General features: G+C 44.1%; 79 protein-coding genes and 1 pseudogene (1 of these 80 running past the window's edge). 10 read left to right on the top strand and 70 right to left on the bottom strand.

Features of this window, described 5'->3' with window-relative positions:
• From HQN88_RS32600 to HQN88_RS32550, 11 genes are all read right to left on the bottom strand, one after another.
• On the bottom strand, positions 1-2,690 hold the 5' portion of the coding sequence (locus HQN88_RS32600; RefSeq protein WP_173120146.1) for an alpha-mannosidase. Its footprint begins 40 nt before the window's first position; only the first 2,690 of its 2,730 coding nucleotides appear in the window; the start codon lies at positions 2,688-2,690; the stop codon falls past the left edge of the window.
• Between the two features lie 3 nt (positions 2,691-2,693).
• Positions 2,694-5,807 carry a beta-galactosidase gene (locus HQN88_RS32595; RefSeq protein ID WP_173120144.1) on the bottom strand — a complete coding sequence of 1,038 codons (3,114 nt, stop codon included), beginning with the start codon at positions 5,805-5,807 and terminating at the stop codon, positions 2,694-2,696.
• Positions 5,804-7,123, bottom strand: coding sequence for a glycoside hydrolase family 125 protein (locus HQN88_RS32590; protein ID WP_173120142.1), 1,320 nt, complete (start codon positions 7,121-7,123; stop codon positions 5,804-5,806). Before HQN88_RS32590 ends, HQN88_RS32595 begins: the two co-directional genes overlap by 4 nt.
• A 44-nt stretch (positions 7,124-7,167) precedes the next feature.
• Positions 7,168-8,088: a carbohydrate ABC transporter permease gene (locus tag HQN88_RS32585; RefSeq protein WP_173120140.1), complete on the bottom strand. Its 921-nt coding sequence runs from the start codon at positions 8,086-8,088 to the stop codon at positions 7,168-7,170.
• 29 nt (positions 8,089-8,117) lie between these two features.
• A complete protein-coding gene (locus HQN88_RS32580; protein WP_068665052.1) occupies positions 8,118-9,056 on the bottom strand; it encodes an ABC transporter permease in 939 nt (312 codons plus the stop codon).
• Between the two features lie 75 nt (positions 9,057-9,131).
• Positions 9,132-10,610, bottom strand: coding sequence for an ABC transporter substrate-binding protein (locus HQN88_RS32575; RefSeq protein ID WP_173120139.1), 1,479 nt, complete (start codon positions 10,608-10,610; stop codon positions 9,132-9,134).
• A gap of 180 nt (positions 10,611-10,790) precedes the next feature.
• On the bottom strand, positions 10,791-12,311 hold the full coding sequence (locus HQN88_RS32570) for a response regulator transcription factor (RefSeq protein ID WP_173120137.1): 1,521 nt from the start codon (positions 12,309-12,311) through the stop codon (positions 10,791-10,793).
• Positions 12,304-14,127: a sensor histidine kinase gene (locus tag HQN88_RS32565; protein ID WP_173120135.1), complete on the bottom strand. Its 1,824-nt coding sequence runs from the start codon at positions 14,125-14,127 to the stop codon at positions 12,304-12,306. Before HQN88_RS32565 ends, HQN88_RS32570 begins: the two co-directional genes overlap by 8 nt.
• A 169-nt stretch (positions 14,128-14,296) precedes the next feature.
• Positions 14,297-15,082, bottom strand: coding sequence for a DeoR/GlpR family DNA-binding transcription regulator (locus HQN88_RS32560; RefSeq protein WP_173120133.1), 786 nt, complete (start codon positions 15,080-15,082; stop codon positions 14,297-14,299).
• Positions 15,083-15,136: 54 nt separating this feature from the next.
• Positions 15,137-16,276, bottom strand: coding sequence for a 2-aminoethylphosphonate--pyruvate transaminase (gene phnW / locus HQN88_RS32555; protein WP_173120131.1), 1,140 nt, complete (start codon positions 16,274-16,276; stop codon positions 15,137-15,139).
• A gap of 313 nt (positions 16,277-16,589) precedes the next feature.
• Positions 16,590-17,129, bottom strand: a complete 540-nt coding sequence (locus HQN88_RS32550) for a GNAT family N-acetyltransferase (RefSeq protein ID WP_173120129.1) — start codon at positions 17,127-17,129, stop codon at positions 16,590-16,592.
• 235 nt (positions 17,130-17,364) lie between these two features.
• On the opposite strand from HQN88_RS32550, the gene HQN88_RS32545 reads away from it, so the two are divergent.
• Complete coding sequence (locus HQN88_RS32545) at positions 17,365-18,105, top strand: helix-turn-helix transcriptional regulator (RefSeq protein ID WP_173120127.1); 741 nt, start codon at positions 17,365-17,367, stop codon at positions 18,103-18,105.
• 17 nt (positions 18,106-18,122) lie between these two features.
• Here the strand turns inward: HQN88_RS32545 and HQN88_RS32540 are convergent, their stop codons facing one another.
• The 11 genes from HQN88_RS32540 to HQN88_RS32490 all read right to left on the bottom strand — a co-directional run bounded on the left by HQN88_RS32540 (position 18,123) and on the right by HQN88_RS32490 (position 35,459).
• Positions 18,123-19,175, bottom strand: a complete 1,053-nt coding sequence (locus HQN88_RS32540) for a Gfo/Idh/MocA family protein (protein WP_173120125.1) — start codon at positions 19,173-19,175, stop codon at positions 18,123-18,125.
• 13 nt (positions 19,176-19,188) lie between these two features.
• A complete protein-coding gene (locus HQN88_RS32535; protein ID WP_173120123.1) occupies positions 19,189-19,569 on the bottom strand; it encodes a cupin domain-containing protein in 381 nt (126 codons plus the stop codon).
• A gap of 259 nt (positions 19,570-19,828) precedes the next feature.
• Entirely contained in the window at positions 19,829-20,896 is a 1,068-nt protein-coding gene (locus tag HQN88_RS32530) for an alpha/beta hydrolase (protein WP_173120121.1), read from the bottom strand.
• 126 nt (positions 20,897-21,022) lie between these two features.
• Positions 21,023-25,231 carry an endo-1,4-beta-xylanase gene (locus tag HQN88_RS32525; RefSeq protein WP_173120119.1) on the bottom strand — a complete coding sequence of 1,403 codons (4,209 nt, stop codon included), beginning with the start codon at positions 25,229-25,231 and terminating at the stop codon, positions 21,023-21,025.
• A gap of 120 nt (positions 25,232-25,351) precedes the next feature.
• Entirely contained in the window at positions 25,352-26,344 is a 993-nt protein-coding gene (locus HQN88_RS32520; protein ID WP_173120117.1) for an endo-1,4-beta-xylanase, read from the bottom strand.
• Positions 26,345-26,822: 478 nt separating this feature from the next.
• Positions 26,823-28,328 (bottom strand): response regulator transcription factor, encoded by a 1,506-nt coding sequence (locus tag HQN88_RS32515; RefSeq protein WP_173120115.1) that lies wholly within the window; start codon positions 28,326-28,328, stop codon positions 26,823-26,825.
• Positions 28,321-30,144 carry a sensor histidine kinase gene (locus tag HQN88_RS32510; protein WP_173120113.1) on the bottom strand — a complete coding sequence of 608 codons (1,824 nt, stop codon included), beginning with the start codon at positions 30,142-30,144 and terminating at the stop codon, positions 28,321-28,323. The genes HQN88_RS32515 and HQN88_RS32510 overlap by 8 nt, the downstream gene beginning before the upstream one ends.
• Positions 30,145-30,169: 25 nt before the next feature.
• The gene (locus tag HQN88_RS32505) at positions 30,170-31,684 is read right to left on the bottom strand and encodes a response regulator transcription factor (RefSeq protein ID WP_173120111.1); all 1,515 of its coding nucleotides are present in this window, start codon (positions 31,682-31,684) and stop codon (positions 30,170-30,172) included.
• A 127-nt stretch (positions 31,685-31,811) separates the two neighbouring features.
• Positions 31,812-32,723: a carbohydrate ABC transporter permease gene (locus tag HQN88_RS32500; protein WP_173120109.1), complete on the bottom strand. Its 912-nt coding sequence runs from the start codon at positions 32,721-32,723 to the stop codon at positions 31,812-31,814.
• A 13-nt stretch (positions 32,724-32,736) separates the two neighbouring features.
• Complete coding sequence (locus HQN88_RS32495; RefSeq protein WP_173120107.1) at positions 32,737-33,711, bottom strand: ABC transporter permease; 975 nt, start codon at positions 33,709-33,711, stop codon at positions 32,737-32,739.
• Positions 33,712-33,782: 71 nt separating this feature from the next.
• Positions 33,783-35,459: a type 2 periplasmic-binding domain-containing protein gene (locus tag HQN88_RS32490; protein WP_173120106.1), complete on the bottom strand. Its 1,677-nt coding sequence runs from the start codon at positions 35,457-35,459 to the stop codon at positions 33,783-33,785.
• 572 nt (positions 35,460-36,031) lie between these two features.
• Between HQN88_RS32490 and cdaS the strand changes: the two genes are divergently transcribed.
• Positions 36,032-36,655, top strand: coding sequence for a sporulation-specific diadenylate cyclase CdaS (gene cdaS, locus HQN88_RS32485; protein ID WP_173120104.1), 624 nt, complete (start codon positions 36,032-36,034; stop codon positions 36,653-36,655).
• A gap of 137 nt (positions 36,656-36,792) precedes the next feature.
• Here the strand turns inward: cdaS and HQN88_RS32480 are convergent, their stop codons facing one another.
• The 11 genes from HQN88_RS32480 to HQN88_RS32425 all read right to left on the bottom strand — a co-directional run bounded on the left by HQN88_RS32480 (position 36,793) and on the right by HQN88_RS32425 (position 57,115).
• A complete protein-coding gene (locus HQN88_RS32480; protein WP_173120102.1) occupies positions 36,793-37,605 on the bottom strand; it encodes a carbohydrate ABC transporter permease in 813 nt (270 codons plus the stop codon).
• 13 nt (positions 37,606-37,618) lie between these two features.
• The gene (locus HQN88_RS32475) at positions 37,619-38,503 is read right to left on the bottom strand and encodes a carbohydrate ABC transporter permease (protein ID WP_173120100.1); all 885 of its coding nucleotides are present in this window, start codon (positions 38,501-38,503) and stop codon (positions 37,619-37,621) included.
• A gap of 88 nt (positions 38,504-38,591) precedes the next feature.
• Positions 38,592-39,947, bottom strand: a complete 1,356-nt coding sequence (locus tag HQN88_RS32470; RefSeq protein ID WP_173120098.1) for an ABC transporter substrate-binding protein — start codon at positions 39,945-39,947, stop codon at positions 38,592-38,594.
• Positions 39,948-40,160: 213 nt separating this feature from the next.
• A complete protein-coding gene (locus tag HQN88_RS32465; RefSeq protein ID WP_173120096.1) occupies positions 40,161-41,768 on the bottom strand; it encodes a response regulator transcription factor in 1,608 nt (535 codons plus the stop codon).
• 1 nt (position 41,769) lies between these two features.
• Positions 41,770-43,581 carry a sensor histidine kinase gene (locus tag HQN88_RS32460; RefSeq protein WP_173120094.1) on the bottom strand — a complete coding sequence of 604 codons (1,812 nt, stop codon included), beginning with the start codon at positions 43,579-43,581 and terminating at the stop codon, positions 41,770-41,772.
• Between the two features lie 177 nt (positions 43,582-43,758).
• A complete protein-coding gene (locus HQN88_RS32455) occupies positions 43,759-45,327 on the bottom strand; it encodes an S-layer homology domain-containing protein (protein ID WP_173120092.1) in 1,569 nt (522 codons plus the stop codon).
• Positions 45,328-45,422: 95 nt separating this feature from the next.
• On the bottom strand, positions 45,423-51,233 hold the full coding sequence (locus HQN88_RS32445; RefSeq protein ID WP_216855903.1) for a sugar-binding protein: 5,811 nt from the start codon (positions 51,231-51,233) through the stop codon (positions 45,423-45,425).
• A gap of 260 nt (positions 51,234-51,493) precedes the next feature.
• Entirely contained in the window at positions 51,494-53,944 is a 2,451-nt protein-coding gene (locus HQN88_RS32440; RefSeq protein ID WP_246320589.1) for a glycoside hydrolase family 31 protein, read from the bottom strand.
• 30 nt (positions 53,945-53,974) lie between these two features.
• Entirely contained in the window at positions 53,975-54,796 is an 822-nt protein-coding gene (locus tag HQN88_RS32435) for a carbohydrate ABC transporter permease (protein WP_173120090.1), read from the bottom strand.
• Positions 54,793-55,668, bottom strand: coding sequence for a carbohydrate ABC transporter permease (locus tag HQN88_RS32430; protein ID WP_173120088.1), 876 nt, complete (start codon positions 55,666-55,668; stop codon positions 54,793-54,795). Before HQN88_RS32430 ends, HQN88_RS32435 begins: the two co-directional genes overlap by 4 nt.
• Before the next feature lie 94 nt (positions 55,669-55,762).
• Positions 55,763-57,115 carry an ABC transporter substrate-binding protein gene (locus HQN88_RS32425; RefSeq protein ID WP_173120086.1) on the bottom strand — a complete coding sequence of 451 codons (1,353 nt, stop codon included), beginning with the start codon at positions 57,113-57,115 and terminating at the stop codon, positions 55,763-55,765.
• 198 nt (positions 57,116-57,313) lie between these two features.
• On the opposite strand from HQN88_RS32425, the gene HQN88_RS32420 reads away from it, so the two are divergent.
• The 3 genes from HQN88_RS32420 to HQN88_RS38520 are packed head-to-tail and all read left to right on the top strand — an operon-like array spanning position 57,314 to position 59,880.
• On the top strand, positions 57,314-58,042 hold the full coding sequence (locus tag HQN88_RS32420) for a cache domain-containing protein (RefSeq protein ID WP_173120084.1): 729 nt from the start codon (positions 57,314-57,316) through the stop codon (positions 58,040-58,042).
• Between the two features lie 33 nt (positions 58,043-58,075).
• Entirely contained in the window at positions 58,076-59,101 is a 1,026-nt protein-coding gene (locus HQN88_RS32415; RefSeq protein WP_173120082.1) for a sensor histidine kinase, read from the top strand.
• Between the two features lie 14 nt (positions 59,102-59,115).
• Positions 59,116-59,880: a response regulator transcription factor gene (locus tag HQN88_RS38520; RefSeq protein ID WP_173120080.1), complete on the top strand. Its 765-nt coding sequence runs from the start codon at positions 59,116-59,118 to the stop codon at positions 59,878-59,880.
• Positions 59,881-60,227: 347 nt separating this feature from the next.
• Here HQN88_RS38520 and HQN88_RS32405 read toward each other — a convergent pair whose 3' ends face one another.
• From HQN88_RS32405 to HQN88_RS32365, 9 genes are all read right to left on the bottom strand, one after another.
• Positions 60,228-61,859 carry an S-layer homology domain-containing protein gene (locus tag HQN88_RS32405; RefSeq protein WP_173120078.1) on the bottom strand — a complete coding sequence of 544 codons (1,632 nt, stop codon included), beginning with the start codon at positions 61,857-61,859 and terminating at the stop codon, positions 60,228-60,230.
• Between the two features lie 75 nt (positions 61,860-61,934).
• Complete coding sequence (locus HQN88_RS32400; RefSeq protein WP_173120076.1) at positions 61,935-67,076, bottom strand: cohesin domain-containing protein; 5,142 nt, start codon at positions 67,074-67,076, stop codon at positions 61,935-61,937.
• A gap of 443 nt (positions 67,077-67,519) precedes the next feature.
• A complete protein-coding gene (locus tag HQN88_RS32395) occupies positions 67,520-68,596 on the bottom strand; it encodes a Gfo/Idh/MocA family protein (protein ID WP_173120075.1) in 1,077 nt (358 codons plus the stop codon).
• A gap of 72 nt (positions 68,597-68,668) precedes the next feature.
• Positions 68,669-69,826: a Gfo/Idh/MocA family protein gene (locus HQN88_RS32390; RefSeq protein ID WP_173120073.1), complete on the bottom strand. Its 1,158-nt coding sequence runs from the start codon at positions 69,824-69,826 to the stop codon at positions 68,669-68,671.
• A 64-nt stretch (positions 69,827-69,890) separates the two neighbouring features.
• Complete coding sequence (locus HQN88_RS32385) at positions 69,891-71,510, bottom strand: response regulator transcription factor (RefSeq protein ID WP_173120164.1); 1,620 nt, start codon at positions 71,508-71,510, stop codon at positions 69,891-69,893.
• Positions 71,511-71,700: 190 nt separating this feature from the next.
• Positions 71,701-73,434: a sensor histidine kinase gene (locus HQN88_RS32380; protein WP_173120071.1), complete on the bottom strand. Its 1,734-nt coding sequence runs from the start codon at positions 73,432-73,434 to the stop codon at positions 71,701-71,703.
• 98 nt (positions 73,435-73,532) lie between these two features.
• Positions 73,533-74,375 (bottom strand): carbohydrate ABC transporter permease, encoded by an 843-nt coding sequence (locus tag HQN88_RS32375; protein ID WP_173120069.1) that lies wholly within the window; start codon positions 74,373-74,375, stop codon positions 73,533-73,535.
• Positions 74,372-75,331: a carbohydrate ABC transporter permease gene (locus tag HQN88_RS32370; protein ID WP_173120067.1), complete on the bottom strand. Its 960-nt coding sequence runs from the start codon at positions 75,329-75,331 to the stop codon at positions 74,372-74,374. The genes HQN88_RS32375 and HQN88_RS32370 overlap by 4 nt, the downstream gene beginning before the upstream one ends.
• A 430-nt stretch (positions 75,332-75,761) precedes the next feature.
• On the bottom strand, positions 75,762-77,075 hold the full coding sequence (locus HQN88_RS32365) for an ABC transporter substrate-binding protein (protein WP_173120065.1): 1,314 nt from the start codon (positions 77,073-77,075) through the stop codon (positions 75,762-75,764).
• A gap of 293 nt (positions 77,076-77,368) precedes the next feature.
• On the opposite strand from HQN88_RS32365, the gene HQN88_RS32360 reads away from it, so the two are divergent.
• From HQN88_RS32360 to HQN88_RS32350, 3 genes are all read left to right on the top strand, one after another.
• Positions 77,369-78,628 carry a molybdopterin-dependent oxidoreductase gene (locus HQN88_RS32360; protein ID WP_274319537.1) on the top strand — a complete coding sequence of 420 codons (1,260 nt, stop codon included), beginning with the start codon at positions 77,369-77,371 and terminating at the stop codon, positions 78,626-78,628.
• Between the two features lie 173 nt (positions 78,629-78,801).
• Positions 78,802-79,554, top strand: coding sequence for a helix-turn-helix domain-containing protein (locus HQN88_RS32355; RefSeq protein WP_274319539.1), 753 nt, complete (start codon positions 78,802-78,804; stop codon positions 79,552-79,554).
• A 125-nt stretch (positions 79,555-79,679) separates the two neighbouring features.
• Positions 79,680-80,678 (top strand): zinc-dependent alcohol dehydrogenase, encoded by a 999-nt coding sequence (locus HQN88_RS32350; protein ID WP_173120059.1) that lies wholly within the window; start codon positions 79,680-79,682, stop codon positions 80,676-80,678.
• Positions 80,679-80,956: 278 nt separating this feature from the next.
• Here the strand turns inward: HQN88_RS32350 and HQN88_RS32345 are convergent, their stop codons facing one another.
• The 13 genes from HQN88_RS32345 to HQN88_RS32285 form a co-directional block, all read right to left on the bottom strand.
• Complete coding sequence (locus tag HQN88_RS32345; RefSeq protein WP_173120057.1) at positions 80,957-82,534, bottom strand: glycoside hydrolase family 43 protein; 1,578 nt, start codon at positions 82,532-82,534, stop codon at positions 80,957-80,959.
• 14 nt (positions 82,535-82,548) lie between these two features.
• Positions 82,549-83,703, bottom strand: a complete 1,155-nt coding sequence (locus tag HQN88_RS32340; protein WP_173120162.1) for a glycoside hydrolase family protein — start codon at positions 83,701-83,703, stop codon at positions 82,549-82,551.
• A gap of 248 nt (positions 83,704-83,951) precedes the next feature.
• The gene (locus tag HQN88_RS32335; RefSeq protein ID WP_173120055.1) at positions 83,952-84,782 is read right to left on the bottom strand and encodes a carbohydrate ABC transporter permease; all 831 of its coding nucleotides are present in this window, start codon (positions 84,780-84,782) and stop codon (positions 83,952-83,954) included.
• 1 nt (position 84,783) lies between these two features.
• On the bottom strand, positions 84,784-85,686 hold the full coding sequence (locus HQN88_RS32330) for a carbohydrate ABC transporter permease (protein WP_173120053.1): 903 nt from the start codon (positions 85,684-85,686) through the stop codon (positions 84,784-84,786).
• Positions 85,687-85,777: 91 nt separating this feature from the next.
• Positions 85,778-87,121, bottom strand: a complete 1,344-nt coding sequence (locus HQN88_RS32325) for an ABC transporter substrate-binding protein (protein WP_173120051.1) — start codon at positions 87,119-87,121, stop codon at positions 85,778-85,780.
• A 269-nt stretch (positions 87,122-87,390) separates the two neighbouring features.
• Complete coding sequence (locus HQN88_RS32320; RefSeq protein WP_173120049.1) at positions 87,391-88,989, bottom strand: response regulator; 1,599 nt, start codon at positions 88,987-88,989, stop codon at positions 87,391-87,393.
• Positions 88,967-90,760 carry a cache domain-containing sensor histidine kinase gene (locus tag HQN88_RS32315; RefSeq protein WP_173120047.1) on the bottom strand — a complete coding sequence of 598 codons (1,794 nt, stop codon included), beginning with the start codon at positions 90,758-90,760 and terminating at the stop codon, positions 88,967-88,969. The genes HQN88_RS32320 and HQN88_RS32315 overlap by 23 nt, the downstream gene beginning before the upstream one ends.
• Before the next feature lie 147 nt (positions 90,761-90,907).
• Positions 90,908-91,828, bottom strand: coding sequence for a nucleoside hydrolase (locus HQN88_RS32310; RefSeq protein WP_246320588.1), 921 nt, complete (start codon positions 91,826-91,828; stop codon positions 90,908-90,910).
• 212 nt (positions 91,829-92,040) lie between these two features.
• A complete protein-coding gene (locus HQN88_RS32305; protein WP_173120045.1) occupies positions 92,041-93,576 on the bottom strand; it encodes an extracellular solute-binding protein in 1,536 nt (511 codons plus the stop codon).
• A gap of 29 nt (positions 93,577-93,605) precedes the next feature.
• A complete protein-coding gene (locus tag HQN88_RS32300; RefSeq protein WP_173120043.1) occupies positions 93,606-94,472 on the bottom strand; it encodes a carbohydrate ABC transporter permease in 867 nt (288 codons plus the stop codon).
• A gap of 22 nt (positions 94,473-94,494) precedes the next feature.
• The gene (locus HQN88_RS32295) at positions 94,495-95,445 is read right to left on the bottom strand and encodes an ABC transporter permease (RefSeq protein ID WP_173120041.1); all 951 of its coding nucleotides are present in this window, start codon (positions 95,443-95,445) and stop codon (positions 94,495-94,497) included.
• A 149-nt stretch (positions 95,446-95,594) separates the two neighbouring features.
• On the bottom strand, positions 95,595-97,922 hold the full coding sequence (locus HQN88_RS32290) for a helix-turn-helix domain-containing protein (protein WP_173120039.1): 2,328 nt from the start codon (positions 97,920-97,922) through the stop codon (positions 95,595-95,597).
• Between the two features lie 129 nt (positions 97,923-98,051).
• Positions 98,052-99,518, bottom strand: coding sequence for a sulfatase family protein (locus HQN88_RS32285; protein WP_274319538.1), 1,467 nt, complete (start codon positions 99,516-99,518; stop codon positions 98,052-98,054).
• Positions 99,519-99,655: 137 nt separating this feature from the next.
• Between HQN88_RS32285 and HQN88_RS32280 the strand changes: the two genes are divergently transcribed.
• The gene (locus HQN88_RS32280) at positions 99,656-100,552 is read left to right on the top strand and encodes an AraC family transcriptional regulator (protein ID WP_173120037.1); all 897 of its coding nucleotides are present in this window, start codon (positions 99,656-99,658) and stop codon (positions 100,550-100,552) included.
• A gap of 133 nt (positions 100,553-100,685) precedes the next feature.
• Here HQN88_RS32280 and HQN88_RS32275 read toward each other — a convergent pair whose 3' ends face one another.
• From HQN88_RS32275 to HQN88_RS32220, 12 genes and pseudogenes are all read right to left on the bottom strand, one after another.
• Entirely contained in the window at positions 100,686-101,363 is a 678-nt protein-coding gene (locus HQN88_RS32275; protein WP_173120035.1) for an N-acetylmannosamine-6-phosphate 2-epimerase, read from the bottom strand.
• On the bottom strand, positions 101,360-102,277 hold the full coding sequence (locus HQN88_RS32270; RefSeq protein ID WP_173120033.1) for a dihydrodipicolinate synthase family protein: 918 nt from the start codon (positions 102,275-102,277) through the stop codon (positions 101,360-101,362). Before HQN88_RS32270 ends, HQN88_RS32275 begins: the two co-directional genes overlap by 4 nt.
• A 33-nt stretch (positions 102,278-102,310) precedes the next feature.
• The gene (locus tag HQN88_RS32265) at positions 102,311-103,186 is read right to left on the bottom strand and encodes an ROK family protein (protein ID WP_173120031.1); all 876 of its coding nucleotides are present in this window, start codon (positions 103,184-103,186) and stop codon (positions 102,311-102,313) included.
• 12 nt (positions 103,187-103,198) lie between these two features.
• Positions 103,199-103,639 (bottom strand): NanQ anomerase/TabA/YiaL family protein, encoded by a 441-nt coding sequence (locus HQN88_RS32260; protein ID WP_173120029.1) that lies wholly within the window; start codon positions 103,637-103,639, stop codon positions 103,199-103,201.
• A complete protein-coding gene (locus HQN88_RS32255) occupies positions 103,636-104,769 on the bottom strand; it encodes a Gfo/Idh/MocA family protein (RefSeq protein WP_476445352.1) in 1,134 nt (377 codons plus the stop codon). The genes HQN88_RS32260 and HQN88_RS32255 overlap by 4 nt, the downstream gene beginning before the upstream one ends.
• A gap of 34 nt (positions 104,770-104,803) precedes the next feature.
• The gene (locus tag HQN88_RS32250; RefSeq protein WP_246320587.1) at positions 104,804-105,640 is read right to left on the bottom strand and encodes a carbohydrate ABC transporter permease; all 837 of its coding nucleotides are present in this window, start codon (positions 105,638-105,640) and stop codon (positions 104,804-104,806) included.
• Positions 105,640-106,533 (bottom strand): carbohydrate ABC transporter permease, encoded by an 894-nt coding sequence (locus HQN88_RS32245; RefSeq protein WP_173120025.1) that lies wholly within the window; start codon positions 106,531-106,533, stop codon positions 105,640-105,642. Before HQN88_RS32245 ends, HQN88_RS32250 begins: the two co-directional genes overlap by 1 nt.
• 63 nt (positions 106,534-106,596) lie before the next feature.
• Entirely contained in the window at positions 106,597-107,961 is a 1,365-nt protein-coding gene (locus HQN88_RS32240; RefSeq protein ID WP_173120023.1) for an ABC transporter substrate-binding protein, read from the bottom strand.
• A 277-nt stretch (positions 107,962-108,238) separates the two neighbouring features.
• Complete coding sequence (locus tag HQN88_RS32235) at positions 108,239-109,075, bottom strand: AraC family transcriptional regulator (protein ID WP_173120021.1); 837 nt, start codon at positions 109,073-109,075, stop codon at positions 108,239-108,241.
• Between the two features lie 294 nt (positions 109,076-109,369).
• Entirely contained in the window at positions 109,370-109,558 is a 189-nt protein-coding gene (locus HQN88_RS32230; RefSeq protein ID WP_173120019.1) for a hypothetical protein, read from the bottom strand.
• A gap of 192 nt (positions 109,559-109,750) precedes the next feature.
• The gene (locus HQN88_RS32225) at positions 109,751-111,970 is read right to left on the bottom strand and encodes an S-layer homology domain-containing protein (protein WP_173120017.1); all 2,220 of its coding nucleotides are present in this window, start codon (positions 111,968-111,970) and stop codon (positions 109,751-109,753) included.
• Positions 111,971-112,084: 114 nt separating this feature from the next.
• A pseudogene (locus tag HQN88_RS32220) lies at positions 112,085-112,234 on the bottom strand (transposase); the annotation flags it as partial.
• A 191-nt stretch (positions 112,235-112,425) separates the two neighbouring features.
• Here HQN88_RS32220 and HQN88_RS32215 point away from each other — a divergent pair.
• Positions 112,426-112,842, top strand: a complete 417-nt coding sequence (locus tag HQN88_RS32215) for a VOC family protein (protein ID WP_173120015.1) — start codon at positions 112,426-112,428, stop codon at positions 112,840-112,842.
• 221 nt (positions 112,843-113,063) lie between these two features.
• Here HQN88_RS32215 and HQN88_RS32210 read toward each other — a convergent pair whose 3' ends face one another.
• The 3 genes from HQN88_RS32210 to HQN88_RS32200 all read right to left on the bottom strand — a co-directional run bounded on the left by HQN88_RS32210 (position 113,064) and on the right by HQN88_RS32200 (position 115,165).
• Positions 113,064-113,681 carry an ATP-binding protein gene (locus HQN88_RS32210; protein ID WP_246320585.1) on the bottom strand — a complete coding sequence of 206 codons (618 nt, stop codon included), beginning with the start codon at positions 113,679-113,681 and terminating at the stop codon, positions 113,064-113,066.
• 208 nt (positions 113,682-113,889) lie between these two features.
• Entirely contained in the window at positions 113,890-114,396 is a 507-nt protein-coding gene (locus HQN88_RS32205) for a GrpB family protein (protein WP_173120013.1), read from the bottom strand.
• 220 nt (positions 114,397-114,616) lie between these two features.
• Positions 114,617-115,165: a GNAT family N-acetyltransferase gene (locus HQN88_RS32200; RefSeq protein WP_173120012.1), complete on the bottom strand. Its 549-nt coding sequence runs from the start codon at positions 115,163-115,165 to the stop codon at positions 114,617-114,619.
• Positions 115,166-115,343: the final 178 nt, after the last annotated feature.

Below are 115,343 nucleotides of genomic sequence, written 5' to 3'. Positions count from 1 at the left end.
ACTGGCAACGTCAAGCCGCCGTCTGCTTTAACGGTCAAACGCTCGCCTTGTATCTCCAAAATCGTGCTCTTATAGAAATTCCGCTGGGGAAGTTGCGTGCTGACCTTAACCTCGCCATGCTGTGAACGCATGTTGTACCAACGAAGCAGCACATCACCTGATGCTTCATTCATTTTCATCGAGGATAAAGCCAGACCTTCACCTTCCCATTGGAAAGGAGCAAATGTCGAAGTGATTCGGCCATAATGGATGCCGGTTTGTGCCATTGTCCAAGGAATTTGGAACTGGTATGCAGCCGTATAAGCCTCGTATTGTGCGCCTTCACCAGTATGCGGGAAGATTGCCAATCGAACCGTATGTTCACCCAGACACTGAGCCTCCGGAGTCGGGAACAAGCCCCAATCGCCGAGTTCGCCAACTGCGCGCAGAAGCGTAACGGCGATCGTATTTCGCCCATCGCGCAGAACTTCGTACTCGTTCAATCCGAGATTGGCAACGACCAAGCCCGCCCCCGCTTCGCTGACATCCACGAATGCCTGTTGATGCTGCGTATTGCTTGGGTTTTCCCACTCTGCCGCTGGCGTATTATCGCGTTGCACGACTTCAAACATCGAATCAACATGATGCGTTTGCGCAGTCAGATCAGTTGGGAATAACATCCGAAGACGATGATCCTTCGCCTGATTGTTGAAGGATGACTCGATCTCTACCCCTTGTCCGCTTCGGCTCAAGCTAACCACTGTGCGAATCCGCATCGGAATCATGCGCGTTGAACGCTGTGCTCGGCGATGCGGATAGTAAACCAAGTCACGCTGTTCAACTTCCAGCATGTCGTCGCCTGACGCGGGAATTTCCCACTCATGGACGATTTCGAAGGAAGCCTGGTAGGCTGTATCTTGGAGCACACGGATTTGAGCTTGCAATCCGCTCGTTGTTAGCGGCTTTTCGCCATCCGGTTGGCGGAACATATACTCGTTGCCGATATCTCCGGTATTCTCGTACACACCCAAATCCCGGTACGTGCGGCCGTTCTTCTTATCCGTCAGCGTGAATGAACCGTTATCCGCGATTTCAATCTTGATCGCTGCATTTTCCATGACCCGCTCATTTGCGAACAAAGAGGAATCAGCCAATTCTGCTTCCTTCTTCACCCATGCATAAGTCTTCAAACCTAAAGCCGGAACGTTGTCGGCTTCGAACGTCAATCTCACTTTCCGGCACATATACGGCTGACGGAACTTGTCTTCCGGCAAATCGTATCCGAATTGCAAGCCAAGATCCTCGACTGTGCATGGGATAGACTGGGAAGAAGCATCCACGAGTGCTCGTCCTGTAATATCCGCCGCTTTGACAAAAGCGCTTGCTTCTTCCAGTGTATAGCCATCTCGGAAATAGAGGCGTAAAGCATCCATTTCGATCGTTACAACCCCCGAGCGTTCCCAACCCGACGTATTAAACACGACTACGGGCAGAGCGCTTTCGCCCGCCAGCGTAAAGTCAGACGTATCGATCGCGTCCGCAATAGCTTGCTTGCTGTCATCGATAATGGCTTCAGCAACATGGCGGCTTTTATCGAAGCGCGTGACCATTTCACGGTGCACTTCGTCCACCGAGCAGCCGCAGATACTGTCATGCGGATGGTTTTGCATTAAGGTTTTCCAGGCGTAAGTGAACAGATGATGCGGGTACTTCTCCCCGACTTTGAGGACATGGGCGAATGCCGCAAGAGGCTCTGCCACTTTCTCCAGCATCGCTTGTCCGAGCTGATTCATCTGTTTCAAATACACACGTGCCGAAGCCGTATTGACGAGTGTAGACCATCCGTCCGTCCGCTGGCTGCGAAGTTCACCTTTAACCGTCGAAAGTTCCTGCTTGCCTGAACGCTGAACGGCCGCTAGGTAATCGTTAAAATTCGAATGAACAAAGGTTGTATCCGGGAAAAGCTCACTCGCAGCGCCAATCGCTTCCGGCAGATCCAACTGAACAGGCTGATGATCGCAACCATTCATGAAAAGCAATTCGCCAGTTGAAGCGTATTTCTCTGCGTCAGCCAGTTTGCGTTCCCAATAGGCTTTTGCTTCTTCCTTATCAACGGGAATCTCATTGCCATTGGAATACCAGTTGGCAAAAAGAATGCCCAGCACCTGGGAGCCATCTGGCCCCTCCCAAACCAACTCCGAGAAGGAGGATTCAAAATCACCGTCGGAGACTGTATTGTTGAAACCTGTCGGCTTCACCCCTCGGCCGAATAAAGCATTCGTGATGCCCGACTGCTGCATCAATTGCGGCGTCTGCCCGACTAAGCCGAATGTGTCGGGAAAATAACCGATTTTCGAAACATCCCCATACGCTTTCGCATCTTGATGTCCAATTTGCATATTACGGACATTGGCTTCGCCGCTCGTTAAGAAGGCATCCTGCAAAATATACCAAGGTCCGATGAGGATACGGCCATCCCGAATTAATTTGCTTAGGCGATCCTTTTGTTCAGGTCTGACCTGCAAGTAATCCTCCAGAATAATCGTCTGACCATCGAGAAAGAAACTGCGATAATTCGCATCTTGATCCATTTTATCTAATAACGTATCTACGAGTTTAACGAGTCGCACGTGGTGCTTCTCATAAGGTAAATACCACTCCCGATCCCAATGGGTATGGGAGATGATATGAGCCGTTCGCTTGGTACTCATGGGTTAGCTCCTTTCAATATGGACTTCATCTGGGCGGTAAATGGAAATCACTTGCCCTAGCTTATCTGCGGCAAAGAGCACGGAACGCTCTTTCTCTAGAGTGAAAGTATATGTCGTATCACTAACGGTATCCCGAACTTTTATTGTCACATCCCAGGCAAACTCGGAAACAAATACATATAAGAAACCGTCCTTGAACCGCATCTTTCTTCCGTATATCCCCGCAATATCGCCTTGAAGCCACTGCAATCCGCTGCTGCATCCCGCAGCATTCACGGCATATCGGTAAAGTGCCGCTACGGTGTCCATCCGGTCATTTACTTCCACTGGCAGCGGACTCCAAATCAATCGGCCATTGCCTAAAGGAAGATCAACAACGCGATCTCCACCAGCATTTGACTTCGCTGCACCACCGCCAACACGCACTTCTTTCAACGTTTCAGCAATTCGGCGTCGCCCATAGGAAACAGGGTGCAATGTGCCTTCCAGCTCAAGCATTTCTTCACGGCGTACATTATGAAGTTCTGCATGACCAAGCTCACCCTCGAGACGCGCCTTTTGCTTCCAGTACGCGTCAAGACTGATTGGACCTGTAGCAAGCAATGTCGCACCTGTGCGCTTCACAATATCGATCAGCGTATTCCATGCTTGTTCATCCAAATTATGGGCGCTTGGGAGCAAAATCAGCTTCGCCGGCTGCTGCTCTAACGCCTCCAAATGATATTCCGATGCCGCGCGGAACGGCAGCTTCATCTCGTATGACAGCACGCGAGTCATAGACGTCGTTGCATCGAACGCCAATTTCCGATTGGAGAAATCGTTGGAATAAGGGAATACAGCCACGATATCTTCCAGCTCCCGCTCTTGGAACAGGTCTCTGATCTCGGCCATAAAGCGGCCGAATTCATAAGAAACATCCGCTTCCGGTTTCTCTGTCCCATCAGCCCGAAGCGCTCCGATGTGCGATTCGTTCGCGTTATCCATATAGAAATTGGTGTTCCAAATCCAATGAATAGCTCCTGCGCCTCCCGTTGCAAAAGCGTAAGCATATTTGCGCTCCAACATACTGCGCAGTTCGATCTCCGAACGTTTCGCTCTTCCATCCGGGGTTTCTACATACATAATGCCAGTCTCTTGAATGACATTCGGTTTATGGGCAGTTTTGGCAAAGATGCCATCCCACACGAGGTTATCGTTCAACCACCAGGAATGGACCGTTGTGTAATCTACCGCTTCTTCATAGAAAAGCGGTGAAGGACGCTGCGCGCCAAGCGCTTCATCCTGGCCAACGACAACGAGATGCCCAGGCACGATTTCTTTGATTGTGTCGTATAGCTGTTTGGCCCATTGGTTGTGCATCTCCATCGAGAATAAGCAATAATCGAGCCAGCGTGTCCCCTTTTTCGCCCGGTGCATATCCTGCACGTCGAAATTGATGTCAGCCGCTTCCGGAATGACTGCCGCTTCAAAACTCGGCAGTTGCAGTGGTGTCATATTCCAGCGTTCTTGCAGCAGTTCGATGTGCTCATGACGCTGCTTAAGCCACGTAATGAAAGCTTCTTTCTCATACTTGTCCCGACTGGAACGAGGTCCATCCGAGAAAATCTGAGCGGGATCGAACATCGATGGCTCGTTAATCAGGTCCCAATCCACATGGGTTGTCTCCCCATGTCGGGAAACGATGGAGCGGATAAATCGCTTCTGAGCTTCCACACTTTGCGGATCGAGATAGGGATTAACCCCTTCCCAAGTTTCAGGTGTGAAAGAGAAGAAGGTGAACGTGACCTGCAGTTGATGCTTCTTGGCCGTCAGGAGGAACGCATCGATGGCTCTCAATACTTCTTCCGAAGCATGGCCATCCACCTGCATGATATTGCGGTACGCAGTCCAAATACCCGTACGAATCCAATTAATGCCTGCTTTGGCCATTTGGGCCATATCCCGATCCCAGACATCACTATTCGGCAGGAATAAAAATTTGCGAGCCACATCAGACGTCATGTACGTCATGCCAACTACGGGCAATGGACGTCCATCCTTGATGAAATAATCACGTCCGCTAGTGATGGGCTGACCTTCTCCGAGCAGTTCTGCATCGTGCCCCCAGAATCCTTGACGAAGTAAGCGAAGCTCGCCATCCTCTGAAACTGCTTTGCACGTTACGCGATACAAACCACGTTGTATATCAAGCGGTACGGGAATACGCACCACATTGAACTCTTTGTTGACTCCAACCGTTAAACGATGCGTCCAGGCATCTTGTGTACCTGTTTCATGTTCGACACGAAGATCCAGTGTCCACGCCTTAGCAGCATCTTTACTCCCGATAAGTTGTGTCTGAATCGTCAGCATCGCGCGCTCGCCTGGTTCATAGCTGGCATAATTCGGCTTGATCCACAGCTCGGTCACACCGCTTGCACAGAATTTCGCCCATTGAACCAAACTCTGTGCACCGCCTTCGCTCCAAAACGAGGGACTCAGCGGTACATTGACGAACATCCAACGCGAACCGATGAACGCACCTCGCGAATTTTCCCATAGGACGACAGGAGCCGCTACTTCACGGCCTGTCTTGCCGATACTTTTCAACAGCGGATAAATCTGCGTGCTCATCGTACCCGCCGCGCCCATCTGATGAGGCAAATCACTGTCTCGCGTCGTATGGGGCACCATATTCCAAGTATCGGCAAGCGCGAATAGGGATTCTTGTCCTTGCAACAGCGGTAGCGTTTCTGACGTGCTATAGGAACGAAATGGCGTACCTTCAACTTGTAGAATTTCATGAATATGCAGCTGCTGGTGGTAGCCCGTCTGCTCAGATTCCACTTGCCAATTCTCATCTTCCCAGCGGACAGGGTGCTTGAAAGCTGCGCCGCCAACACTAAGCAAGCCGCCACCTCGCTGCAAGAACGCTAAAATCTCAATCCAAGCAGCTTTCGGAAAATAGGGCGCATGCAAATTGACGAAACATCCCCCGACTGCAGACCGTAGTGCCTCTCCCAGTGTATGAGCACCTACCACAACCGCCCCTTGCGCCGTCAATTGCTCAACTTGTACATCGCTAAACGAACTGCTCGGGAATCCAGGCTCATGGAATATAAGGACCGGACGACTCATAGAAGACCATCCTTCATCGCTTGATAAACCAATTGTGAGAACAGGCTGTTCGACCACGCAAACCATTTGCGCGTGAAAATCGTTGGGTCATCGACATGAAAACCTTCATGCATGAATCCCGTATCCGCATCTGTCGCTTCCAGCATCGCGATCATCTCAAGCTTCTCTTCCGCCGTCGACGCCGTAATGCCTTGCATGGACAGAGCCATATGCCAAATGTAGTCGTCCGGCGTATGCGGACTGCCGATGCCTCGCGCCACCTTGCCTTCAAAATAAAATGGGTTCTCTTTGCTAAGCGCAAAACGTCTTGTATTTTGATAAATAGGATCGTCCGCGCTCACATAGCCCAAGTAAGGAATTGACATAAGACCGGGCGTCCCAGCATCATCCATCAGGCAGTAATTGCCGAAGCCGTCCGTTTCATACGCATAAATGGGACCAAATGTCGGATGGCGATAAATCCCATATAATTGAATACCGTGATCAATGTCCGCTTCGAGCGCTTTGAGTTGTGCAAGGAAATCCATGTCCCGGAATACCCATTCCGCGAATTCTTGCATATGACGTAGGGCTACTACCGCGAACATATTCGCTGGTATGTTGTAATGAAAGTCACACGCATCGTCACTGGAACGGAAGCCTGACCATACCATCCCTGTATAATTCACAGGCATGCCCAACCCGTTATTGCGTAGAGAATCGGTTGGTATCCCGTTATTGCGGGTAAAGCGGTAAGGTGACTTTTCAAAGTGATGCTGCTCGGTTAGGAACAACTCATAAATCTTAACCATCGCTGCTTTAAAGCCAGCATCAAAGATATCCGTCAATTCGGTTTCTTTCCAATACGCATAAGCCAGACGCATCGAGAAGCACAAGGAATCGAGCTCGAATTTACGTTCCCACACCCATGGGGACATCTCTGTTTGGTCTGCTTTGTTCCAGTGCCAGTCATTGGCCGACTCATTAAACGCATTCGCATAAGGATCAATATGAATGTATTGCATATGACGTTTAATTAATCCACTAATAATGCGCTGAAGATCCCTATCTTCTTTGGCAAAAGGCACATAATGCATGACCTGTTCGACAGAATCACGCAGCCAGGACGCCGGAATATCTCCCGTGATGACAAACGTGGTGCCATCTGGCATCAGTTTAGTTGTTGTTTCTAAAGTATTTGGAAAACAATTTTTAAATAATTGCAGTAGTTTAGGACGATGTGCCAGCTTTTCTTCGGCTTCCAACAAGACATCTTGAATGGCTTGGGGCAGTTCCAGCTTAGGCATCGGAATTTTGGGCAGTCTGAATTGTTCCACGGTAAATCCTCCACATTCTATAATCTACGAAGTTGCTTACAGTACTACTCTTTTACAGCACCGATCGTTAAGCCTTGAATGAAATAACGCTGGAAGAACGGGTATGCGAATATAATCGGTCCAGTCGCGAGCACAACCATCGCCATCCGCGAAGTATCCTGCGGCAGTGATTGCAGCAAGCCTATGCCAACAGATGGGTTACTCGTGTTCTGGAGCAGGAACTGCATACTGTTCTCAATCCGCATCAGCATCGATTGCAGCGGTACCAAGTTCGGCGAGTCGATGTACAGCAACGCATTGAACCAATCATTCCAGTACCCCAGGGTACTGAATAACCCGATCGTCGCAAGCCCTGGCAGGGATAGCGGCAGTACGAGCTTGACGAAGATACCGAATTCGCCGGCTCCGTCCATTTTACCCGATTCAATAATCGCATCCGGTACAGATGTACTAAAGAAAGTACGCATAATCATGATATAGAAGGCGTTGCCCGCTAATGGCAGAACCAAAGCCCACAGGGAATCCTTAAGTCCGAGCAATTGCGTCATAACAATATAAGTCGGCACAAGTCCACCGTTGAAGAGCATTGTGAAAAAGGCGAAAAAGCCGAAGAAATTTCGAAATTTAAAACTTTTCCGTGATATCGCGTAGGCGAATGTAGCGGTCAGAATCAAGCTGACAAGCGTACCTACAACCGTCACAAGGATGGTGACCCCATAAGACATCAGCAATTGATCGCCTGCTTTGAAGAGATAACGGTACGCTTCGAGGCTCCATTTCTCCGGGAAGATGCTATATCCGTTCGTATTCAAAGATTTCTCATCCGTGAACGAAATAATCGTCACAAACAGAAACGGAAACACACAGGCAAGTGTAAAAAGACCTGCGGCCCCATGAGCGAACATATTCAAAAGTGGCGGTAATTTATGAAAGTCTTGTTTTTTCATCGGTTTGACAGCATTCATAGCCAGTTCCTCCTTTCAGTAATGATCCTTTAAAAGAGTGCATTGTCCCTATCGAATTTTCTAACAACATAGTTCGAAGTCATCACGAGAATGAAGCCGATCACGGACTGATACAAGCCAGCCGCTGTACTCATGCCGATTTCTCCCGTAGATTTAAGGCCGCGGTATACGTACGTATCAATTACATTGGTTACGGAATATAACGTCCCGGAATCTCTAGGCACTTGCAGGAACAAACCGAAGTCTGCATAAAAAATCCGTCCAATCGCCAGCAGCGTCAGAATCGTCATTAATGGTTTTAACATCGGGAAAGTAATGTGGCGGATTTGCTGCCATTTGCTCGCACCATCAATCATGGCTGCTTCATAGAGCGATTTATCGATCCCCATGATCGCCGCCAAATACACAACAGAGCTGTAGCCGACTGATTTCCAGAGGTAAACGAGAATAATGATCAGCGGCCAATACGTCTTGTCGTTATACCAACGAATCGGATCCACGCCAAACCAGGGAAGTATATGATTAAGCATTCCTTTATCCACACTTAGGAAACTGAATACAAAATAGCCAACGATGACCCAAGATAAGAAATAGGGCATGAACATACCTGTTTGATAAAGCTTAGCAAGCTTTTTATTCGTAATTTCAGATAATACAATGGCAAGTCCAACGGACAGTACCAGACCGGCAATAATGAACACAATGTTGTATAACAGCGTGTTGCGCGTAATGATATAAGCGTCGTTCGTACTAAAAAGGAATTTGAAGTTCTGTAAGCCAACCCACTTGCTCTCCACAATACTTGCCCAAAAACCATCACGGCTGTAACGGTACTGCTTGAAAGCAATGACCATGCCTGCCATCGGTAAATACGAGAAGAACAGGAACCAAAGCGTAGCTGGTAATGCCATGAGCAGCAGCACTCTGCTTTGTTTAACATCTTTGAAAAAAGTTCCTATTCTGTTCATACAATCACCCCTTCGCTGATAACAAGACAAAGATCAGGTGAATGCAGAACATTCACCTCATCCTTAAACCTGTCTCTATTTTTTGTTAGCTGTTTTCCAAGCGTCAATTTGACTTTGTGCTTCCGTCATAATTTTATCCAATCCAGCAGCTTTGAATTTCTCGTTGGCAAGTGGAATGTATTTATCCGGATCAACGGTACCCGTCATCAATGTTGCCCAGAACTCTTCTTTCACGTTCTGTACAGCGGCGATTTCGTTGATAACTTTAGTTGGATCGAAGTTAAAGCCAAGCAGCGGAGCTGGTACGCCTGTATCGTTAAATTTCTTGAACTCTTCCCATTTGTTCTCAGGATCTTTCACATCTTTGTATGTCAAAAGGACATTACCAAGGGAGAACGTAGGCATATCATAGTTTTTGGATGCCGGTTGGTTTTCCATTTTGTCAGTGCCAACTTTTTTGTAGTGCTCGCCTTCAATACCGGAATCAACCATGTTGCGAAGCACTGGATCTGTGTTAAGCAGGTTCAGGAATTCCATTGCTTTTTCCGGATATTTGGAGTTAGCAGAGATCGCTTGCATGGAACCCATAACGGACCAGTTATAAATTAGGGCAGGGCTTGCTGGTTTGGATACAACAGGGTATCCATAGCTTGCTGACCACAGGTTGTCCGCGAAAGGTTGATTGGTCGCTTTATCTGCGAACCACTTGCCCGTCACTTGTACATCATTCAAGGATGTCAGCGTGGATGCTTCTGTTGGAATGTAGCCGGCTTTGTAATATTTATTCATTGTTTTCAAAGCTTGTTTCATTTCCGGTGTATCGAGAATGTTAACGACTTTCAAATCTTTATTGTCTACGCTAACAGCCATCGGCATTTTCTCAATGATGTAGTCATAAGGCACATACGGCATGTAGTTTTTATCAACAGCCAATCCGTAAGTGTTCGGCTCTTTGGCTTTAATCGCTGCAAGCAGCGGTTCCAAGCTTTCCAAGGATTTCACGTTATCCAGACTAAGGTTATATTTATCAGCAAGCGTTTTGTTGAAACGCCATACGTCTTGTGCTGGCAACTCTTTATTCGCTGGAACACCGTAGTTATGTCCATCTACTTTGGATCCGTTAAGGAAAGCAGGGTCTAATGCTTTAACAATGCCTTGTCCATTCTTTTGCAGCAGCTCGTCAATCGACTTGAATGCGCCTTTACGCGCATTTTGCACATAATCAAATGCCCATGAAGACGTGAACATAATATCCATAGGTGTGCCGGAAGCGGTCATTACTTGCATTTTTTGAGCATAGTCGCCCCAATCCGTCATATTCATTTTCACCGTAACACCGATTTTCTCGGCGGTGTACTTGCTAACTTCAGCCATAACGCGATCCACATCTTTCTGTGGCGTTCCGATTGTATACCAAATTAATTCAACGGGTTTATTCGCTGCCGCAGTCCCTTTCGCATCATTGGCATCTTTGCTGCCACATGCGCTAAGCGTCAAGGAAACAGCTAACGTTAACCCTAGTGTAGTGACCAAGTTTTTTTTCATTTTTCTCATTTTTTGAGTCCTCCCTAGTGAATACTCGTTCGTTTGTCTATGCCCGTAGGGGCTATATTTACAGTACTTCATGAAAGCAATTACAAATAGACGATAAACTAAATGAACCCTGTCTAAACTAAAGAAAAAAACGCTACCAAAGCATTTTCGTAAAAAAAAAAGGACTGCTTCTAAGTTTCCCTAGAGCAATCCACGATAATCCGTTGGCGAGATCCCGACATATTTTTTGAATTGTTTATAAAAGTAACCCAATTCGGAGTAACCTACCTCTTTGGCAATCTGATGAACCTTCGCATGCGTCGTCTTGAGCAGTTCTTTCGCCTTCTCAACTCGGAAACGGTTCATATATTCCGTGAATGTCTCATTAATTTCTTTCTGAAACAATTGTCCCAAGTAAACAGGATGGATGTGGTAGTGAGCCCCCAGCATTTTGAGCGAGAGCTCCTCCGCATAGGACTGTTGCACATATTTCAACACCTGCTGAACGATCGGACTGCGAACGTCCGAAATCAAAAAGCCAATTGTCGTCTCGGCAATCTCCAGGATAGCAGCTTCCAGTTCTTCTAGCGTGACCGCCTCGCGAATCTGATCAAAGGCAAGATGATACACCTCTAGTTCTTCGGTATGGCGGATTGCTTTGATTTCCAACTTGAAATGAATGACCATCTCAAAGGCGATATTCTGAAAATCCCGCGGCGTAATGCCCGGCAAGGCTTGAATTCGCTTGAAGTCGTTATGAATAGCGGCACGCAAGTTTTCTATATCTTTGGCAATAATAAGCTTCGCATAGGCCGGCCAATCAATGACCGAGAAATCCACCTTGGGATTGTCTTGATGCATGGCTAACTCCTGATAATCAATCACTGGCAGTTCAGGATAAATCCAGAAATACTCCTGTGCTTTTTTGGCGGCTTCATAGGTTTGCGCGACGCCATCCGGCAGGTGACCCACAGTCCCTATCGAGATGCGAACCGATTGGTCTTGAAGCGCGGTATGAAGCTGAAGAAGCAAGGATATCAGTTCTTTTTTACCCTCTTCCCTGTCATCCATGGATGCAAGTAGCAGGATATCTCCGTCCATATCGCGAAAAACAGTCACCCATTCATAGGCATCTAGCTGGCCAGCGATAAATTCCATGCCCTTATCTGCATCGACAGGCATTCGCAGGACGACTGCGACCATATATGCACACGCTAAGTTGATGCCTAGAAGTTCTGCACGCTCATAGAACTCCAGCGGCGCAATCTGTTGCGTCAACCAACGATGCAGCGTATTGTCTTTCAGAATTTGTTTGCTGTATGCCTGAACCAACTGTGTCTCGTTCATGGTATTCAACTTTTCTACCGTATTTTGCAGCGACGCCTTGAGTTCTTGGATGTTAATAGGCTTGAGCAAGTAATTTTCGATGCCTAGTTGCATGCCCTCTTTCAGATAGGAAAACTCATCAAATCCACTGAGCACGATCACTTTCAGTTCCGGGTGAACCGATCTTGCGTGCCGAATCAAATCCAACCCATTCATAATCGGCATGGAGATGTCTGTCACCAGAATATCCACCGATGTGTGCTGCAAGGCGTCCAAAGCTTTCTGTCCATTGCTAGCATGTCCCACAATCTCTAATCCAACTTCCGCCCAATCAATAATGTCATACAACCCTTCGATAATGAAAGGTTCATCGTCCGCAAGAAAGAGCCTAAACATCGTCGACCTCCTCTCCACCGTCTACTGGCATCCAGATATCAATAATCGTGCCTTGGCCTGGTTGGCTATGTAATTTCACACCATATTCACTGCCGTACAGCAGTTTAAGCCGTTGATTGATGCTTCGCAACCCGAAAGACTCTCCTTCCAATTCCTCATCTTGCAGAAATAAAGTCAATTCATTGAGCCGCTGGGGCGAAACTCCGTTGCCATTGTCTTCAATCTGCACATGGAGAAACGCCTCTACCTGCTTCACTCGAATGTGAAGCTCGTTATCCGAGCTTTCGCTTCGCAAACCGTGCACAATGTAATTCTCAATGATCGGTTGCAGTGACATTTTCATCACGCGTACAGACCCTAGCCGGCGATCCCAATCGATCGCGTACGTAAATTTATCTTTATATCGAATTTGAAATAGTTCCAGATACAGACGACAGGCTTCCAACTCATGTTTGAGCGTATAGATTTTCTTCTGTTGGACAAAACTTCGGAACAGCGCCGATAAGCTGTAGATCATCTCCCCAACGTCATGTGCGCCTTGCGAAATTGCCCGCATCCGAATCACTTCCAGGGTATTGTAGAGGAAATGCGGATTCACCCTAGCTTGCAGCGCTGTCAGTTCCGTCTGTTTTTGCTTAATGTTCGCCTTATACACCCGATCAATATAGAGATTCAATTCCTCAATCATCTCGTTAAAGCTCCGGGATATTTGTCCGATCTCATCCTCCCGCACATCGGGTATCCGCACACTAAGATCGCCTTGCTTCACCTTGCGCGTGAATCGGATGATTTGATTAGTCCGTTTGGCGACACTCATCACAACTAAGAACGGAATCAAGATGGCGAAAAAGATACAAATCGCACTGATGAGGAAAATCGTACTGCCGATTTTCTTCGAGGAAGCATCCAGCTCTTGCCGGGGGATGATGCTGACCGTGCTGAAATTCCCTTTACTTTGCGTAAGCTTAGTCACATAGTCGCCTTGGCTGGAACCACCATTTTCATACATCGCATTAATTTGATCCATATGTGGATAGATTTGCCCAACGTATTGGTTCGAAGAATCGAAGAGCACACCGCCGTCCGGGGCTAAGACAAGAATCATCCCTTTCAGCTCGTCCTTATCGTTCTGCAGAATCTTCCAAATCCCATCTGTACTAAAATAAACGACCTGCTGGCCGATCGTCTTCAGCGTTAACTTGTCCGTAATCGGCGTTCGAATGGCATAAAGGTCGGGATTCCATTGTCCAATCGCTTCACGCACCCAAATATTTGGCAGTTCTACACTCTTACTTTCGAGAGCCATCACATCCGGGATATAAGAGCGTGCGCGATTCGTGGGAACGAGTTTCATCTGCCCATTGGGCCCAAGCGCATATAAAGTCTGCTGATCCTCGCTATATAACAGCAAATTACTAATATCTTTGTTGTCTTCCACCTGATTTTTAAAATATTGCAGCCCATCATTCCACATGCTTTTGCCGCCTAAATTATACTGCTCTAAACTGTGTTGCACATATTCTTGAAACGGATGCTGCAGCATAAAAGATACACCCGAGGCTAGTGAACTATCCCGATAGAGGCCAAACAGAATAGACTGGGCTGAATCATAATTTCCACCCAAATAATTGTTAACGTTCGTCAGCGCTTTCTTCTGTATATCCAACTCTCGATTAATCGCTGCTTGCGACATCGAGTAGTACATAAAATAAGAAAACGAAATAATCGTTAGAACTGTAATCATAGAAAAGAGGAGCAGCAGCCTCATAAACAAATTATTTTGCAAATAATTCCGATAAATCTTTCGCAGCACCATCCAGTTATCATCTCCTGCTCTTAATCGGGTACATTATAGCACAAAAATATCGCGCAAATGAATTTCGTCCCGCTCAGGTAGAAACCTACAAGATCTGCCTAAATGCATAGAAGCCAGCATACCACCCAAGGGGTTGCTGGCTTCTTCTTTTTAACTTCGTGTACTTATATTACGTAGCCGTGACCCAAGTCACATCTTTTTTAAACAAATAGTCTTCCCATTCCTTAGGTGCAGGGACATCACTGACGATAATATCAACCTCTTTCAAATCAGCCATTTTATAAAATTGTACAAGACCGAATTTCGAGTGATCTGTCACAATGACACTGTGTTTAGCGTGTTCCATTAGCTTTTTCGCTAGTTGACCACGCTCTTCATCAAAGCTTGTAATACCTTTGTCAATCATAATGCCATCGATGGAGATGAATGCTTTATCCGCGTAAAAATTCTCTAACATTTTTTCGGCCAATGAGCCCGTAACACGGGATTGTACAGAGCTCACTTTGCCTCCGATAAAGAAAATGTCGCCCGAGAATAGCTCTTTATTTTTATAATCGATCAATAGATAAAGTGCAGGGACGGAATTCGTCAATACGGTAATGTTTTTTTTGTTCAATAAATAATCAATCATATGAAGTGTCGTCGTGCCATCGTCGATGAAAATAACATCATTGTCTTCGACTAACGTTGCAGCTGCTCTACCGATTCTCCTTTTCTCTTCGGCGTACAGCACTTCGCGCTTTAATTGAGAAGGTTCTTCACGGGAAAGATTAATCTTCACGGCGCCGCCGTAAACTCGCTTCAGCTTATTCTCTTCCTCCAACTCCTCCAAATATCTACGAATTGATTCCGAAGTCACACCTAAGCTATCTACTAATTCATTTGTTTTTACTTTGCCTTCTAGGTTCAGTTGGTTGAGGATATAATCCTTTCGCTCTTCACCAATCAGTGACATGATGTGCATCCCCCCATTTCATTACATTTGTTTTTAAGTTTATTAGAGTTGTTTTTATGTTGTTCTCCAAAACAACTGATTTTCAACACCTTGAAGTAGACGATGGATGTCTTCCAAATGAACGTCCCCGATATTACCAATTCGGAACGTAGGAGCAGTTGTTATTTTGCCAGGATAAATAACGAATCCCTCTTCTTTCATGCGCACATAAAATTCCTCAAAAGAAAAAACAGGAGAATCCGGGAATAAGAACGCCGTTATAATCGGCGATTGCAACTCTTCTGGCAGCAACGTTTGAAAGCCGAGCTTATGCATACCTTCAACTAGTGTTTGTTGATTACGTGTAAACCGTTCGAACCTGCGCGTGACTCCGCCTTCTTCCTCTAATTCCTGAAGCGCTTGATCAAAGGCCCGCACCGTATGCGTCGGAGATGTATAACGCCATTTGCCGTTGCTTAGCTCCATTGTTTCCCATTGATCGTACAGATCTAGTGATAGCGAACGCGCAAGTCCTTTGCAAGTGTAGAGCGTTTCTTTCTTGGCGATAATAATGCCGAACCCTGGCACGCCTTGGATGCATTTGTTAGCGCTGCTGATTAGAAAATCGATATCAAGCTCAGCTACGTCAATCGGCACGCCGCCGAAACTACTCATCGCATCGACGATGAGCGTTTTTCCATATTGCTTGGAAACTTTAGCAACGTCCGCAATCGGATTGATCATACCTGTCGTTGTTTCTACATGAACTACCGCTAGGTGCGTAACGGAAGTGTCTTCTTTTAGCATATCTTCCAGTTGCTTCACGTTGACAGGTTTTGTTTCCCCCGCGTCGACAACAATCGTATAAATACCAAGTACTTCAGCCATTTGCGCAATTCTTTTTCCATAGGCTCCATTGGTAAGGACGAGCAGTTTGCCACTTGGCGGGATCACAGATCCAATGACGGACTCTACGCAGAAGGTTCCGCTGCCCTGCATTAAGATCGAGGTATAAGCCTCTGGATGGCTTGTTGCCATTTGCACCAGTCTACCACGAATCGATTGGACGAGTTGATTATAGTCTTGATCCCAAGTGCACCAATCGCGGAGCATCGCAGCCTTCACTTTTTTACTCGTTGAAAGCGGGCCAGGTGTTAAGAGCAAATATGGATTATCTGGAAGTTGATTCACGTTGACATTAAGTTTCCTATTCATGGACATTCTCCTCTTTCTATGCGTTGATTAGTTTGATCAAGGACCGCCTAATTCCCTTGGTCTTCATGTAAGTCATGTGCTCTTAAATCGTAATCAATTCAGGTTGGATTTGGTTTGTTCTTGATTCTTATCATACAAGGCATTTGTAATCTCATGGTTAAATACATGTTAATCTTATGTTTTTATGTTGTTTTATTTTGTTTTAGTTGTTTTTGTTGTTTTCAATATAAAAAAGGCCCCTATTGGAAATCCAATAAGGGCCATTCTTTTATTCACCCACCACTATGTTCCGTTCACATTATTGTACAGGTTATTACGTAGCAAGCTCATGTTGAATGACTTTACTATATGCTAAAAAGTCTAACCGCTCCACTTGATACAAATCATAAATCTGATGCCCATGGTTTATCGATTTATATATTGAATGGTTTATAGCATTTGCTAATTTGGCATACGATAGTTTTTCTACCGCCTTCTTCGATCGAATATTTTGTTTTCGGACTTTCAAGAATACCGTTTCGATATTATGTTCAAGGAATAGTTCAGTAAAAAAGGATTCTTTCGCTCGTTGGTTATAACCTTTTCCAAAAAAGGGAGCTCCCATCCATGTGGCTAAGAAGCCTGTTTTATTAACAATATCATATAGCTCAATGGTACCAATGGGATGACCCAGCTCGTTAAGAATTGTTCTGGAAATACATGTCCCCTGTTGTTCTTCAACAATTAACTGTTTGGTTATGAATAAATATTGTTCATAAAATTGGCATTTATAACGAACGTAAGGAAAAACCGCAGGGTCCGTTATTAGGTTATACAGTGAATGACATTCGTGTAAATCACGTTTTTTTAACATTAAATCTACCACCTTGCCCTTATATATCGCTCTATCAAACAACTTAAGTATATAAAAGGAACTAAGGAATTTTATTAATTCTATATGGTCATTTTGTAAAAATAAAAGTAATCGATCGATCATAAATGTTGATTCTAGGTTGCGTGCAATCCTAACCAGCATTCGACTTGACTATCCGAGATATAAATGAAACAATATTTATGAAAAATCGATACTTTTTAACCGGAGTGATTACATGGACATCCTATCAATGCATAACGGGAAACACTGCGTTCCAGAATGGAAATGGCATGTTCCCGTCGGTTGTCATCCAGGCTTTACCTTGTGGAGTATTTGGGGCGGAGAAGGTCAAATCAGGCTAGGCAAGAACTGCTACAAATTAAGCATAGGCGATGTTTTTTTTATCAATTATCAGAACGAGGTCGACGCTTATCAAAGTGAGCATACCAGTCTCGATGTACGTTACATTGATTTCACATTGCAAAACCCGGATATCTTGTGTGACTTGCCTGAGCATCGTCATTTTGATCAATATCATTTTGTACTTGAGCTTTTCAATCGCTTTCGTTTAGCAGAAGAGAGAAACAACATAATGCAAATGGAAGTATGGCTGCAAGCACTTATTACGGAATATCAACATATAACGCCAACAGCAACCGGAGCATATACAATAAAAATGAATGAGCTATGCCGTATGTTTCAACAACACCCGGAGCAGCAATATGATATGAGCGAACTTGCCCAGAACTTTTCTCTTACGACAGATCATTTTATTCGCATTTTTAAACAGGAACGTGGTGTTACACCCTACGCGTATCTGCAGAACTGCAGATTGGATACAGCCAAGACTCTGTTACGCATGTCTACGCTAAGTATCACGGACATTGCAAGCAGTTGCGGCTTTTCGGATATCTATAATTTTTCTCGTTTTTTTCAATCAAAAACAGGAATGTCTCCAAGCAGATTTCGTAATTGAAATGCTTTTTCAGTCCATCATTCAAATTGGACGGGCGTGCCATTTTCAGCGCTCAAATAAACCATATCTAGCATTTGTGTAATTTGAAGTCCCTGTTGAGGCGTGCAAGGTACCTCTTCATCATTGACAATGGCATTCAAAAACGCTTGCCGAACATTTGGCATTTTTGAAATACCCTTATCATCTAAAGGAATGTCTTGAACCTCTCCGCCGATTTCCAAAAACAATTTATGGCTCGCAGCATTCCCATCTCCTACTACTCTATGCAAGACCGCACCACCCTTGGAGCCATAGATTCGTGTTGAAATTACCTCGTTCTCTCGGTTACTGGCCCAGGATGCTTCCAATTCAAGCATCACCCCACCCTTCATACGAAACATAGCTACCCCCATGTCTTCAAGCTCGAAATTCTGAATGCCTTTGCGTGCAGCCTCGTCCTTGGAGACCTTGCAAAACTTGTTTCCTAGTACCCAATCCGGCTCAGGATACCCGCAAAGCCACATCGCACGGTCAAGCATATGGACGCCAAGATCAATAAGCGCTCCACCGCCGCATACTTCTTTTCCAGATGAAAGCGGATACCACCATGGCACCCCTCGTCTTCGTTGCCACAGCGTCCGCACATAATAGATATCGCCGAGCTTGCCTTCGTCAATCACGGATTTTAACGTTTGGCATTCGTGTAGAAAACGCTGATTGAAGTTGATCATCAACTTTTTGTTGTGCTTTTGAGCGGCTTCAAGCATTTTTCTCGCCTCTGCTGCATTTCTCGCCATAGGCTTTTCACACAGTACATGCACGCCCGCTTCCATCGCCTGAATGGAAAGCCTCATATGCAAGAAATTAGGAACTGCAAGGCTAATCGCATCCAAATTTTCCTCTTTCAGCATCTTCTCGAAATCCGTATATTTTTTTGAAATGTTATATGTGTCGCCTATCTCTTTCAGTCTTGATTCATCAACGTCACACAACACAATTTCTTTCACGGTGTCGCTGCTAGCGTAGTCTTTAACATGACTTGCCCCCACAGTTAATCCGACTACACCTACTTTAAGTTTTCTGTTATTCACGTTTATCCCCCCTTTATTTTATTTCAGAAGCATAGATCACGATAATTCTTAAATCCTCTGGACCGTTATTAATAAGACCGTGACTGCCGCTTGCACGGCAGACGCTTATGTCGCCGGCCGACATCTCGTATTGGTTACCATCAAGCTCCATGATTCCGTGGCCAGAAATGCAATAATACCACTCTTCCATCGGAGCATCGCTGTTATGTTGGTGATAGCCGAAGGTAGAACCTGGCGGGATGATATCATCATGAATGAATTTGATGTACTGCCTATCGCTTGATGCAACCGTTTGAATAATATCCTTTAACTGAAAAGGACCTGTCCCACCATGGCAATTTTGACGAGTCTCATACGCTTGAGACTTGTTTTCGATAAAATCTGTTTTTTTCATACATTAAAACTCCTTTTCAAATATGAGTTGTGTTAAACATTTTGATACATTAATCATAGGCTTGACAAACTGGATAGTAAATGGAAAAAGGCGATATTTTTTATGAAAAATCGATATATCATAGAATACTCCTGATGATCCGATTGATAACGAGTTTGCCCAAAAATAAAATAAGCGTTCACCCCATGGAATGAACGCAGTTGTTAATTATGGATAACTATCCTGTATATCTTGGCGCTAGCAAGTATCGCCAAAAACATTAAATAGTTTTACTTATAATATGGGACCTTCCATCATCATCACAATTTCTAAATATCAATCGACTAAAATTGTACACACCGTTATTCCAAACATGAAAATCATGGAAACCATCCTTAATCAGAATTTGATAAAAATGATTAAGATGATTCTCCGATTGGTGTCTAAACCCATCTATAGATTTTATATAGCTGCCATTCGCTACTCCGTCTGCATCGCCACATGTGGTATATAGTAAATGAAGATTATGTACGCAAGAAGCAAGACTGTCTCCAAGCGTTGTACCATCACTCGACGTAGGAGCGTTTGAAAAAGTACCCACATAAGCGAACAAATCTATCATCCCTGGTGCGAGCACTGTCTTATCCAACTCGTTATTCCAGGCACTCTCTGTGCCAGTGATACGCGTTGAATCATGCCGATAACCACCGATGATCAGATTCAGCGCTTGCATTCCCCCCATCGAAAGCCCAGCAATCGCTCTGTGGGTGCGGTTATATATGATTCCCTCATGGGAGGTATCTGTTATATCTGCGAAGGTTTTGTAAGTGGATTCTATACATGGAATCAGATCATATCTCAGCTCATAATCAAAGTAATAGAATCCCAGCATATTGGTTCCTTCGGGATTGAAGGAGGTGTCTGTCCAGTCATACGCGCTTCTTCCGTTAGGAAATACGACGATCAACGGATCGATATCACCGTTGGCAATGAGATTGTCAAATAGATTGCAAATGATAAATCGTCCGTCAACTTTACCGTTGCTGCTTAACCACTCATATTGATCTCCGCCTACGCCATGAAGCAAATACATGACATTGTATTTGACAGAGTCATCTGGGTCATAAGCAGCAGGTAAGTAAACGTTGCATTTCTTCATTATGGTATCTCCCGCAACCGTTTCTCTTCCTGCTTCACTCCAATCAATGTTCCGATCTGTTACAAGCTGTCGATTCCTATCAATATAGTTACTTACCTTATAGGAAACCTCTTGAACCGTACCTTGAAGCTCTTCATTCGCTGACTTAAAATATTCGGCAGGCACTGCCGTCACGTTCCTGCTTTTCATGGATCATTATTCTCCCTTCGGATATATTTTTTCCAGTTAGCTCCATTCCGCTCCAAAAGCCCAAAAACAAAGCTGCCGCACATGTCATCCATGTGCGGACAGCCTTCTTTCTATTCTTTGCTGGTGTTATTGCACGTGTTGAGCATCCATAATCCTAATGATGATAACCACCGCTTCTGCGCGAGTACTGAAAGCTTTCGGCTTCAGCAAACCGTCTTCGTAACCGTTGAACACACCCTTAGCGGTCAAAGCCGCAAGCGGCCCTTGTGCCCAGGGGGAGACGTCTCCACTATCCTTATAATCCAAGCCGCTGTTGGCAGATGCCAACTGTGCGGCACGTGCAAGGATTACGGCCATTTGTTCCCGGGTGATGTTGGCATCTGGGCCGAAAGTTCCGTCCTCATAGCCATCCACGATTCCCAGCTCCGCAGTGGTTGCAATGGCTTCCTTCGCCCAGTGACTGGCAGTATCAGCGAAATCAGTTCCGCTTGCAGCGTTCAGATGAAAAGCTTTGACGATTATGGATACGAACTCGGCTCTTGTTATATTTGAATCGGGCTGGAATGTGCCGTCTTGGTAACCGTCAATCACGCCTGCTTTTACAAGTTCTTGGATACCTGCTTCCGCCCAGTGTCCTTTAATATCAGTCAAGGCCGGAGGTTTGACCGATGCTGACTTTGCTGCCGCCAATACGGCAAACTTGGTGAAGTGCGTCACGCTGCCGGAAACGGTGCCTTTTACCAAGTCAATCTTAATATCGTCCAATTTTATCCATTTGCCGGTTTCTTCATTGTACCAGTACAGGGCCACCTCATGCTCATCATCCAACAAGCTGGTGTTGAACGGTAGGGTAATACTGACTGGTTTCTGGAACGATCCAGCTACGTCCTTGATAATCTCGTACACATCTCCAGCCAGCTTCAAATCCGGATCCGGCTTCAGTTGTGAGGTGTCACTCAACTTTTTAATGCTTACATATATGTCACTTCCTATTGCTCCTGCCGGCAAGTTAACGGTCGCTCCATTATTCTCTATCTTGCCGTCTGTGTCTTTTTGTACCTTAACTGACCCTTCCAGTATTGGAGGCGAGATAGAGGAAGAGGAAGTCTGCGAGGTCGACGGGTCGGAAGGCTGCACTTGCTCAAGCTTCATAACGCCGAATCTCGAAGTATTCTGATAGGATTGCCCTGTTGGATCGCTCCAAGCAAATACGCTGTCACGGCTTCCTCCGTCTTGATCATTATTAACCTGAAAGTCAAATCCGATCACGGTTCCAGCTTGTGGAGTAATCGTATCCAGCGCTATAGCCGTTTCTACAACGTAACCTCCATTAATAATTTTGGTAGCCGATGTATAGTTATTCTGGGTTGCATGTCCGCCGACGGTCTTTATATTCTTGAAATTAATCCGGTATTGACCATCGTCACCTTGGTAACTGTCCGTTTTTCCGTTGTTCTGATCAACGAAAATCTCCATCGAATCCTGCTCCCATGCGTTGGCATTGGCATCGCTCAAATTGCTGTCTAGCACAACCGCATAGACATAGAGGTTATCCTTATCCCACATGGCACGCAATTGAGCTTTGGCGACTGCATTGTTATGCTGCTCTACCAGTACATCAGTTGTATAAACTGGCGCATTCGCCCACTTGCTGTCCATTTCGCCATCGATTGCAGGCGTTCCGTAAGAAGCACTTGCCACTTTTACGGCATCGATATAAGTCAAGATCCCGTAACCAAGCAAGTCGTTGTCCTGCGTGTTCCGTGGATCACTCCAAGATACGATAACGCCATTGCTCCCATGCTCCGTACCGTCATTAATCCCCTTATCGGTGGCTCTTACGTCAAACTTCACTCCCTTGCCTAATGTGCCTGCCATCGGGATTGATGCTTGCAACACATAACCGTCGGTTCCTTCTGTAATTCGAGCATCATTTCGTGCGAATGTATATTTCTTAATGCCGTTGTCATCCACGAAGAGTTCTATTAGATCCGTCGCGGTTTTGGTCATGTCTTTGACCGCTACGCGGGCATACACATGTTGTTCATCCCACAAGGTTTTCACTTCGGCCTGAAGGGTACCTAATTGTTGCGTTTTCAATGCCGGAACCGTGTTCCAAACCGGATCCGAAGCATTAGCCGGTGTACCTTTCGCTGTATTTGCTGTCTGCGCGGTTATTGGCAGATGGGAGGGTGTCAACGTCTTTACGGCTTCAATCATTCCCCAATAAGCATATTTGGCTTGATACTGCACATCGAATGGGAAAGGAGCATCTTTACGGGTTGTACCTTGGTTATCAAGCCAGGTATGGTCATCTGCAATCCCCCATATCGTAACATTGCTGATCCATCCGTCAGGATTATAGGCCTGCGTGTTCGAGGCAGCCTGTTTGCCCTCATTGTCCAACCGAACAAGCTCTTGGAACAATTGCTTATAACGGTAGCCTTGTTTCACAAGGCTGGTATCCTCATAGCTGGTGGAGCTGTTGTCGGTATAAACCGAAACGTCAAGCTCCGTTATTTGATTGTCGAGTCCGGCTTCTCCAAATTTCCGTATGGAATCAGAAATTTGCTCGATGGAGGGGCCACCTATGCTGATGTGCGTTTGATGACCCACACCGTCAATTGGAACTCCCTCGCCTTTTAGTTTAGTCACCAAATTAAACAAAAAGTCGCGTTTGGCCGGATCCTGCGTACTGTAATCGTTGATATATAGTTTAGCGTTTGGCAATTCTTGACGCGCAACCCTAAAGGCTGTACGGATGAAATCCAAGCCAGTCAGCGTATACCACTCGCTCTTCCGCATGCCATCCGGCTGTCCCGGATCAATAACTTCATTGACCACGTCGACGGCATTAATTGGCACTTCCATGGAACTATAGTGACGCGCCACGGTTTGAATATACGTCGTCAGACGGTCAAGCACCAACTGTTTATTCTCCGGTGTAGCTGCAAGCGGCTGACCTTGCGCATCCTTAAACATCCATTCCGCAGCCTGCGAATGCCAAGCAAGGGTATGCAGCCGGAAATTCATCATGTGATCTTTGGCATATTGTGCGATCTTGTCTGCTTCCGTCCAGTTCCATTGCCCTTCTGTCGGTTCCAGAGAACCCGGTTTTGTAGCATTCTCAGCTACGAGGGAGCTATAGTGATAATCTAGAAGCGTGTGAACATCGGAAGTAAGCTGATCTCCTGTTACGGCAGCACCGACTTTAAAGTTGTCCGCATAAATGTCCTTCAAAGGATCAATATCCGTTTGAATCGGCTTCGGCCCGGATACTTGACCCACATAGGACAAATCGAAATCGTCTATATAGAAGGATCTTGCATCTTCGTACTTGTTGGCTACTTCCACGTATGCATTCAATACGGTCGGAGTGGCAGCAACGGTAAACGCACCGGTCAATTGTACCCATTGATCAGAAGTTACAGTCACGTTTGACGAAACATTCGTATATGTACTATCGCCGCTCTGTACAGAAAGCCGCAATACAGTGGGGGATTGTCCTGGAGCCATTTTTACCCAAGTCGACAAATTGTACTTGTAGCCCTTGGACATCTTGCCAAGGACGTTCAGCAAAGGCCCATCATATTGCTCGGATACCGTGGTCAGCAAGCTCTTGGAGCCGCTTGCGGTGTGATTGTCTGCCGTCGAAATATCGATATTGCCGGAGCCGTTTCTGCGCACCCAATTTCCTTGTCCGTCCTCAAAGGAGGATTGGACCCCAGTTTGGTCAACTGTTCCCGAATCAACTGGTGCAGACGGCGTAACATCCGTTAACTGTACTTCATCGATATAGAGGTCCTCGGTCGTGGTGGAAGCTGAATCCGACTCGACCCAAATTTTGAACGACTTCGTATCCCCTGGAAGCTCGTATCCCTTTAGTTCAAAAGTGGTCCATTCGGTGGAACTAACCGACTTATTCACTACCAGCCATGGATATTTGTTGGTCAGTGAGGCAGCATCGACATTAGAAGCGATATGGAAATTATCGGTTCCTGCTCCGACTTTAAGCTTCAGTGACAAATCATACGTATGGCCAGCTTGTGTGTATGAAGTCAAATCCAGGAACGGGGAGCTATTACTTGCAGCACGGTTCGTCATCGCCAGGGATTTGGAGCCAGCGGAGGCCGTTGCCGACGTCACGGCAATTAAACCGTCTCCCATCCAGGATACCTTAACCCAACCGCCAGTTTGGTCGTCTTCAAAACTTTGGGACAATACGACCGTATTGCCGGCAGCCGATGCCATCACGGGTACTAGAAGTTGGGGGGCGATCATCCCAAACAGCAGCACGATTGCCATCCATACATGAAGTTGTTTTCTCACAAGCATTCTCATCCTCCTCTTTCTGCAATCGCTTACAATTTTATTCCAATTTCATTCTACAACTTAGGCAATTGGCTTCACATACTCAAAATAAAGAATAATCCCCCCTCAATTATGTCAATTTGCCTACCTGATTACACGCCAAAATGCTTGCTTAGGACGGAGATCTCCATCGAATAGAAACGGCCAATTCTTTCTGCCGCGAACAGGAAAGTTGTCCAACCATGTATAGTTATCAGCCGCTCCCCAGAACGTTACCGACGTAATGACTCCTCGATATTCTTTAAATAGCCTGAAGATATCCTCGTACCGCTGCTCCTGAAGCTCCACCATCTGCTCAGTGGGTACCAATAGATCGGTTCGCATGTCCTCAAATTGAAACATGGAGAGATCTAACTCGGTGATGTGAAGCTCCAGATCGAGGGAAGCGTAAATCTCGATCGCTTGCCGAATTTCATCCAAGGAAGGACCATGGATATTCCAATGTCCCTGCATACCGATACCGTGAATAGGAACTCCCTTGTCCTTCAATGAACGGACGAGATGATAAATCTTATCCCGTTTGACAGGCTCTGTCTCGTTGTAGTCATTATAGAATAAAAGTGCATTCGGATCGGCTTCATGTGCTGCCTCGAAAGCATGACGGATATAATCCTCACCCAGGATCTCCAACCACTTGGTATTACGCATGACCAGGTCCGCCTTATCTTCTATCGCTTCATTGACGACATCCCACGCATACACCTTGCCCTTGTAGCGACCGGCTACCGTACGAATATGCTCCTGCATCCGCAAGAGAACCATTTCTTTGCTGGCTGTACCGCCAGAAGGGCCTTCGAATATCCAATCGGAGGTTTGATTGTGCCAGACCATCGTATGCCCCCGAACGGCAATCCCGTTCTGCATGGCGAAATCCATGATTTCATCCGCTGCCTCAAATGTGTACCGCTCTTCCTCTGGATGGATCTCCCCAAACTTCATCTGGTTCTCCGCTGTAATGCTGTTATAATGCTGGGCGATGAAGTTTCCTTCGGATCGGATGATCTTCGTGCTAACAGCAGCCCCGATTCTGAATATGCCCTGATAAGCCTCGTGTAAATTCGGTACCTTGTTGTTCATAAATTGATAAACCTCCTCATCATCCCCTGTTTAAACAGGCCATCTATGTTATATGATATAGAATCTGACTACACTTACCATTCACAGATTAAAGAACTCTCCCCCATTTTCTTAAAATTTTTCAAGATTGTGGGCGATGTTTTCAGTCGCACTCCTAACTAAAAGAGGCTGTCCCACTGGCGCATCACATTTAGATGTAAAAACTACAGCTAATGTGCTCGAATTTGAGGTGTTTTCGTGATTAGATGGAAAAACTACAGGTAAATTCTATGAAATTCGAAAAATCGATAGAATTGAAGAAATTTAACTACAGAAAATACAGTTAATCATCCGAATTCGCTAAATCTGTTTTAAATAGATGGAGAAAATTCAGTTAAATTACCGGAACTCGTTTTATTATTTATGGGTCAATAACGAAAAAAGAGGCGTTTCAAAAAGTCTACATAGACTTTTGAGACAACCTCTTCATTGGCGTCCTTTATGCTTTGCTTAACTGTCTAAACACACCGGGCTTGTCAGAGACACGTTTCTCAAACTCTTTGAGGAAATGATGATAGTGCACGTATCCGATCTGCTCTGCAATTAGACGAATCGTCTCATCCGTTTCACATAGCATACGCTTCGCCGCGTTAATACGCAGGTCATGAATATATTCAATGATGCCTACACCGTTCCGCTTCATAAACGCTTGACCTAAGTATACGGGGTTCATGAAGAACCGTTCTCCGATATCTTTAATCGTCAGTGTTTCGCGGTAATGCTCCTGGATAAAACGCTCAATAACTCGAAGTGGATGACCGGAAAACTTCTCTTTATGCTGCTTCAGCTGGCTCATATACTGCTGCACATACGCTTGCAGAGATTCCTCCACTTCCTGTAAGGAACGATGCTCCCTTCTCAAAAAATCGCGAACACGAGGCAGCGCCTCTGAGTCAATCCCCATTTCCCGCATCACAGCAGCACTTTTTAATACTATGCGTATGACCAGCAAATGAACGACTTCCCGGGCCGTTTTATTAGCTGACAGTATCACAAACATTTGCGTAATTAAGTCCTCAACTCGCTTATTCTGAAGAGCCTCAAGGGCACTTTGAATGTCATCTACGATAGCAACCGCATGAAGATCATAGCTGATTTGCTTGTGATGAATCTTATCGTAATCGAGTGGGCCACCGGATATATGAAAGAAATGATGCACGGATGTCTCCAGAGCACCTGCATACGAATTTTCTATATGACGGAGGGATTCCACCCGTGGTCCTATCGAGAGACAGCATTCGATACCTTGCTCATGTAGATCTTCGTATACCTGCCCAGCCCATTCCTCTATTTCAGGAAATGACTCCATAACAAGCCCGTCCTGACTCCCAAACAAGTCGATTGCATGAGCTTTTCGCGAAAGGAAGTAGCGTGCATCGAGCTCTTGTTTCGTGCCGCTAAGCCATTCTACATGAATGTACCTCCAGCCCTGATCCCCTTGTGCCAAGGGATCTAGGATGTCCCCAACGTTTCCGTCTGTTGCTGAAATTTCCCCCCGAAGCATTTGAGCAAGCAGCGTAGGAACTAGACGGTCGGTAACGAGGTCATGACGCAGCCTTTGCTGTTCTCTCTGCTGCAACTCTTCAATAACGGATTGAATAACAGCCTCCCATTCCCTGTCCAAAGCCGGTTTTAGCAAATAATGCTTTACCCCATACCTTAAGGCGGATCGTGCATATTCGAAATCATTGTAGCCGCTTAAAATGATGAATACGGGGTCGATGCCTGCCTTTTGCACCCGATCGATTAATTCTAATCCGTCAATGACCGGCATCCGAATATCCGTCACAACGAGATCAGGCTTACAGGTTTCCATGCAGGCTAGAGCTTCTTCGCCGTTCTCGCACATGTCTACGATTTCAAAGCCAAGCTCTTCCCATTCGACCATGAGCTTTATACCTTCCAAAGCGAAAGGCTCATCATCCACGAAGATAACCTTATACATGTCCGATCGTCTCCTCCTGTTTCCTAATAAGACTCAAAGGAATCTGTATGGTAACGCTCGTTTTCTCGAAAGGGATACTTTCAATTTGGAATAAGGAGCGATCCGCATAAAACAGATTTAAACGTCGATACACATTGCGAAGTCCGATGTTCTTGCCGTTGTCTTCTCCTTTATACAGACTCTGAACAATTTCATCCAATTTTGTGCTGTTCATACCAATTCCGTTATCTTCGACCTTCATGAGCATGTTCATCCCTGCTCTTTCGACAGATATCCGAATTCTGCGATTCCCTTTCACCGATTGAAGCCCATGCTTGCAAGAGTTCTCCACGAGCGATTGAATACTCATCTTCGGGATTCGGTAAGATAGAACAGAGTCGTCAACGGACAATTCATAGTGGAACCGATCTTGGAATCTGAACTTCTCGATCTGGAGGTACATTTCAGTGAAGCTTAGCTCTTCTTCTACTGTCACCAAATCCTCCTTCCAGCTTAGCAGCCTTCTCAAAATCTGAGATAAGTTTTGTATAATTTCTATCACATGCTCATAACGATATTTCTTGCATACAACAAGAATCGCATTTAACGTATTGAACAGAAAATGAGGATCTACTTGGCTCTGCAAATAATTCAGCTCGGCCTGTACGCGTTCTAGCTCCAAATCCTTTTTTTGAATTTCGAGTTTGTACACGTCGTTAATTAAATTACGAATTTTCTTCGTCATCAAATTAAAGCTGCGAAGAAGATGACCAATCTCATCTTTTCCTTCATACATCGTAATGGGTTCGAACCTCTCATTTTTCACCAACTGCATATGTTTGGAGAGCTTTCTTACCCGGAAATTGAAAGAGTGCATAATGATGTAAATCAATATCGTCGGAATGATCGTACTAATGAGCGTCAGCCAAATAAAGAAGTGGATGACTCCCCTTCTCTCCTCCGCGATTCGACTTCCCTCAGGAATTCCGACCAGACGCCAGTTCAGCACATAACTAGCGTTACTAAGAGGATTGACAAAGCTCTTCTCAGGTAAACCTGTCAGTTGAGAAGCCTTAGATACAGGGAGTGTTGGGAGCAAAGGGGCACTTCCCTTGAACGCACCTGCTGATTCAAGAACAAGCCGATTTTCCTCATCCACGAGCTTGATCAACAAGTAATTACGCTCTTTATCAAACAGCTCCAGCAGCTTATCCATTCGAATATCGATACGCAAATATTTAGAGAATTTCATAAGGTCTGGGAAATTGTCCAGCTTCCGAATAATACTGACATATACCAATTTTTCCTCGGGATTCATGGGATTCGTATCCAAATAAGAGGTCACTGTCACTTTATCTTTATTTCCGTTCATCTTCTGATACCATTCACTCTTCAGATCATTAGGCTTAAGCATAAAGTAGCTTCCACCATTGGATAGCGTTGGGTTCGATGTGTAGACACCAATCCAAGAGATATAGGGATAAATATTCGGATACTGCCCCAATTTGTCTCGGAGGTAACTGTCGTATTCTTCGTAATAAGCAACATTATCCGAGTACGTAAATTCGAGCATCTCATTAAATACACGATCAGCGGAAACAGCGTTGCCAATCACAACACCTGAATTCACCATTTGCATGATTTCATTTCCGACCCTATCCAGAGAAATCCGCAAATTATCCATCTCTCGACGTTCTGTATTTTTGCTATCCTGTAAGAAAAATAAGCTGTTTATACACAATATGGGCAGCAACACACACATCAAGTAAATGATCAGAAACTTGAACTTCAGGGGAATATCATTAACAATACGCAACAGTTTCCATTTCCCGCTCATATTTGCTCTCCTTGTCAATCATAGGTTAACCCTTCTTGTAGGCAGAGGGTAACAGGCCAGTAAGTGCCTTGAACTTGGTTACGAACTGTTCGGAATCCGAGTAGCCGACACGATCAGCGACATCGGATATTTTCAGTTCTTCTCGGCGAAGTAATTTTTTGGCCTCGTCGATTCGTACGACATGTAAATATTCATTGAACGTGAGGCCAACTTGCTTCTTAAACCTCTGGCCAAAATACGCAGCATTCAGCCTAAAATGCTCGGCAACAACCTGCAGTTGCAGCTTTTCTCTATAGTGCGATTTGATATAGTCACCTGCTGCGGTTACGACTTCATCTTGCCCTACGCCTTTTTTCTGACCCATCCACTCTGCAGCTTGCAGAATTTCTTGTGTTACTTTGCGCTCCAAGAGCCCAATATCCATTGGAACAGTGGGAACCAACCAATTTGAAGCCCAATTAGGATCACCGCCCAATTGGGTAATTGACTTAAGAATTTCAAGCTTAATATTGTCTACATAAGCACTTACCCAAGATTCAGATACGGACTGCCTCGAAAAAGCGATAAATAACTGGTGTACGTGGTCTCGCACCGTTTCTGGACACCCACGTCCTACGGCTTCTAGGATAGATTCCGTCATACCAAATGCAGGAAGCGTCTCCGCTGACCACTCTCCTTGATAGATGTAAATCCCTTCCGTTCCAGAAGGGAATTTGCACATTTCGGCTATAAGCCCCTCACGAAATGCTTCTTTTAACGCATGCGGCCCCTTATGCTCGGTACTAATCGAAAAGGAGATCGCTGTGCCCCAGTCATGTCTGACATCGGTCATAATCTCTGTCATCATCGAAGTAGGAAGTTCGCGTTCCTCCGGTCCTGTGACCAGCAAGAATCCATGGCGTTCTTTCCCAACTCCAAATGGAAGCATCCTCACTTGCTTAAGCTTCATCTTATCTGCAATAAGCTGCTTCAGGTCTGACTGATTTTGAGCGTGAAGATTAGGTTCAAGTAAAACACAGCGGAAGCTAGAATGTTCATGAAGATTCAGCAAAGCGCTCGACTGCTCAATCCATTTCTGCCTGTTTTCTCCCTGCAACAATTTTGAAATCGTTTCCAATCGTAAGCAATCTAAAGCAGCACTTTCGAACTGACTAGCAGCTATACGCTCTCGAATCGTAACTGCGACCGCTTCCACTGCAGCTACAAGCTCCGCTTCCATCAAAGGTTTCATCAAATAATTGGCGACACCATGCCGCATCGCTGTTTTGGCATATTCGAAATCCGCATATCCACTCAAAATGATAAATTTCATTTCAGGATGGAGACAGGACGCTTGTTCAATCAATTCCAAGCCGTCTATCACAGGCATTCGAACATCCGTCAGTACCAAATGAGGCTGGACCGATGCTATCATAGCTAAGGCGTCTTCCCCATCTGAAGCCTCTCCGCACACGACAAAGCCTAGGCTATTCCAATCAATCATCGTCCGCAGTCCCTCTAGCATGTAAGGCTCGTCATCGGCAAACATAACCCTCAACATAAGAATCACCTCACTTCAGAAAGTCGATATGAACTATTATATAGGATAAGATGAGTTTCTATAAAGCAAAAACCGTCCCAGCACCGAGCTGAAACGGGAAATGATTATAATTATCGCTTGCTACGTCTTATTCTTTGACACTTCCAAGGTTCATACCGACAATAAAATACCTCTGCAGAAAAGGATACACGAATAGAATCGGAACCGCCGCCACAATTGTAATTGCCGCACGTATGGAAGCAGGCGTAACCATAGCCTTCGTTTGATTCGTGTTTGCACCGGCTAGAAGACCTGGATCATTGTTGCTGTTCATCGTAGATCCAAGCAGCTTCATCATTTCGTACTGAAGTGTACTCAGTTTCAAATCAGAAGAGGCATACAGGAAGGTATCGAACCAGGAATTCCAAGAGCCAACCGCAATGAACAAGGCGATGGTTGCTAGTACAGGCGTACACAGCGGGAGAATAATTCGTACAAAAATGGTGAAATCACCTGCTCCATCCATCTTCGCAGACTCAACCAAGCCTGATGGAAGCGTACGAATATACGTCCGAATGACGATCAGATTAAACGCACTTACCATCCCAGGGAAAACGTATACCCAGAAGTTGTTCAACAGTCCCAAACTTTTAATCAGAAAGTAATTAGGAATTAGCCCTGCATTGAAATACATCGTCAACACAAAAATTACACCTATTATTTTACGGAAAATATATTGGGGCTGCGCCAGCGTATAGGCAAGCATGGAGGTGAGAAACACACCCAGTACGGTTGTTGTAACTGTACGAGCCACTGAAATCCAAGCCGCATGATAGATCGTACCGGAAATGAAAATCGCCTTGTAATTTTGCAATGACCAGGATCTCGGCCATAAGTAAATGCCCCCACGAAGTGCATCATTTCCTTCATTAAATGAAATCGTTAAGGTGTGAAGGAAAGGATAAAGCGTAACTATAGCTAGAAGGAGCATGAAGATGCCATTCATCGTATGGAACAAAATGGGCTCAATTCGAGCTCTGCTAACAGTTGTTGTCCCCATCGTCATTTCTCCTTTATATCAACCGCTCTTCACCAAGACGCTTGGCGGTAGAATTTGCAATAAGAATAAGGATTATGCTTACAACCGTTTTGAAAATGCCTGCCGCAGTTGCCAGCGAATAATTACCTAGCGCAATACCGTACTTAAGAACGAATATATCAATCGTTTGCGAATAGTCGACAACCAACCCATTGCCGAGCAGGTATTGAATTTCAAAGCCTGCATCCAGGATGTGTCCAATGTTCATAATTAAGAGAATAATAAAAGTCGACTTGATCCCGGGCAGTGTGACGTACAGGATCTTTTGGTAACGGTTTGCACCGTCGATCCCGGCAGACTCGTACAGCGATGGATCAATCGCAGTGATTGCCGCTAGGTAAATAATGGTATTCCAACCCACTTCTTTCCACACATTAGACAAGCCCACAATCCCCCAAAAATATTTACCTTCGCTAAGCCACATCACAGGCTCCTTAATAAGGTGCAACTTCATCAACAGTTGATTCACGATACCATCATCAATCGATAACGAAGTCGCTACGATACCCGCAGCAATAATCCACGACAGAAAGTGAGGCAGATAGGATATCGTTTGGATAGACCGCTTCCAGAAACGAACTTTGATCTCATTCAGCAACAGAGCTAAAAGTATGGCTGTTGCAAAACCTAAAACCAAATTGATAATACTCATAGCAAGTGTGTTGCGAAGCACCGTCAAGAACGTATCATCTTGAAATATAAATTTAAAATGCTTCAATCCCACCCACTGCTGTTTGGAAAATTTTAAAGCCGGGCGATAATTCTGGAAAGCCATCAACCAGCCCCAAATTGGAACATAATTAAAGATTAGAATATATATCACGATGGGAAAAGACATCATAATTAACTGCTTCTGGTTTTTTATCGTCTTCCAACTTAAACCGACGCCGATTTCCGGATCAATTTTTTGCTTTTTCTTTAATTTTTTGGGCAGTATGGTCTCGTCCATCGACATTTCCTCCTAGGAAGTAAAGCGGAGAAGACCTGAGTCTCCCCCACTCCACTGCATGATCTATCCCTTTATTTACTACTCCAGTTCTTAATACGCCAGCTGATTTGATCATTGATACGATCTTCGTAAACTTTATAGTTACTTTTGGAAATTTGATCCACATATTCCTTCCATACACCTTCAAAGTCATCCGGTTTGGCCAAAATAGCTTTCGGCAAATACTTTACAGCTAGGTCGTTCATCTTCGTATTGGCTACTTTCGCTGGGGAACCATCCACCAAATCAATGCTCCACGCTGGGTAGTATACGGGATTCTCCGCTGGTGTTTTGAAGAACTCAGCCCATGTCTTATGGTTATACGCTTTCAATACTTCTTGATCCTGCGGCTTTAAGCTGTCATAGAATTCTTGCGGCTGTGTTCCTGGATCTGTCGCATTCCCGTCACTATAGGTCCCTTGCATCTTAGGTAAATTAGCGAAGAACGCTTCCGCTTTATTGCCAAGCTTCCATGTATTATCGTCCGCTTTAGCACGTTGTTCAGGGGTACGAGCGAACTTGCCATCCTTCACCATATAGTCATCGCCTTGAATACCCCATTGGAGTGTCTTCTGCCAATCTTCGGTCATTAGTGAGTCAAGGAATTTGATAATTTGAACCGGATCCTTAGCTTTCGTCGAAATCCCGTATCCACGGTTGATGTTCAATACTGGACGGTCACGGTAGTACTCTTTGGCGCCTGGGTACAAGAGAGGGAACCCAACGTAGGTACTGCCAATTTTATTTTGTGAAATCAGTGAGCGTTCGCCATCACCAAAGTTCCAATGTTGATCAAACATCCCAATGACACGGCCGCTAGCAATTTTCGCTAAGTACTGATCGTAGTTCTGCACCAGAGCTTCCCTATCCATTAACCCTTGCGCATTAATCTCATTCAGTTTTTTGTAATAGGTCTTAGCAATGTCCTTGTCTGCAAATATCTGTGCTTTCCCATTCTCGACGATCACCCCGCCGTCATTAGGGTGTCCAGCTAAATGCTCTGGCGGATTAAGCAGTGGGAAGTTTCTCCAATCGAAGTTCAGCGTCTCGAAGCCGATCATATCTGGATGTTTCGCTTTGTATTTGGCAATGATATCGAAATATTCTTCCAATGTTTTAGGCGTAGGATAGCCCATTTCCTTTAGTACATCCTTTTGCAAATAAAAGCCTGGTCCCTCGTAAGCGGTTTCGTTAAATTGACCACTGAACACGTTGAAATTTGGTAGTACATATAAATGTCCGCTCGCAGGATCCTTCATCTGATTCCATACATTCGCATAGTGCTTCTTTAAATTCGGAGCGTACTTTTCAATCAAATCCTCTAGAGGCACAAAAGCGCCCGCCGCAATTAATTTATCGTTTCCTGTCATGATATCTGCATAATCGCCGCCGGCAATCATGACGCCAAGCTTTTGCTGCAAGTCACCGACCAGAAACTCCATTTTTAGGCTAACGCCTGTTTTTTCTTTAATCAGCTTATAAATCTTATTGTCAGGAGTCGGTTGTTGATAAGGGCTGTCAATGAACAAGGACAATGTGACTGGCTTCATTTCATTGCTCTGCGTTGCAGCAGGTGTTGTCTGGCTTCCATTAGGTGAAGTGGTGTTGCTTGCCGTATCCTTTGCGTCGGTGCAGCCTGTCAATGTTAATCCTAGGGCCAGAACAGGTACCAATGTTGCTAAAACAGGACGTTTTATTTTCATAACCATTTTTCTAATCCTCCCTTATTGTCTCCATAACGATGCATGATTGTTTAGGTCAATGATTTTTATTTGCTTACACTATTTATTATACCTTTCAAGAATGCGCTTACAATTCATAAAATAAAGATATTACCCCTAAAAATTACAGTCATGTAATCACAAATTATAGCAGTGAAAGAAACCGGTGTCATTATTGATTCGTTATTAATTATCCAATAAAGTAAAATTTATGTATAATTGTATTTCCGTTAAGTAAGATAAAGCTCAAACAGCCCTCACCAAGTAGTCTTGGTGAGGGCTGTTCAAAAGAACTAGAAAACTCTTCTTTACCTGAAAAAATGCAAGATTAAATAGGCAGATTGAGGAAAATTCAAGCTAAGCTGCCACGCACCTTGCTCATCCCAATAACTTTCATCAATTGGACCAACTAGTCCCGGACCGGAATGAGCTTCATGAAAATCGTAGGCCATAATAAACACAAAATTCACAGCACAAACGAAAATGTAGTTGCCAACTCATTATATTTACAAAAATGGGAATATTATTAAGAATATTCTGCTATTCAGAGGTGTAAGTAATTGAATCAGATCCAATGCAACGACTCTCCAATGAAAGAGCAGCTCAAACAGCACATCAATGAAATTTCCGATGTCCTTCAACAAAGTTTACATAAAATCGATGATGAGAGCCATTGTATATTGAGTGAATTAGAGGCCATTCAAGACAGGTTTAGAAAAGCTGAATCCATAGCCGCCTCCTTCTACTTGCAATGTTATTTATCCGCATTCTCCATTCAATATCTAGAATTATCAATCGCCGTCAATCATTTATCCCAACGCCGCCATGGGGCCTTGATTGTCATTCAGCGTAACGATGCTATCGAAGCCCATCTTCATAATGGCATCTCTGTAGGAGCAAAAGTATCCTATTCCTTGCTGGAATCCATCTTTTATCCTGGCAATCCCTTGCACGATGGAGCTGTGTTTATTAGTTATGACCACATTGTTTCCGCAGCGAATGTACTTCCCTTATCAGCAACGATTGCAAGCAATAAAAAATTAGGGACGCGGCATCGAGCGGCGATTGGCATTACTGAACGAACAGATGCATTAGCTCTAGTTGTATCCGAAGAAACGGGCCAATCCTCATTTGCCTATATGGGTAAACTGTATCCTATCAACATGGGAGATGTTACTGAATAGCGCATCACTTCTAGTCGATGGCAACTAAGGAGATTACTCGTTTGCCCATACATTGGACTTTTGAACAATTCAAGGCCGAATAAGAAAAAAAACAAAAACAGCAAACGTTTACGTTTGCTGTTCTGCGACTTCGCATCTCACTTCAAAATAGCTCCTGCTGTCAAGGCATTTTCAATTCGTTCATTACCTATCATATATACGATGATCATAGGTAAACTCGAGAGTACCATCGTTGCACCAATAAGTCCCCAGTCTGAAACACCGACGCTAACGAAAAAGCTTAGTAAGCCGACTGTTAACGGCCGGAATTGATCTTTTGACGCTATAATGAAAGCAAGCGGAAACTCATTCCAAATGCGCATGAACAATAAAACGCATTGTGTCATCAGCGCTGGCGTGACAATCGGAAAAATAATTTTGAAGAATGTCTGATAAACGTTCGTCCCATCTATACAAGCAGCTTCCTCCAATTCCTTAGGAAGTGAACGGAGAAAGGCAAATAACATCAGCACACATGAAGCGATTGCGAATCCGGAATACGGTAATATAAGACCCCAATAACTATCCTTAAGATGTAACCATTTTATTAATTGAAATAATGGAATTAATACAACTTCAATAGGCACAATCAACCCTAAAGACACATAGAGTAGTGCCGCCGAATTGAATCTCCATTGCATCCGGCTCAGACAATACGCTAGCATACTCCCCGTCGTCAGTGTGATCACAATGGTCCCTATGGTATAAATCAAACTATTCTCGAAGTAAACAAAGAAATGATATTTTGACAACGCTTCCCTATAGTTTATCCAATCCCATGAATAGGGAATGCCGAATGGATTATTATAAGCTTCACTTTTGGACTTAAGTGACATCGTAATCATCCAGTATAAGGGAAACAGAAATGTACCGCCTATCGCTAGCCAAAATACACGGCTTAAGTATTTCATGATGGTCTCCTCCTTAAAACTCCAGTTTTTCTCTGGCGACGAACCGTTGAATCAGAAAGGAGATGAATAGGCACTCTAGAATAAATACAACCGCAATCGCCGTTCCTTTACCAAATTCTGACGTTTCGAAAGCCACATAATACATTTGGTAAATAACCGTTCTGGACAAATCCCCAGGACCACCGGCTGTCATGACGCGCACTTGCGAATAGAAAGCCATGGAACCTAACGTAGACAAGATTAATACGTATTTCGTTACATCTTGAAGCAGTGGAATCGTAATTCGTAAGCAGACTTGGGTAAAGCTAGCACCATCAATTAGGGCAGCTTCGTAATAATTTTTGGGGATCGTCTTGATTCCCGTATAGAATAGCATGGCGTTCAGCCCAATATATTGCCATAGAAATGTCAAGCCGATGCTTGGCATTACCGTGTTCTTTTCAGTAAGCCAAGAATGAGTCCATGATTCAAGACCTATGGATCTCAGAATACTGTTAAATAACCCCCAAGTTGGTTCATAGAAGGATATCCACATTTCTGAAACGACCGTAACTGACAAAATTGCGGGAAGCATGGCAGATGTTTTAAAGAAACGACGTAACTTTGGAGTTTGAACATCCATAAAAAGAGCAAACATTAAGGAAAACGGCAAACCCAGAAAAACGGAAATTCCTACGATTAGATACGTATTCTTATGAGCTGTCCAGAAAGAAGCAGAAGCTAGGATATCCTTATAATTATCTAAACCAACAAACCCTAAAGTTCGAAAACCATCATGTTTATTCAAACTCATCCAAATTTCAGGCAAGAGTGGATACACACAGAAAACGGTAAACAGTATCAACGCAGGTGCGGAAAATACAAATATGGACAATTTGGTGCTGTAGTACTTATTCATGGCTCTCTCCACCGTCTGATTTGATTTAGAATCCCCCCGGAACTTAAGGTTCCAAGGGGATACAGTTTATGAAATGAACTTATATAGGTTACTTTTTAAACCACGTATTTTCACTCCAGATCTTGCCCATCTCCGTACTAAACTTATCAGCTGGATATTGTCCCGTCAGCAATTTCGCCCCTTGTGTCGCAAGCTCTGCCGATGTTTTTGCATCCAACGAGTTAAGTGCGAGTGAAGCAATTTTGGTAGGGATAGGATTGTACCAGGAAATGAATTTCTTCATTAACGGCTTAGGTTCCGCCACTGTATTACCTGTCTTCAAGGCAATTGGGGCACCCGTAGATTCAAAATATTGAGCGTCTGCCATCGCTAGAAATTCCGCCAACTTTACTGCCTCTTCAGGGAACTTGGTTTTTGCGCTAACGGCATATCCGTTCAATGGAGATCCCCAGAACTGAACGTGCTTCGTTGGGTCGTATTTGTCGCTAGCACTTGGGAACGGGAAGAAATCGACTGTATCATCTTTTGCCAAATTCGGAAGCTCCCAAGTAAACATCATGTACATAGCTGCCTTCTTAGCTGTAAACATTTCGTTGGCTGGACCGTAATCTAGATTAGCAATACCTTCCGGAAAGACGCCTTCCTTAACCATCTTCTCAATGCGAGACACTCCCGCCTTAACCGCCGGATTACTGAAATCTGTCTTATTGCTAACAAGATCTGCCATCGCTTGCGGATCGCCGATTTGGATCATCTGCTGAAGCAGGAAGAGCTTTGGTCCCCATCCATCTTTACCAGGGGTAACAGCAGGCACCATGCCTTTGCCCTTTAGTTTCTTTGATACGTCGATAAATTCGTCAAATGTTTTCGGTACTTGCACCCCTGCTTGCTCGAACATGTCCTTATGATAGAAAATGACCGGGGTAAAATAGGTATCCGCTCCGGAAGACAAACTGTAAATCTTTCCGTCAACATGTTTCAATGCATCAGGAACAGCGTATTTGTTCAAAAAACCGTCCTTGGTGATCGGTGAGGTTAAATCCATAATACTGCCGGTATTGTTCAACGGAGTAAAGTAGCCTGCGTCGTTCCAGAATACATCAGGCATATCACCTGCAGCGTTAAACGTTTTCAGTTTATTCGCCATATCTTCGCCGCCGCCACCTGGCTCAAATTCAATTTCTACGTTCGGAAACGCCTTGGCAACGTTCGGTTTAATATGCTTTTCCATGATATTATTGCGATTCTCATCTGTTGTGATTGTTACAACTCTTAGTTTTACCTTCTTATCACTCCCAGCCTTGGTTTCTGTCGTTGCCGCCGGGGTAGATGAATTTCCGGGGGTAGATGAAGGTTGGGCTTCATTCTTCGTACTACAACCTGCTGAAACGAGTAGCATACCTGCCATCAGAGAAGTGCCGAGTACCTTTACTGTTCTTACCATTTGTTGACCTCCTAAGTTTGATCAGTATATTGTATCTATTTGGTTGATCCCTCAATGGAAGCGGTATCATCCTTAATTTCATTCTACGGATTCCATACAAATAATTACAGAGACTATTCTCGGACAGAAAGGAAAATTGTTTGCAATTACAAAAAAAGACACAAGGAGACATTAACGATATATGCCTCATTGTGCCGTATTCTTAAAAGTACGCTATTGGATATTGTTCACGTACTTACTAGGGGTAATTCCAATATACTTCTTAAAGCATTTACCGAAATAATTAGCATCTGCGTACCCTACCTGACTTGCGACGTACTGTACGATCTTCTCTCCCTGATCGAAAAGTCCCTTTGCTTTCGTAATGCGTATTTCGGTCAAATAGTCGTTAATGGTAATGGAGGTTTCTTTTTTAAATACATAACAGAGATGATTGTAGTTCATATGGACACTCTTCGCGAGATCTACGATACGTAGTTCTTCATTGCCATAATGACTTTGAATATACGATTTTACTTCGTCCACGATTTTTGCCGCTCTATTTTGCTTTCTGCCATGTACATGGGCAATCACTTTAAGAATCAGGTTACGAATCCATCTCTCCAGTTCGCCAAAAGAGTTCATCTGCTGAATGAACTGAAAAATATCAGTTTGAGCCGTATCCTGAAAGACATGTTCGAAGCTTTGTGACATCTCATCCAAAAATTCCAAACATGTGGATACGATTTCAAGTGCGGCAACAAACAGCATTTCAGTGGAAGCGCTCTTAGTACGAGCATCTAGGAAAAAAGTCGTGAGCCACTCTTCTGTCTCAGAGAGATTACCAATTCGCATACTCATTAACAACGCGATTCTCCTTTCAACGGAGAATAAACTGACCTTCATACCCGATTCGGCTATCATGGAATGAAGTATAACCTGATTGCCTCCTAAAACAAACCGATGTTTCAAAGCAAATAACGCTTCTTGGTAGGACACGGATATCGATTCAAAGGCAGGGTATCCATTGCCAACGCCGATCGTTACCGTACATCCCAAAGTCGCCTGAACCGATTTCCGAATCGCTTCACCAATCGCTTCCATTCTTTCGTAAGGAGCACTAGGAACGCCAATTATCATAACATACCGATCGTTCGTATCGTGGCAACTAGCAAAGAAGTATGTGTTTTGAATGAATTCTTGGGCTATATCTTGAACAGCCAGCTTGCGAATGTGCATGTCTTCTTTGGTTACAAGCTCATCTTGTGAATCAATATCGGCTACGATCACCATATGAAATGGAGCATCCAGATTGATGCCCAAATACTGCAATCGTTCTGTAGAAGATAAGGGATCTATAACACTACTGCCCTGTAGCCATTCATTCAATAATCGTTCCTTCAACATCGGCATATGCTCTTTAGCCTGTTTCTTTAAGTGTTCATAATCCAGCTTTACAGAGTGCTCTTTGTCAATCAGATTCTTAATCTCAAGTAAGGAGTTTTTAAGTTCATCTTCGTCAATCGGCTTAAGCACGTAATTAAATACCCCAAGCTGCACAGCCATTTTGGCATATACAAACTCGCTTTGACCTGTTAACATGATAAATTTTGTTTCCTGCTCAGATTGTTTGGCTTTCTGAATAAATTCCATGCCGTCCATAATAGGCATATTAATATCGACCAAGACGATATCCGGACCAATTTCAGACATCAATGCTAGAGCTTCCTCTCCATTCTTCGCTTCGCCAGCGATCTGGAAACCCAACTCTTCCCAAGGCAGTGAAATTTTCAACGCTTGTCTAAAGTAATATTCATCATCGACTATGAGCACTTTTAACATCTCATACCTCCCGCAATGGTTTGAACGGCAAACGGATGGTAACTCTGGTATATAAGCCTATTTCGCTTTCTAACTCTAATCCGTATCTGTCCCCATATAGCATTCTAATCCGATTATGGACACTTCTGACTCCGAAGCCAGTTCTTTCACTGGAGTCCGAAACCTCCCTCAACAATCCCTTTATTTGCGATTCTTCTATTCCCACGCCGTTATCGTAAATTTCAATACGCACCTCGTCACCCATTCGGCGCCCAGTAATCCTCAATAAGCCTTTTTCCGTTTTCCTCTTAAGTCCATGATAGATAGCATTTTCCACAATCGGCTGCAACGTTAACTTCGAAATTGAACACGACATAATATCCTCATCAATATCCATTGTATATGCCATATACTCTACATAGCGCAATTGCTGAATTTCCAAATAACTCTCAGATAGTTGCATTTCTTCTCTAAGTGTAATGATATCGTTACCTTTGCTTAGCGAAATTTTATAGAAATTGGCCATATATTTCGTTGCTGTAATGGCTTCTGTTTTCATATTCAGTTTAATAAGCGATATGATCGTTTCAAGGGTATTATACAAAAAATGAGGTTGCACCTGCGTTTGCAGTAATTTGAATTCAATTTCAGCCTTCGTCTTCTGTTCCTCCACATTTTCAGCCACTAGTTCTTCGATACGGTCCATCAAATTATTAAAAACATCGTTTAAGTAACCGATTTCATCCGATGATTGGTACGAGCTTCTGACCGTCAAATGGCCGGTTCGAATATCTCTCATCGTTCTGGAAAGTTGGAAGATCGGCCTCGTAATCGATCGTGACAACAGATAGGAGACAATAAATGCGAGCAATAGACATAAGGAGCCGATCCAAATAATTAATTTGTTAATTTCTTTGCGCTCTACCGTAATTTCATCAATGGGAATAACACTTACAATCGACCATTCTAATGGTTCCAATCGGTGAGTAGATACCAACACCTTCTCGCTCCCGTTTCCTTGAAAAAAACCTGTTTCTACTTGAGTAGAATTAGGAATTGATATCGAGGTCGCCTCTTTGAAATCCCGGTACAAATTAGCTTTATTCTGGGAAGAGATGATGTTTCCATTTTGATCGAGTATATAGAAATTTCCTCCCTTGTAGTTCATTTTCCTTTCATAAATAGAGGCGATAACTGTTTCTTTCACGTATAAAACAACCAATCCGACCGTTTTTCCAGTATCTTTATGGATAACAGTTTTGGAAACGGCAAATACGTTGTCATCCCCTTCATAGCGGAATTTGAACTTCATTAACCCTGTCAAGACAGGCTGAAAGGAATGATCGATGGCTTCTGGGCCGGATCCGAATATTCGGGAAGCAAACTCATTATCCGCAAAGCCTACATCGACCCATTGATGATTTGAGGTGAGAACACTTACCGCTTTGATATTGGTATTGGGCTCAACAATGTTGCTAATGACTTCAGAGAGCGTCTTTTTCATTGATAAATTATCTAACCCCCCCACATAATGAGAGGTCGATAAGTTATTATTTTCTAAAAAATCGTTATAAAGTTCATTTTGCAACCTGTAATCCGTTGCCAATATTTTTGAATAATCTTCGACTGTCGTAATTAATGTCTGCAGGTTATTGTCAATGAGAACGAGTTCCCTTGACGAATTTTTGACTGCTTTCTCGATAATTGCTTTTTGAGAGACGATGTTGGCAAAAAGCGCAATAATTGAAATCGAAAGGATAATAATCAAAATATTTGTGGAGAAGATTTTGTTTTTAATCGAGAGCCCATTGAAATATTGCTTATACCCTTTCATGTTGATGCCACCTTTCAACTGAAGCAGACAAACTTATATGTAAGCGTTCACCATCATTATATAAGGAAGAAATTAACAACACAATATTCATTCTTGCGCAAATTTTTGCATGAAAAGCCCAATAAGCACATGTCATCTTTAAAGAGACATGCAGCTTATTGGGCATTAACGCGAGCGTTATTGTGCCTGTTGAGCATCCAAAATCCGAATCATACTAACAACCGCTTCAGCACGGGTGCTGAAAGCCTTCGGCTTCAGCGTACCGTCTTCGTAGCCGTTGAGCACACCCTTAGCAGTCAAAGCCGCAAGCGGCCCTTGTGCCCAGGCGGAAACGTCTCCACTATCCTTATAGTCCAAGACGCTGTTGGCAGATGCCAACTGTGCAGCACGTGCAAGGATTACGGCCATTTGTTCCCGGGTAATGTTGTCGTCCGGGCCGAATGCTCCGTCCTCATAACCGTCTACAATTCCCCTTGCGGATGCGATTGCAATTGCATCCTTTGCCCAGTGGCTGCCGGTATCGGAGAATGTAGTTCCACCTGTTGCCGTCAAGTGGAACATTCTAACGATCATGGATACGAACTCGGATCTTGTTACGGTTGAATCAGGCTGGAATGTGCCGTCTTGGTAGCCGTCGATCACGCCTGCTTTTACGAGTTTTTGGATACCTGCTTCAGCCCAGTGTCCTTTAATATCAGTCAAGGACAGAGGTTTGACCGATGCTGGCTTTGCTGACGCCAATACAGCAAACTTGGTGAAGTGCATCACACTGCCGGAAACGGTGCCTTTTACCAAATCAATCTTAATATCGTCCAATTTAATCCATTTGCCGGTTTCTTCATTGTACCAGTACAGGGCCACCTCATGCTCATCATCCAACAAGCTGGTGTTGAACGGAAGGGTGATCGTGACTGGTTTGTGGAACGGTCCTGCTACATCCTTGATAATCTCATACACATCTCCAGCCAGCTTCAAATTCGGATCGGGCTTCAGCTGTGAGGTGTCGCTTAACTTTTTAATGATCACATAAATATCACTTCCTATTGCTCCTGCCGGCAAGTTAACGGCCGCCCCCTTATTCTCTGCCTTGCCGCCTGTGTCTTTTGGTATCTTAACCGCACCTTCCGGTTCAGGCGTCGAGACAGAGGAAGTCGGCCCCGAATTGCCCTGGCCTGAATTGTTCGACGGCGCGACCACACTAAAGCTAGCCATCGCGTTCGTGTCGAAATCAACAACGTTCATTGTACTGTCCACGGTTTTTATCTTTTTCAGCTCGACCGTTCCGCTTCCCAATGCCGTCGCCTCAAAAACCATTTCCGCCAGTACGACATTCCCGGTCTCACCGGATATCGGTCCGACTTTCGTAAACGCCAATGCAATTTGATTGCCGTTTACGGCAGGCGTAACGGCGTAACCGAATCGGGCGCTGGATGCGCTTATGAATCGCAAATGATCGGTGTTGAACGTCGCTTGCAGCTCTGTCGCATACACATCGGTTAGCCCCTGACCGATCACCTGAACTCTGACTTCACGGCCGGTGATCGGCTGATTGTTCGAAACCGAAAGCGTGTACGTCGGAGCGGCGTAAGCGACCACAGTCGCCAAGGAAAACACGCTTAACAGAAACGAGCCGGCCAGCAAAAGACGTAAGCAGACGAGTCGAATCTTTCTCAGCACGGCGTAGTGAGCGTAAAACGATCGGTGAAAATTAGGCAACGGCGCTGTCACCCTCTTAGTTTGTCTCATTCGTCAACTTCCTCTCCAAATAGATGGGGGAGGAAGACACGAAATCGCCTCCTCCCGACCGTTTAACCTATCGTTACATGATGGACCCTGTTCGATTACTGCGAGATTCCTAGAATGCGGTAAGCGACCGCCGCCAGATCCTGTATCCCAATTGGACGCGGCGTAGTAATACCTAGCGCCTTGTACAACGTCCAATTGATGTCCGCGTTGCTTTGCCCGTAGTGTCTTCCAATGACCGCCAAATCCCCGATAGTCAATACGCTTGATCCAGACAACGTTTTTAACGATCCGTTGAATACGGACGTCGCTGCTTCCAATTGCGTTCTCGCTTCTTCAATTACTGCCTGGGAGCTGGCTGGATCGGCCAGCGCGACGTTGGCCGCAGCAAGCTTTGCTTGCAGCAGCGCTATGGAACCTGGCGCATATTGTCCAAGGAGCGAACCTTCTATCGCGCCGGTCAAGCGGCTGTTGGCCACGGCAATTGCCGCGATCAGAGTCGACTTACCGATAACCTCAATCTTCACGTTATGGCTGGCCGAGCTTACCTGCGTTTCGGTAACGCCGTCCGAGATGATGACATGATCGACTGTAATGGCGTTAAGCTCAACAGTCGCACCGACGTCTTTCGCCTTGAAGCTCAGTTCCAACAGATTATCCGTATTGGAAATCGCCTGGCCCACACTTGCGGCAAGGAATCGAATGTTGGCCTCACCGCCGCCCGAAGTGCCTTCATGATCAAGCACAATCGAGAAGCCGTTTACTAGAGAGATGCCTGACACGTATTCCACCTTCGCAGGGTCGTAATGAACGGTCAGATCGATCGCATAGACGTTGGACGTCACGTTGTTCAAACCAAAGTTCAATTTGAACGGTTGCCCGGATACGATGGAAGCCGCTCCGCTCAACAACGCGCCTTCTTGACCGCTGATTGAGATCAGCGCGCTGCCGCTCAAACTGGACCCGCTAGCTTTCGCCGTTACTTTCACAACGCCATTCTTTTTGGCCGACAGTAATCCCGTCTCGCTGATGATCGCCGCATTAGTCTCGGAACCATCTTCTGCGGTTACTGACCATACGGCCGGCACTCCTGCCAACATTTGCAACGTTCCGTCTTTCGTTGTGATGGAAGTCGCTCCACCCGCGCCGGAAACCACCGGCGGCTTATCAACAAGTGTAACCACACCCCATTGTGAACCGTTAGCATAGGACTGTCCGGTCATGTCGTTCCACATGATAACGTCCTGACGACCACCAGTTGCTTTCGCATCATTAATCTGCAAATCAAATCCAATTACACGATCAACGGTAGGAACAACGGTTTTAAAGGGAATCTTCGTTTCAATGTAATAACCGCCATCCACAACTTTGGCAAAAGATTCAAAACCCGCACTAATACTGGTTGGATTAAAGCTTTTCGCATTCAGATAGTTAATACGGTATTGTCCCATACCTGTGCCGTAGGAGGTTTTTTTACTATTGGTCTCATCCACAAAGATTTCGACCGAGTCATGCTCATGCGCGTTGCTGCTGCTGCTGTTAAGCTCGGGAGATTTTACACGCACTAGAACATATAGGTTACTATCGTCCCATAGCACTTTAGCGGTGCCATCCGTCTGACCGTTCGCCATGGTCAGATGCTTAAGTATCGGCAGCGTGGGGGCCTTATCCCAGAGTAGGTCAAGAACGGCACCACCGAGAACTGGTGTACCGTATACGGCAGTCGAAACTCCGATAGGTACCAATTGAAGTGCTTTGATCGCACTGCGCAACGCGTAGTATGAATTATCAACTGCTGCCTGCCCGATCCCACTATTTGAGACGGCAGTCTTGGCCTCATTTAATGCGCTTGCAAAAACGTTCCATGAATTGCTTGTATAAATGGTAGCTTCCTTGTTATTGGCCGCCGCAATCAAGGCGGTCAGCAGGGTTTTGTCGACCGCTGAGACAATAGGGTTCGCAGGTCCACCACGGCCAGCTTTAACATTGTTAAAATATGTTTCTACTTTCGTAATTTCGTCAGCTGTCAGCACCCTGTCGTAAATGAGAATCTGCGACACCCTGCCCAAGAAGCGGTAAGGGGTTGCAGCCGCCATCGTGTAACCCACGCCCAGATCCGAGCTGTTCCCTAAAAGCGCCTTAGCGTTGGTTCCAGTGCCGATGACATTGTTATTAACAAAAACGGCTCTATTGGCTCCGTTTAGCTGCGCCCGAACGCTGACCAGACCGTCAGTGGCTGTTGTTGTAATTTGTTGCCCGCCACCCGATACGCCACCATCTGTGTTACCAAAGCGGACGTTAACTCGGTTTGTTCCTACACCCAGATTAATACCGCTCCAACCGCTGTTGGCCGCCCAAGTTTGATAAGCCTCGTTCAATCCGAAATAAACAAGACCACTTTGATCACTAGAGTTGTTGGCTGTGGTTGTTGGTCTTACTAGTGTGTAAATCGTCATCTGTGTACTGCCGTTATAATTTTTAAAGCCTGCAGCTTTCAGCGGTCTTGACATCGCTGCAAAATCGACATAGTCGTATCCATCGTTCTTTAACGTTGGATTGCCGGTTGGTGTTCCAAGATTATCACCGCCGCTGCCGGGAACATTCGCTGGGACAAGCTTCGCCGTGACGCTTCCCATATTTGTCCATCCAGTCACGTTCCCAGAGCTATCTTTTTCCAAGCCCTCATCAGCCTTAAGCCATAAGTCAAGACCATTTCTAGGAATATCGACAGGCGTCATATCACGCACCACGATACGAGCGTGCGACTGGCTGAGAACATTGCCTTCTTTCGACCGTACATAAATAATGTATGGACCCGGCAAAATTGGCGCTGTTAATTCTATCATGCTGCCGGAGGCCATTGTTTCTTTGTCACTCTCAATAAGATTCCCGTCGCTTGATGAGGAAATCCATATTTGTTTGGTGGCGTCGTCCAAATCGTATGCCAACCTGACTTTCCCGCCAGGGGCTACTGACACGTCAGCTGTGAGCAATTTATTCGCTTCGGATACTGTGGTGGTAAAATTGATTGTCATTGCAGGCGTCGTAGTGCTGCCTACCAAAGTCCAGCTTCCTGAGGTGGGGATTTCGTACCCATTGGTCACGGACTTGCCGTTAAGTGTATAGGTGTAATCACTACTCAAAGTCAGTTTAAGCGGTCTTACCGCTGAAACATCGTAACTTTTCCCATTTTCCACGTTGGTTGCTGAACCGCTCGCGTCGACGTATACCGTATACTTAGAAGTGGCCGTATCTCTGCCGTCTCCATATTTGATATATAATTTGTATTCTCCTGCGACAGACGGAGCGTTGATTGAATTGACATCGCCGGCAGCTTTCGTCATCGTACTGCCTTCATTAAAAACAGTCGTGTTCGCAGGTGCGACCCAAACTGTATCTTGAGCTTTTAGCAGACCCCTGCGGTTCAGCTTTTCACCTTTACCCATGATGACGTTGGAAGCCAACTCAAACTCGGTATCGGCAATGATGCTCCTAGGAATCATCTTCGTGTATTCGTTGGTAAGGCCCGAATTCAGAACGATTTCGTTGCCCTTAAGAGGCCAGATGCGGCTTGTGCTTTTGTAATTGTCATAAGTAGTCCTAGGGGCGCCATTCTGGTTGTTATCCCCGTCTACGTAACCTTGGACCATAATCATATCGCTTTTGCGCTTCCAGTTGTTAAACTCAATAAGTCGGCTCTGCCCAGCAGCATAAGAAAGCTTTGCCTGCACGACGTTGCCTATCATCTTGATGAACGTGCTGCCTTCGTCGGGATGGAACCCGTTCATCCAGTTGTTGGAGTCCGTAGGTTTGTCAGTTGGATTTGGGTTTAGGAAGTTATAGTTCATCTCGGTGAAATTCGTCCAGTTGTCAGAATTCCAGTTACTATTCTTGTTAGTGACAGGGTCGTTGGTCAAAGGGTAGACGGTGCTGATAGTGTCCCATGTCCCTCCGCCCGGCAAATTACCCGGATCTCCCTGCCGGCCCAGTGAGTAAATGGCTCCGGAGTCGTTAACTACTGTGCAAATTTGCTCTATCCGGTTATAGTTTATTTTATTATTCCTGGAAGTCGTAGATATTGCTGTAGACCTTGCAATGCTTGTTTCACTTGTACCATTGTAAGGGCCGCCAGTCTTGGTGGTACCTTGGGCAGTAAAGCCGAACCCATCATACTCGTCCCAACCCCAGCCGATGCTCATGGCGCCGTAAGTGGTGTCATAAATGTAGTTGTGCAGTACCTGCATATTCGTTGTGTAGAAAGATGCCAGTGCGTTGGCGCCAGGGAATCCGTAGCAGGTCCTGTACAAAAAGTTATTTGTAATATAAATATTTTCCGGCACGGCTTCCGTACCCGCCTTAAATTTCTCCTTATCAACGCCAGCCCAGTTCTTTATTGGCGTGCCAGAGGCCGAAACACTTGATTCATGCGTAATCGCCACATCGTTTTCATAGATATGCTGCGGATGTCCGATTACAATGCCTGAAGCGAGCGTATCTACGATATAGTTACCCGAGATTTCGATATCCTTGGCATCATTTTCCACATGGATGCCATTAAATCCGGTAAGCCCGATCTCGCCGTTCAGCACCTTGATATTCCTCGCTGCGTTGATCATTACCGCTGCTGGCGGTATGTCATACCCACGGTAGAAAGTCTCATGCCAGTTTATACTGCTGGGGAAGTAAACTTTGTTCACGATAGAGCCCTGAACGGACGCATAGCCGCGGGAACTGGTTGTTACCGGACCGGATCCGTCGCTAAGTGTATAAGTGCCTGTCAGTTCAGTCAGTTTGTAGTCGGTATGGGCGAACTTCAGCCCGTTGAAAGTTATGTTTTTGACACGTCCATCATCCGAGCCCGCAATAGGGTTCAACCGATCTCCTACAGGGATCCCTCTTATGTCGAGGACCGTCTCAAGATTTGGAATAACCACCTCGGCAGTATTAATATCTTCGCCTGCAAGCGGGATGTAATACAGCGTGCTTTCTGCCTGGTCGAAATAGAAATCTCCGCGTTTGTTGAAGAACTCAAAAGCGTTGCGGATTACTTGATTGTTACCAGGATTGTATTGCGTGTTATTACCCAAAGACTGTGAAATGAACCCATACGGCATCTGGAACCGGAGCATGACACCGCCGGGCTTGTTGCTGGCTGCCGGTGCATCTTCGATCGACGCGAAGGTGATAAAAGGCCTCGCCCATCTGGCGGTGGAGCCGCCCGTGCTTTCAGCTTCGATGTTTTGGGGGTTTTTCGTTGTCTTCGTCAAACCTACGCTGGCATCGAAAACGATAGCCGCTCGGATGTTGGTGCCGTTCTGCCACGCCCAAGCGTTATTGGAAGCGGTAAAGCTGGCTGTGGGGGTGCCGGTGACGGTTCTGTTAGCCGAAGCTATTTCTGAGCTCTTCGTCATGGTGGCACCCTTATCATTTACATAAAGTGCGCGTAACTTATCGCTCCGGTTAAGGGTCGTTTTATACGCCTTTAAGCCGCCAGTCTGGGTAAGGCCAACTGCTTCTGTCCATACGCCTTTATTCAACATCTTACCGGCGCTGATTACTGGCTTCGCACCTGGTGCCGCCTCATAGCGAATCGTGCTGCTTGCACTTCCGGAATCATCCTTGTCGAAAACGAGGGTTTCATCAAGCGAATAATATCCATCCGCAATTTGAACGACGATATCACCGCCGGTCTTAGGCAGAGTCCTTACTACTGTTTTTGCCTTGGCAAGCGTTTTATACGGCTTTGCTTGTGTTCCGTCCCCTGTATTATCATTCCCATTTGTAGCAACATAGATAGTTGCACTTACTGTACTTGCTGCACTGTCAGCCGCAACTACCGACCCTGAAAATGGTAACATGGAAAATAGCATTACCAAAGTCATAATCCAAATGAATGCTCTATTTCTCACTTTTCTAAAACCTCCTTGGTTTAAAATTCAAAACTGGTTTTGGTTTAGCACGCCAGTAGGAGTTTTGTTCGAATCACCCCCTTCCATTACGAACTTAACAGCGTTATGTAAGCGATATCATTTCTGAGTTCATTGTAGTTTTTCACGACTCTTTCGTACAGAGACAATCATACGGCCGGAAGGAAATTTGTAGGAACATTGAAGGAAAAGCTCAAGTACCATCGGGTAACGTACTCAAGCTATGTTTTGACTATCTCCTCTTACAGGTCGTTGAGCGTGATTTCCATGTAGTTTCCTGTGTAGTGGATTTGCGTTTTCTTCTCTGCCTCTTTGAGAGAACCATCACCATCACTAATACCCAAAAATGTTAGGTTAAATGATTGATTTTGACTCATTCCGGGATAAGAGCCTTCCCGCTCTTTGATAATGAACGTTCGGTTCTCCTCATCCCACACCATACGAATAAGAGCATAAGCACCCTTTTCATAGTTATAATTGTCTCCTTCGTCTTCATAGTAATCGAATGTGCCGTGCTGCCCCGTGTAGACACGAATGTGTCTATTATCATCCGTACATTGTTCAGCAAACTGAATACTCCCGCCCATCGGCACGATCGATCCAGCCTTCACATAAAGCGGTATACGGTCAAGTGGAGCTTCAGCTTCTATCATTCGCCCACCCTCAAAGATGCGATTCGTCCAGAAATCGTACCACGCCGTTCCTGCTGGCAAATAAACATCTCTGGTTTTCTTCACACCTTCTAGTACGTCAGAATTACTATTGTAGTACATGGGCTCAGTGACTGGATTTACTAAGAAAGCAGGACCAAACATATACTGATCCCCGATGTTAGATGTGTTGGGATCATGCCTGAAGTCAAATGATAACGCTCGCATTAACGTATAATCATAGTGATAAACGTGGGCAGATAAGGAATAGATGTATGGCATTAATTCGTATCGAAGACGGAGAAATTTAACAATGGCATCATATACAGGCTCACCTGGCTCACCAAATCGCCATACCTCCCTGGGGGTATCCGTTCCATGAGAACGAAACATAGGAAGAAACGAACCGTACTGGAACCAGCGAGCATACAATTCCCGATACCCCATATCCTGGATGCCTGAGTCGTAATCGCCATTCCAAAACCATAGATCAGGTTTGTTTTGGACAAAGAAAGCTCCGATATCTACCGTCCAATATGGCGATCCTGTTGCGCAAAAATTCAATCCAGCTGGGATTTGCTTCCGCAGCGTCTCCCAATTTGCCGCAATGTCACCCGACCATGTTACCGTCCCATAACGATGCTGCCCTGCATAAGCTGAACGGGTCAGGTTCACGACGCGTTTGCTATCTGTGGTCTGGCGTTGCCCTTCATAAATGCCTTTGGAATGTAGCAAGGAATAAGCGTTAATGAACTCCTGGTCCAGATACAGCTTCGCTTCTTCTGTGTTAATTTGCATCCGTTGTTCGGGTTCAGGTTTGATAGATCCATGCCAATCTGCTTCGAAAGGCTCTGTGCAATCACACCACCAAGCATCAATGCCATGTACAAAAAGACCCTCGTTTGCCTGCTTCCAGTACAATTGTCTGCCTTTTTCCTGGAAAGCGTCATACGTTGCCTGATTGCCCAGCAAGCAATTATTTTCATTCATTTCCTTATTGTTGTCGCTCTGAGGATTCATAATGGGCCAAATAGATACCATCATTCGTGCATTCATCCCGTGAAGCTCTTCCACCATAGCTTTCGGATCTGGAAACCGCTCAGGATCGAGCGTTTTCTGACCCCAGAGTTCCCCAGTCCAGGACTTCCAATCCAGCACAATGCAATCAAGCGGCAGTCCTCTTTCACGATACTCCCGAACTACAGCTATCAATTCTTCTTGCGACGTATAACGTTCTTTGGACTGGATATAACCGAACGACCACTTGGGCAGCATCGGCGCTTTTCCAGTTAATTTACGGATCCCATGCACAATACTGTCCATCTCCGGACCATGAATGAAATAATAATCCATTTCATCGTCTACTTCTGTCCATATATAGGAACCAAAAGCATCATCACGAAACGTCATCATGGAATAGCTGTCCACTACAATGCCATATCCACGCGTAGATACAAGGACGGGAACAACCGCCTTCATATTTTGTTGATATAAGTATTGATGTGTTCCCCGCAAATTCATTATGCCTTCTTCGTGCGAACCCAAGCCGTATAAAGCTTCATCTTCCATCCATTCAAACTCAAGCTTTGTATGAAATGCTTTTCGATCTATTACTTTTCTCACGTTGTCGGCTCGGACACGCAGGCCATCGGCTCCTTGTCCAGCTTCGATATTGGCGGATTCATCAAACACGGATTTCGTAACATCCATGGGGACAAGCGTTTTGCCTCTACGATCTGGCTCTTTGGTCAATACAGCTCCTGACGCATCCAGATAAGTAAAAGCCCCTGTCTTCTTTAAGATACGGATTGTCAGTTCTGCCGTTGAAAATAATAAATGACTTTGCTGATCTTCTACGGTGAAGGGAATCTTCGATTCAGGCAAGCCTGTTACCATTAGACTTTCTTGCGTACTAAATTCGGCTTCCAATGTATATCGAATCCTAATGATCTTGTTGGAATACGGCACGAGCATGATTCTCCCGCTTGTCGTTTCTACAAGCAGACGATCCCTCTGCACACTATGTCGAATGATTTGCATCATAATTCTCCTTGTCACAGAAATGTGTATGCCTTATCCTTTTACCGAACCAGATGTCATACCTGAAATAATGTATCGCTGACCTAATAAATATAAAATTATAGCGGGCAGACAGGTCAGTACAATATCAGCACTAACTAGATTCCAGTCCATTTGATATTGACCGAAGAAATTATAGACGGATAACGTCATTGGCCACTGTTTGGCATTGTTTAAGAAATAAAGAGGAAGTAAGAATTCATTCCATGAATTAATAAAAGCAAGAATAAATGTGGTCACTACAGCAGGCATTAATAATGGAAATATGATGGAGAAGAATAGCTTTAGTGGGCCGCAACCATCAATAATACCGGATTCGTCGAGTTCTTTGGGGACGGTTCCCACAAATCCATATAAAATAAATACACTGAATGGAATTTGCACGACTGCGTACAAAATAATGATTCCGATTTGCGTATTCATCAAATGAGTCATTTGCATAACCTTGGTTAAGGTAAAATAATTGATGGGTATGGCAATCCCTAAAATTAAGAAATAGTAAAAAAAACGATTCCATCTAGAACGGTTCCTAGCGTAAATATAGGCTGCCATTGCAGCTAATAGTACGCATAAAATCGTAGAAACTCCGGTATACAACAAGCTATTTAAGAGAGAACGAAGTAATTTCCCTTTTTCAATAACGACGAGGAAGTTTTCGAAATGTAGTTGTTTAGGCAAGTCAAAACCCATCGAGCTAGCCTGCGTTTTATCCTTTAACGAATTAATCACTATTAACAGGAGTGGAGCTAGCGTGATCATACTTACGATCCAAGCAGCCATATTTTTCAAACCATTCTTCACCATGTTCAGCTTCATTTGCCCACCTCATCTTCTTTGCTCATCCATTTGACTGCAAAAAAGCCAATCACGATCATAACCAGAAACATAACTGTAGACAAAGCAGTACCTACACCATAACGACCGAGGGAAAATTCCTTGAAAACGCCAGTATACAGTACTTCTGTTTCGTATCCCGGTCCACCATTCGTAAGCGCGTACACAATATCAAATACTTTGAATCCATATATGAAATTAAGAACCGTCGTAACCGTAAGCGCTGGCATCAAGAGAGGCATAATAATATGCTTGAATTTATTCCAAAAATTGCTGCCATCCATTTCCGCAGCCTCATAGTACATATCCGGAATGGCTTGAAGACCTGCCAGCAGAATGACCATGATATAACCGACTCCTTTCCAGGTATCGACAGCAATAATGGATTTAAATGCCAAATGAATATCCGTCAGCCAACTTTTAGCCAAAGCATCCAAACCGATGGATCTTAAAAACTCATTCAGTAAGCCAACTTCAGGATGCAGTACAGATTTAAAAATTAATCCTACAATTAAAGTAGGAACGATAACTGGCATAAAGATAACAACACGATGAAAGTTTTTACCTTTAATGCCATGATTTAAAATTAGAGCAAGGAAGAGCCCGATTGCCGTTTTCAGAATGGCCGTTGTTATCGTGAACGTAATTGTATGATTCAAATAGGATACGTATTTCTCATTCCCTGAGAAGATCGTTCGAAAATTATCAAGTCCAATGAATTCAATTCCTTCGCTATAACTGTTCCAATCTGTAAACGAGTAGTAAATTCCCATAAAACCTGGGATTACAAAAAACAGCAGATACAGTACCAATGCGCCGAATGAAAAATAAAAGGGATAAATGCTTTTGTTCATTGTAGGACTCTCCGCTCCATATTATCTTCAGTAACAACCCAGCAAGAGGTATTATCCTATCCACTGGGCTGTTCTGATTTATACTTTTATCAAATTATTGTGCCCAAGCAGGGTCTTTGGCTGCTTTTGCGGCATCACTTCTTCTTTTATCGATGCTTTTCAAAATATCCTTAGGCTGCATTTTCCCTGTAAACATCGCTGAAATGTCTTTCCCGATATCCATCCATTGCGGATTTAGGTAACTAATGGATGTTTGATACACGGTGCCTTGTTTTTTGCCATACGTATCGAAGAATGCCTTTTGATCAGGTGTGTAACGGTTCTTAATATCTTTGAAATTCAAAGCTAAGAACTTCGGTTCGTTATCCAAAAAGAATTGCAAGTTTTCTGGCTTCGTCAAATACTGAAAATATTTCTTTGCCAAATCAATATGTTTGGATCCTGAATAAATAAATTTACTTGGCGCAGCAGGATTCACATTTAATATCTGATTGTCAGCAAGCGGCATCAAGAAATAGCCAAATGTATCCGCTTTAACCTCTGGGAACGCTTTTTCGATTTGTGCCGGCAGCCCAAGATTATACACCGTCATCGCATATTTGCCGCTTGCCATGTTCTTTTCTGTATCAGCGTACGTATTTGAAAAGTAGTTTTCTCCCATGTAACCCGACTTCGCAAGTTCATTGAGTTGTGTAAGTGCCTGCTCCATAATCGGTACGTTCGCGAATTGCTCTTTATTACTATTCAGCTTATCCGTTAATCCAGGATTTGCTTCTTCAAATTTAGGCCCAAGCTCAGGAAACCAGAGCACATGATGCCAGCCATCAGACACGGGTTCATAAATAGGCGTCGTGCCTGCCGACTTGATCTTCTCTGATACCGCTTTAAAATCAGCATAAGTAGTCGGTACTTTTAGGTTTAGCTTTTCATATATTTTCTTGTTATATACGATAACCCAGTCATAACTTGGATCCCAAATGGTCAGTGCATACACCTTTTTATTAAAGGATCCTTGTTCTACAAAAAGAGGGTCTTCTCGTTTTACCCATTCTTCCCCACTTAAATCAACCGCATTTTTTTCGACACCGTACAAATTGTTCAAATCAAGCTGTCCGTCCTGTCCACCGAAAATATCCGGCGCTTCCTTCGCATTAAGTTTCGTCTTCAAAATATTCTGGTACTGATCTGATGGAACGATTTGGTAATCAATATGAATGCCTGTCTCCGCCTCAAACTTCTTTGCGAGCTGCATTTCAGAATCCTTTATCCAGTCTTGGCTAGCCATGTATGTCAGTGTAACTTTTTCTTTTGGCAATTCTGTTGATTTCGCACTATTGGTAGCACCGCTTGAAGCAGCTGGTGTTACCGTCTCCGCTTTACTTCCACATCCTGCTAACACAGACGCCATAATCCCAATCGACACAATCACCGTTAATGTTTTTTTCATTGGTCTCGTTTCCCCTTTTCACTTGTCGTCGATAATGTTTACGCTTTCATTATATATGCAATTCATTTCTACCTTCCATGGATTTACAATGCTTTATAACTGGACATTCTTTACCTCTGTCAAATTTCTTTTGACAATTCCCTATAAACACCGCAAACTAAACATAAAAAATCTTATTCATGTATTCAGTAGGAGACTATGGTCATTCAAAAACGTACCATTCGATTCGTTCTTTTTCAGACCTATTCCTTAATCATCATAGTGGTATTATCGTTAGTTGTTGTACCTTTCTATATCTGGTCATCCGATTTATTAAAGAAAAAAGCGGTTGAATCTCTTGATAATCTCTCACAATCCATGCAGGACAAATTAGACCTAGAAATTAGAAGAATTGACTCTGTATCCTTAAATATTTTGTATTCTAATCTTGTGAAAGACAAATTCCTTAAATTTACTGGTGGATCTGGCGACACGATCAATAACAATAAAGATCTAGCAGACATTTTAGTTGCAGCAAATGGACCTGCTCTCCCGGTCAATCAAATTAATCTATATGATTTAGGAGGAAACATGTTTGGATCCGGCATCGACAACCGGAGAACGAAGGTAAACTTGCCTAATAAACTTTGGTATGAAGAGGTGCTCGCAAATACCAAAGGCAAATACATCACAATTCCTGAGAAGGATGATGAGCTTTCACTATTCCTATCCTCCAAGGATGCGTATTCCATCTCACTAGTTCGGTTGTTTTTCGACGCTAATAATACCCCGGAAGGTATCGTAGAAGTCAAGCAAGATGCAGACAAATTATTTACCAACATTAATGATTACATGAAGCACAACTATGGGCAAAAGGTTATTGTATATACGGATATTGGGGACATTATTTATCCAACTAACCCCAAAGCTAAGGAACTAATTTCTTAGTTTACCCTTCTGCAACCCAATTCCCATTCAGCTATGAGCAACATCCGTAACCCTATTACAAATGAGAAAGAAATTTATAGTATCGCTCATTCCGAATACACAGGTTGGAACATTGCACTACTTGTCTCCGAACAGCAATTATTAGGCCCTTTAAATAATTTCACCAAAAAAATCGCCATGGTTAGTTTCGCCATTCTACTACTTGCTATTTCGCTTTCTTACCTTGCAGCTAAACGTATTACAAAGCCAATAGCAAGAATGCATGCCACTATGAAATCCACCAATTTAGTAGGTATCACCTCTCATACCCATTTGGAACTAAACAGTGGTCTAAACGAGCTGGATCGCTTGCAGTTAGCTTTTAACAAGATGAGCGAAAGATTGAAAGAATCCATGGACCAATTGTTAATGTCCCAGTTGCAGGAACTTCAAGCTAAAATGTTAGCGCTTCAATCACAGATGAATCCTCATTTTTTATACAATACGTTAACTACGATTTCCATCATGGCCGAAGAAAATATGAACGAGCAAATTGTAATCATGATTGAGAATTTATCTATGATGTTAAGATACATATCCGCTGATAATTCATCTCTTGTTCCTTTAGAAACTGAACTAGCCTATACCGAAAAGTATCTGGAATGCATTAAAATCAGACATAAACAAAACGTTCTGTATACATTTGAATTGGCAGATGATATGAAAAATATTCCAGTTCCAAGATTAATTATTCAACCACTTGTTGAGAATTCGCTGAAGTACTCATCCAAACTGTTGCCTCCATGGACAATTAAGGTGAGAGGGTATCAGGAGAACGACCAGTGGTTCGTAGAAGTTACCGATAATGGACCTGGATTTGATCAGAGTGCCATCGCTGAATTTACGAATAGGATTCGGGAAATCGAACAAACCGGGATCATTCCTGGGCTGCAGCTTGATGGTATGGGACTACTGAATATTTATCTCAGGCTAAAAATTTCTTACAGTACAGATTTGTATATGCAAACTATTAACCTACCAGATGGCGGGGCAAAGGTTATCGTTGGAGGAAAACGTTGAAGGGGTGAGTCGAAGTGGAGCATACAACACAAATTCGCGTTGTAGTCGTTGAGGATGAAGAATTGATTTTGAATAATATTGTTAAGAAAATTCAATCTCTAGATACTTCCTTTGTTATCATTGGTACTGCTCAAGACGGTTTGTCCGCGCTGAAGGTGCTTGAAAATAATACTGTCGATGTTTTATTTACGGATATTCAAATGCCTGCCATTGATGGATTAGAGCTCTTAAAACAAGTCTCACTTCAATTTCCCCATATCGAAAAGGTAATCATCAGTGGGTACAACAATTTCGATTACGCACGTCAAGCCATTAAATTCAATGTGAATGAGTACTTATTAAAGCCGATCATCACCAGCGAATTAGAACAAGTCCTAATTAAGATTAAGATGTCAATTGAAAACAAAAGGCAGTTACCTAAGTCACTGCCTTCTTCCGAGAAAACGATGCGTGCACCTGAAGAAATTGTGCAGATGGTTCAACTATATTTAAAAGAAAACTTTTATGAAGAAATTACACTGGAATCGATCTCCAGACACTTTAATTTTCATCCTTCTTATCTTAGTAAAATTTTCATCAAACATTCCGGGGGCCCGCCTTCCAAATACTTGACAACAGTGCGCATCAATCACGCCAAATATTTGCTTACAAAGGAAAAAAATCTCTCTATAAGAGAAATTTCCCAGCGTGTAGGCTACCCAGATCCTTATTATTTCAGTAGAATTTTCAAACAAGTTGCAGAAAGAACCCCGACGGAGTATCGGAATTTGTTTGAGTGATTGCCATCTTCGTGCGCTTTGTGATCCATCCCCAACAAAGCTATCATAGGAACAAGTTACCTCTGATAGCTTCTTTAAGTTATATTAAATTAAAATATTATTATTTTTTAGCCAAGTTATCATATAATTTTTGCATGATCTCTACATAAGCATACGAAAGCACGCTACAACCAGAAGTAGCCGCGAAAGATCCTGCAAGATCAAGCAAGGAACTGCGGAAAGCCGTTTACTCCATAAACGAAACGGTCAAAGCTAACATATCATTTCTTTTTACAGTAACCAAAATGGAACTGTCACCACAGTCATATAGAGCCAAGGCATTCGCCCTGGCTCACCATTGTTACATTTTACAGCCCCAAGAAATTATAAATAACTTGCGAAGCCTCCGCTCTAGTTCCGACACCTTGAGGTATGAATAAATTAGCCTCCCGGCCTTCTATAAGATGCAAAGCTCTCGCATTCCTAACATAAGTCACGGCCCATGGTGATACAGCGTTCTCATCATCAAACGCAGTTCCCGAAGGTATAGCAGCGTCACTGTGTTGCATTCCATAAGCCCGCATGAGCATAGTAACCATTTCTTCTCGTGTAATTGATGCCTCAGGCGCGAAAGCCGATGCGCTCTTTCCTTCTACAATCCCGGCCTTTACTGCTATTGATACTTCAGGATAAAACCAATCCGATGCTGAAACATCCGAGAAAGCGATGTTTCCTTTGTTGGTTAAATGAAGAGCTCTAACCAGCAATGCGGTGAATTCAGCCCGAGTGACCTTTCGCTCCGGCTCAAACTGGGAGTTGCTCGTACCGGATAAAATATGCTTGGCAGCAAGTTCCGTAATGACATTGTTCGCCCAATGGACATTTGGAACATCTTCGAATGTTTTTGTATATTCTAAGGCTGCGTATTTACTAAAGTGATAAATGTCGGCAGAAATTTCTCCGTTTGCGTACTTGCCTCCTATAAACTCAAGCTCTCCGTCATCCGCAATGAAATAAATAGAAACTAGCTTAGAATTTAAGGAAGGATCTACTTTAAATCGCAAAGTAATTGGCTTTGTGAAAGTTGTCAAGGAAGTGATCTGATTGTCACTCGTGATCAATTGTAAACTGAATTCATACGCGTTACCAGACGGTTTTAAACCGACATTATGGGACTGCTCACCTCGATCTATTAGAGTGTCTGCTTCATTACGCGACAGAGGATTCATAGTGAAAACGAGCGTACTTTTATTCAATTGATCCTCAGATAAATTTCCTCTTAGCTGTTGCAAAACTTCGGGAGGTAGTTCAACGCTAAGATTCTCTTTTTTAAACTCTAGACTTTTTAGAGAGTCCATACCGATTCGATTCACCGCTACACGTACTACATTGTCCGTTTCTGGAAACTCTACTGTTTTCTTGCCATGACCATCGTCTGTAATCTTTACCGAATCAGTGATAGGATTACCGCCTGTGTTACCACTACCACCACCATTACCGTTACTATTACTCACAATGCTAACGCTTTTCTGAGCACCACCAGCTGTATCCAAAGAATTCAATTGGGAATCCACTAAGATAATGTTGTCAAGCACGATGTCCGCTGTTCCGGTCGCTAACCCTGTAAAAGTAAGTGTAAATAAGTTGTTACTTCCATCTAATCCCCGATTGGCACCTACGCTTGTATGTGCGATCTGAAGTTGATTGCCATTGAGGATAGGGGGAACTGTAAATCCTCCTAGTGCATCACTTACTGCAGTTTTGAATTGAAGCTTCGTTGAATCAAAAGTAAGATTTATCTCATAGGCATATAAGTCATTCAATTGTAATCCCTGAATACTAACCTTCAGATCGCTACCTACGACTGTCGAGTCAGAGGTTGTTATCAATTTAAATTGCGGTGAACTATCAGCATGTGCTGTGGATAAGGGAAGTATCCAAACCGTGCATAAGAACATGATTGCCAAAACCCTTCCCGTTAAAGCTTGTCTTTTGAGCATAGCTTCTTCATCCTCTCCGCTAAAATACCGGAAGAAGGTATTACGCTACCTTCCTCCGGAAATTATTGCTTTTCTTTAGTAATTTAGGATAAGTCTTGCGATGTACGCAAGGTCGGAGATATCGATCCGTCCGTTATGATTATTATCGTAACGCTTAAATTTGTTCCATTCCGATGAATCTGAGGTTTTATTGTAGTGATTAGCTAAGAAACCCAAATCACCAATCGTTGCTTGCGTATGAATAGCATTTGTAAAGGTTTGCAGTGCACTGCTAAGCTGTGAGGCTATTTGGTTTACCTCAACTTGCGTAGCGGAGGCATTCGATGCCGTCACTTGTGCCTGGCTCACTACTGCCTGCAAGGTTGCTTTGGAACCAACTGGATATTGTCCCCACAGAGAACCTTCCATTGCAGCGTCGAGGCTTGCGACTGCTGTTCCAATAGTACTAGTTAACACCGTTTTATCGATTATGTTTGCGGCTATTGTAACGTTATGCGAAAAGCCACTATTTATCGTCGAGACCGTTCCAATATCGTCGGATACTTTAACATCTGATAGATATACTGAATTAGTCACCGTACTGGATGAAGAAAGTGCCTTGAACTGAAACTGAAGAAGTTCCCCGTTTCCGTACACTGCATTCGCTACACCTTGTGAGTAGGCCAGAACACGGACTTGGCCCGGTGCTATGACATGACTGTCTGCGACTACAATTCCCGATTTCAAGGATTGAACGCCCTGAAGCTCAAGCTGGGAAGCGTTAAAGTTAAGGGTTAAATCTTGGGCATATACGCCTTGTGTTACGTTGACTAATCCATAGTTTACGTTAAATGACTGACCAGGAGTAACACTGGTAATCCCCGTTAATGCCGCTGAGAATCCAGCCTGAGCAATAATGGTAAAGCCATTTACAGTTAACGTTGAGCTTCCCTTGGTTATGCTCAGTACATATTGACCATTCCCGCCTAGAATTTGGGCCGTCACGCCAAGTGAATTTAAATTAGCATTCGTATTGAGTAATTGTTGAGCTTTTGTTTTCAATGTTGCTGCGTCATCACCGGTTGCATTCGGTACAGTGATGCTGTTGCCAAGCAGAGTTGCTGCTTGTTCCACAGCTTGTTGGTCTGTATCAACATTTCCAGTCTCCCCTAATGTTTTCACTAGAGTCACATTGGAGAATGTCGCTTGCAAATCCGTTGTAGCACTAAAGTTTGTTGCAAACAATTGTACTTTGGCATTCGTAAAGAAATCTGGGGTGAACGTGGTCGCAACGTTAGACGAAGTATTGCCCAGAGGTGAATAGGTTGAACCATTATCTCTTGAATAGTATCCTTGCACATCGTTTCCAGTCTTCACAATACGCAGATAATAGTCGGTGCCACTTAATGTTGTCTGACCAGTTGTATTCGAATGAGGGGTGGTACCTACCATATCCGAATTATTGATTTTAATAGAAGTGCCATTTTTTCTTGCATTGATTCTAAAGAATTCACCTGTCGAAGCTCGGCTTATACTGAGCCCGATTTGTGTATTCTCGGCGAATGAAGAATCACTTAAGGCTTTATTTACTGTAAGCTTTGCTGAAAGTGTCCAGTTCCCATTAGCCGAACCTGGGAATTGTAGAATATTATGGCTGTTTGGATAATCGGTATCCGCCTTCTGCGTAGCAATGGATGCGCCTGCAGCACTGTAGGTCACTGCACTCTCAGGATTCTGAGGATCCGTTGGGTTGGCTATTTGCCACCCTGTTGGAAGCCCGCTCGCAAAATTAATGACTTCACTTGTACTAAGCGCTATCTTATACGTTTTAACATTTTGGCCTTTAATAAAACGTATGATAGCCATACCTTGTGTACTACCCGCTTGCGTGATATTTACTTGCACATCTTTATCGTTGCTAGATGCTGTTACAGTCGGAATTGTACTTCCAGTTACCGTGAACGTATAATCCGATTTGTTAATATCGAAATTGGTTGGTTGAACTCCATCAACAAACACGCTGTACGTTGGTATCATTTCAGGTGTCAGTGAAAGCTGATCTGCATAAAAAAGGTTGGAATCTTTCGCATACAAGGCCAAAACTACCTTAGCAGTGCCATCTGGTTCATGATAAGTGAATGGTTGGTTAGGTGTCTCATGCCAATCTGCAATCTTTACATCTACTGGCTGGAAGGAGGTTAAGCTAACAGGCCCGCCCTCAAGGATACGGCCAACTAACTGGCCATTGTTCCAATATGCAGGATCTCCGGCTTCACGAGCTGCGTAAGGCTCAGGCATATCACGGTTATTAATCTGGGTACTGCCCAGTTGATTGCCCACGCTGTCGTAATAGACCAGCTTGGCTTCCACATCACCAGGTCCCTCAGCCGCTATATCATAGCTTTCTGGACGACTCTTCATGGAGAGGAAGTATCCTTTGAAGTTGTACTTATCTCCCTTGGTCAACTTGCCGGTAACATCCTGCCACAATCCGTCATACTGCTCTTGAGCATTAATACGGTTAGCAAGCTTTCCAGAACCAGCTACCTTCGATGTGTTGCTGTTTTTCAGATAACGTGAAATACCTGAGTAGCTCTGAATATTATCTGCTGTTAATACAGGTCCTGTAACCGATTGTTCAAACGTTCCATTATTGTATCGACCTGCTGACCAGTTGGTTGTGTTGGAAGCTGTTGTCGTGTCAAAGTCGCCATTGAGAAGAATATTGCCTGGTATCGACACTGTTGAGTTGTTAGCAGCTGTACTCCAATCGGAATCGTTGGCACCGAATAAGAAACGATCTACAGTGATCGTATCACTGGATACGTTCGGAGCAGCTACGATGTAGAGATCCTTATGACCATATGCGCTTAGGTCGCCTGTGTCTACCATATCTTGAAACTTGCCGTATTTGTCATTGGCCGGTACGAAAATATTAGCTACCTGTGTACCGTTGGATAAGATATCGGCGGTGTTGTTCACAGGTGTTCCCACTGGGAGGACATAAGCTTGAAGATTGCCGCCTTGGGCTGATTTCGACTGTGCGGTCAGATATAACAAGTGTCTACGGACCACACCACCATTAGCGGAACCATCCGCAAAGTTAATGTTTTTGTAAGCCAGGTATTTACTATCGCCAAGTGTGACAGCCTCGTTGTCACGACCAGCATTTCCCGCCGTGTTACCAGGCACACTGTTGTCATTTGCTTCCGCTTCAAGGGAAGAGAAAATATCGCGTTCGCCATCAAGACCGTTATAAGTGGCAAAGGTCCCCTGGGACGGTACGATGGTAACGATGCTAGCCGAAGGGATGTCGATAACGAACTTGCCATTACTTACAGGAATCGTAGCCAGCTTCTTCTGGTTCTCACTGCCTGAGGTACGGAACACAGTTACACTTGTGGTACCTGCCGGGAAGTCTTTCAGCGTGAATTCCAAAGGTTGAACACTGTCATCATTTTTTGCGTTGGATACTGTCATAGCGAAATCATTATTCATTGGGTTCTTGAAACCGACAACATTAATGTCAGCTACAGGTGCACGAGTTACATCGAAGCGTACATCGCCTGGCTTAATAAAGCGGGAGAAATGCCCATAGCCATAAAAGCGCTTAAACAAACGGTATTCGCCAGTCAGCGTACTGGTGTGTCCTGCCTTCTGCTGGGAGTTGGTAGTTACAAAGCGAATTAAATCAGATCCGTCTGCACCGTTGTTATCCCACATACTCCACCAAACGAAGCCGTTGAAGCCTGGATTGCTGGTGAACATATTGGATAGCAAGTTGGACCAACGGACGGCGTCATTAATGTTCTGATTGCCGTAACGTTGCGTATAAGCACCTGCAGAACCATCGCCAGTATCCTGATTCATGAACTCGGCTTGCCAAAGCTTATATTTGGTCAGGAATTCCGGATACTTGGAGCCATCCTTGGTATAATCCAACGGACTTTGGGAAAAGTCACCCGTATGGTACAACTTCGTTTCATCCGTACCGATACCGACCGTACCATACAAGTGAGTCGTAAACGTATCGAGATACGGATTTTTATCTGTTGCATTACCCGGGTCAGTCTCAGAAAATACCGCACCGCCTCTGCTTATAGATGCACTGAGGTTAGTACCATCTACTGCTGCAAGCTGAGGTATAAAATCAATAATCTTACCGTTTGGATCCTTAATATCGTAGAGCGCACCGCCTGGTTGCATCGATTTTTTCATAGTGGGACCGATGTAGCTGTCAATAAGCTCTGTCACATATGCAGCGCTTCCGCCTGCAAGGTCAACCTCATTAAAGGGATTGATATCGGTAATGGGAATACCCCACTGCTCCCACATGCCTCGGATATAATTGACAAGATAATCAGCAAAAGCCTGGTAATAAATTTTCACTGGCTTTCCGTCAATTGTAGCTACGTCCGCTCGAATAATCTTGTTAGGTGCATTGGTTGACGAATTACTCATCCAATAAGGTGCAGTCCATGTGCAGGCATAGAATTGCTTTACGCCATACTGCTTAGCCTGAAGCATTGTCCATACCTGATCAAAATCGAACAGCTCTTTTCGAGTTCGTGGCGTGTTTTTAATGATTACAGGATCTTGGCCGGGTGCGCTCAAGAGATTGGTAGGGCCTCCATCGTCATTAGCAATCGGTTGATTCCAAGATGGGTAATCCCATACGAATCCTTCGACAGGCACAAGCGTACCTGGGGCATGTTCTGGCTCATTAGGCCAAATACTATCGGTATTGCCATCATAGAAACGGTCACTTGGTTCAATTTTGTATCCGTACTGACCGGCCGTTCCTCTCATAGGAATCGGATTATTCTGGATATCAAATCCTGGTTTTGTAACATCGGCAAGCAAGCCAGTTACAGGATTGAAGCCCGGGCTAGTTGCTGTCGCATTAGCAGTGGTGAGGCCACCGTTATCGCCGATGATCACACGTACAATGTCGTGTCCGGTTCCATCTTTTTCACTGAATGTCAGATTCAGCAGATGTCTTACGGTGTCCTGATGGCCAGCTGTAGCAAGCTGCATCATATGGACGGAATCCGTGTATGCATAAGCGGCGCCTAAACCATCCATTGTCTGATATTGCGTATACCAGTTTGCTGTTACTGGAGCAGCACTAACTGCTGCATGAACCGAAGTGGAAACCACCATAGGGGCAATGGCCGAGAGCATCAGTGCGCTAATCAAGTTAATTGAAAGCGACTTTCGCCAGTTATTGATATTCATTCTACGTGTTCCTCCTTAGCTTTCATCATCTAATGTACCGGTTATTTCATTCTTCCTCATACATGTTAACTTGGAATTCCACACATAAATGTATGCGCTTTCATTAATGCGGGATCCGATTAATGTGAATCATCTCTACCACAAGTCAGCGAAAAACAGCACTAAAACTGCGATACATACACACTACAAGTTTCCTGTTCTCGCAATCATTTCTCCCTCCTTCAAAATCTTTCCCCCTCCTCTATTTCATGAATAATTTGTCCTACCTGTTACTATAGTACCAACTCGAGAGTAAGTTATATATATGAATGATCCACGATTTGTTATAAAATAGACCGAAAATGCTTACAGCCTGCGGCATTTCCCTTTTTCTCGACTATACACATAATCTTCTGTTTGCTACAAGCGAGTGTTCGGTTGCATTCTGGGGTGAATAATCCGTATTATTTAGCCCAATACGGTTTGGAAGTGGTCACTGTTTCACCTGTCATTATCGCCTTTTCAATCATCATGCCCAAATAGTGATCCTGAGACGCCTCCGCCAAACTGTAAAATTCCGGGCCGCCGTTACTATATTCGGCCATCTTTGCCAGACAGCTAGCAATGGCAATCTCATCGTCATATAGCCTAGCCGGAGCAAACGGGTTCCGGTACAGCCATTGTTCCCCGCAAAGAAATCCTTGTAGGAAATAGCCTTCCGCATTCTCATACTCCCCCCGGTTGATTCGCTTCAAATCCATTTGCAATGGAACCGTGTTTTCTTGCTGAATTAGAATCCGATTATCGAAAATTTCTCCTCTCTCTCCCCTTATGGAAAGATGGTTGGAACGGATCCAGGATCGGTGTTGGTCTTTGGTAAAGTCATATATCCCAAGCCTGTCTCCGAAATCCAGCCATGCCAGATCCCTTTGCATGGGAATCATCCTGTCTTCTGCTGGTGGACCGCTCCGGGTCGGACCGCTGACCCATTTGGATTCGAAACGCATGGCTTTGATCTTAACTTCCTCAAATGTGATCCCCAGTATCCGGCGGATTAGGCTGACGGCATGGTAAAGATGGGAAATGGAAACCGTTGTTTCCGAAATAACTCCGAGTTTTCCCGAACGGATCAGGGCCAAACGTGCCTCCTGCACGGGATGAAATTGATACTGCTCAGCCACTTGAACCTTAGCCCCGGTCAACGTCAGTTTGTCGTGTAGAAGTTCTAGTCCCTGCATATCTGGTGCAGGCGGCGTCTCTACCAGAACTGGTATTCCCACCTTCGCAAGCTTAATAAGATAGTCCAGACTCTGAGAACTGCTTACACACAGCACAATGAAATCCGGTCGGTCATACTTCAATAGTTCTTCTAGAGAATGGTACGCTGGTACACGCCATTGTTCTTCCATCGCTATCCTTTTGGATGGATCCCTCACGACCATGCTGCTGATCTGAAACTGTTCCGGCAGTGCCTGGGCGATCCGTAAAAAATACTGTGCACGGAAGCCAGCTCCACCAATAATGCTGATTTTCACTGCCATTAGAAGTTCCCCCTAAATGAATTTAAACTGATCTAACTTATGGAACACGTGTGCATTATTAGCAGCACTACGTCATACGTTGTTTCCTCCAAGCGTAATTTCGTTGGTGCCAAAGGATGCAACAGATTTCAGTTTTTTGTTGAAACGTGGAGCATGGGTAAGAATGCCTTCTCTTGTATATAATGGACTATCTATTGTTAGTGGCAGCTGAACTGGCTTGGCAATTATGGCCGCTTCGTAGATCGCAGTCACCAATTCGATGACTTTCCTTCCTTCATGACCGTCAATCATGACAGCTAGAGAGCCTCTTTCGATACTGCTCAATATATCATCAATTTGTCCCGAGTGACCGGTAAACGGCAATGACGCTAGCCCGTTATAGTATCTCTCGATCTCTTTCTCCAATTCGTTGTTGCGTTTCGGAAAGCCATTCTCCATCTGAGTGGAAGCACCTATCTTCCAAGGAGCTGAAACTCTTGCTTTCTCTCCATGAAAAACAATCTGCTGCTCTTCGCCATGATGATTAACGGAACAAGTAAATTGAGCTATGCTGCCGTTAGAATAGGATAAAAGAGCAACTGAAATATCCTCCACTTCCGAATTCGAATGCAAAGCATTGCTAATGACCGCTTGAACCGTTTGGGGCATGCCCATCATCCACTGCAGGATATCGATATGGTGAACCCCATGGTTCAGGGTACACCCGCCTCCCTCCGTCTCCCAAGTTCCCCGCCACCAAAGATCATAATAATTTTGGCCTCTCCACCAGTGCGATTCCACCTTCGCATGGGCAATTTTTCCAACCAGACCTGAGTCTAACGTAGTTTTAAGTTTCACAATGTGATCGAAGTAACGGTTTTGCGCCACTACAGACAATATCCGCCCCGACGCCTCCGCTGCTTCAATCATCCTGTCGCATTCTTCCAATGACATAGCCATTGGCTTCTCAAGCAGTACATGCTTACCGGCCTTCAGACAGTCTATTGTCACTGCAGCATGATCCTGGGGAGGAATACAGATAGAGACTAAGTCCACCTCCTTACGTATAAGAAGCTCACGGTAATCCTGCATGATCTGGCAATCCAATTTATATTTTATTTTTAGACGGTGTGCCTTCTCGGTCGTATTATTCACTAGGGCAACCACTTGACAGCGATCTGGAAAACGAGTGTAGGCTTCGAGATGAGCATCAGCGATAGATCCTGTTCCGATAAGTGCAATTCGAATCATGTGCTTCCACTCCTTTAGAAACAAAGAATTGAATTTATTAGTACTTGGCTTAACTGGCAAAGGGTCACATTTTAATGAGGTCTGTCGGGTTCATGCCGGTCATTTTTTTGAAAAGTAGGCTAAAATAAGGGAAATTTTTGTAGCCGACACTCTCTGCAACCTCATAGACGAGCATATTCCGTTCTAAAAGCAGCTCTCGGGCTTTTTCAATCCTCACACGAGTCAAGTAGGTGTTGAAGGTTTCGCCGGTTATATTTTTGAAAATGATAGACAAATGGTTACGTGAAATCAGCACTTTATCCGACAAAACGGCCAACGTCAAATCATCAGCATAATGCTCGTGAATGTAGTGGGTAATGAATTCGACGACCTGACGGTGTTTGCTGCTGCCCTTCCATTGTCTGCTGTCGCAGATAATGGAGATTTTCTCCGATAACCACTTCTGCAGCTGATCAGGCTGGATTAAGCCCTTGATTTCCTTGGCAATCTGGTCGTTCGTGAAGAGATCATCCAGTACATGTCCGGCTTCATAAAGACAATATGAAATAATCCCCCATAATTCACTTCCCAGCATCTGAACATATTCAGAGTCTATCCCCGCATGGCTCTCCAGCTCTCTGATATAATCGGCAACTAACTGCTGCGCTTTTGTTTCCTGAACAGCCTTCATGGCATTGGCCAGTTCGTATGAGAATTTAACCGGAAACAGGGCGACTTGCTCCTTCTCGGTCGTCACTTCCCCCTGATAAACAAAAAACTCAAAGGATGATTTAGGGCGCAGTTGTCTCATATCGATGGCACGGAATGCTTCCTCCGTTGAATCTGGGATTTTGGTCCAGTCGGACTTAATGTTACCGCTTCCAACACGACTCATCAGTTTCAGATAATTTGCAACACTTTCAATAATCTGGATGCCCAAGACTTCAATGGCCTTTTGGGTGTGTTCATTGTTACCCGCTTCCGGATGGATAATCAATACAGCTCGCGTGCTATGAAGCTCTGTATATTCAACGCTAGGAAATATCCTTCGTGCCAACTCATAAACGATATTACTCACTGCGAACCGAAATAAATTCCAGTCTGACACTGAAAATTTGCGGACTCGCTCATCGCGGATTAACTCTATCCCGATCACTGCATGATTAGAATAGGACCAGAATCGGTAAGGCTGAGGAAGAATCCCCCCATTTTGGTTAGCATTGTCCAATGTGCCTACTGCAGCTGAACGCACCCATTCCTTCTCAATAAATGGTTCGTACAACATCAGCTTATACTCTAACTCTCCTTGCTTCATCCGCCTTTCTTCCACATCCACCAGCTCTTGGATAACCTTGTTTAGAATCACTTTTAAGGTCGGCATGCTGATCGGCTTTGATACATAATCACTGACGTTATACCGCAGAGCTTGTCTGGCATGTTCAAAATCAGAATATCCACTCAAAATGATAATCTTCCCAGGAAATTCTTCTTTTCTTAACTGTTCAATCATATCTAAGCCATTCATAAGGGGCATATATATGTCCGTTATAATAATATCCGGCTGTGTACTTCGGATTATATTTAACCCATCGACGCCATTCATAGCTTCCCCAACCCACTCCGCTTCCAATTCATCCCAAGGAATGGCACGCTTCATTCCTTGGAGCACTTGGCGTTCATCGTCAATAATCGCGATCTTCCACACCATATTTACCTCCTTTAGCTATGCATTTATTAGCATTCAAGAGTAACAAGCCTAACATATATGACTGGATCCTATGCCCTTCTGACTGCCATCATCTTCATCATAACGACCTATTATTAAGGTTTAAATAGGAATGATGCACAAATTATTATAAAATATCACGATTCCTTCATTCATTTTTCAATTAAAATTAATTGGTTGGAGGCTCCGTCAATAATGGAAGGAATATTTCTACCCTCGTTCCCCCTTCCTCCCGCTCGTACAACTCAACACCGTAGATATGCCGGAAATAACCAGCAATTCTATCCCTTACATTGCGAATTCCGTAACCTCCCGTATGACGTTTCCTCTTATTCTCCACCACTTGTTGGAGACCGATACCGTCATCATCGATGATGATTTGAAGCGAGTTCTCCAGCCGGTTCATCTGAATATGGACATAACCGGCCAGCCTTGTGTTAAATCCATGAACGATAGAATTTTCTACAAAAGGCTGCAATGTCAGCTTAGGAATATACAGTTCCATAACATCCATTGGCACATCAATGGCATAATTAAGGCCGTTTCCCCAGCGAAGTTGCTGGATTTCCAGGTAGCATTTAATATGCTCCAATTCATTTGCAATCGGAATGAAACTGTCTCCGTTAGATAAGCCGATCCGAAACATTTGTCCCATTAGTTCTAGAATCCGGCTAAGCTCTTCGTGTCCGGCCTCGATGGCCATCCAGTTCAGCTGGTCCAGCATGTTGTAGAGAAAGTGAGGGTTAATATTAGCCTGTAGCGCTTCAATTTCAGCTTTACGTTGCTGCTCATATCGCTGTTGGAGGGATACGTACAAATCTTCAATCCGCTCGTTTTGCTTTCGGTAGCCGGCAAATAAATAACCAAACTCGTTCTGGTAATCTCCTGGCAAATCCTGATTCTTACCACCGATCGAATAGGAGCTCATGGCAGAGACCAGCATATTAATTGGCTTCGTAAATTGTCTACTTAAATAGAGAGTCAGCATTAACATCAACAGTACAGCGGCAACACCAATGATGCCGATAACCTCCGCCAAACGGATGCTACTGGCCGTAATCTGATTCCACGGTGTCATCTCCACTAAAGTCCAATTGGAATCATTCAACTTCGAATATACCAAAAGCGAATCTCCCACCGTAGAATTCCCGCGAATATGAATAAAGCCGGATTTCTCGGTTTCCATGTTCACCCGTTGACTCATTTCCAACTGCTCCTGCATTTCGCCTATTTTCAAAATTTCCTGCCCGTTACTATCTGTCATAATCCGATTGGAGTCCCTTGAGCGGCCTTTTAACAGGGTTCGGATTTCTTGGGCTTTTACATGAATAACAACGACACCTAAAAAAGTATCATTAAATAATATTTTTCTCCCAAAACTAAGAACTGGAACATTCCCCGTGAAGCTAGGAATTTCATACTCGGATGTCCAGGCAAAATCATTTTTGTCCAAATACTGACTCCATTCTCTCCGATTATCCAAATCCTCTATATCCCAGAATTGGATGTAACTATTTTCTTCTTTCCGGAAAGGACGCTCCATATATAGATCAATACCTTGAATGATAGGAATGGAATACGTAAGATTGGCCATCGTATTCTGGACATTATCAGCTTTTTGGTGCCGATCGAATTCGTCCTGACTATTCCAAAGAAGTCTAATCAATTCGTTGTCACGGGAAGTGGACAAGGATATCTGCTCAATCATTGTTAGCCGTGTTGAAATTTCGTTGTTCAATTCTTCTAGCAATTGTTGTTGATAATGGGAGGTGTTTTTCACCAGAGCTTTAGAAGAAATATTGTAGCTCGTCCAAACAATACTGACTAGAACCAGAAAGATAAGAACAAAAAAGCTGCGGAAAAACAGGCTCTCAATTCGAAACTTCTTGAAAATGTTAGTCATCTGGGGTATCTCCCAACTTTGATTACTGTGAAAGAAAACGGTAAAGCTACGAAGGAAACTCGTCTCTTTACCGTCCAATTTGCATATTCAAATTAATCTTAACCTTTAATACCCGTCGTCGCAATGCCCTCAACAAAATAACGTTGCAGAAACGTAAATACGATAGTTGCAGGGAGTATGGATACTAGAGACATTGCCAGCAATTGACCCCATTCTTGAGCTGATTGCGCATCATTGATCATCCGCAACGCCAAACCTACGGTATATTTATCTACCGAATTTAAGTAGAGCAAGTGGCCAAGGAAATCATCCCAGTTCCATAGGAAACAGAAAATCATGATTGTTACAATTGCGGGTTGAGTTAGTGGCAGAACCACACGCCAGAATATACCAAACCATGAACAACCGTCAATCTTCGCTGACTCATCAAGATCCTTTGGGATACCTCTGATAAACTGAATCAGCAGGAAGACAAAGAAACTACCGCCCGCTCCACTTGCTACCAGGTGAGGAACCACAAACGGAAGATAGGTGTTTACCCAACCCAGTTGGTGGAACATAGCATATTGCGGAATAATGAGTACCTGTGAAGGCATCATCAAAGTCATCATGAGAATAGAAAACCAGAGATTCTTTAATGGGAAATCTAGACGAGCAAAGCCGAATGCAACTAAGGTGGTTGAAAAAAGCGTTGCTATTAAAACCATGGCTTCAAGACCGAAGGTATTCAGATAAAAGTCAGTAAATGTGCGTCCGGGAATTGCATGCCATCCATCCGTGTAGTTGCTCCATTTGGGAACCGAAGGAAAGATCCCAGGCGATCCAAGCTCAGCATTGGATTTAAGCGATGCGCCTACCCACCAGATCAAGGGGTAGACCATTACAATACTGAACACAATCATAAGGGTATGTCGGACAGTAGCATTCCATTTTATGTTCATTTCCTTTTCTTCCCTCCTGTGTCAGTTTCATAGAAGACCCAATACTTCGAAGTGCCAGCAATAATGGCTGCTACTACGACAATCATGACCAGCATAATCCATGCTAAAGCTGAAGCATATCCTAGTTCATAGCGACTGAAGGCCCTCTCATATAGATACAATGCGTATACATAAGTAGAATTCATCGGACCGCCATTTGTAATAACGAAAGCGGAAGTAAACATTTGGAATGAATTGATGACACCCATAATTAAATTAAAGTAGATAATCGGTGAAAGCATTGGCAACGTAATTTTGAAAAATTGTAAAACCTTGTTCGCACCATCAACGGATGACGCTTCGTAAAGATCGTTTGGAATTTGCTTTAATCCTGCTAGAAAAATAACCATGGCTGAACCAAACTGCCAAACTGTGAGGAGAATCAGCGTCCACAATGCTGAACCTGGATTCGTGATCCAACCTTTTCCTACTATACCGAATATGGATAGAATTTCGTTAAAGATGCCATCAACACCGAAAATATTACGCCACAAAATCGATACGGCAATACTTCCACCAATCAGAGAGGGGAAATAAACCGCCGTACGGTAAAAGGAAATACCTTTCATAGCTTTATTTAAGAGTGTTGCCACCAACAAAGCCGCAACCAATTTCAACGGTACCGATGCCAGCACATATTGGAATGTTACTTTGACTGATTGGGTAAATCTCGGATCATCTGTAAAGATACGGGTATAGTTCCGTAAACCAATCCATTTAATGGGTTCGAGCAACGTATAATCGGTAAGAGAATAATACAATGATAGAAACATCGGATACGCCGTCAATCCAAAGAATCCGATTAACCATGGAGAAATAAACAAATAACCTGCTAACGGAGCATCCCATCTGCTGAGAAACTTGCGCCTCTTTTTCACTTCAGCCCCGTTTGCAGCAACGGTAATAGAATTGTTCAAGTGTGATCACCTCTGTACTTTCTTTATAATCAGTATTTTATAACTTAATTATATAAGTCGCTCATCTCAGTCTAAAGTAGGGAAATCATCGAATTATTATAAAATATAACGAAAAACGAAGAAGCTAGCCGTGGCTGCTTCCTCGTATTGCGAATATATAGAGTGACTGCTGAATAACGGTTTTACCTGAATGAAGGACGTGAGTATAAATAAATCCTCCTCGTGTTGTCTTCTTGATTAGTCAAATTAATCTCAACGCTTCTACTCCCAAAGGTTACCTGCTCTTCGGAATGAAAGAATCACTCTTGCAGATTTGCAGTAGAGGTGACACTCCCCGATGATGCCCTATTTGGCATTACCCAAAGCCATAACCTTCAAAAAGATTAAAAGATACCCCGGAACAAGTATTTGTTCCAGGGCATCTGACAGACTACTTTTCGTATGACTTCGATGCAGACTTCAACTGATCAAAAGCTTGTTGTGGGGTAATTTTACCAAATGTAAGTTGATCACCAACCAACGTCCAATCCTTGTCGATAAAGTTGGTCCACCCGCTTGTTGAATCCCAAGTCTGACCGTCTTTCTCTGTTGCGCGAAGCAGATCCAAACCGACCTTATCTTGGTCACTAAAGCTAGCTTGAAGAAGGGCAGAAACGTCCTTGTTAGCCGGCAAACCGCGTACTGTTCCCAAAATTTTAGCTGCTTCATTATCATTAACGAACCAGTTGACAAACTTCTTAGCTTCTTCCTGCTTCTTCGAGTTTGCGCTAACAGCCAAGTACATCGAAGGCTTCAACCAGCCGCCCGGAGCGGAGGCGCGAGGCATGGTCACCAAAGCGTAGGCACCTTTTTTCAAGCTATCATACGTACCATATCCATTAGAGAAGGCATAGCGTACTAAGATTTTCCCTGAAACCATTAGGTCTAATTTCGGATCATTTTCTTTGTCAGAAGCGTTCACGTCAGCCGGAGGAACAAGTCCTTCCTTACGCAACTCTTCGAATTTTTTAGTCCATTCTAGGTAAGTCGCTTGATCCACATTAAATTTGCCGTCAGGGGAGACAACCGAGCCTTTCCCTTTCGCATACTGATAGGCTGAGTAAACGAAGTAATTACCGCCGTAATCCTTAGTGAAATACGTTCCACTCGGTAGTTTCGACTTGGATTCTTTAGCTAGTGCAAAGTATTCATCCCAGTTCCAACCATTAGCAGGATTCTTAATGCTTAGTTTATCCATTGCCGCTTTGTCATAAATCATGCCAAAAGCAACAGAACCAAGGGGAATACCATATTGCTTACCACCGGATTGTCCGCCAGCCATCAGTTTAGCATCAAATTTACTTACATCCACAGTTGGAGTCAATTCAACTAATTGCTTGCGGGCAGCCCAATCGGGAGTCCAGCCCGGATCAAGCTGTACAACATCAGGCGCATTGTTGGCAGCAGCTTGTGTGGACAATTTGTCCAGATAACCGTCCATACCAGAGTATTCAGGCTCAAATGTTACGTTCGGGTTGTTCTTCGTGTACAATTCAAGTGCCTTCAATGTTGCGTCATGACGGTTTTGTGCCCCCCACCACATAATGCGAAGCTTAACCGGCTCAGTACTTACCTTTGTCGTCGGTGCAGCAGTTGGCGCTATCGTACTTGTTGCTCCTTTGTCGCTACTACCACAAGCAGCCAGCGATCCAACCAATGCAGTTGTTGTAGCCAGAACAGCTAGAGAACGTTTCCATTTAAACATTGTTACCCCTCCTGTATTTCATTTATATTTTGTATTTCTATTTCAATATTAACAACTCAGTAATTAGATTGATATATGGATGATCCACGATTTATTATAAAAAAGACCGATTATGCACACGTCAGAAACATAACCTAAAAAGCGATGATTTAGCGCATCCATGGGGGCAAAGACTTTCATTAAGTGATAATTTATATTAAATTATAATGCTTTCAACTTTCCATAACATATACTTATAATGATTATAGAAAGCGGATTCAATTGGCTATTACATGCAACAAGGGGGAATTGTTGTGAGAGAGCGTGGATTGGGCAAAAAGCTTCGCAAGCTGCATTCTGCTAATGCATGGGTTTTGTTATTTCTGGCAGTAAGCGGTATTTTGCTTTATATACCACCCATGCGGGCATTGTTAGGAGAAGGCCGGGTTTGGGTAAAACAGATGCATATCGCAGTTGGGTTAGTATCCTTGGCTGTGGTTATCTTATACCTACCCTCCTTTCTAAAACATCTCCGCCAGTTGTCTGGCCGCAGAGCCCAGCAAGGCAATCTCGTGGTAGTACTTCTACTATTAGCAGGCTGGATCGGTTCTGGCATTATCTTATGGAGGTACAGGTCGTTTCCTCCGATCTGGAACAACACAGCGTTACTTGTTCATGATTTGCTGACGTGGATCGGCATTCCGTACGCTCTATACCATTCATTCACACGAAGCCGTTGGCTAATAAAGGCAGGTAGGGAAAAAGATCGGAATCAGACCGCCCCCTTGAGCAAACCTTTAAATGTCATAGATCTTGGCACCTACGAGCCAGCAACGGGAAAGGTATTCCGCCGTATATCCCGGAGATCTTTCATCAAGATGGGGGTGGGCTCGATTGTGGCTGCTGCCACCGTACCACCATTTATCCGCTTCCTGACCTCCGTATTTGGCGACTCCAACCTCTCCTCACTTCAGGAGACAGAGTCCATGTCTACAGATGTACTGCAGTTAACGCCTTTGCCAGATTCGCTGCCTCCAAAGGGAGGCGGGGCAAAGGGCAACTTCAGAATCTATACCGTGACCGACATGCCTAAGTTCGACCCTGAGAAGTGGACGTTTACTGTGGACGGTTTAGTAAATCAGCCTTTCCAATGGAGTTGGACCGAATTCCTGGCTTTCCCACGCCAAGTGCAGATCAGCGATTTTCACTGTGTAACAGGCTGGTCAGTCAACAGCTGTACTTGGGAGGGCATTCCCCTGAACAAACTGCTAGAGCACGCAGGAGTTAAGGATGGGGTAAAGATGGTGAAGTTTTATTCGGCTGAAGGCGTATATACGGACAATATCACCATTGAGCAGACCTGGATGGAGGACGTGATGGTTGTGCTCATGCTGGATGGCAAGCCAATTCCCAGGGACATGGGAGGTCCGGTTAGGCTAGTGGTTCCACAAATGTACGCATATAAATCAGTGAAATGGCTGAACCGGATCGAGCTTATAGACAGTGATCATACCGGCTACTGGGAACAGCGTGGCTATGCCAAAGACGCCTGGATTTGGGTTCCGCCTATGTAAGCCGTACTGGAAGACATCCCTGCGTCTCTCCTCACGTATTTATGTTAAAATATAGTTAAGCTGCCTTAAGAGTGAAAAGGATGTGAAGACTTGTGAGGGATGATATCATCTCTTCTCTGCTGGAAACAGCTGAATTGAAAATTTTGACGTTCGATATCCATCACCGTAATGAGATGAACTATCATAACAGAGTACTTCAAGAATTTTATATGATGACTTATGTAAGAAAAGGCTCAGCTAAACTTAGGGTTCAGGACCAAGTTTATGTTATTCATCCTGGGACCGTTATCTTAATCCCACCCCATCTTGAACATGATCAATATAAAGATAGTGATGAAGAAACTGAGTTTCTTTGGTGGCATTTCACTTATAAGATCCAGCATGTGGTTGATGTTCTGCCATTCCTACAAATTCCCTACATTTATCCACTGAAGAGTCACTTAAAATTTGAGGCTGTATTCGATGAATTTATGCTCTCAAAGACTCGCAATGGCTACATTCCCAACATCATTTTGCAAAAAGCCAAATCACTGGAATTACTTTATTTATTATTGGATAATGCCTTTGAAAACGTAGATGCCGTTGATACAAAACAGCAATCTCACAGCTTTTTCTCCCTCTTATTGAAAATTGTATCTCAGCCCGAAGCATCCTTTTCCTTACCGGAGTTAGCCAAGGAATTACATATGAATTCCACCTATGTCAGCAACCATTTCAAAGAAATGTTCGGCAAGTCGCCCATCCTGCTGCATCGGGAGATCAAAATTGCAAAGGCCAAATCACTGTTGGAAATGCAGAGAATGAACATTACGGAAATCAGTAACTCCCTCGGATTTAACGATATTCAAACTTTTACGCGTCTTTTCAAAAAATACACAGGAATTTCGCCTTCACAATACAAAGGTTTATTTAATAAAAACTTCTAACATTCATCTAAAATATATGACCTGTATAAGTGTTAAATTTCCACAAAACGATGCTCTTTTTTTCATAGCCCGATACCTTTAAGCTATTCACAAGGGTAGGTCATCCCTTCTGAGGAGGTTATTACATGGAAACATTACGTATCGTTTTCGCGGAAAAACAAAAAGTTGAAATTCGCAAGGAATCATTTGATTCCTCGCTCGGTAAGACAGAAATTTTATGTGCTGCGATCGCATCACTCATTAGCACAGGAACAGAGCTTCAATGTCTCAGAGGCGTGTTTGACAAGGATACGAACTGGTCAAGCTGGGTTAAGTATCCTTTCCACCCCGGCTATTCTATGGTCGCTGAAGTGCTTGCTGTCGGTGATGATGTGCAGGCAATTCAGAAAGGTGATCGCGTATTTGTTGAGACTTCGCATGCCCAATATTTCAAAGCAGAGGCAAGTCGTGTAACGCTCCTTCCTGATCAGGTCAGCTCTGAGCAAGGCGTATGGATTAATCTTTCCAAAACAACACAACTTGGGGTAAGAAGAGCAGAATTACTACTCGGAGAAACAGTCGGAGTCATCGGCCTTGGGCTGCTTGGACAGTTAGTTACCCAGTACCTCTATCTATCCGGGGTCAAAGAGATCTTTGCCATAGATCCTGCTGAAAGCCGAATCGCGCTTGTACAAGACAAGCCAGGTATTCACCGGATGGCCATGGACGTTGGGAAAGCGAAGGAAGACATCGCGAAACATACGAATGGGAAAATGTTGGATGTCATCTTCGATATTACTGGCCACCCGGCCGTATTAGCCCAAGCCACACAACTCGTCAAACCTTTGGGACGTGTCATTTTACTTGGAGATACCGCTACGCCTTCTGAACAAGGGATGGGACGTAATGTGGTATCCAACTCCGTTTCCATTCTAGGTATCCATGCAACTATGAATTACAAAGAGTGGGATCACCCCGCTATGACAGAGCTGATTTTAAGCTATATCATGCAGGGAAGATTGGATGTTACCCCATTAATTACCCATCGTTATTCCCCATTAGAAGCTGCCCAAGTCTATGATTCACTTGTGAATAATCGCAGCTCATCCATGGGCGTTCTTTTCGATTGGACAAGGTTAGCCTGAGGGATAATATGGGGGTATTCTACAGAGCGGAAAATTAGATAAGGTACTGAGCTTTAACACGGAATTTGGGACAAAAGTGCCCCTCCTCTTGCAACAGCAAGGGGAGAGGCACTTTTGTTTACTCTATAATTACCCTTCTAATCAGGTACACAGCATTCTTCGATCTCCAACCCCGACCCATAGTGTTGAAGCCAATAGAGTTATTCATTTGGATTCTCCTCTGGTTAGTGGTACAAGAAAAAAGAGACAACCTTTAGACTGGTCGCCTCTTTTTACTATTAACGTTCCAGCTCCTCATAATCAAAAAAGTCGAAGTCAGCTTGCAAACGAGTTCCTCGCAAATCCTGTGCGCACAGTCCAACGAAAGCACCAGTAAAGGATAATTTACGCTGGTAGCTGTCGGCCAGATTGCCCGAGTACAACGTTGAACCAATAGGCAGCCACGACTGACCGTCTAAACGATAAGAGAACTGAATCTTATCAAAATTCATTGTTGCTTTGAGATAGATGCGCTCCCCTTCTGGGATCGGCACATAAGCGTCCAGCTCTTCATACTGTCCTTGATCACTTACGATAATCGCCAAATGCTTACCGAGCTGTTCATCGTGGGAGATGCGCAGATAGTAATGATCGGATTCATCATAATAAAGCACAAGGCCCGCCATCTGGGTAAAAGCTACCGGCTCGAACGCTACGCATGTCACCATCTCGCACTGAAAGCTTTGAATGCGTCTTGCTACGAGACTTTGGTTGTGCAAGGAGGTAAGCGACTCTCTCCCCTTCAGTCGCAAAAATCCTGGACACTCGGTTAAGCTTAGCCATGACTCGTCAGCTGGAACCCGAAGTGTGTGCCAGTGCACACTGAGCTTAGGATCATCAAACTCATCGCGGACAGGCTCCGGCTCAAACGGATGGGGTGTTAGCTCCGTCTCCGGAATATGCAACTGCGGCTGCTTACCGCCTGCAGCCAGTCGCAACCAGCCGTCCGCTGTCCACACTACTTTTTGCAAGGAGGTTTCTCTCCCTAGTGGACTGAGCTTGTTGCCGTCTGGAAGAGGTCGAGAACAGATAAACACCATATACCAATCCCCTAGCTGCGTTTTAACCAAAGAGCCGTGCCCCGCATTTTGCAGGGGATGTTCCGGTGTATCTCTTGTCGTGATAATCGGGTAATCGGGATCCACTTCATAAGGACCGTCGACGGAAGTCGCTCGCATGAGAGTTGCTGCATGCATAGGCCCTGTTCCACCTTCGGCTACGAGCAAATAGTAGAAACCATCCTTCTTATACACCATCGGACCTTCCGTCACACCCAAATCTGTCCCTTGAGTAATCAGCTTGATTTCACCGATCAACTTACCTTCATCAGGGCAGAACTCCTGCATAATAATACCTGCGAATCTGCTTTTGTTTTTCCGAAAATCCCACTGCATATTAAACAAATATTTGCGGCCATCCGTATCATGGAACAAGAAATGATCAAACCCGCTAGAATTCAAATACATCGGTTCAGACCATGGCCCTTCAATCGAAGGCGCAGTCACGATATAGTTGTGCAGATCTTTATACACGCCTTTTCGACCAACCACATTCGTAAAGCATAAATAGTAAGTGCCATCGGAGTAGCTTAACGAAGGTGCCCAAATACCGCCTGAGCTTGGTACACCTCGCAGATCAAGTTGACTCACCCGATCTAGTGGACGTGTCAACGGCCTCCAGTTCATTAAATCTTTGGAGTGATGAATGAGCACGCCTGGGAACCACTCAAAAGTAGACGTTGCGATATAATAGTCATCTTCAACCCGAATGATTGATGCATCCGGATTGAAGCCACGTAGAATAGGATTCTGAATCATGCTTTTACACTCCCCTACCACAGATACAAATCGTTCCCTTTTAGCTTAAAGATTGCTTCCATAAAATAGTAATCGCCATAAATAATCGCATGATGATGGGTAGCCGAATGATAGGCACCTGTACCGTATTGAACCAAGCTGTCACTATCTGTTGTCCAATTAATTCGTGAGCTATCCAACGTTTGGAGCATCTTCAACGCAGCACCCAGATACAGCTCCTTTTCATGCTCACCTACAACTTTCGCAATTTCAATCAGACCGCATGCCGCAATCGCTGCAGCCGTGTCATCCTCCCGCTTCGGCTCTTTCGGCTGCCGGAAATCAACCGGAATTACGCCATCCGCAGGAATGTTCGCGATAAAATAGTTGGCAATCCGTTTCGCGGTTTGCAAATACTCATCCTTCTGTGTATGAATATAGCTCATCATATAGCCATATAACGCCCAGGTCTGGCCTCTCGTCCAGGAGGAGCCTTCTTCATAGCCTTGACCGCCATACGTTCGGACCACGCCACCTTCAGATGGATCAAATTCTACGATGTGGTTCACCGATCCATCTGGTCGAACAAACGCCGTCATCGCCGTATCGGCATGCTTCATTGCGATTTGCTTGAACCGCGGATCGCCTGTCTCTTCAGAAGCCCAGTACAGGAGCGGTATATTGAACATGCAGTCGATAATCGCCCAGCCTCTTGTATCGGAGCCTTCTAAATCGTTCCACGCACGAATAAATCCGCCTGCCAAATTAAAGCGACCTGCTAGCAATACAGCGGCATGCAACGCTCTTTTGCGAGATTCCGGATTCTGCGTCACTTTATAATTCGCCACACTTGTCGGCAGCCACATAAATCCAACATCATGATGCAAGCCGTAGAATTCTTCAAAACAGCGATCTAATTCTTTCTCGGAAATCTGCGCGATTTCTTTGTATTTCTCGTTGCCGGTTTCGTGGTGCATAAGCCACATCATGCCGCCCCAGAAACCATTGGTCCACCAATTAATTTCATCGGTTTCGGTACCTGTAGGATTATCTACGATGCGATTATCATGTGTACCGTTAATGGTCGTATAAGGGATTTTATATTTGGACTTTTCGCTAACCCAGTCCATTTTAAATTTTATTTTACCAATCACATTCTCTAGCCAAATTTGATCTTGTGCCTCAAGCATGCTCATTTCTCCTACCCCTTAAGTTTATTTACATTTATCATACCACTAGGCCATGTACAGTTTTTTATGCAAAATATGCGGTTTTTTTAGCAATTCCTAAGCTTTAACTGTTAGTTTGTCATACATCCAATCATACGAGAGTCTCCCACTAGTATAGAAATGAATTCGTAATCGAGAATGGTAAAAAAGCAGTCCAGAGGCAATTCTTCTGGACTGCTTTTTTATAATTGAGATGTATGACAATACGATTAGCCTTTGGTTGCACCCGCGGCAATCCCTTTGACAAAATATTTCTGCAGCGCGATGAAAGCGATCAAAACAGGGATAATTGAAATCGCGGTGCCCGCAAACACCATGTCCCACTGGGACGCATATTCACCGACGAAGCCGAAGATTTCGACGATCATTGTTTTAGGCTTATCCGAGGGGAGTACCAAGCTTGGCATTAGGAAGTCGTTCCAGATGCCGAGACCGTTCAGCACAACTAAGCTCGCTGTACATGGCCCAAGCAGCGGGAATACAATCCGCCAGAAAATGCCGTATTTGGAGCATCCGTCGATTTCAGCTGCTTCCTCAATTTCACGCGGCACCCCTTTGAGAAAACTTGTATAGAGCAGTACGCCGAATCCTACCGAACCAGAGATGTAGATAAGAATCGGTCCACTTAAGCTGCCGTAGAAGCCCATCATTTTCATCTCTTTGAACAATGGAATCATATAAACTTGAAATGGAATCATCATACCGGCTAGAAAGTAGATATAGACCATATTCGTCCATCTTTTATTTGTCCGCTCAATCGCGTATGCAGCCATTGGGATTATCGCAATCATCGCGATAATTGAGCTCAGAGTCAAAATAATCGAGTTAATCATCGCTCTGGGGAAATCGGTTTTGGTCCACAGATAGACGAAACTGTCCACATACCAGCTGGTCGGGAAAGAAATCGCATCCCGCATGATCGCACCGTTGCTTTTAAAAGCCGAAATCAAGCTGAAGTAAATCGGGAAGAAGAAGATAATGGCAAGGACAAGCGTCAGGACAAAGAGAAGAATCTCGAGTATGCTCTTCTGTTTTCTCATCTTATAACTGCACCTCCCTGCTGCGAAGCAGCTTAATTTGAATAAGTGATACGATTAAGATCAGGATAAAGAGGACAAGCGATAGCGCCGTGCCAAAACCTTGTCGTAACTCGCCAAATCCGACTTTATAAATAATGTACGTCAATGTTTCTGTAGCAAAACCAGGTCCACCATCCGTCATGACGGCAATCTGATCGAATATTTTGAGGGACGCAATCATCGATAACATCATGCATACCGTAAAGGCACCTGCTAGCAGAGGGAACGTGATATGGCGGAATTGCTGCCAGCGGTTCGCTCCATCAATACTTGCCGCTTCTGATAGCTCTGGCGGAATCCCTTGCAGACCAGCCAAATAAATGATCATATAATAGCCGGCGCCTTTCCATACAGTTGCAAAAATGATAGCGATTAATGCGTAATCCGGATTTCCAAGCCAATCAACCATCAAGAAGGAAAGATGTAGTTTATCGAATAATTGCGTAACTACACCGAAGTTGTAATTCAGAATAATCGTCCAAACAAATCCCATAACAATCCCGCTAAGAAGCGTCGGGAAGTAAAATATACTGCGAAACAAGTTGCGGAACCATTTCACCTGATCGACCAGCATCGCTAGCAGCAAGGCAACCGCATTTTCAATAACAACTAGGACTACGGATAAGATTAACGTATTTTTCAGCGCATTATGCACACGCTCGCTGTGCCACATCTCTACGAAGTTATCAAAACCAATAAAGCGAATATCTGGACTAACGCCATCCCAGGAAGTAAAGCTGAGGTAGATACTACTCGCTGTCGGTACCATGACGAACAATGTATAGAGGATCATTGCAGGAATAATAAACACGATGGAAAAGGTTAGCCATTTTCTTTTTCTCTTAATAGGCTGTATGGTGTTCATTCTCTTATGCCTCCTATAGAATGTTGAAGGCAGTAGCAGGAAAACCTCCGCAAGTGACGCAGAGGTTCTCCGTTTGCAGCCTTTTTAAGTCTTATTTTTTCATTGCCTTCACTTCAGTGTCCCACTCAGCATCCGCTTTCTTCAAGTAGTCCGCACTGAAATCACCTTTTACTAACCAATCTTGAACGGATTTGTAGAACCAGTTACGGAATTGCGGCGGGATTTGGTTAGCTCCCCAGAAGTTGTTGATTTGAAGCGATTTTTTCACGTTCGGATCTGCCATCATAGTAAGAACTTCTTGCAATTGCGGTGAAGCTTCGTATGTCATTTTTTCTTTTGTTGATGGTATTGCACTTGCTACTTTCAAATATTTCGGATATTGCTCTTTGCTAAAGAAGAATTTGATGAAGTCAGAGATTGCCGCTGTTTTATCAGCATCTTTCGCTGCAGTCGCTGATAAGGACCAACCAGCTGGTTGTGCAAGACCTACAACGTTTACTACACCTTTTTGATCCGGTACTGGGTACCAGCCGAAATCAAATTTCGGATCTGCTTGTGCAATCGTTGGGAACATCCAAGGACCAGAGAATAAGCTTGCTGCTTTGCCTGTTACGAGCATGGAAGCCGTTTGATTATCAGCCGTGCTCATGTAACCTTTATCCACGTAGCCTTTAGTGAACAGATCTGTCATCAGCTGCATCGCTTTCGCCGGACCTTCATCTGTAAAGCTTACTTTCCCTTCAGAACGCTTGGAATTCCAATCCGCATCTTTGATGAACACTTCGTCAATCAAGAATTTATTGACCCAGAAGCCCCAGTGGAAAATATCTTTACCACCTACAACGATCGGTGAAATACCTTTTGCTTTCAGTTTGTCTTGAGCTGCGATGAAATCTGCATATGTTTTAGGCTCTTCTGTTATTCCTGCATCGGCATAAGCTTTCTTGCTGTAAATAATCCCTTGCGGTGCAGGTAGCGAGATTGGCGCATTATATACTTTACCGTTTACTTGCGGTACGCTTTCAAATATACCTTGCAGTTCTTTTGGAAGTTCAGCCAGCTTGCCAGCATCCGCGAACAATTGTGTATCACGCATTTCAACAAGATCAGGGAATTCGCCAACAGCATCTTTCGTTTTCAAAAAGTCCAGATACGCAGCAGTCGTTGTTTCACTCAAATCTTTGATTTTAACGTTCGGGTTCGCTTTCGTGTAAGCAGCAATGGAATCAGCTACCGCTTGTTTCGTCGCCGGGTCGCCTGTCGCATAAATGACGCTGAATGTTACGTCTTTCTTCGGAGCGGCAGTCGCTGCTGCTGTGCCAGCCGGTACAGCACTTGACGTTGAAGTTGCGGAATCACTGTTGTTACCGCAGCCTGCCAGTATTAATGCTAACGCTGTCGATCCTACTAGTACTTTAGAAAAAGTTTTAACCATATTGAAAGTAACCTCCCTTTAATATCTAGCTTCTTGTGAACAACTTAAGCTGATCTTTCGACTCATCTGGCGCTGTTCTGTTCCTTGATTTAAGACTAACATACGCCCAAATTGTTTAGAATGAAGTTTTTTAAGCTTGATATGCATGTATTTAAGAAGGTGAATATGATTAGGAAGACTTTCGTCTACATAGAAAAACAGCTTCTGCTTTGCTCCAAGTTGAAGCTAAAGCAGAAGCTGTCTCCCAAACAAATACAATTTATGACAACTTATCCCTTGATTTGACTCTTATATTCTTGCGGAAGTTTGCCATAATTTTTTTTGAACATATCGCTGAATTGTCGAGGGTTATGATAACCAACCTGCTCAGCAATTTCGTATACAAGTAAATCAGTGTGCAAGAGCAGCCTGACTGCATTTTTCATCCGGATGTTCGTAACATACTGCTTAAAATTTTCTTGCGTATGCTTCTTAAAGAAGCTGCTAAAATAATACGGATTCATAAACACTTGGGAAGCCATACTTTCCAGTGTGATATTTTCACTATAGTGATTCTCAATGTATTCCTTGATCATCTTCATCTGTTGCGCTTCGCGGCTACCGCCTGCAGAGCTTACTTGTTCCAGTATATCCAATATGCGATCCGTTATGAAATCTATAAGATCACTAAAACGGTAAAATTGATGCATTCGCTGTTGCCAGTCTTTACGGTGTTCTGGCGACACCTGAAGGTCAATCCCGACAGCCAACATCTCCTCCATTAAGTCCGTCAGCATAGCATAAACGAGTAATATCGCAGATTCTTTACGCCCATTAGCGTTAATTGCAATATGCTCAAAGAAGCTTCCCAACAGCTCCTGCACCTGCTGCTTTTCCTTGGAAATTACCGCTTTAATCACAGCGTTCTTGGCATCTGCCAAGAGCTGCTCTGAACCGCCACGCTGTTCATTTTGTGACCAGGATAGAATACTCCCTTCATTCTCAAAATAGCTATAGTTCATCGTCTTAACTGCCGATAGATAGGATTGTCTTAGATCCTGCAGGCTCAGTACCGGTAAACCGATACAAATGGTCACATGAATTTTAAGATAAAATAAAATCTTATCCCGCATTTCGCTCGCAAGACGCTGTATATCATCATCTACTCGCATGTGGTTCACAATGACACATAGATTTTCGCCTTTACGAATGACGATACCGCTGCCATGAAGGTGGATCAACTCGTCTGCGAGATTGGAAACAGCAAACACTAACAGCCGTTTCTCATGTTCTCCCCATCTCCCATCCTGAAGATGCACATGCTCAAGCTCCACATGTAACACACTAAAACATGGGTCAGTAAACATTGTGTTCAAGGTTTGAAGTTTACGCTCCGCTTCTTCCCATCGAATATCTCCTTGGGTAAGCCTATCAAATAGCTCCTCGAGCTGCGTCTTCTTATCCTTTTGTTCATAAGCGGCCAGCTTTCCTTTAGAAGATTGATCTTCATTCGCTTCCTGCAGGAGTGCTATAGCTTTATTTACCGCCTCAATCAACAGATTTTTCTCAATCGGCTTCACCAAATAATCGACTGCACCAAACGCTAGCGCATCCTTCGCATAAGAGAACTCCTGATAGGCGCTTATGAAAATAATTTTCGTCCTCAGCTGTCGTCGTTGTACTTCTTTAATCACATCGATACCTGAGCCATCAGGCATACTAATATCCGTGATGACCAAATCAGGCTGCTTGAGTTCAATCTGCTCCATCAGACCTCTGCCCGTCATCGCCTCACCTATGATAGTAATCCCAAACTCCTCCCACGGAACGAGCTTTTTTAAACCTTTGATAATGATCGGTTCATCATCAGCTAGAATGGCGTTCAACACGGACGCTCACCTCTTTCGTTAAAGGAATAACAAGACGGACTGTAGTTCCAATATGTTGACTACTATTAATCTCTACACCAAAATTTTGTCCATACAGTACCCTTAAGCGCTCATGGACATTAATAAGTCCAATATTGCTCCCCGTATCCAGCGAACTGCTGTTAGCCAGCTTCTGACGAACAAGTTCAAGCGTTTCCTCACTCATCCCTACACCGTCATCGTCCACCGTGACACTAAGCAGATTATCTGGCAGTTTTTCAATCGAAATGCGAACTGTGCCTTTCCCTGACTTCGGCATAATCCCATGATAAATAGCATTTTCGACAATGGGCTGCAGCGATAGCTTCGGAATCCCACAGTCCATTAAATCGGCATCAAAGCGAAAGTCAAGACCCAGCCTATGCTCGCCATACCTGATGATCATCAATTGAAAATATTGCTCCACGTTCGCTTTCTCAGCCCGGATTGCGACCGTTTCTTCGCCATAATCGAGTACGTACTTCAGTTGATGTGATAAAGACAGAATCATATCGCCAACCTCATTCGCATCCTCTGCAACTGCGTTCATTCGAATTACTTCCAGTGTATTATACAAATAATGCGGTCTGATCTGACTTTTAAGGGCATTCAATTCCGCTTGTTTTAATTTAATTTGTGCAACGTACACCACATCAATGTATTCCTTCAAACGCCCTACCATTTTATTAAAACCATGAGACAGAAGCCCTAACTCATCCGCTGTCTTTACGGTCACATGTGTATCGAAATTACCGGATTCCACTTTCGCCATTTCTCGCGTAATGCTTCGAATCGGGTTGGAAAAGCGATTGGAGAACCAGACTGCTACCACAATCAAGGAGAGAATACATAGGCCAATGACGAATGTAATCGTCCTAATGAGCTGCTCGACTTTGAGAAATAGCTCTTTTTTATAAAACTCACCGACAATTTGGATGTTATTCTCTGCTGTTGCCTGTTGTAGATGCAAGAAATCATCCGATGTATTCGCTTTAAAAACAGTTCCGATTAACTCTATCTTATTGCTATACAGAATAATCCCCTGTTTATCTACGACATACACCGTATCTTGGTTGTTCAAAACCATTTGCTTAAATATCTCATTAAAAACTTCTAGCCCTACGTCCATGTAAAAGGTGCCGACAATATCACCTTCTATCTTGTATGATCCGAGTACATCCGTCAGGTTACGACCAAACGTCATCACTTGCTCAGTTGCCCCTAGAAAATAGTCTTGCTTATGTGTTGGAATAAAATTAAGTCCATTTCGATTGAGCAACATTTCTTCTTTCCATTCCGTCCTTGGATATTGGTATTGATAATCTAGGGCAACGTTATTCTTAGATAGGTTTTGAAAAGTTCCATTCGGTAGAACAAAAAAGACACTTTGCAGGTTTCGATCTGTATACAAAACAGTTTGCAAGAAATCGTTAATTGTCATCGTCAAACGAATGTCTTTTTCCTTGCTTTGCGCTGCAATTGCTTGACCCAATTGACCATATTGACCTCCAACCCCGTATGAGTACATTAGCTTGGAAATATTGTTATACTTAACGAACATATCGTCCACATTTCGACTCGCAAATAGCAGCATTTGCTCATAGTTATTCATTGCATAGCGCTCCATAAAGCCACTGAAAGTCTGCAGTGAAATATAACTGAGAATAAGCAACGGGATGAGTCCTACCGAAATAAAGGAAAGTGTAAATTTGGCAAAAATACTTTTGTGCAGCTTGAAAGGGTTCGATGCCATCTGGTAGCCGCCTCATTCTTTCGATTTTGATTATGTCTATTCTAACAGAATTCACGCGCGATACTAACGTTGAAACTTCATATGAAAGTGCGGTTTTTTAAGAGCAAACTGAACTAATTTTAGAAAGTAAAGAAAAAGCCTGATTTCTCAGGCTTTAGGTTCAACAGGAAAATATACCGTTGCGAATAATTCTAGTTTTGCGTAGAAGTCTTCTAAAAGAAAACGTGAATCCACACGCCGGTATACCCGTATTTTGCGATTCCCTGGTTTAGGTCTATATCCCATTTCTAAAGTTATTTCAGGCGCCTCAATGTAATCATAATCAAATTCTTGATCATCAAGGAGCAAAGACACTGCAGGTGAATCGCCAAGCACCCATATCTCCCCTTTCGGCCACTGAAGTCGATCCCCATTTTTAATATTGTGCTGGATCAGATATTCAAATAAGTATCGTCCGATTTCTCCATGCGGTCGAACCTTTACGGCCAATTCTGCCAAACCAACACGAACCATATCGTAAACGTTTTTCGGGACCTGCCACAATGGAATCGGTGAGTTAAACACGACTTGTGCCGCTTCAATGTCATTAGATAAGTTAAATTCCGTATTCCCCCCGGGATACGTTCCACCACCGATCCATACAGCAGTTAAGCGATCTGCGATTCGCGGCTCCTGCAAATAAGCCGATGCCAAATCGGTTAACGCCCCTTGAAATGTTACAAACAGGGGAAGTGGATCGTCCTTCATCGCTTCTTGTATAATCATGTCCGCACCGTCTGAAGGTACAGCGGTTTGGTTATTCGGTATTTTATGATTTGCTCCTTTGACAACATAATATTTCTCGCTCAAACCCATTAAGTCTAGCACATGCAGGATTTCCTGATAGGAGTCTTCCGCACCAGTTGCGCTGCGTGTACCATAATGAGCCCCGATTATTCCTTTTATTTGCAGACGTGGTGATAATATCGCATGCACTATTGCATATTGGTCATCAGCCTCACATTTCGCATCCGAATTAATAATGACACGAATTTGTTTCTTTTCTGGTACTTCAAATGGCATCGTCATCGTATCCACACCTTTTTCCTTTTGTACAAAATATCATGCTATCGACAACAATTGAATGAGTATTTTTCAGTTGTATGTCTAGTTTTTTAAGAAATGCTGGAAACAGGATCTTTCATATAATAATTGCACATCAATTTCATTTTAAAAATGGTTTACTAAACATCAAATAGGCGCTCACCTAGAGAGTGAACGCCATTGGAATCAAATCAGTCTTACTTCTTCTGCTGTGCCTGATACGCCTTGTTAACTGCTTCCAGAACTTTATTGCCGCCCTGATCACGCCATTTTTTGGATAACTCGGCCAATCCAGCGTCAATGTCCTTCTTGCCGGCAATCATGTCGAGATAATATTGACCCAACAGTTCGCCCAAAACGCTGCCCATCTCTACTTCCTCAGCGGTCGTCACATTGACGAGATTAGGGACCAGGTATTTGGTCGCAATATCTACCGATTGCTTCGCACGGTCAGCCTGAGGTTCTGTTTGAGGCAAATAATTTTCCGTAAGCGGCCAAACGACACTGCCCCACGCGAGCGGATGCGACCAACCGCTAGAGGCAAAGCCGTCTTTGGCCCGTTCTTCTTCATTGTACGTAATTTTATCGCCTGCCTTCGTATAATGAACGCCTTCGATGCCAAGCTCCAGCAAGCTTCGACCTTCCTTCGAAAGCATAAATTCGATTAGTTTAGCCGCTTTTTGCGGATCTTTGGCATTTTTGGTAACAGCTGTGAACAGCCCGCCCTTCGGCGCACTCGCCATTCCTCGCTTGCCGTCCGGTCCAGCCGGAGGTGCCATAAATCCAAGTTTTCCTTGCGGATTCACTTTTTGCAAGCTTGTTTCCAGACGGTTCACGTGACGGAACAGCGGAGTGCCCATAATTCCGACCTTGCTTTGGAAAAACTTCTGCTCCCGCTGCTGTGTATCGTTCAGCAGAAATTCCGGATCAATTAGCTTCTCATCCCACAACTTACGCAAATATTGAACACTTTGTTTGAAAGCGGGATGCTCAAATACGGGAGCGACCTTGCCTGCATTGTCCAGCACCCAATCACCGTGAGGCAAACCATAACCGTACATGACGAAATTGAACGACCCGTTGAATCCAGTGCTTTTGGTGCCTGTCAATCCGTATGTATCGGCCTTTCCGTTTTTGTCAGGATCTTTCGTCGCGATTTCTTTGAGCACCGTATATAAGTCATCCAGCGTCTGTGGTTCCTTCAGTCCAAGTGTTTCAAGCCAGTCCGCGCGATAGGCGACCGTGGTGTTCGAGCGCTCCTCAATGAAAGGGTACCCGTAATATTTACCATTAACTGCGGTCCAGGACAATTGCTTCTCTAGCTTCTCCTTCACCGTCGGCATGACAGACAAATAGTCGTTTAAAGGTAAGAGCAAGCCCTCGGTGATCCATTGGTTCAATGATGGAGACGGATAGTTAATGGTCACGATATCAGGCAAGTCTCCCGTGGCCATAGCAACGTTAATCTTCTCAAAGCCGTTCTCCGGCACGAGCTTGACCTCCAGATCGATGCCGAGCTTCTTATTGATTTCGGAAATAATTCGGTCCCCTGCATTAATCGCCTTGGCGGCACCGTCACCTGGGGTCAGAAATACGATTTTGACCTTCTGGTCTTCTTTTTTCGTTCCAGCGGCGCCTGCTCCAGACTCATTCTCGGAATTTCCACAACCTGCTACAGATACCGCGAGCACCCCCGTAAGGGCAATTCCAAGCCATTTATTATTTTTTAGCATCGATTATCCTCCTCTTCTATTACGAACCTTTATTCCTTAACTGCTCCCAGAGTGACCCCTTGCACGAAATACCGCTGAAAGAAGGGGTAGATAAGCATGACTGGGATGGTAGAAATCATGATCGTTGCCATCTTAATCGATTGACCGAGCAGAAAGGGACTGTCACCTCCGGATTGGAAGGCGGCCTCGTTATCAATGAGCATGGACCTCATAAATAACTGAAGAGGCCATATTTCCTTATCCGTCACATACATAACCGCTGTGAAAAATTCGTTCCATTTCGACACCGCATAAAACAAAGATATGGTGGCGATGGCTGGCAGCGACAAAGGGACGATGATTCGCAGCAATATACCAAAATCATGGCAGCCGTCGATGCGCGCAGACTCTTCCAAGCTTTCCGGAACGGACGAGAAAAAGCTGCGCATGAGAATCAAATTATAAGTCTGAATCGCTGCGGGAATCATCATTGACCACATCGTATTGATGATGCCGAGCTGTTTGACTACCAGATAGTTCGGGATGATACCCCCGCTGAACATCATCGTGAATACGATCATGAACATGATGATACGTCCGCCAGGCAACTGCTTCTTGGAGAGTGCGTAAGCAGCCATTGTGGTTGCAATCATACTGATAGCTGTCCCAAGTATCGTAATGATGACACTGACTTTGTACGAAACCCACAACTGCTTCAGTCCGAGAATATAGGTATAGGCCTCGAATGTAATCGCCTTTGGGTAGAGATGAAGGCTGGACGACATGCTTTCTTGCATTGGCGTGATCGAGACGAGGAGCGAGTCCCAGAACGGGTACAGTGTCAACAGCGTGATCAAAGCCAAAAATAGTACATTCGCTGCGTCAAATAGTTTTCCGCCGAAACTGCTGCGAATCATGCTGCATTCCTCCTTTTCCGGTTTAGTAAATACCTTGCTCACCCATCATGCGTGCCAGTCGATTTGCGATAATCAGCAGGACGAAATTGATGGCCGACTTAAATAACCCGACTGCTGCAGCTAGGCTAAATCGTCCTTCGGTCAACCCGATCCTGTACACATAGGTGTCGATAATATCGGATGTTTGATAGACGCCTGGATGGTACAGCACAAATATTTGTTCGAACCCTGCTTCCATCAAATGGCCAATTCGCAAAATCAATAAAATGATAATTGTGCTGCGAATGCACGGCAACGTAATGTGCCAGATTCGCCTCCATCGGTTGGCCCCATCCACCAACGCGGCCTCATACAGCTGTGGATTGACTCCGGCGAGGGCGGCCATATAAATGATTGTGCTCCAACCGAACTCCTTCCAGATCATCGACCAAACGAGCGTGCTGCGAAAATAGCTTTCATCGGTCAGGAAGCCTACCGGGTCTCCGCCAAGCGAACGGATCGCGTTGTTGACAACACCGCTGTCAGTAGACAGCAGATTGATCAACAGCCCGCCTAGAATGACCCAGGAAATGAAATGAGGCAAGTAAATAATGGTTTGTACCGTGCGCTTGAATACCATTTTGCGAACTTCATTCATTAGTACCGCCACAAACAAAGGCAGCGGAAAACCGAAAATAAGCCTGTACAAGCTGATGACGATTGTGTTCCAAAACACTTGCCAGAACTTATCGAGCGCGAACAACGTCTCGAAGTGCTTAAATCCTACCCATGGACTTCCGATAATCCCTTTCGTAATGCTGAATTGCTTAAAGGCGATCAGGGCTCCATACATCGGGTAATAATGAAAGACGCCGTAATAAACAATCGCAGGCACAAGCATCAAATAAATATACCGGTTGGATGCGATGCGTTTCCATAACACCCGTCTTCGTATATCGATTTTTGCCCGCGATGTGGTCGCTGGTACTGCCATAGACGTAATCCCCCTTTCTTTATGCTTGTTATCTGCAGGTCTTGTATGCACTTTGAGCATAAAGTGAAGGGGGAAGAGTCCTCAAGATTCAATTAATGGTAACGGTTTCATTTATTGTTTTTCTTAGGTGTCAATTCATCGGATTGGATTCAATCGTTCATATTCAAGCTCTCCAGTCGGTCCAATACGTCCCGATTCCGATACTCGGTCGGCGTCAGACCTATCATTTTTTTGAATGTGCGAATCAAATTTTGCTTTTGTCCGAACCCCGTTGCTTCGGCGATATCGTTAATATTGCGGTCCGTCTCCTTTAAGAGCCTGCACGCTTCACGGAAGCGCGTATCCGTCAAATAATCGATAAATGTTGATCCCGTCATTTCCTTAAACAACTTCGATACATAGTGGCTGTTCATGTAGGCCATATCGGCTAGCATCTGAAGACCGAGAGGCTCTCGGTAGTGATTGTGGATATAAGCCGCCAACTTGGCGATCACTTCTGCGTTTTTATTGTCACGCCTATGCTCCAGGTCGCCTGCGATACATGTAATGATACAGTCCAGCCAAAGACTGATTTCCTCTAAATTTTGAAGTTTGGCGAATTCGTGATGCCATCGGTTTACTTGCTCGACTGGTTCTTCTCCGGATACAGCAAGCTCCACCCATGCCGTTAATAGAGCATTCAACAAGTGAAACAGTATCATGTTTTTGTAATAAAGACCGAAATGGCCGTCATGTTCGAGTTGGTTGATAATGCTATTCTTCGTTTCTTTGACTTTGTCTAAATGGCCAGATTTCAGATCGCCGACAAGTTTATCTACTTGCTGGCGGTACGCAATAAAGTGGTTCCGGTTGGCACGGTTGACATTCAAATCGTGAATGGACAAAATACTTCCAATCCCTGCGATTCTTTCGTGTAGAAGCGCTTCAGTCGCTTCGTTATAGGAAAGCGGTATTTCCGTAATAAGCTCGTAGTTCCCGCCTATTCCGAATGTAACGTTGACACCTTCCAGCTTCGAGGTCACCTCGTTTTTGACCCGAAACGCAAGTTCCTTCGCCTTGTCGATAGCAGGAGTGATCACATCACAATGTCCCGTGTTGAGAATGATGACATCATGCTTATGAAACCAGCTAATGTAAGCCCCTTTGCCAAATAAAGCGATCGCGTCCTCGCAGATGGTGCGGATCTGGAAATGGATCAGGTTACGCACCTGTTCGTCAGCTGACCTGAGCATATCCCCATTCAAATGAACACGAATGGCCATCACGAGAAAATGGCATGGCTCTAGATCAAGACGATAATAGTTCAACTGCCTGATCATTTCTTCCTCGTCGGCCGTTTTGCCTGAGAGCAGATTCAGCAGTAAATGATCCCTCAATATGAGCTCTTGGCCACGAAACTTGGTCTTGAACTCCTCATTTTCATGATGCAGCCGATCAATCGACTCGCGGATAAATCCGAACTCATCCCCGTACTTAGCCTTTGGCAGCGGCTTCTCCATGTAAGATATGAGAGCTTGCACCATATTTCGGACTGGCTGGTAATGCCTTCTCGAGACAGCTACCATCAGCAACACGCCCACTGCCAAGCTGATTACTGAGATAAGCAGTGTAATCCGAATCACTTCATTGGAACGTTTGAACAGCTCCCCGTGTGGGTTTAACGTAATGTATATCCAGTTGTTAAACGACGAGCTCAGAAATGATACGAACATCTTCTTGCCGCCGATTGTCTCCACGAAATAGCCTTCTTTATCATGGCTAATTCGTTCGATATCCGCTTGCTCGAACTGTTCGAGCAGCATGCTCTTATCTTTGTAGGACAGTACTTCGCCGTTCCCATTCAGAACCGCAACATTGCCAAGTTTTCGATTGTTCGTATTAACTACAGCGTTATAGAGCACGTCCTCCTTGAGGTTAATCAGCAAGACGCCCTTCTTTTCCACGTTATTGAACGGGACGGTAATTAGAAAACTGATGACGTTATCTCGAGCCCCTTCGGCAGTCAACATGCTTGCCGCTACCCAGGCAGAGGTGCCTCGACCTTCTACAAAACGCTCCAATACCTGTCGATATGAAAAGTCGGCCATGTCGGTAATACCCGAGCTCGATATTAGCTTCCGATTGACAGAACTATACAAATAAATGGAGTGCACGTAGTTAGATGAATTGATTCGTTCATCGAACAGGGCTCCTGTATTTTTCAGAAACCGAAATTCTTCTTCTAAATTCCAAGGGAACCAAACTGATTTTTGTACATCACTGTTCAATGCAAGCGTCGTAGCGATTTGTTGTACTTCGCCAAGCGATTGATCGACAATTTTGCTCGTCTGCAACAACAATTCGTTATTGGCGCCGATAACTTCATCCTTCAGCATAGCTGTCGTGTAGCGGTATACAAGAGCCCCCACCAGACATGTAATCAGAACGACAGCAACTGTCAAATGAAGCAACAACCGGATATAGATGGATCGTTTCATCGGAACCCTTCCTCCTCTGTGGCTGTTTCAGCGACAGCTATTCGGACTAAAATGTTAAAGGCCGGCCGAAGCCGGTCTCTCAAGTAAACTATCTCATGGACTTTTCAACATGGAATACGCATGCCAAACCTACGATTTCACCAACGGCTTAAACGCACTACTTTCTGTTACCCCTGGCGCTAACGGCCTCATCTGCCCAAGCCCTGTAACTGGAGCAGATATACCTTCCTTTCCAGGAATGGCATATTGGCTAAACCAAGTTCCCAGGCGCATTCTGAGTTCTTCTATCACAAATTGACACTCTAAATCTTCAGCTCGGTTGATATTCTCATCTGGATCATTCATAAGGTCGTAAAGCTCATGTGGCCCATACGGATAGTGATGTACGTATTTCCACTCTCGCGTACGAATCATTCGGACTGGTCCGTACTCGTCATAAATGACAATATCCTCTCGGCCTTCACCTGTACGTTCTACCAGTAAATCGTAAAAGCTTCGACCTGGCAGCCGCTCTTGTTCGGGATTAGGTAACCCTACGTAATCGAGCAAGGTAGGAAACAGGTCATATTGGCTAATCAACTCACCCTGTACGTGCCCAGATGGAATGACACCGGTGTGACTAAAAATAGCAGGTACCTTCACCGATGTATCATACATATTAAAAGGAAATGTACCATTCCCTTTCCCCCATATCCCATGATGGCCCATGTTCATACCATTGTCGCCCGTAAACACGATCAACGTATTATCACGGAGTCCCCGCTCTTCCAACATGTCCATGATCTTGCCAATTCCTTCGTCCATAGCTGTGACGGATGCGTAATATCCACGCAATAGCTCATTCCGTTTCTCCCCTTCTCCTGTCGGTGCGGTGCGTGCCTGATTCGGATGTAACGGCAGCTCAGGCACTGAATTAAACTGGCAGTCATCATACAAAGCGACAAAAGACTCCGGATGCTCCGACCGATCCCAGGGTGAATGCGGCGCCGTATAGTGAACACTCAAATAGAATGGGGAGTCTAGATACGACATTTCGTCTAAAAATTGCATGGCATTATCCGTAATCATATCGGTTACGTACCCGTCGACGATTTTCACCTCTCCGTTCTCCACGATATCGGGTCTCATATAGGAGCAGCCGCCTCTGGCGATTGAGAACCAGCGATGGAATCCTTTTCTCGGGACTGCGCTGTTGCCCAAATGCCACTTCCCGCTTAAGGCACAGGCATATCCCGTTTGAGCCAACAGTTCCGTATATGTCGGTTGTTCTGCTAAATAATCGACCGCGGTCCGCTCATCGGCAAATACCGGTTCTGTTTGAATCTGTTCGTTTAATTCACTCATGTTAACATTGCCTGAGCGAATCCAGTCATGAACACCATGCTGGGAAGGAATCCTTCCAGTCAATATCGACGCACGTGCTGGCGAGCAAACCGGCGAGGTACAAAAGAAATTATCAAAACGCATTCCTTCCGCAGCGAGTCGGTCTAGATTGGGTGTACGTATTTCACTATTACCGGCACAACCAAGCGCCCAACTCCCCATATCGTCTGCAAGAATGAAAACAATGTTTGGTTTTTGATTGGTTTTTCCCACGAAATCAACGCCTCCATAATTGTCATGTACAATAATTCTCCCAACTATAACGTACTATTTACAACGCTTAGATTCCATGTCACAATCAACGGTATATTTGGCAATTCTTACGATGTCTGCGAGGGGGAGGTCCTCTATTGTTTATTCTCTATCCGGATTCACAAAGGCTAGAATTTAGTTTTCAACCCAGTTGGATTCGTCATATGTTAAAACCACATGATTTCAGCTTCGGTCCTGTAAGAAATCCAATTCCCGTCTTCTGGCTCATACTGGATGGGATTCGTACGATTCAAATCGAGGAAGAACACCATATTGTTCGTAGAGGCGATCTCATTGTGTTTCCCCCGGGCGTGCCGTACCAGCTTCATGCGGAACAATCCGGCGCTCCCGTAAGTTACTTATCACTGAGCTGTATGATCAAACTTGGACCGTTCAAATTTCATGAGTCTCATCCATTTCCAATGATTACCACCTTAACAGATAGTGAAGCTATCACTCGACTTTCTGAGCTATGGATGACAGCTGTCGTCTTATTCGAACAATTTGTCACCACACTGCAACGACACATTGACGCTAATGAAGATAAGCAAATGCAACTAACCGTATCACTTGGACTGCTTCGGGTTCAAGGCGCCGTCCAGCAATGGTTTGCACTATTAATGGAATTACTACTACCACAACTGCCGAATCAACTTCCCACTATCGATCCTCGGATTGTCAAAGTATGTGCTTATATCCAGGAGCACGCTCATGAATCACTCTCGCTAGAAAAGTTAGCTGCTCATGTTTATTTAAGTGCGAGTCATTTCAGCTATTTATTCCGGAAAGAGATGGGGCAACCACCTGCTCAGTATTTGCGAAACCATCGAATCCAGATTTCCGAGGAGTTACTCGTTCAGACCAGTTTGTCCATTAACGAAATCTCTCGACGTGCTGGTTACAACGAACTTAGCGAATTTAGTCGCGCTTTTCGTAATGTTGCCGGGATTAGTCCACAAGCCTATCGGAAACAGATGCGACTAACCGATTATTGATTACACAACACAATGACGTTTTCGGCAAAACTTGAAGGGCACAAACCTGGCTTACCCATTTGTGCCCTGAAATTTATGCTATTTTTGCTGGACGGATCAAGTGTTATTCAAAGAACGGAGAATGGTCTTGGCTTTAAAGAAGTTCGCCTACAAACCTGGCAGTAATTTCTTTGGGTCTTGTAATCGCTCCGCCAACAACAACAGAAGCTGCGCCGAGCTCTAGACAGCGCTTGAACATCGCTGGTGTATGCACATTTCCCTCTGCAATCACTGGAACTTGCAGCTTTCTCAGCACTTCTTTCAAAAACTCAAAATCATCCTCATACAATTTGCGGCCCATTGTACTCGGCGTGTAGCCAAATAGCGTTGTCGACACGCAGTGAAAACCTAATTTTTGCGCTTGAACCGCTTCTTCTACACTTGAAATATCCGCCATTAATTCAATCGAGGGATTTCTCAGCTTGCAATAGTTGACCAGTTCCCTCAACTGCTCTCCATGCGGTCGCTCTCTAACCGTGCTATCCATGGCAATCATGTCGCAGCCGCTTTCCAACAACTCATCAATCTCTTTCCTTGTCGCTGTAATAAAGACTTCGCTATGATCATAGTCTCGTTTCACAATACCGATGATAGGCAATGAAACTTCCTTTTTGATCTCGATAATGTCCACCTTCGAGTTTGCTCTGATCCCTGCTGCTCCACCCTCTTGAGCCGCAAGCGCCATTTTTGACATGATATACGGACTGTGTAACGGTTCATGTTCGAGGGCCTGACACGAAACGACCAATCCACCTCGTATTTGTTCGATCATCTGGCATACGCAGCGATCATAGTTTCAATTTCATGATTCAGCACCGACAGGGACTCGCCATGTTCCGTCTTGACAGGCAGTAATGGCATCCTAGGCTGCCCCGTATCGATGCCTCTTAGATGCATGATATATTTGCAGGCGCCATATAAGGACGGGTAGTTTAGCAGCTTTTTAATAATGCCATTAATCTTAACTTGCAGGGCTATCGCTTCATCTACCAATCCTTCATCAAACAATCCATTCAGCGCACAAAACAGCTCTGGCATAACGCCATAGGTTCCGCCGATACCGCCATCCGCCCCCATGATTTTGCCAGCCAGAAATTGTTCATCCGGACCATTGTAGACAAGGAAGTTCTCGCCGCCAGCTTCTTTGAATTGTTGAAGCTCAAATGTGCTCTCGCCGGACATTTTTACGCCAATCACTTTATCTTGCTGTGCCATTCTTTCAAGCAGGTTTACGGGCAGATTGAATCCCGTTGTTTGAGGGATATTGTAGATAATGAACGGTAGTGAAGTGCTGTCAATCATCGCTTGCCAATGGGCCTCGACGGACGCAACTGAGAGCCGATAGTAAATAGCCGGGACGGCCGATATGGCATTTGCCCCACAAGCCTCGGCATGTCTGGACAGTTCTACACTTTCCCGTGTAGAAGCTGCGCCGACATGAACGATAACGAGTAACTCTCCCCTGATCTCATCCATAACGGATTCAAGCACAAGCTTTCTCTCTTCCGTGCTTTGCAAGATCCCCTCTCCTGTACTTCCACCGACATATAAACCCTTTACTCCTGTGGAAACATAATAACGCGCCAGCTTTTTAACACGCTGCACACTGACGTTCCCCTCATCATCATAGGCTGAATACATTGCAACAAAAATTCCTTTTAATCGGGCAACTTCATCTTTTTTCATACGCTCTCTCTCTCCTAATCACTGATCTCGCTATTAAAAAAACGGATACACGGCACCGAATAAAGCGGCCCGATTGCCTAACTCTGCCATCTTCACTTCTGTCTTGGAAAAGTTCAGAGGCAAATAAGTGTCTATTCGGGACACAATTTTGTCCAATAAAAAGTCTCCTTGCTCGGATACACCTCCGCCAATGACAATCAATGAAGGGTCAGCGATGACAATGACTTCAGCCAAGCCTCTGGCGATCTCTTCGCTCCATGCATTGACGATGTCATCACACTTCTCATTACCCATTCGGGCCATGTGAAACAATTCATAGGTTGACAGGTTGCAATCCGACAAACTTGCTTGTGCGTTTCTCAGCAAGGCAGGTATAGCCGCTCTTTGTTCATAAGTGGTTTTGGAGCCCTTATCGTATAAGGAGTGGCCAATTTCACCGGCCCGATAATGACTTCCAACAACAAGTTGATCATGGCAGTATAGCGCCCCTCCAATCCCTGTGCCGATCGTGATGCAAAAAAAATGATCACGATCGGCAGCAGCGCCTTTCCATTTCTCACCCAAAGCCGCACAATTCACATCATTCGCAACAATGGTGCGGAGTCCGAAAATGCTTTCTACGGTTTGCTTCAGATTCGTCCCTTGATACTGCGGCATTGTTTCCCCAGCGTATACGATCTCGCCGCTAGCCGTATCTACGACACCAGCCGTACTGATGCCTACTCCCTGGACATGCGGAAATCGACCCAGCAAATCATGAATGATGTGCTGGATTTCATCCTGTATGCGATGATTGGATACACCTTTAGGTGTCTTCGTCGACTGATGGTAGATGATCTCCGCCAATGGGTTGCAAACAGCATATTTAATTTCCGTCCCGCCAATATCAATTGCAATATATGGGTTCATTTCTTTCTCCCGCTAGAACGCAATTTTATATACAATTTTGGTCACTTCGACTTCAAGATGCTCGTGCGCCCCCACTAAGTGCGTATCTTCCGGGAAGCAAATCAGAAAGTATCCTTCTTCTAAGTACCCCGTAAATTTAAGATCTGAAGCTACATCGCCAAAATGGATATCACTTTGGCTATCATATTCCGTTAAATTAGATAAACAATCCGTATTCGAAACTTCAACATACTCTCTTCCTTCTAACACCAAGTGAATATCAATGTATTTCTTGTGCGCTTCAAACCGTTTCTCTTCTTTCGGACTCGTTGTAAACGTGATCTGGTTCTTGGTAAAACTTGTTGTTGCAAACGCCATTTCCCGTAGGTTGCTTTGTATATCCTGAACGGCTTCCATAAGTCTCGGGTTGGTAAAGGCATACTGATCCAAATTCGTTATCTTGTCGTAGATCATACGTTTACCTCCCTTTTGTCAGTAATTTCCTTCACGCTAACCTTCCTGTCTTCCTTTAGCGATAAAGTCAAAGCATCTGCAGTGGCAATCGCCGCTCTAGCTGCCGTTCCATCCAACAGTGGTTTAAATTCATCTTCCACAGGGGATCCTTGCATAATGCTATGGAAATAAACCATTTCCTTCATCATAATGCCACTCAGCCATAACGGAGGTGTAGCGCTTGGTTTGCCGTACATGATCGCCCCATCCATCTCCAACCCTTTGTAAATACGCGTGCGATCTTCATCCACTTCCTTCGATTCATGTAGCAGGAACCTTTCTTCACCTTCCGGCGTTTTCAGGACCACTTTGACGTCCTGCATATCGATGAGAATGGCCCCTTTGCTTCCCTGAATTTTGACGAAATGATCGCTCCATCTGAATGCGGAACCGTATTGCAGCGTAGCGTATCGATGATTGGCAAATTCTAGAGAAATGAACAACATATCATCCTCGTCGCCGAATCGCTCTCCTTGATGAGCAACATTACCGCCTGTCATACAAACTCTTTCGGCAGGTCCCATGAGAAACTGGATAAAGTCCAATTCATGTATATGATGATAGAGGTGTCCCCCTGAAATCTCTCTTTTCTTTTTCCAGCTTACCTCGGTCTGCGCTTCCTCCCAGCCGTTGCGCTCTGCATGGCAGAACAGAATGTCACCAATTCTTCCTTCATTAATCAATCTCTTTGCAGTTCGCACGCCGTTCATAAAATTCATAACATGGCCAGCCATGAAAATAAGTCCGTTTTCCTTTGTTATATTAATCATCTCATTGCAGTCCTCGTAGGATAGCGCGATCGGCTTTTCACAAAACACATGTTTCCCATGGGCAGCTGCGCATACAACAGGCGCTTTATGGTAACCGTTCGGGGATGCTACAATAACGGCATGTACGTCGGGTCTGCTGCACAAGGATTCAATATCTTTTTCCATATCGCAGTTCAACTCGTTGGCAACCGGCTCCGCATGCTCCGGATCATAAACCGCTACTACCTTGGCACCTTCCAACTGATTAATTAATCTTGCTAATCCTGCACCAAAATAACCTGTACCAATAACGCCATAATTCACTGTGCTCATTGTGCTCATAGATGAAACTCCTCCCGAAAAATCGCTTATATATTTATTTAACAGAACCGTCTGACAGCCCTCCGGCAATTTTCTTTTGAATCAGCATGAAAAATACGATAGATGGAACGATAACAATAACCGAAGCGGCCATCATCTCTCCCCAATCCAGAATTTCCGATCCGGTCAGTGAATATAACGCCACGGAAATCGGCATTTTGGCTGAACTGTTGATGAGCAGCAAGGCGAACAGAAATTCATTCCATGTATTGATAAAAGTATAAATAGCTGTTGCTACAACGCCTGGTGCGACAATGGGCAGCACAACTCCAACGAATATTCTTAGTTGCCCGGCACCATCCACTCTAGCAGCCTCTTCAATTTCAATAGGAACGGTTTGGAAGAAACCGGTCAGCATCCATATGGCATACGGGATGGAGAAGGATAAGTAGGTAATGACAAGCCCTGTCCATGTATTCACCAATCCGAATTTGACGATTATTATCGAATAGGGTACTGCTAGCAATATAGGTGGAAACATATACGTTGTAATTAAGAGTTTCGTCATCTTCTTCCCTGCCTTCGGGAAAAAACGAACAATGCCATAAGCGGCCAACGAGGAAACGACGATCGTGATTAACGTTGCCGATAAGGAAACCAGCATACTGTTTTTAATATTGGTCGTGAAGTGCAAATTGTTCAAAACCCTGTCATAATACGTGAACGTAAAGGACTTTGGAAAAAACGCCAATGGGTTGCTGGCCATTTCACCGGACGACTTGAACGAGGATAGGATGATCCAGATCAAAGGAAAGACCGCTATCATGGCAAGTACCGTGAGTAAAACGTATAAAAAGGACATAGTGAGCTTACTGGTGCCTACACGATTCATTAGCGATCCTCCTTTTCCCATTTATTCAGGAATCTGAAATAGACTAAACAAACACAAAGCAGAAACAGCAGCAAGATAATCGTTATGGCAGAGGCTACGCCAAGCTGCTTCATCCCCCAACCAGCTTTATACGCGAAAATAGGCAAGGTCGTGGTAATATCCGAAGGGCCACCGCCCGTCATTAAATACAGAAGATCGAAGTTGTTGAAAATCCAAATGGTTCTCAGCACTAGCAATAACCCGATGACGCCCCTAATATGCCGAACCGTAATCGACCAGAACGATTGCCAAGCTGTTGCCCCGTCCATGACGGCAGCTTCATATTGCTCGCTTGGAATTGTTTTGAGTGCAGACAGGATATTGACCATAAACAAGGGATAACCGAACCATATATTAATAAAAACTACCGCTGCAAAGACATAAGTAGGTTCAGCAAAAAGGTTAATATTGTTCTCTGTAATCCCCATCGTAGTTAACAAATTCGGAATGAAACCATATACATCGTTTAAAATCCATTTCCATGAGAATGCGATTACAATAGCCGGGAATGCCCAAGGAATAATTAATAAGGTCCGATAAATGCCGGAAAACCTTGGGATTTTATTGAGCGCCAGCGCGCTGGCAAAACCAAGGAGCAACTGACCGATTATTGAATATACCGTCCATTTGATGGAGTTAACAAACGCATGGTAAAAATCTGGGTTGGTAAGAACCCATGTAAAGTTATCTAACCATACCCAAGCGTAATTCACTTTAATCAAATTTTTCGAGGTAAAACTGAAGTAAATGCTTGATATAATAGGGTAAATTAGCAGTAATACCACGATTAGAACCGCAGGCAAGATGAATAATAAGCCCGTCGAATTCAATCTTTTCAGCCTTCTAGTGCCCATCCGGTTCACTCCACTCATGAGAAGTTAAGTAAGAGGAAGAGGGGGCCCCTCCCCCCCCATTAACTATTTGGTTGCCGTTTGAAATAAATCATTTAATTTTTTCTCGGCTTTTTTAGCTTCCTCTTCTATAATCGCCTTGTCTTTCTTCAGGATAATATCTTGGAACATCATTTCGATCACATTCTGACTCGTAATTATCCCCGATTGGACCGAAGGACCATTTTCCATACCGATCGCAGTTCCGCTATTTATCGCATTACCGATAACTTTAACCGCATTGCTGAATTTCTTGATCGTCGGGTTGTCGAGGAACGCTGGATCTTCGGCAATATCCTTCATTGCTGGCAACATGCCCGCAGGTACAGAATGTAGGAACTTAATGTATTTGTCTTTCTCATACAAGCTTTCAATAAAAGCTTTAGCAATTTCCGGATGTTTGCTGTTTTTCCATACGACCATTGGGATATTGGAAGTTTCGATGCCACGGTCCGCATCACTCGCATTCAACTTCGGCATTGGAGCAGCATCGATTTGATCCAATAAGGCCGGAGAGTTCGTTTCCACCCCGCCAATTTGAAATCCACTATTAAAGTCGAAAGCCGTCTTGCCTTGATAGAACAACGTAGCTTGGTCTAATACTTTGAAGTTAATTGAACCGGTTGGAGATGTCGCTCTATACATATCAACCCAATATTTAATTCCGTCGAGTGCGGCTTTACTTGTCAGATTCGCTTTCCCGTCTTTCGTAATCAGCGTCTCTCCAGCTGATCTCACATAGAAGTTCAAGAATCGGGTAGCCATCAGATCGCCGGATCCAGTTGGAACGGACAGACCGTAAACATTTGGCGGATTGTTGACTTTCTTAGCCGCTTCAAACAGTTCGTTCCATGTTTTAGGTACTTCCAGGTTTGCGGCTTTCAGCAAATCCTTGCGATACCACATAACTTGAGCGTGCGAGTAAATCGGAATGGAGTAATTCTTACCATCCTTCGTGCCTTCTTTCAGAGGAGCTTCATAGAAACGACTTCTTCCAATCTTATCAATAACATCGTTAATTGGAATAATTGCCTCGGCATTCAACATTTCAACGACATGATTCGGAAGAGCTGTACTCACATCAGGCACTTGCCCTGACAGCAAACCCGTCGTCCATTTCGTGTAAAATTCACCCCATGAGAATGTCTCAATTTTAATCTTTACGTCCGGATTCTTTTTCATAAAATCATCAGCAGCTTGTTTCATATAGTCGTTTCTTGGTCCTTGCGTAAAGGAATGCCAGAAAACAATTTCCCCTTTTAATGGCGCAGCCGAAGTCGCAGTTGCCCCTTTGCTCACATCGGGCGAAGCATTTGATTCCTCTTTTCCATTGCTGCAAGCGGTTGCAAGTACGGTTGAAGCGAGCAGGACGAGCGCTATTGTCTTCTTCATTGTTTGACCCCTCTCCTATGCTGGAATGTAACAAACCCCTTGAAACTCACGATCAAATAATGCTACCAGAAATAAAAAAACGAATGAACTTTCATTATGGAAGGCCCAGAACACCAAGTATCTCCGAATAATTGCGCGCTATTAATCGTTGATAAATTGGTATTCCTTTCATAAACATTCATTTTCTATCCCTAATACTAACGGAAAAAATTCCGCTTTAACACATAGCAAACCAACCAAAACTAGCACAATTCGATCATAACAATGAATAATCTGACTATTCCCTTGCCAACTGGCGATATGAGAATGGGGTTACTCCGAAATGCTTTTTAAACACTCTCGAGAAATAATTCGGATCTTCGATTCCGACTTGATAAGCAATATCGGAAATCCGCTCGTCCGTCTCCAGTATTTTCTTTGCCGCTACAACCATTTTAAGATCGATCATGAAATCACTTGGCGATTTGCCTGTGTGCTGTTTAAACAATCTGCGAAAAGTGGATGTGCTGAGACTAACCATCTTGCTCATTTCTTCGATGCTAATCGTGGTTTTATAGTTGTTAAGCATATAATCCAAGATTAGCTCAACCCGGTTATCAATTTTTCTATCCGATTTCAATTTTTTATGCTTATTGGGTTTCACTGAAAAGGCTTCAGACGAACTGATTAAATAGCCTACAATTAATTCCAGGTAACCCCTAAGGGTATAATGTTTCCCTCTGTTAATTGAATCCTTCTCTCTAATAATGCTGTGAAAATAATAGTTGATTTGTGGATCGGTACACGTCAATTTCGTATCAAACCCAAAGATTTCAGACCAGACTTCACTATCGATTAGCGGAAAAGTAGCTGTGAAACGTATACTCATGAATGTAAAATCATCCGTCAATGCCTGACACGACAGCGCACTTCCTTGAGGGATGTAAATCATATCATTCTTATCCAGTTGATACGTATTTTCGTCAATCATGAATATAGCCTTTCCCTTTTCAATAAAGCGGATCATCGAATAGGGAATCATAGACTCGTGAAAATTCCACCCTTTAGGAAAACTATATCTTTCTGCATACAAATAATTTAACCGCAGCGCCTGCAGGATATCGTTTTCTGGCATCGTAATCACTCCTAGCTTATTTTTATCCTTTCATACAACAGCGAAAGGTTTAAAATAGTATACCAAAAGTAAGTTTAAATTAAATCTTTCCGTTAAATCTAGTACTGATATCAAAAAAAATAGAAATAAGGAGCAGCTGCCGTGGCAGAACTGCTCCTTATTTTGCTCAACTATTGTCCTAACGTTATCTCAATGAACCATTCTTATCAACATTATCGTAAGCATCTACAATAAGGTATGCACTTTATTTGTTCTAATGATGCCTTTTATGTCCTTCAGGATACTTCTTTCCTCTCACTGTTTCGGACTTCTTCGGTTTCTGGAAAAGACTATGAGCGCGGCGATCACCATCGCACCGAAACCAATGTTTTTGGCTAACTCGGATTCCATGCCCAGCAACATGCAAAGATTGGTAACCAAGCTTTTCGTTAGGAGTGCAACCACAATTAGCATGATAGGACGAATAATATTGTACTTTTTCATATGTGCCACCCTTTCTTATCTGTCTGCCAACTTAATTCTTTTCTTCCACAAATTAGCTTGTACATTTCCATTTGACCCTCTGTTATACAAACCACTTCTATTTCTATTATAAACAAAAAAAGAGTTGTCGCGAAGCAAGCCTCTCAACTTATTAATCTATCGTATTTCTGCTTCCTTATTCCTTTAATAATTCTAGTAACGTTTCTTAATTTGAGATAATCCATTCTCTAGAATATTCTTAATAAACTGCAAAGCCTCTGCTCTTGTAAGTTTCTCACTGCCGGCATAACCTTCAACTGTAGCGCTATTCTTGCCATTGGAATACCGTTTATCGAGCAAGTACTGAATTGCCTCATTTCCGGATTTGCTTACGCCATCAATACCGGAAATGATCTCCGCGACACTCGTACGATTAATGAATGAATCTCGGGCATCTTCTTTATCTGACGTAGCAAAATTATATTCTTTTGCAAAACTATAATACTTATCAGCCCAATGTGTGGATACGGGATCATCCTGAAGCGGGATTTTATATGCACGTAACAGCATGGTAATAAACTCAGCCTCGGATACTAATTTATTAGGTTTAAAAGAACCATCATCATATCCATCAATGACGCCTTCATTGGTTCCCCATTCAATTGCCAAACTAGCCCAATGATCTTTAATGTCATTAAATACAGGGAACTTATTAATCACCGGTTTATTGGGACCGTTTACTTTGATGTTCATCACGGCAGTCTTATTCTGATAAGTTGCTTTCACCACAATATTGTCATAAGCTAATTTGCCTATCAAGGAACCATTACTCAATTCAATCTTACTTACTGGATCGATGACATACTGAGCTTTGGTGGTAATATCTTCATTCGTGCTGTCTGTGTAGTACGCTGTAAGTTTGAATCTCTTCTGTTCTCCAACAAGGATATCAGCATTCATGAATTCGAACTCTATATGTGACAACTGTGTAGCTTGTGTTGTAAAAGACCAATCATTAGTTACCTTCGTGCCTCCCCCCACTCCTTCAAAGTGAACCGTGTATGTAGTTCCCGACTTAAGTGGTTCTTTGGGAATCAGAATAACATCAGCAGAGATACTTTGAGGCATTGTGGATCGATCTGCAAGATAATAAGGAACGTCATTGTTCTTATCATCTTTAATTGTTGCGGCAGTGAATGTAAGCTCCCTCATATTACTGGTATGGATGGAAATTGGGTATCCCACTTTCGCGCCTTCTTTGTGGTATGTGGATAATGGGTTAGGCATTTCGTTAGCATACCAGAAGATTGGCACGTCTCTTTGATTGTCATAAGGATAATTTACAGTATATGTATTTCTGTATCCTTCATCTACACCATAAAGGTTTTGGAAACCTAAATTTAATACCGTATTGTTAAGTGTTCCGCTAGTGTTTAATCCCACACCGACATCCTGTGAGTAAGGAGATATCATGACGGTACGATGCAGTGGAGCATTAATAAGCGACTGGATGCCTCGATTGTTCTCGTTATCCGTAGGGGAAATAACCTCGCCATAACCGTTTTTATAACCAAAAACATTAATCCGATTATTAATTCCGCCATTGTTTAGATCCTCATCATGTAGGCTCCCTCCTTTTGCATATATCTGGTCAATATTCTGCTTGGCTAGATAATCACTGTGATGCTGCGCGGAGTTATTTAAGTACTCATTTTCAATAAGCGGCTTGAGTCCCATTTTCGCTCGAATGTCATTTAAATACTGAATGGCGCTGAGCTTATTTGGACTATGGAAACCTTGGTCTGCTGGTTTGTTCGGCAAACCGCCCGAGAGTCCGGGTTTAACAGTGACCGTTATTGTGTCTGAACGTCCTTCAAAATTAGCTGTGATCGTAGTCGTCCCAGGATTCAGAGCGTTAATGTTACCTCCTGAAACGTTTGCGACACCTGGATTACTGCTGACGAAATTTGCTGTGGTACTAAGATCAATGAGATTAAACATATAGTAAGCGGTGATTGAGGCTGGTGTATACTGACCCGTAAGCAGTTCGATTTCATCCTTCTCGAAGTTTATTGAACTTGGCCTATTTACGTTAATGGTCCTTGTGTGACTTTTGCCATCATAGGTGACGGAAATGACCGTTGAACCGTAGGAATGGCCTTCTAGCGTACCGTCTGTGCTAATTGTAGCAACAGCAGGATTTGATGAAACAGCGGTTCCCGGGAAAATCGAATTGAAGCTTTTTTGAGTGAGGCTCTCATCCACAATCTTCACTGTATACGGCAGCGGTACATTTGGCGGAATATCATACTGATACTTGTTCCCTTTTTCGTTGTTCGGCTCGAAGTCAACCGCTAACGTTCGAGCTTCTGCCACTGATGCAAGTGTGAAAATAAGAAAAAGCACAAACATGGGCACTATTGTTTTTTTCATTTTGGTTCTCCTTTTTTCGGTGATATACTTTTGAGCTTCTTAATACAAATTCAACCAAATTGATCAAATCCCTTCCATATTTCGACATTTTATGCGAAATCCAATATTACGGCTTTGAACAGCTTTCCGTACCCCCTGCACGCATTCGATCACATACCCATGTACATGAAAGCGATCCGCGATTCGAATCGCAGCAGGAAAGCACTCGCTGATCCAGGTATGATAAACCTGAGCCAAGTCCATCACGACCGCCTTGTTACGTGCAACTCTGGTATGTTGAGAAGTTCGTTGATATACTGGGTTTGCATCTGCTTATTCCTTTTGTTATGGTTGGGGAATTACAACAATACAGGAGTGGCAGGATCAAGTAGACCGATGAATTTCCGGATCGGCTTTCGTCTAAATTAACGAAGCATCAATGACAACAAACCAATTTGACGATGAGGTGTTTAAACATGGCATTAATGTCCACATTCACGAGCTTCAATCTGCCTGTAAACAACGTAGAACAATCGAAGGCGTTCTTCACCGGACTCGGATTCGAGCTCAACCCGCAATTCCCCGAGAATGAGAAGGCGGTAGCCATCGTGATCGGCGACAACCTGCAGGTCATGCTGCTCACCAAAGAACTTTTAAAGTCGCTTACGCAGAAGGAAACCGTTGATACGGAAAAGTATGCGCAAATGACGATTGCATTGGCCTTCGAGAGCCGAGAAAAGGTGGATGAAATCGTGAATACTGCGGTCTCCTTGGGTGGGAAATCATACGAAGAACCTGAGGATTATGGATTCATGTATCATTGGGCCTTCGAGGACTTGGACGGCCATATGTGGGCAATCAACTACATGAACACGGATGCAGCTCAAGGTTAAGGATAACGGAGAGCGCACTCATACTTGGATTAACAAGAGAAGACGCCGGGCACCTTCCCCGGCGTCTTCTTCGCGATGATTAGTTTTGTTCGGTATAGGCATTGAAATTGTCCATAATCACTTGCCAGCCTGCTTGTGTGCAATCGCCATCCTTATTTGAAACATTCAAACCAATGCTGTAGTCTTACTTTTATCCCAGCCCAACCAAAATACTAATTACTTCAGTTGACTAAGGTTTGCTTGATTTGTTGTATTATTTCCGTGGTAGTATTGGGATCTTTTATTTCAAATAGATAGTTAGCTTCGTCTTTACTTGGTGGTATTTCTCCCGAATTTCCTTGTCGCTCCAACACTTCTAAAAAGCTCGTTGCACTTCTGAAAATAGCTTTACTTCTTTCTGTTTGTTCAACTCGTGCTCTCAGTATTTCAATAGATAAATTAAAGTAAACAATAATACTTATAAATCCCTTTTCATGAAAATATCTGAGTACATTGGTTCGTCCTGATTTATTTAGATTACAATTGCTTAAGATGATGTGAAAATTGCTTTGCACTGCAGCATATTCAACAATTGCATTGGTAATTGAGAATTTTAGAGTGTTAGGTCCTTCTAAAGGGAGAAGTTTCTTATAATGACTATTAATAAATTCAGCATGATTATCCTGATCTATGACTACAGCTTGTTGCAAGACAGATTCTAATTCTTTAGCGAAAGTAGTTTTTCCACTATGCGTTATTCCAACTGTCATAATTACGAGGCGGTTCATATCAATAATCGCTCCTTTATGTTTTAGGGCAATGATGAGACCATTACTTTGGGAGTTCGTTAATGACTCCATCCAAAGGAAATACCATCTCCACAAATTCTCCTAAGAAATCCTTTTCATAACTTATTTTCACCTCATACTTAAACGAAATTTGAAATAATTAGTTGCGTTAATCTCTCGTTAGGTGAGCGAAGGCTGCCCTCCATGCCTGCAGCCTCGTCCTAAGTGTTTGTTCAACTAATGTTATTCGTTAGCGGAATAACACAATCTGAAATACACATCATTTCCAACCAGCACGTTGTAATATCTCTTTCACAAAGTCCCGCTTACCATTCGTGTATGCTAAACGGTCATTCTGGAATCGTTGTGCGAGTTCCAATTTTAAGTCACCATATTGCTTGGCATCCTCTGGATGATTTCTCAAATAATCTCGAAAGAGGATATGACGCTTATATTCGGCGTTATCAATGGTGCATACGTATAAGTGATGCCAAGTTACATCGACGGGAGGAATAAATGCCTCTCGTCCCGTAGTTCCTAAATCGCCTTCATGAACATAGCCAATGGTGGCTAGCCTTTGAATAGCTGTAAGGACATCGGACTGCGTAGACACCACCACGTCGATATCAATAATCGGTTTCGCTGCTAACCCTGGAACGGATGTACTGCCAACGTGTTCTATTGTGAATATAAAATCGCTTATAACAGGAAGTACAAAGCCTCGTAACTGTTCAAACAACTGAATCCAACTAGGGTCATATTCACGTACTACAAGACTGGAACCCATTCAAACTCCTCCTGAGTGTAACATCATGGTTACATGTAAATTCGTAGTAGATTTTCGTATTCCTCCCTGATATTTGAGAAGGCTGCCGAACAATGATCATCGGCAGCCTTCTCATGTTTATTATTGAACTCTCGTGTCCCGTTAGCCTAACATTCAATTTTTTGAGAAAGCACACTATCTTTCGTAGTTTCTTCCAGAATGCTTTTTCCTATATGCTTTGTTATTTGGAACAACTAGATAGTTTTAAGTATTCATGCTTCAAAATACTCATCATTATACGATCGACATATTGACCATTTTTATAGACTTCGTCTCTTAGTATGCCATCCTTATTGAAACCAGCCTTTTCATAACTCCGAATAGCACCAGGATTATCAGCATCTACCGTCAAATACACTTTATGAAGGTTTAAACGCTCGAATGCAAAATCCAGGACAACACCTGTCACTTCTGTAGCATAACCTTGCCCCCATACCATTTTGTCCCCAATCCAAATACCAAATTCAGCGTGCTTGGACCAAGGATGGATATTAAACAATTGGGTATTGCCAATCGGGATGCCGTCTTCTTTTATTATGGTAAAATAGACAGATGATAGATCTGTTTCCGCGTATTTCCGTGTACGTTCTCTGACCACTTCCGGTGTTAGGGGCATACCACTTCCTGATGGCAACGTTCGGTTAACTACAGGATCGGACAGCCATTCATATCGCTTTTCCCAATCTTCTTCAACAACACGCCTTAATGTTACTCGTTGTCCGTATAGCATATTTCCCCTCCGTGTACCTAGATTGGTACTTATTTTGTATACTTGTAAATCCATATGTTATCCGTTAGATTCCTGTAGATGGATAAATTTCAGCTTTGTAAAAAAAGGAGCGCCTCTGTACGATGGAAGTACGCTACGGGTCAAAAGCCCTTTAATTCCATCATCCAGGAGGACGCTC

The sequence above is a fragment of the Paenibacillus qinlingensis genome (assembly GCF_013204845.1).
Classification (GTDB): Bacteria; Bacillota; Bacilli; order Paenibacillales; family NBRC-103111; genus Paenibacillus_E; species Paenibacillus_E qinlingensis.
The sequence above is the reverse complement of the archived record's forward strand: the minus strand, read 5'-3'. Positions and strand labels throughout refer to the sequence as shown.

What these genes read in the sequence shown, in the direction of transcription:
- HQN88_RS32595 (WP_173120144.1), bottom strand. Translation starts at nt 5,807, where the DNA reads ATGAGTCGTCCGGTCCTTATATTCCATGAGCCTGGATTCCCGAGCAGT.
- HQN88_RS32585 (WP_173120140.1), bottom strand. Translation starts at nt 8,088, where the DNA reads ATGAATGCTGTCAAACCGATGAAAAAACAAGACTTTCATAAATTACCG.
- HQN88_RS32580 (WP_068665052.1), bottom strand. Translation starts at nt 9,056, where the DNA reads ATGAACAGAATAGGAACTTTTTTCAAAGATGTTAAACAAAGCAGAGTG.
- HQN88_RS32575 (WP_173120139.1), bottom strand. Translation starts at nt 10,610, where the DNA reads ATGAGAAAAATGAAAAAAAACTTGGTCACTACACTAGGGTTAACGTTA.
- HQN88_RS32570 (WP_173120137.1), bottom strand. Translation starts at nt 12,311, where the DNA reads ATGTTTAGGCTCTTTCTTGCGGACGATGAACCTTTCATTATCGAAGGG.
- HQN88_RS32565 (WP_173120135.1), bottom strand. Translation starts at nt 14,127, where the DNA reads ATGGTGCTGCGAAAGATTTATCGGAATTATTTGCAAAATAATTTGTTT.
- HQN88_RS32560 (WP_173120133.1), bottom strand. Translation starts at nt 15,082, where the DNA reads ATGTCACTGATTGGTGAAGAGCGAAAGGATTATATCCTCAACCAACTG.
- phnW (WP_173120131.1), bottom strand. Translation starts at nt 16,276, where the DNA reads ATGAATAGGAAACTTAATGTCAACGTGAATCAACTTCCAGATAATCCA.
- HQN88_RS32550 (WP_173120129.1), bottom strand. Translation starts at nt 17,129, where the DNA reads ATGTTAAAAAAACGTGATTTACACGAATGTCATTCACTGTATAACCTA.
- HQN88_RS32545 (WP_173120127.1), top strand. Translation starts at nt 17,365, where the DNA reads ATGGACATCCTATCAATGCATAACGGGAAACACTGCGTTCCAGAATGG.
- HQN88_RS32535 (WP_173120123.1), bottom strand. Translation starts at nt 19,569, where the DNA reads ATGAAAAAAACAGATTTTATCGAAAACAAGTCTCAAGCGTATGAGACT.
- HQN88_RS32530 (WP_173120121.1), bottom strand. Translation starts at nt 20,896, where the DNA reads ATGAAAAGCAGGAACGTGACGGCAGTGCCTGCCGAATATTTTAAGTCA.
- HQN88_RS32525 (WP_173120119.1), bottom strand. Translation starts at nt 25,231, where the DNA reads ATGCTTGTGAGAAAACAACTTCATGTATGGATGGCAATCGTGCTGCTG.
- HQN88_RS32520 (WP_173120117.1), bottom strand. Translation starts at nt 26,344, where the DNA reads ATGAACAACAAGGTACCGAATTTACACGAGGCTTATCAGGGCATATTC.
- HQN88_RS32515 (WP_173120115.1), bottom strand. Translation starts at nt 28,328, where the DNA reads ATGTATAAGGTTATCTTCGTGGATGATGAGCCTTTCGCTTTGGAAGGT.
- HQN88_RS32510 (WP_173120113.1), bottom strand. Translation starts at nt 30,144, where the DNA reads ATGAGCGGGAAATGGAAACTGTTGCGTATTGTTAATGATATTCCCCTG.
- HQN88_RS32505 (WP_173120111.1), bottom strand. Translation starts at nt 31,684, where the DNA reads ATGTTGAGGGTTATGTTTGCCGATGACGAGCCTTACATGCTAGAGGGA.
- HQN88_RS32500 (WP_173120109.1), bottom strand. Translation starts at nt 32,723, where the DNA reads ATGGGGACAACAACTGTTAGCAGAGCTCGAATTGAGCCCATTTTGTTC.
- HQN88_RS32495 (WP_173120107.1), bottom strand. Translation starts at nt 33,711, where the DNA reads ATGGACGAGACCATACTGCCCAAAAAATTAAAGAAAAAGCAAAAAATT.
- HQN88_RS32490 (WP_173120106.1), bottom strand. Translation starts at nt 35,459, where the DNA reads ATGGTTATGAAAATAAAACGTCCTGTTTTAGCAACATTGGTACCTGTT.
- HQN88_RS32480 (WP_173120102.1), bottom strand. Translation starts at nt 37,605, where the DNA reads ATGAAATACTTAAGCCGTGTATTTTGGCTAGCGATAGGCGGTACATTT.
- HQN88_RS32475 (WP_173120100.1), bottom strand. Translation starts at nt 38,503, where the DNA reads ATGAATAAGTACTACAGCACCAAATTGTCCATATTTGTATTTTCCGCA.
- HQN88_RS32470 (WP_173120098.1), bottom strand. Translation starts at nt 39,947, where the DNA reads ATGGTAAGAACAGTAAAGGTACTCGGCACTTCTCTGATGGCAGGTATG.
- HQN88_RS32465 (WP_173120096.1), bottom strand. Translation starts at nt 41,768, where the DNA reads ATGTTAAAAGTGCTCATAGTCGATGATGAATATTACTTTAGACAAGCG.
- HQN88_RS32460 (WP_173120094.1), bottom strand. Translation starts at nt 43,581, where the DNA reads ATGAAAGGGTATAAGCAATATTTCAATGGGCTCTCGATTAAAAACAAA.
- HQN88_RS32455 (WP_173120092.1), bottom strand. Translation starts at nt 45,327, where the DNA reads ATGAGACAAACTAAGAGGGTGACAGCGCCGTTGCCTAATTTTCACCGA.
- HQN88_RS32440 (WP_246320589.1), bottom strand. Translation starts at nt 53,944, where the DNA reads ATGATGCAAATCATTCGACATAGTGTGCAGAGGGATCGTCTGCTTGTA.
- HQN88_RS32435 (WP_173120090.1), bottom strand. Translation starts at nt 54,796, where the DNA reads ATGAAGCTGAACATGGTGAAGAATGGTTTGAAAAATATGGCTGCTTGG.
- HQN88_RS32430 (WP_173120088.1), bottom strand. Translation starts at nt 55,668, where the DNA reads ATGAACAAAAGCATTTATCCCTTTTATTTTTCATTCGGCGCATTGGTA.
- HQN88_RS32425 (WP_173120086.1), bottom strand. Translation starts at nt 57,115, where the DNA reads ATGAAAAAAACATTAACGGTGATTGTGTCGATTGGGATTATGGCGTCT.
- HQN88_RS32420 (WP_173120084.1), top strand. Translation starts at nt 57,314, where the DNA reads ATGGTCATTCAAAAACGTACCATTCGATTCGTTCTTTTTCAGACCTAT.
- HQN88_RS32415 (WP_173120082.1), top strand. Translation starts at nt 58,076, where the DNA reads ATGAGCAACATCCGTAACCCTATTACAAATGAGAAAGAAATTTATAGT.
- HQN88_RS32405 (WP_173120078.1), bottom strand. Translation starts at nt 61,859, where the DNA reads ATGCTCAAAAGACAAGCTTTAACGGGAAGGGTTTTGGCAATCATGTTC.
- HQN88_RS32400 (WP_173120076.1), bottom strand. Translation starts at nt 67,076, where the DNA reads ATGAATATCAATAACTGGCGAAAGTCGCTTTCAATTAACTTGATTAGC.
- HQN88_RS32395 (WP_173120075.1), bottom strand. Translation starts at nt 68,596, where the DNA reads ATGGCAGTGAAAATCAGCATTATTGGTGGAGCTGGCTTCCGTGCACAG.
- HQN88_RS32390 (WP_173120073.1), bottom strand. Translation starts at nt 69,826, where the DNA reads ATGATTCGAATTGCACTTATCGGAACAGGATCTATCGCTGATGCTCAT.
- HQN88_RS32380 (WP_173120071.1), bottom strand. Translation starts at nt 73,434, where the DNA reads ATGACTAACATTTTCAAGAAGTTTCGAATTGAGAGCCTGTTTTTCCGC.
- HQN88_RS32375 (WP_173120069.1), bottom strand. Translation starts at nt 74,375, where the DNA reads ATGAACATAAAATGGAATGCTACTGTCCGACATACCCTTATGATTGTG.
- HQN88_RS32365 (WP_173120065.1), bottom strand. Translation starts at nt 77,075, where the DNA reads ATGTTTAAATGGAAACGTTCTCTAGCTGTTCTGGCTACAACAACTGCA.
- HQN88_RS32355 (WP_274319539.1), top strand. Translation starts at nt 78,802, where the DNA reads ATGAACTATCATAACAGAGTACTTCAAGAATTTTATATGATGACTTAT.
- HQN88_RS32350 (WP_173120059.1), top strand. Translation starts at nt 79,680, where the DNA reads ATGGAAACATTACGTATCGTTTTCGCGGAAAAACAAAAAGTTGAAATT.
- HQN88_RS32345 (WP_173120057.1), bottom strand. Translation starts at nt 82,534, where the DNA reads ATGATTCAGAATCCTATTCTACGTGGCTTCAATCCGGATGCATCAATC.
- HQN88_RS32340 (WP_173120162.1), bottom strand. Translation starts at nt 83,703, where the DNA reads ATGCTTGAGGCACAAGATCAAATTTGGCTAGAGAATGTGATTGGTAAA.
- HQN88_RS32335 (WP_173120055.1), bottom strand. Translation starts at nt 84,782, where the DNA reads ATGAGAAAACAGAAGAGCATACTCGAGATTCTTCTCTTTGTCCTGACG.
- HQN88_RS32330 (WP_173120053.1), bottom strand. Translation starts at nt 85,686, where the DNA reads ATGAACACCATACAGCCTATTAAGAGAAAAAGAAAATGGCTAACCTTT.
- HQN88_RS32325 (WP_173120051.1), bottom strand. Translation starts at nt 87,121, where the DNA reads ATGGTTAAAACTTTTTCTAAAGTACTAGTAGGATCGACAGCGTTAGCA.
- HQN88_RS32315 (WP_173120047.1), bottom strand. Translation starts at nt 90,760, where the DNA reads ATGGCATCGAACCCTTTCAAGCTGCACAAAAGTATTTTTGCCAAATTT.
- HQN88_RS32310 (WP_246320588.1), bottom strand. Translation starts at nt 91,828, where the DNA reads ATGACGATGCCATTTGAAGTACCAGAAAAGAAACAAATTCGTGTCATT.
- HQN88_RS32305 (WP_173120045.1), bottom strand. Translation starts at nt 93,576, where the DNA reads ATGCTAAAAAATAATAAATGGCTTGGAATTGCCCTTACGGGGGTGCTC.
- HQN88_RS32300 (WP_173120043.1), bottom strand. Translation starts at nt 94,472, where the DNA reads ATGATTCGCAGCAGTTTCGGCGGAAAACTATTTGACGCAGCGAATGTA.
- HQN88_RS32295 (WP_173120041.1), bottom strand. Translation starts at nt 95,445, where the DNA reads ATGGCAGTACCAGCGACCACATCGCGGGCAAAAATCGATATACGAAGA.
- HQN88_RS32290 (WP_173120039.1), bottom strand. Translation starts at nt 97,922, where the DNA reads ATGAAACGATCCATCTATATCCGGTTGTTGCTTCATTTGACAGTTGCT.
- HQN88_RS32275 (WP_173120035.1), bottom strand. Translation starts at nt 101,363, where the DNA reads ATGATCGAACAAATACGAGGTGGATTGGTCGTTTCGTGTCAGGCCCTC.
- HQN88_RS32270 (WP_173120033.1), bottom strand. Translation starts at nt 102,277, where the DNA reads ATGAAAAAAGATGAAGTTGCCCGATTAAAAGGAATTTTTGTTGCAATG.
- HQN88_RS32265 (WP_173120031.1), bottom strand. Translation starts at nt 103,186, where the DNA reads ATGAACCCATATATTGCAATTGATATTGGCGGGACGGAAATTAAATAT.
- HQN88_RS32260 (WP_173120029.1), bottom strand. Translation starts at nt 103,639, where the DNA reads ATGATCTACGACAAGATAACGAATTTGGATCAGTATGCCTTTACCAAC.
- HQN88_RS32255 (WP_476445352.1), bottom strand. Translation starts at nt 104,769, where the DNA reads ATGAGCACAATGAGCACAGTGAATTATGGCGTTATTGGTACAGGTTAT.
- HQN88_RS32250 (WP_246320587.1), bottom strand. Translation starts at nt 105,640, where the DNA reads ATGAATCGTGTAGGCACCAGTAAGCTCACTATGTCCTTTTTATACGTT.
- HQN88_RS32245 (WP_173120025.1), bottom strand. Translation starts at nt 106,533, where the DNA reads ATGGGCACTAGAAGGCTGAAAAGATTGAATTCGACGGGCTTATTATTC.
- HQN88_RS32240 (WP_173120023.1), bottom strand. Translation starts at nt 107,961, where the DNA reads ATGAAGAAGACAATAGCGCTCGTCCTGCTCGCTTCAACCGTACTTGCA.
- HQN88_RS32235 (WP_173120021.1), bottom strand. Translation starts at nt 109,075, where the DNA reads ATGCCAGAAAACGATATCCTGCAGGCGCTGCGGTTAAATTATTTGTAT.
- HQN88_RS32230 (WP_173120019.1), bottom strand. Translation starts at nt 109,558, where the DNA reads ATGAAAAAGTACAATATTATTCGTCCTATCATGCTAATTGTGGTTGCA.
- HQN88_RS32225 (WP_173120017.1), bottom strand. Translation starts at nt 111,970, where the DNA reads ATGAAAAAAACAATAGTGCCCATGTTTGTGCTTTTTCTTATTTTCACA.
- HQN88_RS32215 (WP_173120015.1), top strand. Translation starts at nt 112,426, where the DNA reads ATGGCATTAATGTCCACATTCACGAGCTTCAATCTGCCTGTAAACAAC.
- HQN88_RS32210 (WP_246320585.1), bottom strand. Translation starts at nt 113,681, where the DNA reads ATGGAGTCATTAACGAACTCCCAAAGTAATGGTCTCATCATTGCCCTA.
- HQN88_RS32205 (WP_173120013.1), bottom strand. Translation starts at nt 114,396, where the DNA reads ATGGGTTCCAGTCTTGTAGTACGTGAATATGACCCTAGTTGGATTCAG.
- HQN88_RS32200 (WP_173120012.1), bottom strand. Translation starts at nt 115,165, where the DNA reads ATGCTATACGGACAACGAGTAACATTAAGGCGTGTTGTTGAAGAAGAT.